The organism is Undibacterium sp. Ji49W (assembly GCF_049340205.1).
In the GTDB taxonomy this organism is placed as follows: Bacteria; Pseudomonadota; Gammaproteobacteria; order Burkholderiales; family Burkholderiaceae_D; genus Undibacterium.
In genome coordinates, this window is sequence record NZ_JBMPOW010000007.1 from 1 (window position 1) to 115,343 (window position 115,343).

The 115,343-nt window shown below is 52.1% G+C and carries 91 protein-coding genes (1 of these 91 running past the window's edge); 50 read left to right on the top strand and 41 right to left on the bottom strand.

From position 1 onward, the window contains the following. The 4 genes from ACO0LK_RS10005 to ACO0LK_RS10020 form a co-directional block, all read right to left on the bottom strand. On the bottom strand, positions 1-148 hold a 148-nt coding region (locus tag ACO0LK_RS10005; RefSeq protein ID WP_422974593.1), incomplete at its 3' end, for a transposase. A 40-nt stretch (positions 149-188) separates the two neighbouring features. After that, entirely contained in the window at positions 189-482 is a 294-nt protein-coding gene (locus ACO0LK_RS10010; RefSeq protein WP_422974596.1) for a hypothetical protein, read from the bottom strand. 38 nt (positions 483-520) lie between these two features. Beyond that, on the bottom strand, positions 521-1,054 hold the full coding sequence (locus ACO0LK_RS10015) for a chromate transporter (protein WP_422974598.1): 534 nt from the start codon (positions 1,052-1,054) through the stop codon (positions 521-523). Continuing rightward, a complete protein-coding gene (locus ACO0LK_RS10020; RefSeq protein WP_422974600.1) occupies positions 1,047-1,724 on the bottom strand; it encodes a chromate transporter in 678 nt (225 codons plus the stop codon). Before ACO0LK_RS10020 ends, ACO0LK_RS10015 begins: the two co-directional genes overlap by 8 nt. 105 nt (positions 1,725-1,829) lie before the next feature. Between ACO0LK_RS10020 and ACO0LK_RS10025 the strand changes: the two genes are divergently transcribed. Continuing rightward, complete coding sequence (locus tag ACO0LK_RS10025; RefSeq protein ID WP_422974602.1) at positions 1,830-2,753, top strand: LysR family transcriptional regulator; 924 nt, start codon at positions 1,830-1,832, stop codon at positions 2,751-2,753. A gap of 447 nt (positions 2,754-3,200) precedes the next feature. Next, positions 3,201-3,914, top strand: a complete 714-nt coding sequence (locus ACO0LK_RS10030) for a hypothetical protein (protein WP_422974604.1) — start codon at positions 3,201-3,203, stop codon at positions 3,912-3,914. Positions 3,915-4,555: 641 nt separating this feature from the next. Here ACO0LK_RS10030 and ACO0LK_RS10035 read toward each other — a convergent pair. From ACO0LK_RS10035 to ACO0LK_RS10055, 5 genes are all read right to left on the bottom strand, one after another. Next, positions 4,556-5,632, bottom strand: coding sequence for a serine hydrolase domain-containing protein (locus tag ACO0LK_RS10035; protein WP_422974606.1), 1,077 nt, complete (start codon positions 5,630-5,632; stop codon positions 4,556-4,558). Between the two features lie 226 nt (positions 5,633-5,858). Further along, complete coding sequence (locus ACO0LK_RS10040; protein ID WP_422974608.1) at positions 5,859-6,449, bottom strand: flavin reductase family protein; 591 nt, start codon at positions 6,447-6,449, stop codon at positions 5,859-5,861. Between the two features lie 221 nt (positions 6,450-6,670). Continuing rightward, positions 6,671-7,054: a nuclear transport factor 2 family protein gene (locus ACO0LK_RS10045; protein ID WP_422974610.1), complete on the bottom strand. Its 384-nt coding sequence runs from the start codon at positions 7,052-7,054 to the stop codon at positions 6,671-6,673. 54 nt (positions 7,055-7,108) lie between these two features. Further along, a complete protein-coding gene (locus tag ACO0LK_RS10050; RefSeq protein ID WP_422974612.1) occupies positions 7,109-8,371 on the bottom strand; it encodes a cation:dicarboxylate symporter family transporter in 1,263 nt (420 codons plus the stop codon). Positions 8,372-8,456: 85 nt separating this feature from the next. Continuing rightward, positions 8,457-8,882, bottom strand: coding sequence for a VOC family protein (locus ACO0LK_RS10055; protein ID WP_422974614.1), 426 nt, complete (start codon positions 8,880-8,882; stop codon positions 8,457-8,459). 140 nt (positions 8,883-9,022) lie between these two features. Here ACO0LK_RS10055 and ACO0LK_RS10060 point away from each other — a divergent pair, with 140 nt between their 5' ends. The 13 genes from ACO0LK_RS10060 to ACO0LK_RS10120 all read left to right on the top strand — a co-directional run bounded on the left by ACO0LK_RS10060 (position 9,023) and on the right by ACO0LK_RS10120 (position 25,903). Next, positions 9,023-9,907 (top strand): LysR family transcriptional regulator, encoded by an 885-nt coding sequence (locus ACO0LK_RS10060; protein ID WP_422974616.1) that lies wholly within the window; start codon positions 9,023-9,025, stop codon positions 9,905-9,907. Positions 9,908-9,988: 81 nt separating this feature from the next. After that, positions 9,989-11,461 (top strand): tetratricopeptide repeat protein, encoded by a 1,473-nt coding sequence (locus ACO0LK_RS10065; protein WP_422974618.1) that lies wholly within the window; start codon positions 9,989-9,991, stop codon positions 11,459-11,461. 92 nt (positions 11,462-11,553) lie between these two features. Then, a complete protein-coding gene (gene murJ / locus ACO0LK_RS10070) occupies positions 11,554-13,107 on the top strand; it encodes a murein biosynthesis integral membrane protein MurJ (protein ID WP_422974620.1) in 1,554 nt (517 codons plus the stop codon). A gap of 107 nt (positions 13,108-13,214) precedes the next feature. Beyond that, positions 13,215-14,900: a PQQ-binding-like beta-propeller repeat protein gene (locus ACO0LK_RS10075; protein ID WP_422974622.1), complete on the top strand. Its 1,686-nt coding sequence runs from the start codon at positions 13,215-13,217 to the stop codon at positions 14,898-14,900. Between the two features lie 111 nt (positions 14,901-15,011). Further along, positions 15,012-15,875: a signal peptidase I gene (lepB, locus tag ACO0LK_RS10080; RefSeq protein WP_422974623.1), complete on the top strand. Its 864-nt coding sequence runs from the start codon at positions 15,012-15,014 to the stop codon at positions 15,873-15,875. 244 nt (positions 15,876-16,119) lie between these two features. Next, entirely contained in the window at positions 16,120-16,449 is a 330-nt protein-coding gene (locus ACO0LK_RS10085) for a hypothetical protein (RefSeq protein ID WP_422974625.1), read from the top strand. A 242-nt stretch (positions 16,450-16,691) separates the two neighbouring features. Continuing rightward, positions 16,692-17,993 (top strand): right-handed parallel beta-helix repeat-containing protein, encoded by a 1,302-nt coding sequence (locus ACO0LK_RS10090; protein ID WP_422974627.1) that lies wholly within the window; start codon positions 16,692-16,694, stop codon positions 17,991-17,993. A gap of 253 nt (positions 17,994-18,246) precedes the next feature. Continuing rightward, positions 18,247-19,560, top strand: a complete 1,314-nt coding sequence (locus ACO0LK_RS10095) for a right-handed parallel beta-helix repeat-containing protein (protein ID WP_422974628.1) — start codon at positions 18,247-18,249, stop codon at positions 19,558-19,560. A 139-nt stretch (positions 19,561-19,699) separates the two neighbouring features. Further along, positions 19,700-22,069: a glycoside hydrolase family 31 protein gene (locus tag ACO0LK_RS10100; RefSeq protein WP_422974630.1), complete on the top strand. Its 2,370-nt coding sequence runs from the start codon at positions 19,700-19,702 to the stop codon at positions 22,067-22,069. Positions 22,070-22,627: 558 nt separating this feature from the next. Further along, positions 22,628-23,287, top strand: a complete 660-nt coding sequence (locus tag ACO0LK_RS10105; RefSeq protein WP_422974632.1) for a TetR family transcriptional regulator — start codon at positions 22,628-22,630, stop codon at positions 23,285-23,287. Positions 23,288-23,576: 289 nt separating this feature from the next. Continuing rightward, a complete protein-coding gene (locus ACO0LK_RS10110) occupies positions 23,577-24,962 on the top strand; it encodes an alpha/beta hydrolase family protein (protein ID WP_422974634.1) in 1,386 nt (461 codons plus the stop codon). Positions 24,963-25,374: 412 nt separating this feature from the next. Further along, positions 25,375-25,620, top strand: a complete 246-nt coding sequence (locus tag ACO0LK_RS10115) for a type II toxin-antitoxin system ParD family antitoxin (protein ID WP_422974636.1) — start codon at positions 25,375-25,377, stop codon at positions 25,618-25,620. Further along, a complete protein-coding gene (locus ACO0LK_RS10120) occupies positions 25,613-25,903 on the top strand; it encodes a type II toxin-antitoxin system RelE/ParE family toxin (protein ID WP_422974638.1) in 291 nt (96 codons plus the stop codon). The genes ACO0LK_RS10115 and ACO0LK_RS10120 overlap by 8 nt, the downstream gene beginning before the upstream one ends. Positions 25,904-26,091: 188 nt before the next feature. Here the strand turns inward: ACO0LK_RS10120 and ACO0LK_RS10125 are convergent, their stop codons facing one another. From ACO0LK_RS10125 to ACO0LK_RS10145, 5 genes are all read right to left on the bottom strand, one after another. After that, on the bottom strand, positions 26,092-26,250 hold the full coding sequence (locus ACO0LK_RS10125) for an SHOCT domain-containing protein (protein WP_422974640.1): 159 nt from the start codon (positions 26,248-26,250) through the stop codon (positions 26,092-26,094). 7 nt (positions 26,251-26,257) lie between these two features. Next, on the bottom strand, positions 26,258-28,210 hold the full coding sequence (locus ACO0LK_RS10130; RefSeq protein ID WP_422974642.1) for a MacB family efflux pump subunit: 1,953 nt from the start codon (positions 28,208-28,210) through the stop codon (positions 26,258-26,260). A 2-nt stretch (positions 28,211-28,212) separates the two neighbouring features. Further along, entirely contained in the window at positions 28,213-29,436 is a 1,224-nt protein-coding gene (locus ACO0LK_RS10135; protein ID WP_422974644.1) for an efflux RND transporter periplasmic adaptor subunit, read from the bottom strand. A 20-nt stretch (positions 29,437-29,456) separates the two neighbouring features. Next, positions 29,457-30,863, bottom strand: a complete 1,407-nt coding sequence (locus ACO0LK_RS10140) for an efflux transporter outer membrane subunit (RefSeq protein WP_422974646.1) — start codon at positions 30,861-30,863, stop codon at positions 29,457-29,459. A gap of 270 nt (positions 30,864-31,133) precedes the next feature. After that, positions 31,134-31,400, bottom strand: coding sequence for a hypothetical protein (locus ACO0LK_RS10145; RefSeq protein WP_422974648.1), 267 nt, complete (start codon positions 31,398-31,400; stop codon positions 31,134-31,136). Between the two features lie 478 nt (positions 31,401-31,878). Here ACO0LK_RS10145 and ACO0LK_RS10150 point away from each other — a divergent pair, with 478 nt between their 5' ends. After that, on the top strand, positions 31,879-32,388 hold the full coding sequence (locus ACO0LK_RS10150; RefSeq protein ID WP_422974650.1) for a hypothetical protein: 510 nt from the start codon (positions 31,879-31,881) through the stop codon (positions 32,386-32,388). Positions 32,389-32,516: 128 nt separating this feature from the next. Here the strand turns inward: ACO0LK_RS10150 and ACO0LK_RS10155 are convergent, their stop codons facing one another. The 10 genes from ACO0LK_RS10155 to ACO0LK_RS10200 all read right to left on the bottom strand — a co-directional run bounded on the left by ACO0LK_RS10155 (position 32,517) and on the right by ACO0LK_RS10200 (position 49,164). Continuing rightward, complete coding sequence (locus ACO0LK_RS10155) at positions 32,517-33,728, bottom strand: serine hydrolase domain-containing protein (protein WP_422974651.1); 1,212 nt, start codon at positions 33,726-33,728, stop codon at positions 32,517-32,519. A gap of 35 nt (positions 33,729-33,763) precedes the next feature. Continuing rightward, positions 33,764-35,032 carry a DUF6161 domain-containing protein gene (locus ACO0LK_RS10160; protein ID WP_422974653.1) on the bottom strand — a complete coding sequence of 423 codons (1,269 nt, stop codon included), beginning with the start codon at positions 35,030-35,032 and terminating at the stop codon, positions 33,764-33,766. 150 nt (positions 35,033-35,182) lie between these two features. Next, on the bottom strand, positions 35,183-36,016 hold the full coding sequence (locus ACO0LK_RS10165; protein WP_422974655.1) for a YfaP family protein: 834 nt from the start codon (positions 36,014-36,016) through the stop codon (positions 35,183-35,185). 10 nt (positions 36,017-36,026) lie between these two features. Next, entirely contained in the window at positions 36,027-36,812 is a 786-nt protein-coding gene (locus tag ACO0LK_RS10170) for a YfaP family protein (RefSeq protein ID WP_422974657.1), read from the bottom strand. Then, positions 36,809-38,605: a DUF2300 domain-containing protein gene (locus ACO0LK_RS10175; protein WP_422974659.1), complete on the bottom strand. Its 1,797-nt coding sequence runs from the start codon at positions 38,603-38,605 to the stop codon at positions 36,809-36,811. Before ACO0LK_RS10175 ends, ACO0LK_RS10170 begins: the two co-directional genes overlap by 4 nt. Then, entirely contained in the window at positions 38,583-43,259 is a 4,677-nt protein-coding gene (locus ACO0LK_RS10180; protein WP_422974661.1) for an alpha-2-macroglobulin family protein, read from the bottom strand. The genes ACO0LK_RS10175 and ACO0LK_RS10180 overlap by 23 nt, the downstream gene beginning before the upstream one ends. 9 nt (positions 43,260-43,268) lie before the next feature. Continuing rightward, positions 43,269-44,042, bottom strand: coding sequence for a DUF1175 family protein (locus tag ACO0LK_RS10185; protein ID WP_422974663.1), 774 nt, complete (start codon positions 44,040-44,042; stop codon positions 43,269-43,271). Beyond that, positions 44,039-45,643, bottom strand: coding sequence for a DUF2138 family protein (locus tag ACO0LK_RS10190; protein ID WP_422974665.1), 1,605 nt, complete (start codon positions 45,641-45,643; stop codon positions 44,039-44,041). The genes ACO0LK_RS10185 and ACO0LK_RS10190 overlap by 4 nt, the downstream gene beginning before the upstream one ends. A gap of 181 nt (positions 45,644-45,824) precedes the next feature. Next, positions 45,825-48,587, bottom strand: coding sequence for a DUF4157 domain-containing protein (locus tag ACO0LK_RS10195; RefSeq protein WP_422974667.1), 2,763 nt, complete (start codon positions 48,585-48,587; stop codon positions 45,825-45,827). Positions 48,588-48,774: 187 nt separating this feature from the next. After that, positions 48,775-49,164 carry a hypothetical protein gene (locus tag ACO0LK_RS10200; RefSeq protein ID WP_422974669.1) on the bottom strand — a complete coding sequence of 130 codons (390 nt, stop codon included), beginning with the start codon at positions 49,162-49,164 and terminating at the stop codon, positions 48,775-48,777. 344 nt (positions 49,165-49,508) lie between these two features. Here ACO0LK_RS10200 and ACO0LK_RS10205 point away from each other — a divergent pair, with 344 nt between their 5' ends. Together ACO0LK_RS10205 and ACO0LK_RS10210 are read left to right on the top strand one after the other, a co-directional pair. Beyond that, positions 49,509-51,161: a tetratricopeptide repeat protein gene (locus ACO0LK_RS10205; protein ID WP_422974671.1), complete on the top strand. Its 1,653-nt coding sequence runs from the start codon at positions 49,509-49,511 to the stop codon at positions 51,159-51,161. Positions 51,162-51,207: 46 nt separating this feature from the next. Then, the gene (locus ACO0LK_RS10210; RefSeq protein ID WP_422974673.1) at positions 51,208-52,683 is read left to right on the top strand and encodes a DUF4157 domain-containing protein; all 1,476 of its coding nucleotides are present in this window, start codon (positions 51,208-51,210) and stop codon (positions 52,681-52,683) included. Positions 52,684-52,776: 93 nt separating this feature from the next. Here ACO0LK_RS10210 and ACO0LK_RS10215 read toward each other — a convergent pair whose 3' ends face one another. Further along, on the bottom strand, positions 52,777-53,442 hold the full coding sequence (locus ACO0LK_RS10215) for a glutathione S-transferase family protein (protein ID WP_422974675.1): 666 nt from the start codon (positions 53,440-53,442) through the stop codon (positions 52,777-52,779). 150 nt (positions 53,443-53,592) lie between these two features. On the opposite strand from ACO0LK_RS10215, the gene ACO0LK_RS10220 reads away from it, so the two are divergent. The 3 genes from ACO0LK_RS10220 (at position 53,593) to ACO0LK_RS10230 (ending at position 55,696) form a co-directional block, all read left to right on the top strand. Then, positions 53,593-54,558 carry a helix-turn-helix transcriptional regulator gene (locus tag ACO0LK_RS10220; RefSeq protein ID WP_422974677.1) on the top strand — a complete coding sequence of 322 codons (966 nt, stop codon included), beginning with the start codon at positions 53,593-53,595 and terminating at the stop codon, positions 54,556-54,558. A 30-nt stretch (positions 54,559-54,588) separates the two neighbouring features. Continuing rightward, complete coding sequence (locus ACO0LK_RS10225; protein WP_422974679.1) at positions 54,589-54,768, top strand: hypothetical protein; 180 nt, start codon at positions 54,589-54,591, stop codon at positions 54,766-54,768. Between the two features lie 325 nt (positions 54,769-55,093). Continuing rightward, entirely contained in the window at positions 55,094-55,696 is a 603-nt protein-coding gene (locus ACO0LK_RS10230; protein ID WP_422974681.1) for a hypothetical protein, read from the top strand. Between the two features lie 56 nt (positions 55,697-55,752). On the opposite strand, the gene ACO0LK_RS10235 is transcribed toward ACO0LK_RS10230, so the two are convergent. Further along, positions 55,753-56,271 (bottom strand): contractile injection system tape measure protein, encoded by a 519-nt coding sequence (locus ACO0LK_RS10235; RefSeq protein WP_422974683.1) that lies wholly within the window; start codon positions 56,269-56,271, stop codon positions 55,753-55,755. Between the two features lie 275 nt (positions 56,272-56,546). Between ACO0LK_RS10235 and ACO0LK_RS10240 the strand changes: the two genes are divergently transcribed. Continuing rightward, entirely contained in the window at positions 56,547-57,827 is a 1,281-nt protein-coding gene (locus ACO0LK_RS10240) for a glycosyltransferase (protein ID WP_422974685.1), read from the top strand. Between the two features lie 457 nt (positions 57,828-58,284). On the opposite strand, the gene ACO0LK_RS10245 is transcribed toward ACO0LK_RS10240, so the two are convergent. Next, on the bottom strand, positions 58,285-58,833 hold the full coding sequence (locus ACO0LK_RS10245) for a hypothetical protein (protein ID WP_422974687.1): 549 nt from the start codon (positions 58,831-58,833) through the stop codon (positions 58,285-58,287). A gap of 349 nt (positions 58,834-59,182) precedes the next feature. Between ACO0LK_RS10245 and ACO0LK_RS10250 the strand changes: the two genes are divergently transcribed. After that, complete coding sequence (locus tag ACO0LK_RS10250) at positions 59,183-59,809, top strand: DUF2306 domain-containing protein (RefSeq protein WP_422974689.1); 627 nt, start codon at positions 59,183-59,185, stop codon at positions 59,807-59,809. Between the two features lie 344 nt (positions 59,810-60,153). Here the strand turns inward: ACO0LK_RS10250 and ACO0LK_RS10255 are convergent, their stop codons facing one another. Continuing rightward, on the bottom strand, positions 60,154-61,056 hold the full coding sequence (locus ACO0LK_RS10255; RefSeq protein ID WP_422974691.1) for a LysR family transcriptional regulator: 903 nt from the start codon (positions 61,054-61,056) through the stop codon (positions 60,154-60,156). A gap of 126 nt (positions 61,057-61,182) precedes the next feature. On the opposite strand from ACO0LK_RS10255, the gene ACO0LK_RS10260 reads away from it, so the two are divergent. Beyond that, on the top strand, positions 61,183-61,794 hold the full coding sequence (locus ACO0LK_RS10260) for an FMN-dependent NADH-azoreductase (RefSeq protein ID WP_422974693.1): 612 nt from the start codon (positions 61,183-61,185) through the stop codon (positions 61,792-61,794). Between the two features lie 42 nt (positions 61,795-61,836). Continuing rightward, a complete protein-coding gene (locus ACO0LK_RS10265; protein WP_422974695.1) occupies positions 61,837-62,424 on the top strand; it encodes an NADPH-dependent F420 reductase in 588 nt (195 codons plus the stop codon). A gap of 77 nt (positions 62,425-62,501) precedes the next feature. Here ACO0LK_RS10265 and ACO0LK_RS10270 read toward each other — a convergent pair whose 3' ends face one another. Next, positions 62,502-63,014, bottom strand: coding sequence for a c-type cytochrome (locus ACO0LK_RS10270; protein ID WP_422974697.1), 513 nt, complete (start codon positions 63,012-63,014; stop codon positions 62,502-62,504). A gap of 3 nt (positions 63,015-63,017) precedes the next feature. Beyond that, complete coding sequence (locus ACO0LK_RS10275) at positions 63,018-63,317, bottom strand: hypothetical protein (protein WP_422974699.1); 300 nt, start codon at positions 63,315-63,317, stop codon at positions 63,018-63,020. 651 nt (positions 63,318-63,968) lie between these two features. Between ACO0LK_RS10275 and ACO0LK_RS10280 the strand changes: the two genes are divergently transcribed. From ACO0LK_RS10280 to ACO0LK_RS10295, 4 genes are all read left to right on the top strand, one after another. Further along, positions 63,969-65,051, top strand: a complete 1,083-nt coding sequence (locus ACO0LK_RS10280; RefSeq protein ID WP_422974701.1) for a heme-binding protein — start codon at positions 63,969-63,971, stop codon at positions 65,049-65,051. A 1,269-nt stretch (positions 65,052-66,320) separates the two neighbouring features. Next, on the top strand, positions 66,321-68,780 hold the full coding sequence (locus ACO0LK_RS10285; protein ID WP_422974703.1) for a TOMM precursor leader peptide-binding protein: 2,460 nt from the start codon (positions 66,321-66,323) through the stop codon (positions 68,778-68,780). A gap of 38 nt (positions 68,781-68,818) precedes the next feature. Beyond that, a complete protein-coding gene (locus ACO0LK_RS10290) occupies positions 68,819-69,799 on the top strand; it encodes a Gfo/Idh/MocA family oxidoreductase (protein WP_422974705.1) in 981 nt (326 codons plus the stop codon). A gap of 149 nt (positions 69,800-69,948) precedes the next feature. Beyond that, positions 69,949-70,164: a VF530 family DNA-binding protein gene (locus tag ACO0LK_RS10295; RefSeq protein WP_422974707.1), complete on the top strand. Its 216-nt coding sequence runs from the start codon at positions 69,949-69,951 to the stop codon at positions 70,162-70,164. Between the two features lie 43 nt (positions 70,165-70,207). Here the strand turns inward: ACO0LK_RS10295 and ACO0LK_RS10300 are convergent, their stop codons facing one another. Then, positions 70,208-70,390 (bottom strand): hypothetical protein, encoded by a 183-nt coding sequence (locus ACO0LK_RS10300; protein WP_422974709.1) that lies wholly within the window; start codon positions 70,388-70,390, stop codon positions 70,208-70,210. Positions 70,391-70,770: 380 nt separating this feature from the next. Continuing rightward, complete coding sequence (locus ACO0LK_RS10305) at positions 70,771-71,046, bottom strand: hypothetical protein (protein ID WP_422974711.1); 276 nt, start codon at positions 71,044-71,046, stop codon at positions 70,771-70,773. Between the two features lie 16 nt (positions 71,047-71,062). Here ACO0LK_RS10305 and ACO0LK_RS10310 point away from each other — a divergent pair, with 16 nt between their 5' ends. Both ACO0LK_RS10310 and ACO0LK_RS10315 read left to right on the top strand, forming a co-directional pair. Then, entirely contained in the window at positions 71,063-72,571 is a 1,509-nt protein-coding gene (locus ACO0LK_RS10310) for a hypothetical protein (protein ID WP_422974713.1), read from the top strand. 33 nt (positions 72,572-72,604) lie between these two features. Then, on the top strand, positions 72,605-74,734 hold the full coding sequence (locus tag ACO0LK_RS10315; RefSeq protein ID WP_422974715.1) for a hypothetical protein: 2,130 nt from the start codon (positions 72,605-72,607) through the stop codon (positions 74,732-74,734). 293 nt (positions 74,735-75,027) lie between these two features. On the opposite strand, the gene ACO0LK_RS10320 is transcribed toward ACO0LK_RS10315, so the two are convergent. The 6 genes from ACO0LK_RS10320 to ACO0LK_RS10345 all read right to left on the bottom strand — a co-directional run bounded on the left by ACO0LK_RS10320 (position 75,028) and on the right by ACO0LK_RS10345 (position 85,565). After that, complete coding sequence (locus ACO0LK_RS10320) at positions 75,028-77,913, bottom strand: SNF2-related protein (protein WP_422974717.1); 2,886 nt, start codon at positions 77,911-77,913, stop codon at positions 75,028-75,030. Further along, a complete protein-coding gene (locus ACO0LK_RS10325; protein ID WP_422974719.1) occupies positions 77,913-79,874 on the bottom strand; it encodes a hypothetical protein in 1,962 nt (653 codons plus the stop codon). The genes ACO0LK_RS10320 and ACO0LK_RS10325 overlap by 1 nt, the downstream gene beginning before the upstream one ends. Next, on the bottom strand, positions 79,871-81,097 hold the full coding sequence (locus ACO0LK_RS10330; RefSeq protein WP_422974721.1) for a hypothetical protein: 1,227 nt from the start codon (positions 81,095-81,097) through the stop codon (positions 79,871-79,873). The genes ACO0LK_RS10325 and ACO0LK_RS10330 overlap by 4 nt, the downstream gene beginning before the upstream one ends. A gap of 213 nt (positions 81,098-81,310) precedes the next feature. After that, positions 81,311-82,216, bottom strand: coding sequence for a hypothetical protein (locus tag ACO0LK_RS10335; protein ID WP_422974723.1), 906 nt, complete (start codon positions 82,214-82,216; stop codon positions 81,311-81,313). Between the two features lie 226 nt (positions 82,217-82,442). Further along, a complete protein-coding gene (locus tag ACO0LK_RS10340; RefSeq protein WP_422974725.1) occupies positions 82,443-83,225 on the bottom strand; it encodes a substrate-binding periplasmic protein in 783 nt (260 codons plus the stop codon). Between the two features lie 273 nt (positions 83,226-83,498). Continuing rightward, complete coding sequence (locus ACO0LK_RS10345; protein WP_422974727.1) at positions 83,499-85,565, bottom strand: DUF4214 domain-containing protein; 2,067 nt, start codon at positions 85,563-85,565, stop codon at positions 83,499-83,501. Between the two features lie 257 nt (positions 85,566-85,822). Here ACO0LK_RS10345 and ACO0LK_RS10350 point away from each other — a divergent pair, with 257 nt between their 5' ends. Further along, positions 85,823-86,926, top strand: a complete 1,104-nt coding sequence (locus tag ACO0LK_RS10350) for an endo-1,4-beta-xylanase (protein ID WP_422974729.1) — start codon at positions 85,823-85,825, stop codon at positions 86,924-86,926. A gap of 15 nt (positions 86,927-86,941) precedes the next feature. On the opposite strand, the gene ACO0LK_RS10355 is transcribed toward ACO0LK_RS10350, so the two are convergent. Next, positions 86,942-88,129 (bottom strand): TCR/Tet family MFS transporter, encoded by a 1,188-nt coding sequence (locus ACO0LK_RS10355; RefSeq protein WP_422974731.1) that lies wholly within the window; start codon positions 88,127-88,129, stop codon positions 86,942-86,944. Between the two features lie 200 nt (positions 88,130-88,329). On the opposite strand from ACO0LK_RS10355, the gene ACO0LK_RS10360 reads away from it, so the two are divergent. From ACO0LK_RS10360 to ACO0LK_RS10410, 11 genes are all read left to right on the top strand, one after another. Continuing rightward, complete coding sequence (locus tag ACO0LK_RS10360; protein WP_422974733.1) at positions 88,330-88,992, top strand: TetR/AcrR family transcriptional regulator; 663 nt, start codon at positions 88,330-88,332, stop codon at positions 88,990-88,992. A 341-nt stretch (positions 88,993-89,333) separates the two neighbouring features. Beyond that, complete coding sequence (locus ACO0LK_RS10365; protein ID WP_422974735.1) at positions 89,334-90,548, top strand: fumarylacetoacetate hydrolase family protein; 1,215 nt, start codon at positions 89,334-89,336, stop codon at positions 90,546-90,548. 101 nt (positions 90,549-90,649) lie between these two features. Then, positions 90,650-91,417, top strand: coding sequence for an SDR family NAD(P)-dependent oxidoreductase (locus ACO0LK_RS10370; RefSeq protein WP_186948473.1), 768 nt, complete (start codon positions 90,650-90,652; stop codon positions 91,415-91,417). Beyond that, a complete protein-coding gene (locus tag ACO0LK_RS10375) occupies positions 91,414-92,301 on the top strand; it encodes an SMP-30/gluconolactonase/LRE family protein (RefSeq protein ID WP_422974737.1) in 888 nt (295 codons plus the stop codon). Before ACO0LK_RS10370 ends, ACO0LK_RS10375 begins: the two co-directional genes overlap by 4 nt. Further along, positions 92,298-94,082, top strand: a complete 1,785-nt coding sequence (locus ACO0LK_RS10380) for an IlvD/Edd family dehydratase (RefSeq protein ID WP_422974739.1) — start codon at positions 92,298-92,300, stop codon at positions 94,080-94,082. Before ACO0LK_RS10375 ends, ACO0LK_RS10380 begins: the two co-directional genes overlap by 4 nt. A 335-nt stretch (positions 94,083-94,417) precedes the next feature. Beyond that, complete coding sequence (xylF, locus tag ACO0LK_RS10385; protein ID WP_422974741.1) at positions 94,418-95,431, top strand: D-xylose ABC transporter substrate-binding protein; 1,014 nt, start codon at positions 94,418-94,420, stop codon at positions 95,429-95,431. Positions 95,432-95,557: 126 nt separating this feature from the next. Further along, positions 95,558-97,135, top strand: coding sequence for a D-xylose ABC transporter ATP-binding protein (xylG, locus tag ACO0LK_RS10390; RefSeq protein ID WP_422974743.1), 1,578 nt, complete (start codon positions 95,558-95,560; stop codon positions 97,133-97,135). 42 nt (positions 97,136-97,177) lie between these two features. After that, the gene (locus ACO0LK_RS10395; protein ID WP_186948309.1) at positions 97,178-98,320 is read left to right on the top strand and encodes a sugar ABC transporter permease; all 1,143 of its coding nucleotides are present in this window, start codon (positions 97,178-97,180) and stop codon (positions 98,318-98,320) included. A gap of 315 nt (positions 98,321-98,635) precedes the next feature. Next, on the top strand, positions 98,636-101,062 hold the full coding sequence (locus tag ACO0LK_RS10400; RefSeq protein ID WP_422974745.1) for a glycoside hydrolase family 3 N-terminal domain-containing protein: 2,427 nt from the start codon (positions 98,636-98,638) through the stop codon (positions 101,060-101,062). Positions 101,063-101,225: 163 nt separating this feature from the next. Then, a complete protein-coding gene (locus ACO0LK_RS10405) occupies positions 101,226-102,473 on the top strand; it encodes a XylR family transcriptional regulator (RefSeq protein WP_422974747.1) in 1,248 nt (415 codons plus the stop codon). Further along, a complete protein-coding gene (locus ACO0LK_RS10410; protein ID WP_422974749.1) occupies positions 102,463-103,512 on the top strand; it encodes an aldose epimerase family protein in 1,050 nt (349 codons plus the stop codon). The genes ACO0LK_RS10405 and ACO0LK_RS10410 overlap by 11 nt, the downstream gene beginning before the upstream one ends. A 100-nt stretch (positions 103,513-103,612) precedes the next feature. Here the strand turns inward: ACO0LK_RS10410 and ACO0LK_RS10415 are convergent, their stop codons facing one another. Beyond that, entirely contained in the window at positions 103,613-104,602 is a 990-nt protein-coding gene (locus ACO0LK_RS10415) for an alpha/beta fold hydrolase (RefSeq protein ID WP_422974751.1), read from the bottom strand. A 505-nt stretch (positions 104,603-105,107) separates the two neighbouring features. Between ACO0LK_RS10415 and ACO0LK_RS10420 the strand changes: the two genes are divergently transcribed. The 7 genes from ACO0LK_RS10420 (at position 105,108) to ACO0LK_RS10450 (ending at position 113,269) form a co-directional block, all read left to right on the top strand. Continuing rightward, positions 105,108-105,509, top strand: coding sequence for a hypothetical protein (locus ACO0LK_RS10420; RefSeq protein ID WP_422974753.1), 402 nt, complete (start codon positions 105,108-105,110; stop codon positions 105,507-105,509). A gap of 627 nt (positions 105,510-106,136) precedes the next feature. Beyond that, positions 106,137-109,025 carry a glycosyl hydrolase 115 family protein gene (locus tag ACO0LK_RS10425; protein ID WP_422974754.1) on the top strand — a complete coding sequence of 963 codons (2,889 nt, stop codon included), beginning with the start codon at positions 106,137-106,139 and terminating at the stop codon, positions 109,023-109,025. A gap of 43 nt (positions 109,026-109,068) precedes the next feature. Further along, on the top strand, positions 109,069-110,364 hold the full coding sequence (locus tag ACO0LK_RS10430; protein WP_422974756.1) for a glucarate dehydratase family protein: 1,296 nt from the start codon (positions 109,069-109,071) through the stop codon (positions 110,362-110,364). Positions 110,365-110,399: 35 nt separating this feature from the next. Next, positions 110,400-111,668, top strand: coding sequence for an SGNH/GDSL hydrolase family protein (locus ACO0LK_RS10435; RefSeq protein WP_422974758.1), 1,269 nt, complete (start codon positions 110,400-110,402; stop codon positions 111,666-111,668). A gap of 211 nt (positions 111,669-111,879) precedes the next feature. Beyond that, positions 111,880-112,398, top strand: a complete 519-nt coding sequence (locus ACO0LK_RS10440; protein WP_422974760.1) for a glutaredoxin family protein — start codon at positions 111,880-111,882, stop codon at positions 112,396-112,398. Between the two features lie 135 nt (positions 112,399-112,533). Beyond that, positions 112,534-112,689, top strand: a complete 156-nt coding sequence (locus ACO0LK_RS10445; RefSeq protein ID WP_186948296.1) for a DUF3096 domain-containing protein — start codon at positions 112,534-112,536, stop codon at positions 112,687-112,689. Positions 112,690-112,756: 67 nt separating this feature from the next. Continuing rightward, on the top strand, positions 112,757-113,269 hold the full coding sequence (locus ACO0LK_RS10450; protein ID WP_422974762.1) for a GFA family protein: 513 nt from the start codon (positions 112,757-112,759) through the stop codon (positions 113,267-113,269). Positions 113,270-113,359: 90 nt separating this feature from the next. Here ACO0LK_RS10450 and ACO0LK_RS10455 read toward each other — a convergent pair whose 3' ends face one another. Beyond that, positions 113,360-115,343 carry the 3' portion of a metallophosphoesterase gene (locus ACO0LK_RS10455; RefSeq protein WP_422974764.1) on the bottom strand. Its footprint extends 176 nt past the window's final position, so only the last 1,984 of its 2,160 coding nucleotides appear in the window; its start codon lies off the right edge, out of view; its stop codon occupies positions 113,360-113,362.

The window sequence follows — 115,343 nt, forward strand, 5'->3', positions numbered from 1 at the left end:
CATCCATACCGCCAAATTTGGACCTCCACTTATAGAATGTGGCTCCACTGATACCATGTTCACGGCATAGTTCCGGCACTGGTGAGCCTGCTTCTGCCTGTTTCAATATGGCGATAATCTGGCTATCGCTGAATCTCGATGTCTTCATGTAAAACTTCCTCAAAATCTCTATTAAGAAAATTCTACTTTTAAATGCGATTAATTTCTGGGAGGATTACCCCTTCACCCCTATGCGCCAAGCCCGGAAAAGACGCCGGTACTTTTATTGTGCGTGCCAGCATATCCCTACCTTTTTCCGTCACGGTCACCAGACCATCTCTACCACCATCACAACTGATCAAGCCGTCAGCACAGGCATCTTCCCAGATGCACAGGCGCGGGCAGGTGCTGTGCCAGGCATCTAAAACTTCTGGATAGCTGCGCGTTTGCTGCTGTATCCATTCCAGCATTTGCAGGGTCAGGCTGGTGTGGGTGTCGGGCATGATGTATTCCCCCTGAACTGAGTTGAGCCTGGATGCGCTTATAGAATGTGCAGCATCCCTGCGCCTGCGCCGGCGACAATCAGGATGACGGGGTTGAGCTTGCTGCGCAAGACAATGACAGCGGCCAGCAGCGTGATCACATCAGTGCGCCAACTGGCATTGTCGAGTTGGGTGAACAGGCAGGCTGTGGCCAGCAAGAAGCCGATGGAAATCGGCGCAAAGGTATCGCGCACCGCGCCTGTCAGGCGGGTGTTGAGGTTGGATGTCTTCAGGCTGATGACGGACAAGGTCAGCAGGGTAGACGGGATGATGACTGCCAGGGTCGTCACTATGGCACCGGTCCAGCCGGCAATCAGCCAGCCCACCAGGGATATGAACAATAAATTGGGGCCGGGTGCCGCCTGTGCGATGGCATAGGCAGAGGCGAACTGCGCGCTCGTCACCCAGTGTTTTTCAGTGACGACAAAATGGCTGATGTCAGGCGCCATCATCACCAGGCCACCGCCGACTGCCATCATCGACAGCAGGGATAAATGCAGGCACAGGTCCAGCATGGGGGATTGATCATCCATTTTTATCTTTCAGAAAATAAGCGACGATGCTGCCAGGCAGGGCCAGCAAGACAAATACGACAATCAGGCGCCATTTGAGCAATGCCAGACCCGCAAAAGCCAGTGCCATCAACACCGCCTGCAAAGTGGCCTGACGACTGGGCAATTTGCTTTTGTCTGGACTGCCAATTTCACTCGTATCGCCAGTTTTATCTGTCTTGGCCATCTTGTCCGTGTTATCCGCTTTACCAAACAGTAGCATCGCCATCTTGATGGCAGTTGCCAGTACCAGCCCCGCTGCAACCGCTGTCATGCCAGTCAGCGCATCCTGCACTATGGCCAGCGTGCCAAAACGCTGATAGGCGACGCCAAGCACTATCACCAGCAAAAAAGGTGCAATGATCAGGCCAGCCATGGCGGCCAGGGCACCTGCTATGCCAGCGTAACGCTTGCCTATCATCAATGCAATATTGCAGATCGTCGGGCCGGGCAAGACCTGGCTCAGGGCCAGATAGCGGGCGAATTCGTCTGCGCTTAGCCAGCGGTATTGCTCGACCAGGGCGCGGTAGGCAAAGGGCATGACCCCGCCAAAACCAGTCAGGGCAATTTTTGAAAAGGCAATAAACAGGCGCGTCGAAGACAAGCTGGCAGGGTGGCTAAGGGCAACTGCGGGCAAAGGGGGATTCAACATAAGACACTCTTGAAAGCCGGGAAATTTTTTTTCTATATGCCTATCTTCGTACCCGGCCAATTAAAAGTACAATGAATTTATTTAGACGATTGATTCATTTTTCTTATGAAAATCGATATCCTCGGTGTACAAGCCTTTGTTGCCATTGCAGACCATGGCAGTTTCAACAAGGCGGCTGATGTGCTGCATGTCACGCAAACGGCGGTGACGCAGCGGCTGCGAAATCTGGAAATTTTTCTGGGGGTGACGCTGCTGGAAAGAACCACGCGTTCCATCGCGCTGACCAGGACAGGGCAGGATTTTTTGCCGCAAGCCCGGCGCCTGCTGCAAGAACTATCAGCAGCATTGACCGAGATACGCGAAACCGGCAAAGCACAGCGCGGTGATGTGTCAATAGCCTGCATACCGACGGCGGGGGTACGTTACCTGCCGCAGGTCATCCGCGACTACTCGGCGTTATTCCCTGATAACCGTATCAAGATACTAGATCACGCATCGGTCGGTGTTGCCGAAGCTGTATTGCGGCGTGAAGCCGAGTTTGGCATCAACCTGGCTGGCCCCAATCATCCTGAACTGACCGCCACACCTTTGTTGCAAGACCAGTTTGTGCTGGTCTGCCGCGACGACCATGCGCTGGCCAGACGCAAGAGCGTCACCTGGGCACAGTTGCAGTCACACCCGCTGATCTTTGCCGGGCAGGCAAGCGGTAACCGTGCACTGCTTGATGGCTATCTGGGTAGCGAAAGCCTGCATGGTGGCCAGGGCGGGCAAGCTGGCCTGAGCCTGCAGATACATTACGAAGTGCAGCGCAACTCCACCGCCCTGGGTCTGGTGGAAGCCGGCATCGCCGCCGCCATCGTGCCCAATCTTGCCATGCAAAAAGGCACTTATCCGCGCCTGCGCGTGATCAAGTTGCAAGACCCGGTCATTTCCAGAACCCTGGTCCTGGTCGCCCGCAAAGCCGCCCGCCTGTCACCGGCGGCGCAGCTTTTGTATGACATGATTAAAAATAGTCGTGTAGTTAAATAGAGGAAGAGTAAACTTGACAGGGCTTATGCAAGAATAACTGGAATGCCGATGGCCATTTTTTTGAAGTCAGAAGTAATTGACGAACTAAGAAAACTCAGGGCATCAGAAAAACCCCTCTGAGATGCTTTGGTATATTAAAAGTCAATGCGAACACACGGATGCAGCCAGCGTAGGTGCGAATAGCTCTGCGTATTCGCACGCATGTGCTGTTCTCACAGCGTTACCAAACTTAAATAGCTGGAATGCTGAGGACCATTTTTTTCAGTCAGATGTGTTTACCCGCGAAACTGGGAATGTATGAATGCAGCTCGTCGGGCGATTCGCAACGCGTAACTTGTCCTGTAACATGCGTGCGAATACGCATGGCTATTCGCACCTACGCGGATTTAAACTTTATTTCGATCTCCAGCGTTATGGCAACACAGTCAAACCCATCAAGGAAGTAAATTGAAAATGAAACGACGAGATATTTGTCTTTATATTGGAACAGCGTTGACTGGCTCTTTGGGGGTGATGAAAAATTCAAATGCTGAGGCATGGGTGATGGATGACGGGGAATCAGAGATTACACCTATCTACACGATGACTCACACAGATGGTCGGGATTTTACCTTTGTCCGCGCAGCTTTTTGGTTTTGGGAGGCCAAGAAGTCCGTCAAATTATCATCGACCGGTTCAATCACTGTCAATGGCATTGAGTTGAAAGGTGAGGGAGATTCCAAGGGAACGTTTTCTTATGTTGGAAATATTCCTTTAACTGAAGGTGAATTGACGTTCAAGCTAGTTCGTAATCCAAGTCGAACAATGGCGCACAGTTTCGATTTACCAAAACTGGGTATTCTTGAATATCCAGCAAGTTATAGACCGCATGAGCCAATTAGAGTGCCAGTAAAATACGTTCCACCAGCGCTTGGAAAAACAACTTTTGATATGATAATACATACGCCACAGAGAGCTTTCGATCTTGTTAGTCGGATTCAAGGCGATTATCTTGAGTTTATGCCGATCATTAAACTACCATTGCCAGCGGGTACATTTGAAGCGACCATTTTTAAGCAGCATCGGACACCACTTAGAGATATCTCAGATGCAAGTAAAACTGGATGGGCAGTGGTATCAAATGGAAAAAAATTTAAGATCGAAATTTTGGATTCGAAGTAATTAAGTTTCCATTTTTTTTAACTTCAAAACGATATTCCTGCCACGGCGACCAGGTGGAAATGTCGTAATGTAAGACTTGACCCCGGCTTTTTTTTTAAGACTTGACCCCGGCTTTTGTTTAAGACGGGCGTGACTTAAGCGTACAGAGAATTGAGCTAAAATCAAGACTACTTAATTTTCTTGCGAAAAATGATAGTCAATATCCTTGCACTTTACCTATTAGCTCTAGCCGCAGGCCTCAGTTGGTGGACGATGTTTTCGTCAAATTGGATATGGTCTATTGCGGCCTTGGTCGGTTTTATCGCATCGATAGGTCTTTTCATGCGGAGACAATGGGGTCAGTATCTTTGGTATCTAATTTCGTGTTGCGCGACAATAGGTTGGGCAATTCCGACCGCCTATTTTCTATCGAACAGTCACGTGTTTGAAGATTTAAGTCAATTAACTATTGCTCTGACACCTGGCTTCGTTTGGCTCTTTACGTGGATTGGCGGTAGCTACGCCATAACGGTTCATTTTCGCAAGCTTCGATCTCGACAATAGCGCAAGGTGCACGCAACGCGTAAGCGCCCGCAAGGCCGGAAACGCATGAATGAAAAGACCTGAACCGCCCACTCTGTGGTGCTGATTCGCAATTCCCCCTACTTAGTCAAAATCAACGCCTTCAACACCTCCGCCGCAGGCCCCTGGTTCGCCCAGGTCTGGCTCAGGTCGAGGTCGCCGTTGGTGCTGACCAGGATGAGGATGTTTTGGGTTTGCAGATCGACCAGGTTGAGGATGCGCACGCCGGCTATCCAGCCCTGGCGTTCGACGATGATGGTGGGGTTGCGTTCGTCAGCGCCTTTGAAGGGGTAGGACCAGACGCCGATGGCGCCGCCGACGGCATTTGGTTTCACCATCACATCACGGCTATTTTGTGACAGCAGTTTGTTGTTGATGAAAGCCAGGTCAAAGGCGTGCAGGTCTTTCAGTGTGCCAAAGCTGGAACCGGCCGGGCCGTAGCTGGCGAAATTGACTTCGGGTTCCGGTTTGCCACCCAGGTTGCCGTGGATATGCTGTTTGGCGTCGGGCAGGGCGGCGGTGTAGTAGCTGGCGCTAGTCATGCCAGCGGGCGTGAAGATGCGCTGTTGCAGCAGCTTGATAAAGCTTTGCTGATTGATCTTTTCCAGCAGTGCACCCAACACGATGTAGTCGCAATTATTGTAATCAAACTTGGTACCGGGGGCGGCATTGCCGGGGGCGGCGCAAAGTTCGGTGGCAAATTTCTGGATGTCGTCGCCGCTGTTGGCGTTGAGCATGTGGAAAGCCGGGTTGGTCATGTCATTGTACAGGCCCGAATAATGGGTCAGCAGTTGCCGCAAGGTGGCGGCACGTGCCTGCGGGTTGGGGTAGTCGGGCCAGTAAGTACCCAGTGGCTGATCCAACTGCAGCTTGCCGGCTTCGACTTCCTGCATGACGAGTATGGCGGTCATCTGCTTGGTGATGGATGCAAAGCGGAAGGTCTGCTTGCTGTCCTTGACGGCACCCAGGCTTTTTTCCAGCAAAATTTTATCGCCGCGTGCAGCAAATACAATGCCCTGAAAGCCGCTGTTCTTGAGGTTTTTAACTGCCACTTCCAGGCTGGGGATGTTACCAGCGGGGGCGGCAATGCTGTGGGCGGTGGTGAATTGCGCAGCGAGCAGGGCGATGGTGACAAGTGTGGTACGAATGGCTGACATGAAATGCTCCGTGCAAGAAACAATATTTGGCAAGACCGCTATGGTTTTTATGCCTGTTCGCACAGTGTAACAAAAGCATGTGTTCAGTGGGATATGGGGGGATGCACTGTCTGACAAATATAAGTTAAATCATGGTTTTGTCATTGCTTGACAAAACCAGGGGGATTTTTGCAACAGTTATATCCTGATAGGGCTGTCGTATTTACCACTATGGTTGACCTGGGATTTACGACGATTTACTGCCTTCATCGACGGACAAGGCATCCCCTATTGCATAAAAATGTCCGCCTGCAATGTAGTGAAGGCTACGCCAGGCCGGGTCGGCTTCTTCGAAGTTCCAATGCCCGTTGTTGAAAGCGCGTGTATCTGCCCATGCACCCACGACTTCGCCAATAAAAAGGTCATATTTTTCTTGATTGCCTGGTTCTACAATCAAGCGGCAGGCAAGCCAGGCAGAACAGCCCGCGACGAAAGGCAGGTCATGGCCTTCGATATTGAACAGTTCCACACCTGCATTTGCCAATTTATCCGGCTCTGTCAACAGGCTACGGGTACCGACTTCATGGGTTATCTGCAATTGCGCTACTGTTGGCACCTGGATCACGAAAGAGCCGCTTTTTTCGACAAGCTCACGCGTCCTGGCCGTTTTATCGAGTACTACCGTCAGCTTTGGTGGCGCGAAGTCTAGTGCACAGCACCAGGCTGCGGCCATGACGTTATCTATGCCACCATGACGAGCCGACACCAGGACGGTTGGGCCGTGGTTAATCAATCGATAGGCTTTCTTCAGTTCGACGGGTTCAATGTGACTGTTCACTAGGTTTCCTTAAAAAATGCCGGTGCTTCCACGTGCAGTTTTATGTTGGACTGTGGCCGGGTGCCGGTTCAGTGTTGCAGTACAGGGGAAGGTTTGAGCCACAGTTTTCGACCTGATGATACAACATCAGGTCGATTTCTTCTCATGTGCAAATGGCATCCTGTTTTACCGTCCAGATATTACGGTATATGGATCGCATCGAAGCATTGTGCAGCAGCGATTCAGGCACTTGGGTGGGTATGATAGATCTTGCTGACCACCGTCCACTTGCCCTGTACCTTCAGCAAATTGAAAAAGTCGGTGAAATTGAAACCGGAGATATTGTCAGTATCAATGCGTGCGCTGGCGGCTGTACCCACAATGTCAATACGAACGATGGCCGCGCTGGATTCGGGTGATGGACGGAACACGCTATCTATCGTGTCGAACAGACCCTGAATGGGGCCACCGGTCAGCTTGTTGTCGGCATCAACACCGAAGATGGTAGCCTGTTCGTTGAAAGCTGGTTTCATGATGTTGCTGTCGGCTCTGGCCCCGCCTGCATTGTATTTGTTCAGTACTTCGACGATGGCATTGTATTCTTGCACGTAGGTGGTATTGCTCATTTGAGTGAACTCCATAAAATTAAAAAAAGTAATTCTCTTCGTGGTGGCTAGCCATCACTGCATTGTTTCGCTGCCGACGCGACTCAGGTCAGGCCGGCTTATCTCTTCCTTCTCCCACCAGGCAATCACCAGGGGTGCAATGGCATTTCCCAGAACATTGAGGGTCGTGGTTCCACTGTCAATGATCCTGAATATGCCGGCAATCAGTGCAACACCGTCTAATGGCAGGCCCGCAGAAGCCAACGTGGCGGAAAGTATGATGATGGCAAAACCGGGGACGCCTGCTGCTCCCTTGGATGTCAACACCATGGTGATCACCAGCAGTGCCTGTTGCGAGACGCTCAGGTCTATGCCATACAACTGGGCGATGAAGATGGTCGCCACGCCCAGGAAGATCGATGCACCATCCAGATTGAACGCGTAGCCGACGGGGACAACAAAGCTGACGATACGACGTGGAACGCCATACGCTTCCAGCTTGCCCATCAACTGTGGCATGACTGCGGCTGATGCGGCGCTTGAAAACGCGAGCAGTAGTTCATGCCGGAAATAACGGATCAGTCTGAACAGGTTTTCACCTATCAGATAACATATGCCGCCCAGAACAAGCACCGCAAAAATGATCAGTGCAAGGTAGACCACGCCGATCAGCTTCAACAGGGGCAGCAGCGAAGCAAAACCGAAGGTACATACAGTGGCGCCTATCATGCCAAAGACACCGATTGGTGCATACGCCATGACGATGCCCACGACCTTGAACATCGCGTCCAGCGCGCCTTGCAGCACAGCCACCACCGGGCTACTCTTTTCTTTGGGCAGGGAATTGAGGGACAAGCCGAACAGGACGGCGAAAAAGAGTACGGAAAGCAATTTCCCTTCTGACAGCGCCATAAAGATATTCTCTGGCACGATGTTTTGCAGAATAACCAGCGCGCCCTTGCTTGGTTCTATCTTCACGGCAGGCCCGCCGTGCACCATACCTGAAATGTCGGTCCCAACGCCGGGCTGAAGCAGGTTCGCCAGCAACAAGCCGATCACTATTGCCAGGCTGGTAATCGCGAAAAAATAGCCCAGCGATTTCGCTCCCATGCGGCCGAATGATTTGTTGTCACCACCTGCAATGCCCAGCACCATGCAGCAAAAGACGATGGGTACAACGATCATCTTCATCATCCTGATAAAGATGTCGCCTAATGGTTTCAATACTTCTGCTGTTACCCATGCCTGATGTAGCGGGTGGGTGTTGAAATACCATCCGACCAGGATGCCCAGCACCAGCCCCGTGAGAATTTGAACAACCAAAGAAATCCGTTTCATACTTGTCCCCGTATTTTTTTATAGTGAGAACGGCACGAGTGGATGTAGCCCACCAGTGCCATTCAAATTTCTCAGATCACTTTGCTTACTTCGCGAAAAGCTGGTCAATGTTCTGGAATGCCTTGAATTCAAGGGCGTTTCCGCAAGGGTCGAACAGGAACATGGTGGCTTGTTCGCCAACCTGGCCCTGGAAGCGGATGTAAGGTTCGATCACGAATTGGGTGCCGTATGACTTCAGGCGTTCGGCCAGGGCTTCCCATTGTTGCCAGCCCAGTACGACACCGAAATGCGGAACTGGCACGTCGTGGCCGTCAACGGGGTTGGAATGTACCTGCTCTTGCGACGCCGTTTTAGGGTGTTCATGTATGACCAACTGATGGCCGAAAAAATTGAAATCCACCCATTGTGTGCTGGACCGGCCTTCCTCCAGTCCGAAGACTTCGCCATAAAAACGGCGTGCTGCCGGCAGATCGTAGACGGGAATGGCCAGATGGAAAGGTGACAGGTTCATTGATGTTCTCCGGGTAGTGGTTTATTGGGTTGTGCAGTGACAACGGACAGATGTGCATGTCGCTGATTACTTATTGTAGAAGTCCGGATTAAGAAATAATATCAATATATATTTTTGAAATGCACAAAAAGGATTGATGAATGATGCGTGAACTGAAAACCCTGGTGGCCGTTGCGCGAGAGGGTACTTTTGCTGCTGCGGGCGACAAGATAGGCTTGACACAGGCAGCCGTGAGCGCACAGATGCAGCGCCTTCAGGACGAACTGGGCTTCCCTTTGTTTGACCGTGCAGGGCGCTCGGCCCGTCTCAACAAGATGGGGCACCAGATACTGGTGCAAGCGCAAGAATTGATACGCCTTTACGACAACCTGGGGTCTACCACGGCAGGTGGCCCGGCAACGGTGGTGAATATAGGTGCCATTGCTTCAGTACAGCGTTCTTTGCTGCCAGATGCGCTGGCGGCGCTGCATCGCCAATGCCCGGGCTGCCGCACCCGCGTGCTGCCAGGCTTGTCCATGGCCTTGCTCAACATGGTGGATGCGGGTGAAATCGACATGGCAGCCATCATCCGCCCGCCATTTGCGTTGCAGAGCGATTTGCGCTGGACCACGCTGGCGCGCGAGCCTTTCCGGCTCATTGTCCCGCGGGATACACCGGGGGATGACTGGATGGAATTGCTGTCGCAGCAACCCTTCGTTCGTTACGATCGTGTTTCATTCGGCGGTCGGCAGGTTGATCGTTTCTTGCGAAAACTGCATCTGCCGGTGCAAGAGGTCTGCGAGGTGGATGAGCTGGATGCCATCGTTAAACTGGTTGCCAACCGCGTTGGCGTGGCCCTGTTACCACAGACGGCAGCGCAAAAGCGCTGGCCAGCGGCGGTGCGGGCCATTGATCTTGGCGCACACACCTTTCATCGCGATATTGGGCTGGTACACAGAACGCAGGCTAACCTGAGTGCACCTGCCCGCACGCTGGTGCAACTGATCAGCGACCTGGCACCCGATTCCCCTGAACAGCGGTCGTAGCGATGACAAACCGGCAGGCTATAATGTCCGGCGACAAGGGAGGTTTTAAACTTGCCCACTTATTTTCTTGCTAGCTAATGCATGAATTCAGATACTGACACCCGTGCCGAAGCCCTGTTTTACCAGGCCAATGATCTGATGGCGCAAGGCCGGCTGGATGCTGCGGAAGGCGCTTTCCGGCAAGCGCTGCAACTGGAACCTGATCTGGCAGAGGTGCATGCGAATCTGGCCTGGTTGCTGGCACAGCAAGGGCGCTATGCAGAGGCAGAGGTGGCTTACCGGCAAGCCTTGCAACTGGCGCCTGATAATTTTCACATTGGTTTGAACTTTGCCGTCATGCTGGCCGAGCAAAAGCGTTTTGCCGAGGCCGAACGATGCTATCGGCAGATACTGGCGCAAGATGCTGACAATGTGCCCACCTTGTCCAACTTTGGTGTGTTGCTGGCTAGCCTGCGGCGTGACGACGAGGCGGAAGCCTGTTACCGGCAGGCGCTGGCACTGGCACCTGATTATCGCAAGGCAGCATACAACCTGGCGTATTTGTTGCTGCTGCATGGCCGCTATGAAGAAGGCTGGCGCATGCTGGAGGCGCGTGACGGTCTGCAAATGCTGCAAAACCTGCTGCACAACCATTTGCCTGACCCGCCATTTGTGCAGCGCTGGCAGGGGCAGGACCTGGTTGGCAAATCCATCCTCATCCTGTTTGAATCTGGCCATGGCGACATGATACAGTTTGCCCGCTATGCCAGCCTGTTAAAGCGGCGTGGCGCTGCGCGTGTGGCCTGCCTGTGCCATCCAGCTTTAAAACGCTTATTCAGCCTGCTGGATGGTCTGGATGGTCTGGATGGTCTCGATGGTCTCGGTGGTCTTGGTGGTGCGTGGGCCTTTGATGAAGACATTCGCATCAATGACTTTGATTATTGGGTGGCACCACTCAGTCTGCCGGGCCTGTTTGGCACGCGGGTTGATACCATACCTGCCGATTTGCCGTATCTGTACACGCCCGCGCAAGCCCGGCAAGGCTATGCCGACATCATCAACATGGCCGGGGGCGCTGTGCGTGTGGGGCTGGTGTGGCAGGGCAATGCACAATTTTATAATGATGCTGAACGTTCCATCCATGACTTGCAGGTCTTGCAGCCGCTGGCCACTATCCCCGGGGTGCACTTTTTTAGTCTGCAAAAGGGGCCGGGTGAGCTGCATGCGGGCGATGCCCCAAGCGCTGCCAGGGCCGCTATGCCTCTCACTGTAACTGACCTGGCACCACGCATCCATGATTTTGCGGATACCGCGGCCATCATCATGCAACTGGATCTGGTGTTGACGGTGGACACTGCCGTCGCCCACCTGGCAGGGGCATTGGGTAAGCCTTGCTGGGTCATGTTGCCGGCTTATCAGCCAGACTGGCGCTGGCTGACGCAGCGTGAGGACAGTCCCTGGTATCCGGGTGTGATGCGCCTGTTCAGGCAAAGTAATGCAGGGGACTGGGCCGGGGTGATACAGCAGGTCTGTGCGCAACTTGCTGTGCTGGTAGCAGGCTCAGGTAGGGCATAAATTGTTTGTTTTGCATTAAAAATGTCCTGATACGGGCACTATCCGGTGTCATTTCTCATCCCTGCCAGCATGACAAAGTATAATGCCGCACCATGAATTTATTACGAACCCTAGCCGCCATCAGTGGCATGACCATGCTGTCACGGCTCACCGGTCTGGTGCGCGACGTGCTGATTACCACCCGTTTTGGCGCCGATGCCTATACGGATGTCTTTAACATCGCCTTTCGCATTCCCAACCTGTTGCGGCGCATGTTTGCCGAAGGAGCGTTTTCGCAAGCCTTTGTGCCCATCCTGGCTGAATACAAGGACAAGCAGGGCGATGCCGCCACCAAGACCCTGGTAGACCATGTCGCCACCATCATGACCTGGACCCTGGTGCTGACCTGCATACTGGGCATAGCCGGTGCGCCCATACTGCTGTACTTCATGGCCAGGGGCAAAGCAGGCCAGCCGGATGTGTTTAATGCTGCCATCGTCATGACACGCATCATGTTCCCGTATATCGGTTTCATGTCCATGGTGGCACTGGCGGGTGGCATATTGAATACCTGGCGCGAATTCAAGGTGCCTGCCTTTACGCCGGTTTTATATAATCTGTCGTCGATTGCCGGTTCGCTGTTCCTGGCACCGTTTCTGGATCAACCGATTTATGCGCTGGCGATTGCCGTCTTTGTTGGCGGTGTGCTGCAACTGGTGGCCCAGGTGCCCGCGCTGATACGCGTTGGCATGTTGCCCAGCGTCAGCTGGCGCGTCGGCACTGCCTGGCAGGATGAAGGCGTGCGCCGTATTGTGCGCAATATGGTGCCCGCCATCCTGGCGGTATCCGCCACCCAGATCAGCATCGCCATCAATACCAGCATTGCATCTTCACTGCCTGATGGCAGCGTCACCTGGCTGGCCAATGCAGACAGGTTGATGGAATTCCCCACGGCCTTGCTGGGTGTGGCGCTGGGCACCATCCTGCTGCCTGGCCTGTCGAAAGCCAATACCGATGGTGATACGGCAGAATATTCATCGCTGCTGGACTGGGGCTTGCGCCTGACCTTCCTGCTGGCCATGCCCGCCGCCGTCGGCCTGGCTTCCATCCCCGAAGCATTGACGGCTACCCTGTACCACCATGACAAATACAATGCCCATGCGGTGCAGATGACATCCCATGCCCTGACTGCCTATGGCCTGGGTTTGCTGGGCCTGATCGTCGTCAAGATTCTGGCGCCCGGCTTTTATGCCAAGCAAAATATCCGCACTCCCGTCAAAATCGCTGTGGGTGTGATGATCGTCACGCAGTTACTGAACCTGGTGTTCGTGCCTTATTTTGCCCATGCTGGCCTGGCATTGTCTGTCGGCCTGGGTGCCTGCGTGAATGCCATCCTGCTCTACACAGGCTTGCGCAAGCGCGGCATTTATCAACCCCAAAAAGGCTGGCTGATATTCCTCGTCAAGTTGTGCGCCGCCCTGTTCCTGATGGCGGGCGTGGCCTTGTGGACGTCGCAGCAATTCCACTGGCTGGCCATGCGTGGCACGCCCATATTGCGCGCTGGGGCGCTGGCACTGGTGCTGGTGGCGGCTGCCGCCACGTATTTTGCGGCACTGGCAGCCATGGGTTTCCGGCCCAGGGATTTCAAGAAGGTGACCAGGGTGTGAAGTGGATTTGATTTGCGCTGTTGAGAGTCAAGTATCTGCACATCGTTGATGCTGCATGTAATGACCTTTTTTGCTTTTGATAATTAAAATATAGGATTGTCTTTCATATGATCAGATCGTTTTTGGTAGCAAGCGTTTCGGCATTGTTGATTGCTGGCTGTGGTGGCGGTGGTGGCGGAGGTGGCACCCAAAGTACCAGTGCAGGGTCCGGCGGCACCAGCACCGGTACTGGGAATACGGGAACTGGCGGAACCACAGCGGTTACCAATGACCCGGGTCTTACCTTGACACCTGCCAATTTGAATATCAACCTGATCCAGAGTGAAGTGCGTTCGGTCAGCGTCGATGTTCACGCAAATCGTGATTTTCCGGAGGTGGTCAATATCCTGATTGCTGATAATGGCGGTTTGCTCGTGAGTAAGGTTAACATCGAAAAGCAGGGAACATATAATTACCGAGCTACTTTTCAAGTTGGCGCGGGTGTTCCACCCGGTGTCTATACCGGTTTTCTTGAAATACGTCTTTGCAAAGACGCACCTACCGTCTGTAGCAGACCACATGATGGGTCTCCGTGGAAATTACCGTACCGTGTAGAGGTCAAAGCGACCAATCAGTCTGCCTTGAAAGCCATGCCGGGCGCTGTAGATTGGACTGTAAGCAGAGGCAATAGCGCACAAAATGCATACGTACCTGTAACGCTTGATGCCAGCAAGATCACACCACGTTTTGTGTATGTGATGAACAATTATCAACTTAATGTTGTCAGTGGCATTGCAACCCAAAATGGGAAGCTGTTTTTCACGATAGGAAATACCTTTTCGCCCGGTACAGGTCTTTATGCCGTGGATGAAAATAACGGCAACCTGAAATGGGTATATGGATTCACAGGCGATTACCTTGGCAATGTGTCTGTACCAGACTCACGTCGCCCCAGAAATCCGGGCCTTGGAAACGGCAAGGTGTATGTTGTCGGCACTATTCAATATGGCGATCTGGTGACCATGTATGCAATAGACCAAACATCTGGAAAGCTGAATGCGGTAACGCAAATTAATGAAAGCATGTATACGATAAATCATGCACCTGCGCCGGTAACGATGGATGATACCGGGCTTTACTTTCCTACCGTGGGCGGTATCAGTAAATTCGATAGTACTACCCTCGCCAAAAAATGGACCTATGAAGCAAAACCGCAATTAGGCCTTGAATATACCGTGCCACTGTTTGACCAGGCATCGCAGTATTTGTATACGAGTTCAATCACAGGCGGCAATAACCTCACATTGGATAAAATAGACAAATCATCAGGCACGATGGTCGCAAGTGTCTTTTTGCAGCCGTCGACGCGTGCCTTGTGCCCTGATGGCGGGTTGATGGTTGTGAAAAATGCTGGCGCATCTGGCAGTATGCTCAGGCTCGATGGGCAGACGATGAAAACTCTCTGGTCCATTGACGATCAATTTAATGCCCCTTTCGCCTGTAGTGATACAGCGATTGTGGCAGTCAATGGTAAAAATCTGGACGTGCGCAGCCTAAGTACCGGAAGCCTGCTCTGGTCGCTGCCAGTGCCAGAAATAGAGTCATTTGGTTTGTCTGGATTAATCCTGACACGCAATATGCTGATTTTTAGCACCAGCACATCGGTCGTCGCAGTGGATTTGAATAGCCACCAGCGTGTTTGGTCGTTCGAGCAGGGTGGTGCTCTTTCCTTGTCCAAAAACGGTATTTTGTACGTTTCTTCGACCACCTATCAAGGTTTGGATAACAAGATTTTTGCATTTAATTTACAGTAAGCTTTTGTATTTTCATCTGCGCTTTCGTGCTGGTGATCTGCGTTAAAAAATGACCAGGACGTGGCATGCACGTTTTGGTCAGTGAATTATCCATAATGGAAACAGCGTGCAATGAACACAGAATATAAACCTCGCCCTTGGCTGGCAGTCTTGCTGAATGTCTTTGTGCCCGGACTGGGTTTTGTATACCTGAACCGGCTGGCACTGGCGGCGGCCAATATTCTTTTCTTTCCGCTGCTGCTTTTGATTGCGGGGCGCGCTGGTCTGGTTTTTTCTGCCTGGGGTTTTTTGCTGGTAACCCTGGTATTGACCTGTTTCTGGCTGGCGTCGTTCAGTGTGGTGTTCCGGCTGGCGCGGCGTTATTCAATGGCAAGCCGCGGGTGGTCACAACGCTGGTATGTGCTGCTTGCTGTCGGCATAGTCGGTTACGCTGTGGTGCAGTATTGCATGTCTATCCGTGGCACTTTGTTTGGCTATGACATCTTCAATGTGCCAGGTGCATCGATGGAAACCACCTTGCTGGTGGGCGACAAGTTCATCGCCAATACTCTGGCCTATAGTGGATCAGGTGGATCAGGTGGATCAGGTTCATCAGGTGCACATAAGCCGCAACGCGGTGATGTGGTGGTAATGCAAAACCCGGCACAGACCGATGTCAAATACGTCAAACGCGTCATGGGTTTGCCGGGCGAGCAGGTATCCATGCGTGATGGCAATGTGCTGATCAATGGCAAGCCGATTGCGGATGAGCATGCCTTCCATGATCTTGCCAAGCCCGATCAGGCCATTAATCAAGCATTTACCGTACCGCCCGACAGTTATTTTGTATTGGGTGACAACCGTAACAATAGTCTTGATAGCCGCCATTTTGGACCGGTACCTGCCGAGAAAATCTATGCCCGTGTGGAGCTGGTCTGGTTTTCATATGGCGTAGCGTCTGTGCGCTGGGACCGGCTGGGTCTGGCGATTAAATAAAATATCGCAATAAAAGCTGCATTCAAATTCTGCATTCAGGCACTGCATCGCTGCCGATTTTTCCCGCCGCTTGACGCGGTGTCAACCGCCGTCGCCTGCACCTGACATAGTCATCATTGTTGCCCGGCACCGGGCTCATTAAAATGCGCCCATGCCTGCCAGGAAAGTGATCGTATTATTCGCAATTTTTATGATTTCTTTCCGCAGTATTCAATGAATCCACACACTGTGAAAGAGCGCCCCCATGTCCGACAAGCATGCAACGATCACCGACGCTGAAGCTATTCCAAAAAAATCCTGGCTGTTAAAAATCGCAGGCTGGATCGTATCGATCATTATTTTGATCGTTGTCGCGCAGTTTATTGCGGGCCTTAAAAGCGATCAAAAAGCCAAATTTGTTGCAGAATCACGCAGCCTGGCAGAGACCGCCTGCGCCGGTGATGCCGCCTGCCTGGCAGCAGTAAGCAATAGGCTGGATATCTGCCTGGAACTGCATTCAGAATCGCACAAGAGCGGCAAATTTAGTCGCAAATACACGCTGCACAAAGAGAGTTTTCTGGGCTGCATGAAGTAATGCGTGGTCCATCTGATGCGTGTAAAAAAACAGATTTTCGTCGGCCAAATCAACGATTTTTTGTGCAGCGCCATAAGATAAAAGAATCAGCAAGATGATCAGAGTTGCGGGTTAACTTCGTACAATTCCGGCGATATACGTTCGATAATGCGTTCAAGGATCAACAAGAATCCCTAACGCATTCACTGTCAGGTCCATCTGACGAATGCATATCAATGACGTACAAACAGGAGACACGCAAGATGAATAAAAAACTCATACTGGCAAGCCTGATGTTGGGCTTGTCTGCCGCAAGCAATGCAGCCACCTATTATGTCGCCCCCACCGGCAATGATGCTGCTGCCGGTACCAAGGCCGCCCCATGGAAATCCATCGCCCGTGCCCAGACCGCTGCTGCGGCTGGCGACACCGTTTATTTCAGAGGCGGCAACTATAACTACACGGCTGGTATCAACACCTGCGCCACCCGTACCGATATTGTCAACGCCATTACACTGGACAAAAGCGGTAGTTCTGGCAACCCGATTCGTTACTGGGCTTATCCGGGTGAAACGCCGGTATTCGATTTTTCGCAAATGAAGGACGATTGCCGCGTCAAGGCATTCAATGTGGTTGCCAACTGGGTGCATCTGAAAGGGCTGGAAGTCACAGGCGCGCCACAACAACCAGGCAACCGCCTTAACCATGAATCATGGGCAGTATGGATCAACGGCAGCAATAATACCTTTGAACAGTTGAATACCCACCACAACATGGGGCCGGGCATCTTCATTCAAAACGGTGGCAACAACCTTGTTCTCAATAGCGATTCTCACCACAATTACGACCCTTACACCTCAAACGGCGCAGGCCAAAGTGCTGACGGTTTTGGTGCCCACGTCAAGGCGGGCAACCCTGGCAATGTTTTCCGTGGCTGCCGCGCATGGGCCAATTCGGATGATGGCTTTGATCTCATCAATGCCTATTCACCGGTGCTGATAGAAAATTCCTGGACCTGGTCGCAAGGCTATCTGCCCGGCACTACCACACCCGTAACAGCAGGTAACGGCAATGGCTTCAAACTGGGCGGTTATGGTGGCGTGTATGTATCGAATGCTGCCAAGCACACTATCCGTTTCTCGGTCGCCTTTAATAACAAGGCGTCGGGTTTCTATGCCAATCATCACCCGATCGCGAACGACTTCTACAACAATACCAGCTACGGTAACAATACCGATTTCAACATGCTGGGTATTGATGCTAACGGCAATGCAGTGAACCTGGGCAACCTGCGCAACAACATCGCGTTTGGCGGTACACTGTTGTCGAATATGACAGGTGTAAACGATCAGTTCAATTCATGGAACCTGGCAGTCACGGTTTCATCTGCCGACTTCCAAAGCATATCCACCACTGGCTGGGATGCACCACGCCAGGCCGATGGCAGTTTGCCGGTGTTGAAACATTTCCGCCTCGCCACGGGCAGTGACCTGATCAACAAAGGCACCAATGTCGGCCTGCCGTTTAACGGTTCTGCACCAGACCTGGGGGCCTTTGAGAACTGATAGAACTGATAGTGCAAATTGTGCTAATTGTGTTTTAATTGATGTAAAAGGAATGAGCTACATGGGGTCTGTGTAGCTCATTCCTTCATTTTTTTGATAGGACTTACACAAAACCGCCCCAACTGCGTTGCAGCTCCTAACCGTACTATTCGTACTGTCTTCGTCGCTACGCCTTGCTGGGACAATTTTGAGTAAGCCCTAGTTGACTCACTTATTGACTCACTTATTGACTCACCACGAGATAAATCGCAAGATGAACAAGAAATTCATGCTTACCAGCCTGGTGTTAAGTTTGATGTCAGGCATATCGGCCGCCAGCAATGCCGCCACTTATTACGTAGCGCCCACCGGTGACGATGCCGCAAGCGGCAGCAAAGACGCACCATGGAAATCCTTCGCCCGCGCCCAGGCAGGCGCAGCCGCTGGCGACACTATCTACTTCAGGGGCGGCAACTATATTTACACGGCAGGCGTGAATACCTGCGCCACCCGCACCGATACCGTCAATGCCATCACGCTGGACAAGAGCGGCAGCGCCGGCAAGCTGATTCAGTACTGGGCTTATCCGGGTGAAACACCGGTCTTTGATTTTTCGCAAATGAAAGATGATTGCCGCGTCAAAGGCTTGAATGTCGTAGCCAACTGGGTGCATTTAAAAGGGCTGGAAATTACCGGCGTACCACAGCAGCCAGAAAATCACCTCAACCATGAATCATGGGGCGTGTGGATCAACGGCAGCCATAATATTTTTGAACAGCTCAACACCCATCACAATATGGGGCCGGGCGTGTTCATCAAAAACGGTGCTTATAACCTGGTCCTTAATAGCGATTCCCACCACAATTACGACCCTTACACCTCAAATGGGGCAGGGCAGAGTGCAGATGGTTTTGGTGCCCACATCAAGGCCGATAACCCTGGCAATGTCTTCCGTGGTTGCCGCGCATGGGCCAATACCGACGACGGGTTTGATTTGATCAATGCCTTTTCACCCGTGCTGATAGAAAATTCCTGGACCTGGTCACAAGGCTATCTGCCCGGCACCACCATATCGCTGCCAGCCGGTAACGGCAATGGCTTCAAGCTGGGTGGCTATGGCGGCAAATATGTGCCAAACGGTGTCAAGCATACCATCCGGTATTCAGTGGCATTCAACAATAAAGTGTCGGGCTTTTACGCCAACCACCATACCGTCGCGAACGATTTCTTCAACAACACCAGCTTTGATAACGGCATTGATTTCAATATGCTGGGCATAGATGAAAACGGCAAGCCCGTCAATCTGGGTAGCTTGCGCAATAACATCGCATTCGGTGGCACCCTGATATCGAATATGGATGGCACAGACAACCAGTTCAATTCCTGGAACCTGCCGCTCAAGCTCACCGCTGCCGACTTCCAGAATATCTCAAACGCTGGCTGGGATGCACCCAGGCAGCCTGACGGCAGCCTGCCCGTGTTGAAGAACTTTCACCTGGCACCTGGCAGCGCGCTGAAAAATAAGGGCGTTAGCGTGAGCCTGCCTTTCAAGGGCGCAGCACCTGATCTGGGGGCGTTTGATGACTGATGGGACATCGTAAGCTGTGTTGTTGATATTCGAATCGGTATCGACAACAAGTAAAATGTGATTGGATTTCATCCGGACATGTGGTTAGCCTTTATTTTCTATGGGTACGAGCGCCCAATAAAATAATAATGGAGAAAAAATGTCCCCCTGTGTCCGGCCCCTGTGCATTTCAATTTTTGCGTTAGCCGCATATAGCAACCCTTGCATTGCCACCGCAGCCGAGCCGACGGTCATCACTAGCCAGGCGACGTCATCAGTCACCGTGATCAGGACAGAAACGGGTATCGTCGTGCAGACGGCGCAAGGCACGTTGACACTGGAACCCTGGTCGGCACGGGACATCCGCGTCAGGTTCCATAAAGATGCCACCTGGCCTGGTACCTACAACCCTGTGGTTATTGCTAATACCCCGCAGCCAAAATTAGTCAAATGGAGCATCAGCGAAACACCCGCAGCCTATCAACTCGCCACTGATTTTCTTCAGGTGCGTATTGACCGCAACAAGGGTACGCTGTCTTTCCACGATCAGTCCGGCAACGAGCTATTGAATGAACCTGGCAATGCGCGTGTGCTGGCAGACAAACCGGCAGCCACATCCGCAGTCAGCCAACAATTTACTATTCGTGATGGCAGTGCAATATATGGACTGGGCCAGCATCAGAATGGCTTGATGGACTATACGGGCAATTCGGTGCGCTTACAGCAGGTGAATACCGATGTAGGCGTACCCATGCTGCTGGCATCAAAGGGCTTTGGCATCCTGTGGAACAATGCGTCGGTCACCAATGTGGATGTGCGCCTGCCACAGAACCACGGCATGCTGGGCATTCGTTCAGAAGCAGGTGGCGGCATTGATTATCACTTTATTTATGGCCCCGACGCGGACCAGATCATTGCCGAATATCGCAGTCTGACGGGCGATGCACCGATGATGGCGCGCTGGACCTGGGGCCTGTGGCAATCCAAAGAGCGCTACAGCAGCCAGGCTGAAATACTGGGCATTGCCGCCAAATACCGCGAGTTGAAAATCCCTTTCGATGCCGTGGTTCAGGATTGGCAATACTGGGCCCCAGGTGATTGGGGCAGCCACGTCATGGAGGCCAGGCGCTACCCGGATCCCAAGGCCATGCTGGCTACACTGCATGCACAGAATGTCCATGCCATTGTTTCCGTCTGGCCGCGTTTTGATATAGGCACGACCAATCTGGCTGAACTGGACAAGGCAAGCGCCATATTCCCACCTGTCTACCCTAATGTGTATCCGGCAGGTAAGGGGAAATGGTATGACCCGTATGGCCCCAAGGGCAGAGAAATGTATTGGTCGCAGATCATGAAGAGCCTGGGGGCCGTCGGTTTTGATGGCTGGTGGCTTGATGCCAGTGAGGGCGAACTGGGTGGCAACTGGGGTGAACTGCGTAACATACAGACAGCGGCAGGCCCAGGGGCTGAAGTGTATAACGCCTATCCATTGATGCACACCACCGCCGTGTTTGAAGGCATGCGAAAAGACATCCCTGACAAGCGTCCGATTATCCTGACCCGGTCTGCCTATCTGGGACAACAACGCAATGCAGCCATCACCTGGTCAGGTGATGTCGCTGGCACCTGGGATGTATTGCGCCGCCAGATACCGGCTGCATTAAACTTTTCCATCACCGGCATACCCTACTGGTCAGCGGATATTGGTGGTTTTTTTGGCGCGGGGAAGCTTGATGCTGCCTATGCAGAATTATTCACCCGCTGGTATCAATTTGCGGCATTTAATCCCATGTTCCGTATCCACGGCACGTCGGCTGGTAAAGAGATCTGGAAATTTGATCCTGCGACACAAAAAATATTGATCGACTACGACAGGCTGCGCTATCGCCTCATCCCCTACATTTATTCAACATCGTGGGACGTGACCCACAACAAAAGCACCATGATGCGGCCACTGGTGATGGATTTTCGCACCGATGTGCAGGCACTCAACATCCCCGATCAATATATGTTTGGCAAAACGCTGATGGTGGCCCCCGTGACCACACCTAAAACCAAAGCCAGAAACGTCTACTTGCCAGGCACCGATCCCTGGTACGATTTCAAAACCGGCCAGCGTCATGAGGCCGGCCAGACCATCACCGTGGCTGCCGGCATAGACACCATTCCGCTACTGGTACGCGCAGGCAGTATCCTGCCGCTGGGGCCGGTGATCCAATACGCCGACCAGCAAAGCGAAGAATCCACAGAAATCCGCGTCTATGCCGGCAAGAACGGCCAGTTTGAACTGTATGACGATTCAGGAGATGGCTATGGCTACCAGGCAGGCCAGTTTTCGCTGATCAAATTCGTGTGGAACGACGCAAGCCACAGCCTGAGCATTTCACCGCGCGAAGGTCAGTTTCCCGGTATGAGTAAAAACCGCATGTTCAAAATCAGTTGCGCCGGTTCCAGCACAAGGCCAAAGCCAGGGCAGGACATCAAATATACAGGGCAGGGAGTGACACTGGCTTTACCCGGGTGCAGATGATTTTTCAGCATATTCCCCAATTAGTTGCACCTATTCTGCTGTCGGGACATGATGCGCTGGTATGTACACAAAGAATGCTGGCGCGAGCGTGGTCATTTGCCTGAATCGCTTCCATTGCTTGTTCTGCTTCCCCACGGGTAGGTATTCCCGCTACCTACGCTGCCTCTATTTTTCTTTTACCAGTGTTTCACTCACTTCAAACAGACCAAACAGACCAAACAGACGTTTGGCGATGCTGTCGTCATGCGCCACCGGGTTAGCGAGCTTAATGGCCAGCCGTCCTGGTGCGCCTTACACCCATGACGACGGTGGCACCGTGTCTGGCGAGTGGCTGCGTGGTGAACAGGCCTATGCCCGATTTGGCGCTGGTGACAACGTAAGTCATGCCGCTTAAATCCCTGGCGAGCAGTTCAGGCCGGACCATCAGTGGGGTGAGCGTAGCGTGTTCCGGTTAAAGTGCCTTAGTTAAACAAGCAATGATAAGACAGCCGGTCTCTTGTAAAGCACGGTGGTAATCGATACAGTGGCGGGTCGTTTGCTTATTTTTGCTTATTTTTTATGACAACATCAGAAACATTCCAGCGCGCGCGCAAGCCAGAACAAAAAGAAGAGCGCCGCATGCATTTGCTGGCGACGGCCAAGGCGGCCCTGCATGGCGGCATGGAGGTAAGCGATCTGGGCCTGAACGAACTGGCACGCAAGGCGCAGATGACCAAGTCTAACGTCTACCGCTACTTTGAAAATCGCGAGGCGCTGCTACTGGCCTTGCTGGAGGAAGAATCGGTGCTGTGGCGCGGTGAACTGGTCGAGCGCCTGGCCATTACCCAGCAGGCCACGGCAGAACAGATCGCCCAGGCTTTCGCCGGTGCCAGCGTCGCTTATCCGCTGATGTGTCGCCTGTTCAGCGCGTTGCCGTCCATCATAGAACACAACGTATCACGCGAACGCCTGACCGAATTCAAACTGAACTCATTGGCCTTGATGGTGGGCCTGGCAGAACAATTGCACCTCAGCGCACCAACGCTGCCATTTGAATCATATGTCAGGTTTGTACGCCTGGCGATGGCCATGCTGATCGGCCTATGGCCACTCAGCCGCCCGGCCTCTGCACTTGCCGGCGTGCTCTCGCTGCCAGAGCTGCAAGCCCTGCGGTATGACTTTGAAACCGATTTTACGTCCGGACTGCTGTTACTGCTGCGTGGGCTTGAGCCGGCGTGATTGAACTTATGTAAAGGTATGCGCAATTCAAAAGCAGGGGCAGTTTTAACATTCATACATGCCGAACCTTGCGGGTGATTACGCTTCGCTAGTCACCCCTACGCGGGCTAATCACTACGCAGGCTAACATCTTCAAGAATTTTCTGATAGCCGATATTAAAATTCGCTTTCCAATATAAAATGATGGCAAAATAACACATTGTAATCTGACGTGAGATCCTCAATCGATGCCGCCGGCACCGCGCAAGTAAGCGAAATAAACACTACGACTATGTAGAAAGAATACCAAATGAAAAAGTTTCTTGTCACTTGTAGCACGCTGCTCGCCATGTCAGCCAGTCTGCCTGCTTTCGCGGAAGACCCGGCCGGGGATTGGACAGGTTTAATAGAGGGTGCGATTCGTCTGAATATATACGTCACTAAAACACAAAGTGGGCAACACGAAGTCACGGTCATCAGCCCTGATCAGGGCAACTTCACCATCAAAGCAGACAAAGTAGAAGCCGGTGAAAATTTCATGCGTTTTAGCATTGCGAAACTCAATTGCAATTACGAAGCAAAATGGGACGAGACACAGAAAGCATGGCTCGGTACCTGGACACAGGGACAGCAAGCCAAACTTAAGCTTACGCGTTTAGACGCCAAAGCCTTGGCGGCGCAAGTGAAAAAGCGCCCACAGGAAGAAGCAATAGCAAAAAGCCCGCACAACTACTCAAGTACAGATGTAAGTTTTCAAAATGCAAAAGCCAACATAAGTTTGGCTGGCACACTGATGCTACCGCAAGGCAAAGGCCCATTTCCCGCAGTCGTTTTGGTGCATGGATCAGGTCCCAATGATAGAGATGAAACCATTTTCGACCACAAAATTTTTCTGGTGTTGGCAGATCATTTAAGCAAACAAGGGATAGCGGTGCTGCGCTACGATAAACGCGGCATCGCAGCATCGAAAGGCGATTACAAGAGTGCTACCACCTTTGACTTTGCCGACGATGCGCAAGCAGCGGTGGACTATCTGCGCACCCGCTCTGAAATCAACCAGGACAAATTGGGAATGATAGGCCATTCCGAGGGAGGTCTGATCGCGCCCATGGTGGCAGCAAATGATCCCAAACTGAAATTTATCGTGTTGATGGCAGGTCCTGGCGTACGCATCGATGCTTTAATGCTGGAACAGGGGCGACTACTTGGACTTGCCAATGGTGAGAGCCAAACCGAAGTCGAGAAAGCGCAGAAAGTAAGTCGTGAAGCCTACGCCATTATGAATTCGGGCGCAGACGACAAAACGATCAGCGAGAGACTGAAAGCACATCTCGACCAAGCGGAAAAAAACGGTGATCTGGTCAAGGGGGCCGGCGCAGGACAATTAAGCACCTTGGCAAGACCCTGGTTCAGAGCATTTATCAAATACGACCCTGCACCGACCCTGGCGAAAGTTACGCAAGCAACACTGGTTTTGAATGGCGAACTGGATCTGCAAGTTCCCGCTAAAATGAATCTCGATGGGATACGGGCGAGTATGAAAGCGAACAAAAACGTCGTCATCAAAGAACTGCCTAAACTCAATCATCTGTTCCAAACCGCGACCACCGGTTCACCGGCTGAATACGGAAAAATCGAGGAAACTTTGTCGCCTGTAGCCTTAGACGCTATGTCTGGTTGGATCTTACAACAATAAATTCAGTGCACTTGCCAAATACCTTCGTTAAGAACGGGTGCGGAGTCAGCAAAAACAGGGGCTGACATTCACGAGACGGGGCGACGGCGACACGTCTTATATTCACGCATTTCTTGTTGCAGAATCGTTGTAATGTAAGACTTGTCCCTTTTTTTTGCGCGCCGCATCCACCTTCACGGTCAGACGTTTTGACTGGTCATCACGCTCGATGATGATATGGTGTCACGTAGCGAAGCTGACAATATTTTTCACCGGCTGAACGGCAAAGAAAATCTTTTCACGCCGGTATGCTTCCCAGCGGTGGTATCCCAGGACGGTATTTTGTGCTGCTGGCACATTGAGGCAATATGCACGATAATGCACCAATAGTATGATATTTAATGTTGTAAAGTTTGAATCTGGAGTTATTATCATGGCAACTGTGCGCAAGACCATTACCTTGACTGACCAGCAGGACGACTGGATAAAAGCGCAGATCGTTGCGGGGCATTACACCAACGACAGCGAATACATCCGCGACCTGATCCGGCGTGAACAGGACCGTAATACCGAAATAGAAGCTATTCGCGCGGCGCTGATAGAAGGCGAGGCCAGTGGTGAAGCGCGCCCTTTTAATGCACTGGCTTTCAAACAAAAAATGTTGGCAAAGCGTGGCTGAGTTTCGCCTTACCCCCGCTGCTGAGAGTGATCTTGAGGCAATTTGGGATCACACATCGCAGCAATGGGGCATTGATCAGGCGGTTCGTTATATCGATATCATGACTGCCGCCTTTGGTGAACTGGCTCAATCACCCAAGGCAGCACCGGCATGTGACGACATCCGGCCAGGTTATCGTCGCCGTAGTGTTGAACGGCACATGATTTACTTCCGCATCACGACATATGGAATTGTTATTGTCCGTATCCTGCACGACCGCATGGATGTGCATCGACATTTGTGATGTGACTCTTTAAGAAAATGTTAATGCACTTTCTGCAGTGTTACTCATACAGGCGGACATCAAATATCGCGTCAATGATCTTTATAGCCAGGCAGACATGTTAGCCCGTGTAGGGGCGATTCGCAGCCCGTAATCGCCCACTGTGCACAGCAATGCCTTTCTTGGGTACATCCCGAAGCAGCCACCTTTTATTTCAACAGATCCGCCTTTTTCTTCTCAAATTCTTCCTGTGTGATAATTTTATCGTCGAGCAGGCCTTTCAGTTTGCGAATCTGATCAAGTGGGTCAGGGGCAAGTGTCGCGTGATGCAAACCCGGATACCAGCGGCATCCGGGCTTGCACTTCACTTAGCATTCAAGCCCTGGCCAGTGCTTCTACCGGGTCCAGCCTGGCGGCGCTGCGGGCGGGCAAAAAGCCGAAGCTCATGCCTATCAGTGTTGATACGCCAAACGCGCCGACGATGGCGGTGCTGGAAAACACCATCTTGAAATCGCCAGAGAACTGGGCGAACAGTGCACCCAGGCCCAATGCCAGGCTAACGCCGATGGCACCGCCCAGCACGCAGACCAGCACTGCCTCAATCAAAAACTGGCGCAGGATATCGCCCTGACGCGCGCCCACGGCCATGCGCACGCCGATTTCCTGCGTGCGTTCGGTGACGGATACCAGCATGATGTTCATCACACCGATACCACCCACCAGCAGCGAAATCAGGGCGATGGAGGAGATCAGCAGGGTGATGGTGCGGGTGGTTTGTTCTATGGTCTGGCGTATGCTGTCGGTGTTTTGGGTAAAGAAATCAGTCTTGCCGTGACGCTGGGTCAGCAACTGTATGATGCCCTGTTCGGCCACTGTGCTGGGTACGGCATCGGTGACGCGCACGGTCAGGCTGCGCAGATAATCCTGCCCGGTCAGGCGTGACATCGCAGTGGTATAGGGCAGCCAGATATTCACGCTGTCGTCATTGCCAAAGCTGCTGCTTTTCTTGGCGGTGACACCGATGATGCGGGCCGGTACATTGCCCAGCAAGATCACTTCCCCCAATGCATTTTCCCCATTCGGGAACAAGGTCTTGCGGGCATTGTCATCAATCACGGCAACCTGTGATTGCTGTTTTTCTGCCTCTTCATTAAAGCTCTGTCCGGCAGCAAAGGTATAGCCGCGCACGCGAAAGAATTGTTCGCCGACGCCAGTCACATTGGCGCTGCTGGCTTCAATATTGCGGTAACGCAGGGTTACGCTGGTACTGACGGTGGGGGTCACGCTGTCTACATAATCAAGCTGCGCCAGTGCCTTGGCATCGCCCACACGCAGTGTGCGGATGGCGTTGGCGCGGCGGTCACCAAAGCCTGTGCCGGGTGAAATATTGATGGTATTGGTACCCATGGCACTGATATTGGCCAGAATACTCTGGCTTGAACCTTCACCCAGCGCCACGACAGACACCACGGATGCAATGCCGATGATAATGCCCAGCATGGTCAACAGCGTGCGCAAGCGGTGGCCTGCCATGGCCCGCAATGCCATCTGTGCTGCTTCGCCAAGACGGCCAAGCAAGTCACGCAGCGGTGTACTTGCGCGTGCTGGCGCACTGGCCGCTTTGGTGATCAGTGCCGGGGCATCAGGCTGACGCCGGTCTGCGACGATACAGCCATCGCTGATTTCGATCACACGCTGGGCATGGGCCGCCACTTGCGCATCATGCGTCACCAGGATGATGGTATGTCCATCGGCATGCAATTCATTGAGGATCTTCATCACTTCCAGGCCGCTGGCACGGTCCAGCGCGCCGGTGGGTTCGTCGGCCAGTATCACGTCGCCGCCATTCATCAGCGCCCGTGCGATAGACACACGCTGTTGCTGGCCGCCGGACAACTGGCCGGGCCGGTGCCACAGTCTTTCACCCAGGCCCAGCCGTTTCAGCAACAGCGTGGCGCGTTCACGGCGTTGCACGGTCGGCATACCAGCATAGATGGCCGGTATCTCAACGTTGCCCAGCGCACTGAGATCACCCATCAACTGATATTTCTGGAAGATAAAACCAAAATGCTCGCGCCGCAGCCGTGCCAGTTCATCCGGTAGCATGGCGCCAGTTTCCTGGCCTGCCACCTGGTAGCTGCCGCGAGTGGGGCGATCAAGACAACCCAGAATATTCATCAGCGTTGATTTGCCAGAGCCCGATGGCCCCATGATGGCCACCATCTCGCCAGCTTCAATGACCAGATCCACATCACGCAACACCGCCACAGTGCCTTCACCGGCAGGAAACTCGCGGGTCAGGCCGCGTACCTCAAGCAAGGCTGCCATGATCAGAACATAGGTGGCGGGCCGCCACGTTGGTTGTTAGCCGATACTGCGCCGACCTTGGCTTCGGTGGTGACAACCTGCTCACCCTGCGCCAATCCTTCCAGCACTTCAGCCCGCACACGGTTGTTCAGCCCTATGCGCACGCTTTTTTCCGTGATGTTGCCGGCGGCCATGACCCGTACCTTATAACGTCCCTCGCCAGCACGGGTATCGCGGGCACCCAGCGCACCGCTGGGTATCGTCAGCGCATCCTTCACCTGTGCCAGCACGATGCTGGTCTGCGCCGTCATGTTGATGCGCAGCTTGCCATCAGGGTTTGCTACATCGAAAATACCGTTGTAATAAATGGCAGTGGCGGCGGTACTGGTCGTGGTAGTGCTGGTATCGGTAGCCAGTGTGGTGGGGCCAGGTTCAACGGCACGCAGTTTGGTTTCATAGCGTTTGTCCGGGTCACCCAGCAGGCTGAAATACACCGGCATGCCAGGTTTTACACGCGGCACATCTGCTTCTGATATCTGCGCCTTGATGGTCATGGTATCGAGCCTGGCCAGCTTGATCAGCGTCGGTGCCGACTGATTGGCATTCACCGTCTGACCCTGCTCGGTAACGATGGCTACAACCACACCATCCATCGGCGCGGTAACGCGGGTGTAACCCAGGTTGACCTTGCTGGTGTCTTCTGCCACCTTGGCCTGGGCAATCTGCGCTTCTTGCACGGCGACATCAGCGCGGCTGGTGCTGAGTGTGGCTTCGGCTGCTTCCAGATCAGAACGCGAGCCAGCATCAATCGCCACCAACTGGCGTAACCGGGCGGCGGTCAGTTCGGCCTGTTTCAGTGCTGCCTGGCGCGAACGCAACTGCGCTTCGGCACTCTTCAATGCCGCCTGGGCATTGCGCAAATTGTTTTGCTGCGTCAGTGCGTCGATTTCAGCAATCAATTGCCCCTGTTTGACGGTATCGCCCAATGCCACGTGCAGGCGTTCTACCTTACCTGTCACCTGTGCACCAACGCTGACCAGCTTGGCTGCGCCAATAGTGCCGGTGGCCAGTACCGTATCTTCCACATCACCTTTGGTGACGGGGGCTGTTGCCACCTGCGGTGGTGGCGGCGGTGTGAACCATATGCGTTTGGCCAGCAAGGCAAGCGCAATGACGATGATGGCAATCAAAAGCAAGCGCCACGGAGAAAACCAGGAGCGAATACCGGAAGTAGGGAGTGTTTTCATTTTATTCAATTCGTTTCAGGTCAAGTACCGCCCAGCACCTTGTACAGCGTGATGCGGTTGCTTTGTTCTGCCAGCCGCATGCTGATCAGGGATTGTTGTGCCGCATAAAAGCTGCGCTGCGCATCCAGCAGATCCAACTGGCTGCTGCTGCCAGCGCGCCAGTTTTGTTCGGCCAGGCGCAATTGCAAGGCAGACGATTCGGTCAGCGCCAGTTGCATGGCCAGCCGGTCAGCCAGCGAGCTACGCACGCTCAATGCATCGGCCACCTCGCGAAAGGCGGTCTGCACCGTCTTGTCATATTGCGCCAGGGCGATATCGCGGCTTAGCTCCGCCGACTGCACCTTGGCACGCCCGGCACCGCCATCAAAGACGGGCAGGCTGACCGATGGCCCAAAGCTCCAGCTACCCGACTTGAACAGGTCTGCCAGATCACGGCTGCTGCTGCCAGCCGAGCCAGTCAGCGTGATACGCGGAAAGCGCTCTGCGCGCGCCGCGCCTATATCGGCATGGCTACCTTGCAATTGATGTTCTGCCGCGCGCACATCAGGCCGGTCTTGCAATATCTGCGATGGCAGGTTGGCAGGCAAGCTCAGCACAATGCTGGCCTCGGCCTGCTGGGGTTGTTGGGTTGGTGGTTCCAGCTCAGGCGGTGTGGCTGCACCCACCAGCAAATCCAGTGCATGGCGGTCTTGCGTCACTTGCAGTGCTGCATTCGCCGCATCCAGCCGCGCCTGGTCCTGTGCACTCAGCGACTGCGCCAGTGCCAGACCGTTGATGGCACCCAGTTGATGTCGCTGCACATTCAACTGATGGCTGCGCTGGCGACTGCTCAAGGTCTGTTCTGCCAGTTGCTGGCGTTGCAGGTCTGCGGCCAGTGTCAGCCAGGCACTGGCTACCTCTGCCATCAGGCTTAATTGCACACTGCGATGCGATTCGGCAGAAGACAGGGCGCTTTGCAAGGCCGATTCACTTGCATTACGCAGGCGACCAAACAAATCCAGCTCAAACGCCGTCAGCCCTATCTGCGCTGAAACGCTGCGCCCGCCATGGTCCGAACGGCTGGCATTGGCACTGGCATTCAACGCTGGCAACTGCGCCGCATCCTGAATACTGAGCTGGGTACGTGCCTGTTCCACCTTCAACGCAGCCACACGCACATCACGGTTATTCACTAACGCCAGTACGATCAATCGCTTCAAACGCGCATCAGTAAAGAATTGCTGCCAGTCTGGCAGCGCCGCCATATCCTGGCTGGTAGCGTCAGCTTTTTGGATGCCATCATGTATCGCAGCGGCTAGCGAAATAGTAGCGAGTGGAGTGGCAGCAGGCGGCCGCTGGTATTCAGGTGCCAGATTGGCACAAGCAGCCAGCGACAGCACTGCGGTGGCCAGCAACAAACGCCGGCCAGGGGAGTTTTGACAAATCATGCGCAAAGTCTACGATCCTGTATGGCGGCATGGTATCCACCTTAAATGTGCAATCAACCCGGGCAAAGAGCATGTCAGGCCAGACGGAATTGGCCTTCATACCAGGGTTTGCTAATAGGAAATTATAAGGGCGCAGGCAGATAACTGGGTGTAATTTACACCTGTTAAGGAATGCTGCGACTTGTAAAGATTGGAGGGGGATTTGTAAAGATTTTTTGGGAATTGGAGGCTATGAAATACTGTCACGGGCTAGTCTGGCCGATCGATCTGTTAAGTTTCAATTGCGACCGCCAATGCATTGGCAAGTTCTTCATCATACAATTCTGTGCCGTCAGTAAATCCTGCAGCAAGGCGCCGTTTCGCCTCTGGGATAACCAGCGAAAGTGCGATACTTTGGCGAATAAAAGTGGAAAGGGCATAGTTAGAAATTTCACTAACCGGCGCCGCCCAGTTTTTTCTACATCGTTGTATCTGGCTCGAGTTAAATTCCGGATCAACCCAGGGGCCTGCAACGTCTGCGACACTTCTTGTTTCCATAAGCGGGTTTTTGAAATCAAATTTAATGGAAGAATTCGGTCTGACCTGGCTTTCTGTCCGAACAGCGTCTCAAAAATACTGGCCAGGTGTATCCGGCTCACCGCCAAAGCCAACAACAACTTTATGTGCGATGCCTAACTGTAGAATCTGCTCGCTGGCTACTGGTTTCTATTTTTTCTACGATACAGACACCAGCAAATCACTCAGATGCTGGTTTGCATTTAACAGGTCAGCAAAAAACATGCCCTGTACCTGGTCAATTGACCAAGTGAGATATTCACAGTTCCCGCACTTTGCAATCAAGCACACCTGTGACTTATTTGGTGTGACAGACCTGGGTTAAGTGATCGTCGGTTTGTCTCAGATTCATTTTCCGATATTCCAAGCTATAGTATGATTTGTCTGTATGTGTTAATTTACTAACTATGGCTAGAGCGCAAAGTCAAGCGTCTCGGCAAACTAATAGGATTATTCCGTTATGATGAGTCTTACGAGTGAACACTATCAAAGCATAGGGGAAATCGTTGTGGTCTGGGCTAAGCTGGAAATTCACATTGTCAAAGTACTCCGTACGCTTTCTCGAATGACGTTTAAGGAGGCTTTGGTCGTCTATCTGCAAATGGGATTTCGCGAAAAATTAACGGTTCTCCGCGGACTATTGATCGCCAAGGAGCCAAACAAAGAAGCAAAGGTACGCAAAGAATTTGAGGCATTGGCAAAGCGCTTGGAATCAGCATATAGCAATAGAAATTTGGTCGCGCACAGTATTTGGTTTCCAGGCGCAAAGGACGGAGAGATTTCTGCATTCGGGTTTGATACAAAAATTCAGAAGATTGAAGGACGGGACGAAAAGCGGAACAGTTTCAATGCAGCAGCGTTTCACAAGCAGGCGATGGCTATTGATCGCTTGGCGGAGGACTTTAAAGCTTTTTTCGAAGAGAATTTTAAGGTTAGCTTCATTCACAAAAAGCAAGGCGGTCTCGATTGATTATCAACCATTCGCTATTCGGGTACGGTTTTATACAGAGTTCGCGAAGCAACAAGTAATTTATATCTTGATGTTTTCGAAAGTTAAAATAGCTACATAATTTTTCTGAATTACCGGATATTTTCGTTTCACCGCTCCAACACCGAACCCACCATCCCATTACCACACTCCAAAGGCACATACCCCTCCCACTTCCACGGCGTATACACATCCTGTATCAGCAATTCCAGCAAGTCTTTGAAGATGTGGTCGCCGTTGGCGCTGTTGCTCATGATGACGACGGCGGTTTTTTGTTTGTCGAACACTACCGAATGGTTTTCCCAGCCGTCGTCGTGGCCTTCTTTGAAGTAGGCTTTGCCGTGGGGTGTCTGGAAGATGCCCCAGCCCAGGCCGTAGGATAGTTGTATGTGCTTGTTGTCGTCGCTTGATGCGGTGGACAGGGTGGGGAACTGGGTGGGGGTAGTGATGGCAATCTGGGGTGCCAGCATGATGGCTTTGGCTTCTTTGCTGATGATACTGCCTTGCATCACGCCTTGTATGAAATGGGCGTAGTCGTTGAGGGTGGTGTCCATGGAGCCGGCGGCGTTGACTTTTTTTCTTTTCACATGACCCAATGATTTTTCATCTTTGTCGTGGCCGACGGCCAGGTTGTCGTTGAAGCGGTCTTGCCATTGCATGCTGGTGTTGTGCATGCCCGTCGGGTTGAAAATGCGTTCCTGTATCAGAACATCTGCTGTTTTGCCGGTGACGGTTTCTACTATCATTTGGGCCAAATAAATACCCTCGCCTGAATAGGCGTATCTGCTGCCGGGGGTAAATTTGATTTCCAGTTTTTTGCTAAGGTTCAGCCAGCGAAAGTTGGCGAAGCCGGCAGTATGGTTCAACAGCATGCGCAGGGTGATTGTCAGGTAGCGCGGGTCATCGGCCAGGTCGCGGTAGTTGTCGTAGTCTGGCAGTGGCTTGGGTAGGTATTTCTGTATCGGCATGTCCAGATCAAGCACGCCTTCAACCACCAGTTGCGCCACCAGGGTGGCAAATACAGCCTTGGTGAAAGATGCGCCGTACATGATGCTGTCTTCGGTCAGCGGCAGTTGCCTGTCTTTGTCGCGTAAGCCAAAGCTTTTGGTGTAGATAATTTTATTGTCATTGAGGATGGCAATGCCAAGGCCGGTGACGCAGGACGATGCCATCAGGTGTGTGACTTTGCTCTCTATCTCGGTTGACGTAATGCTGGATCCATCGAGTCGCTTGATCGTGATGGGTTCTGCCAGCGAGGGCATACTTGCGATTGCCAGCAGGGGGAGGACCACAAAAGTGGCAATGGTTTTAGTCCACTTCATGCGGTTCTCCTGACAGGGCTAAGATATTAATCGACTTATTTTCCAGATTTGGTCAAAAATTCCAAAATTGTTGGCGGAATCCCTTCGTCTTTTACGATCCCGTCGCCTGATGGTCTGAATAGAGCGGCTAGTACCGTATTGATACTTTCGTCTTTAGGAAGGTTGCCGTCTCGAATTAAAGACAAATAAGTTTTTGCCATTACTACTCGCTCTGCAGCATCATTTTCTAGGTGGATGTTGCTCAAAAAAATCCTTACAATTAAACGTAACATCCAGAAACATAGGGTAGCAAATAATATAAATGTCCCAAGTTTAAAGGTAGCCGCTGTTTGGACAATCGAGGCGATAGAAGATGGATCAGATTTTACAGGAAGTGATGCAGTACTAATTCCTTTGCTACTTTGTGCTTGTTCAAATGCTTTGCCGATGGACTGTAGTTCATTATGCATTAGCCATCCAGACATAAAAATCGAAATCACCAGTAGAATAAATATGCCTATAACCCAATTCCGGTGTTTTTTTCTTTTTAATTCCCAATATTCAACTGGGGCGGCCAAAGCCATGTGCTTGTCATATGTGTTTTGAAGATTTTGAAGACTAGTGTTTGCTATTTCTAATTGTTGTTTCCAATCGGACTCTCTTCCGCCTTGATCCTCGTTAAATTTATTTTGCTGATCTGCGCTTTGTTCACTAAGTGATAAGCTGAGAGTGTCGAATTGGCTCGTTTGTTTAATAGCTGCATCATTTATTGCAGTCAATGCGGACTGCATATCACCAGCTAGCTTTTTTAGAAGCGTGTTTTCAGGCTCGAATCTATCTTTTACGCCTAGTTCGTGCAACTGCCATTTTGAAATGGCTTGTATGACGAACTCAATAGGAGTAGATGACAAATTTAATTTAAGCCAGAATGTAACTGTTGCTGCTGCAATTTCCGGTTTCCCGGATTTACATAAATCATTAATGTAGTTACGTTGTGCTGAGTCGACTAGCCAAGGGAATTGCTTTATGCTCGACTCTAGGTAATCTTTTGCGCTAGATAAATAGTTTCTTGATTCAACTTCGTTATTTCGGAGGTGATAATCTTTTGCAGTATTTAGCCCGCTAATTGCGTTGGTAAACAGCTCTTTAATTTTGTCACTGGTTCCTTGAAAATTATATTGACCGTTCAGGCTAACCCAATCCCATTCGCTTTGCTGCCCAGAAAGCCATGCAAGAGCACTTTCGTAGTCGGTCCATTGCATTGATCCGATTTGTTCGCCAAGATTCACCGAAAGTAAGGGTTGAGGTAATTCAGTTGCGCTCATTTAATTGCTCCTGATAGTGTGGCTCTAAAAACTACCGACTAGAGATGCTTGCGATGAAATTAAGATAACACAATCATATCAATGCAAAAAATTAATTTTTGGATTGGTTCAGTGGAGTCAATTGCTAAAATTTTCTAATTGAGTTTCCCCTCAAAACATAAACGACTTCACCAGATTCAAATCCCCGATCTTGCGTAGTGGTATGACGAAGCTTTCACGTTTTTCTCTGGCGGTGTTTTCATAAAACACCAGGGTCACGCGGGCAGTGATGATGGGTTGTTTGCGTTGGCCTTCATCGAAGTTGTAACCGCCAGGGCCATAGTTGCCCCAATAGTTGACGAACACATGGTAAGCGCCGTGCAGGGGGGCGATGGTGGTGAACATTTCGGGGCCGGGGCCGTCAACGCTATCTACATCAAGGCCACCACCGCCGTTCAAGGTGGGCACGCCGAAAAAGGCATGCTGGCCGTCGGGGGTGATGATGTGCAGGTCTACTTCGGCTTCGGGCGCATCCCATGAACAGATAATGCGTAGCTGTGGCGACAGTTGCTGGGTATTGGCTTCGTAATACTGTACGCGTTGCAGGCTCTTGCCGTCTGGTCCCTGGATTTCTATATTGTTGGAACCGCTGCCAAAGGCATAGTGGCGTTCATAGCGGCCATCGGTGCCATAGTTGAGTACCATGGGGTTGCCGTTGACGATGAGGGTGTGCTTTCTTTGCTTGCCTGCGTCACGGATGTGGCCTTCGATCAGGGTGCGGTTTTTTTGTGTGCCACGGTCTATCGGTGGCAGCGGGTAAGAGGCACGCCCTTCGCGGGATTTGTCGGTCAGGCCGCCATAGTTCCAGCCGCCACGCGGGCTGTTGATGGTGGGTTGTTCACTGGTGACGGGCTTTTCATCGGCGAAGGCCATGCTGGTGATGCAGAGGCCGGCAATCGTGCCTGCTACTGCGGTACAGCCCAGCAAAAAATGTGTGATCTTCATGACGTGGGTCTCAAGGATAGGTGAAGGATTTGATCAGGGTCAGCTCACCGGGTTTGCGCATGGGTACCTGAAAGCTTTGCTGTTTTTCTGAGAGCGTGCCTTCCTGGCTGATGATGGCAACCTTGGCGATGGTCAGGTCCTTGTCATTACCGCCGCTGCCATAATAGTTGACGTATACATGGTAGGTGCCTTTGATGGGGGCAGTGTTGGCATAGATTTCTGGCCCGTAGCCGGTGGTGACGTCGACATCCAGCGCGCCGCCATTGGGCACCACGCGGTTGCCGTAAAACACGTGCTGGCCATCGGGTGAAATAACGTGCAGATCAAGATCGGTGCCATCGCTGTCCCACGACAAAACCACGCGCAGGCGGGTCAGCGGGCGGCTGGTGTTGGTGTCAAAAAACTGCACACGCTTGACATCGCTGCCGTCAGGGCTGCGCACCTCGACATTGTTGGAACCTGAACTGAAAGAGTAAGGGCGGGCAAATTCACCACCAGCGCCCACAGACAGCGGCATGCCGACACCATTGACGATCAGTTTGCCCGGACCTTTTTTGATGTTGCCGTTGATGCGGCCCTTGATCAGGGCCATTTCATTCTGGCCTTCGGTATTGACAGACGATGCCGGGTAATGCACGGGCTGGGTAAATTGTGATGCTTCAGCGCCGCTATGCCGCCAGCCACCACGCGGGGCGTCGACATTGACATCGGCTGCGAAGGCGCTGGTTGCCGCTAGCAGGCCAATGGCGGCACCAGCGGCGGCGAAGGCCAGGCGTGTGAATTTAAGCTTGATCATGTACTTCCTTCTATGAGGCGGCGTGCCAGTTTTTCTACATAGTCTTCGTTGGCGCCGTTCGGATGAAATCGTAAAGCCAGGTGCAGGTATTCATGGGCGAGGGTGATGCGCTCGTCCAGGCTGCGCCAGCCGCGTGCATAAATACGCATGCGTTTCTGGTCTGAATACGGGTTGCCGGTGGCCAGGGCGCACACGGCGGGCGGCGTGTCAGGGTTTTCAAAACCGGGCTCGCGGCGCAGTATGGCTTGCCATTTGCTGCTGTTATTGATCAGCCAGGTTTGTGCAGCGGCCAGTGGCTGGCAATCTGATTTGCCGTTAAAGCTGGCGATGCTGGCTTGTGGATAACTGGCAGCCAGGATGCGTTCAAAATTCCAGCCCTGGCTAGCCTGCTTTGCAGCATCCTTCAGGGACATGCGGTTGGTGCCGGCGCTGTCATTGTGGTAGCGCACGTTGGCCCCTTGCAGTATCAGGTCATCGGTGAACCAGGCGGCATCCATAGCGGCTTCGGTCGGCGGGTTGGCACTGACGCGCTGGCGGCTGGTGGCGTCGGCAATGCGCCAGCAGCCATGGTCAAGGGCGGCATTCTGTACCAGGTAAGTACGGGCGGCAATTGCCAGGCTGCGGGCAGCCTGTACATTGGCGGCGTCGCCTTCACGGTCTACCACGCGGGCAACATAGTCATTGACGCTGAAACGCCCGGTGATTTGCGGAGCCATACCGGGCAAGCGTTGCAGGTTCAGGCTGCCATTGCTGTTGATGTCCAGCGTATTGCCATTGGCAAATTGCAGACGGAATTTACCGGTCATGGCGCCGGCGCGGGCGGTGCTTGCTGTCGGGTTGACAGACACTGGCAGGGGAAGAACTTCCCGCAAAGGGTAACGCGCAAAAAAATCGACATCGACGCAATGCGCTTCGTCACCGACATTGTCCATGCTATTGATGCCTGCCCAGCGCGGTGCTGGCAGGGTGGTGGCCAGTGCGCTGGCCCAGGTGCCGAGGGTAGACCTGCTGGACCCACGCGCACCAAACCAGAATGGCGTGCCATCGGCCAGCCAGCCAGCGGCACCACCAAAGGCAGACTGGTCAGGCAAATGCCAGGAATAGGTTTTGTAGCGTATGCCGGTACCCAGTTGCGCCCAGGCTTCGCGGCCATAGCCTTGCACGGCGGTTTCCAGCAGGGCAGTGCGGGCAGCGGCCCGTGCCTGTGGTGAAAATTTGTTCAAGGTCTCCAGCAAATCCCTGACGCTGATCTGGGTGTCTGGCTGCAATTGTGCCGTGCGCTGTAACCAGGTGGCGTCACTGCGGGTTTGCCAGTAGCTTTTCCAGTCCTTGTCGTTCAGGCCAAGTCTTGTTGGTGAAAAGTAGGGTGCGCATGACCTTGCCAGGGCGCTGTCACGCTGCACCTGATCGCCGGGTTCACAGCAATAGCGTTCTTCATCTTTCTCCAGCTTGCTGCGCTGTTCTTTTTTTGCGTTGCAGGTATAGGCGCTTTCCTGCACGCGATTGTCTTGCAGATAGGCGTAGACAAACAACTTCCACAGGCTGCCCAGGGGAATCTTTTGCTCTGTCTTGCCATCCTGATTGGATGATGTGCTGGATGGGGTGTTGGATTGGGCACCAGACAGCCCACGTACTTCCACCTTGCCATCGCGCAGCCAGGCCACCGTGGCGGTGCCGCTTTCATCTGCATGTGCAGACAAAGGCAGCATCGCCATGGTTCCTATGGTTGTGCTGGCAAGCATGGTGATGCGGACTAGCTTGCGCGCAGGATCAGCGAATTTCCATAATCGCACGTGGCTTGTCCTCAAAGGCTTTCTGGTCTGGCTGATACATGCGGTAGTAACGGGCAGGCGGCAGGGCAAACTTGCCGGTCTGCGCAGCCCTGACCAGGTGGCGCACCACGACTTCATTCGCCAGTGCATCTACCGGCACGGCATAGCCGCGTGGTGTCTGCTCATAACGTGCACGTTCCATCGCTTCCATATCTTTACCGCCCGGGAAACGAACGCTGATGCCCCAGGTAGAGCGGTCCGCCGTTGTGCCCGGTGGCAGCGGTACTTCAACGATGCCAAAGTTCAGCGTCGGGCCGGATGTGCGGGTCAGCACGACTTCATCCAGATACACTTCATCGGTCTTCAGTGCGGCACCATCGCCCAATAATTCGAGCTTGAAGCCAGCTTTGCCAGGCACGGGCTGCGCTACAGCACCGGCGGAGTTGGCTGCAGGCTTGCTGGCAGCGCTTGGTGCGGGAAGGGCTTCTGGCACCAGGCGGTACAGGCGGCGTTCCAGTTTCACCGGCAGGCTGGATTTTTCTGGCTCGCGGCTGTCAAACTGGGCGATTGCTATCATGCCGGCACTTGGGGTTGATGTCATTTTGATGACGCCTGGTGCCGGTGTGGCGGCAGTGACATTCCAGCGGAATACATTCTGGCCGGTGATAGTTTCCCTTGCCTGCCAGCCTGCTTCCAGTTCCACCTTGGCCATGTTGTTACGCAGCAGTGGGTCATTGGCACCAGATTTTCCGGCAGTACCGCCACCCATGGCGCGGTAAGTCCACAGCAGGGCCAATGCACGGTCTATGGTTGGGTATTCAGCCCGTACACGTTCAAGTACTGCTGCGCTTTCATTGGCCGGGCGTTTGCCGGTCAAAATCAGCAGGGCTTCACCCAGAGGCAGGTCGGCTTGATGCACGCGGACAGCAGCATCTGGCAGGGCCGCGCTGGTGGCGGCTGTCAGCGTGCCTTTGCTTTGCTGTACCACATAGGCGGCCAGCAGGGTGCTCATGGCGTTTTGCACGTCATCATCCCTATTGGCAAAGATCATGCTGCTCATGCCTGAGCGTGGGGTCACAGCAGCCGGTTTGGCTGATGCTGCCTTGTTGCCCAGTTCTTCACTCAATGCTTCGGCCAGTGAACGTACCGGCAAGCCCATGTCCTGCATCCAGTACAGCATCAGGGCGCGTTGCCATGCTGGCTGATTGACACCGTCCTTGCGATAGACTTCGGTCAGGCGGTCAAAATGGCCATCTGGCAGCGCCAGTTTCAGTGCGCGGCTGGCATGCCAGTCAGCATAGTAGGCATAGGTGGTCAGCAGGGCATCACCATCTTTTTCTGGCACGCTCCACCAGCCAAAGGTGGCGTTGGGGCCAGCCATTTGCGCCAGGCGGAAGCGGTAGCTGTACAGGCGTTGCGTCAGTTGTGCCGTCAGTTTTTCTTCGCTGGGCAGCGTGGCCTGCAAGGCCAGGCTGTACGGGATCAGGCGGCTGGATGTTTGCTCGACACAGCCAAATGGGTAGTCGATCAGGTCATCCATCAAACGACGGAACTGGGCATTGGCGCTGTCTGCAAATTGCAATTGCAGGTTGCTGGCATCCGCTGGCAGTTTCAGTATGGTTTCCTTGCCGGTGACCGGCACGCTGACTGAACGCTGGCTGAGCCAGTGCACAGGGATAATCTTCAGCGGTACATTCAGTGCATCGACCGTCTTGCCGCCGACCGCCAGCGATAGGTCTATCTTGTTGTCAAGGCCATTGGCTTTCAGCGGCAGCGACACAAAATTGGCGCCCGGTTTCAACTTCAGGTTTTCTTGTTTGTTGACGCCAGAACCTGTAACGCTAAGGCTGGCGCTGGCATCCTGGTTACCCTGATTGAAGATGGCAACGCTGGCGTTAGGTGCATCCTGCACGCGCATCCAGCTCGGGCTGGTCCATTTCACATAAAAGTCTTTGTCGGACCGCACATAGGCAATGTTTTGCCCCACGTTACCGCTGGCTGCCGTGGCCCGCACGGTAATGCGCCAGCGTGTCAGCGAATCCGGCATGGTGAAGCTCAGACGGGCGCGGCCAGTGGCGTCGGTGGTGACGTTTGGCTGCCACAGGGCGGTGTCCTTGTCTTCACGACGCGGTCTTTCCAAAACCTTGATGGCACGGTCATGGGTTTGCCCGTTTGCCGGCAACGCCAGTTTGGATGGTGGCACCGCCAGGTCATAGGCGATAAAGCTCAGGCTGGCAGATGTACGTACATTGTTACGACGCGGGTGATAGAAAAAGTCAGAAATGTCCGGTGCAATTTCAGGCTGCAGCACGTAGATCATTTCATCCACCACACCCACGGTCAACTGGCTGCCACCTGCTGGCTGGCCAGCGACCATGGCAGTCAGGTCCAGCGTGACTTTGTCACCTGGCGCATACACGGCCTTGTCGGCCTTGACGGCGACATTGATGCGTGGCTGTTCCACTTTCAAGCCCAGGTTCTGAAATACATAATCGGCACCCTTCACATACACCACAGACAGGGTGATGTTGGGGCCATAGGTATCCTGCACCGGTATTTCTACCTTCCACTGCATCGGTGACAAACGCTTGGCAGTGAGCCAGCCACTTGCATTGCTCATAAGGGCAGTTTTTTCTACCTTGTCACGTTCCAGCGTGAACAGGGCCTGGTCAATCTGCTGCGGGAAGGTGATCAGGGCACTGGCCGTTTCACCTGGTTTGTAGCTGGTTTTGTCAAACACCATTTCTATCGAACCCTGTGGCGCAGCGACGCCGGCACCGCTGACATAATGGGATGTCGCACCAAGGATATTGCCGGCAGCGTCACGCACAGACAGGGTATAGGTACCAGGTTCAGGAAAGGCCAGGCTCAGTTTGTTGCCGCTGGCAAGCTTGCCGCTGGATTTTTTCTGGTTTTCCAGGCGCACCCAGTCCCATGTTGCCGGGGCGCTTAGGGTGCTGACCACATTGCCGGGTACTGGCAGGGCAGTCATGGCAAAGTTCATGTTTTCACCAACGGCAGAGAAGGCGCGTTCGGCCTTCAGGCTATAGGTACCGGCACCACGTTCGACCAAAATTTCTTTGGTGGCGCGCACGCGGTAGGCAGCACCGTCGGTTGCCAGTACTGATAAGACATAGCGGCTGGGTTCAGTCGCTGCCGGCAGTTTAAAGTCGACAAAGCCGTTGCTGTCGGTGGTCAGTACGGTGTTGCTCAACTGAACCGGGAACTGGCCTGCATAACCCAAATCACCTTCAACAATGGTCAGGCGCTGGGCGCGTACAGTCAGGTCAGCCTTGGCATTGACCACGGGTTTGCCGTCGGGGTAGACCAGTTGCAGCTTGCCGCTGATGGCTTCATTGGTTTTGTAGTCTTTTTTACCGGGCAAGACATTGATTTCAAAATGCGGCTTCTGGTATTCAGCCACGCGGAAGGCTGCACCGTAGTTATTGCCCTTGTAGCTGAAGCGCAATTCATAACCGCCAGCCACAGCATTGTCTGGCAACTGGAATACGGTATCCCCACCCGATTGCGGTGTCATTTGCAGGGTTTGGGCAGCGACCGGGAAGCCATTTGCATCAAATACCTGCAACTTCAATTCACCTGCGGTGATGGGGGTGGATTCACGGGCTGATACAAAGGTACGGCCCAAAAACTTCACATACACGGTTTCGCCGGGGCGATACAGGGGGCGGTCAGTGACGGCATACAGCTTGGTGTTATAGATTTCGCTGTCGTAGTAATAGTTTTCTGCAACAAAGACGCCGCCTTTGCTGTCTTCACCATAGACATAGGTTTTTTCTGGCGCATCGCGCTCAAAATTGGCGATACCGCTGGCGTCAGTGTTACCTGTGCTTAAGATACCGGCGCCGTCAGTCCATACGGTTTTGGCATCTGCCACCGGCTGGCTGCTGCGGCGGTCTGCCACCCAGACCAGCATCTGTTTGCTGGATACTTTGGTGACAGCGATGGAATCAGACACAAACACCAGCGTTACAGCACGATAGCTGCCGACCATGGCTTCCACCAGGTACAGGCCAGGTTCTTTTTTACCCAGCGGTATCAGGACATTGCCTTTGGGCGAAGCGATGAATTCACTGCTGCTGCCATCGAGCTTGACGCCTTTGGGTGGCTGTATGGGCTGGGCCACGTGCACAGGGTAACGGAAGCTGTCGACCAGGGTATGTGCCTTTAGCGGCTGGTACAGCGGGTTCAGTTGCTGCGGTGTCGGCGCTTTTACCAGCGGGTGCAGGCGCACTTCTGGCACTTGCGTGGTCACGGCTTTTCTGGCGTCGGCAGAAAACAGGCTGCGCCACATGCGGCGCGATGCCATCCACCAGCTGTCCCAGGTACGTGCCAGCGCATCAGCGATGCCCTTGCCTTTGTAATTGCCCTGGCTGTCAATGCGGTGCAGGTTTTTTTGTGCCTTCAAAAAGTCCAGCGGGTCTTTGACCTTATAGACATAGACATCCACACCACCATATTCGCCGATCTGGCTCATGTCCTGGGCTTCCAGTCGCACGGTGGCATTGTCGGCAGAACCGTAGGCGGCATCACTGAGCAAAAAGAATGATGAACCACTGCCGCCATCCTGCGCTATCGCAGGCATGAAGAGCAACAGGGCGCACAGCGCTGTCAGGAAGGTGAAATAGCGTGATTGATTGAGTTTGGCTTTCATTGGGCGCTTTCAGGCGGACAAGAAATTGAGGCGATACACGCCAGCAAAATTGGGATTATCTTGGGTAGGGTGCCAGCGCGTATCGCGCCAGGCTTGCAAGTCGCGCAGCTTGACGGCGCGCAAGCCATTGTCGGTGGGCGTGACGGTGCCGGTGTGGTATGCAATGTAAGAATTCATCCACACCATCAGATGCTGGGCATCGCCCTGATCGTAAAACAGCAGGTCACCGGGGGTGGCCAGGTTACAGTCCTTGCCACGAAAGCGGGCGTTCTCCTGCACCATTTCTATTGCGCTGACATAGGCCGATACCGAACCATCTGCCAGCCGCCACTGATGGCGTACCGACTGGGTACCTTTGTCGAGTTCGATTTCTGGCGGTACAGCCGTGCCCAGCATGCCGTTGGCACGCTTCCATTTTTCATCATGCTCGCGCAGCGATTCGGCCACGGCAAAGCGCACCAGGCCCACACAGTCACGCTGTTGCCAGCGCGGGGTGGGGCCTGCCGTTAACTGGGCGGCGATGATGCGTGTCATCCAGGCCCTGAAACTGCGCGATTGCGCCGGTGTCAGTGCCATCGGCGTGCCGTTCACTGATGGCGAAGCCGGGCTGGCCGCTTTGCTGTTACCGGCTGTCGGCAATGTTGCAGGCAGCGGTAAAGGTGCAGCGGGTGCCGTCACCTTTTGCGCCAGCGCCAGCCGTTGCCAGCCCAGTGCGCCTAATGCGGCGCTGCTGGCCAGCATGCCCTTCAGGGCCAGGGTGTGCAAGACTTGTCGGCGGTTCAATTGGCTTTCTCCTTGCTGATCCAATCGACTTTATGCCAGGCTTTGCCGCTGGTCTGGGTTTTGCTCAGTTCCAGGCGGATAGGCGGGTAGCTGGCCAGGGCCTTCATGCGTGCTGGCAAATGGGTCTTGGCCGCATCGAGGAAATTCGCGTCATCCGGACCGCTGAGTGCTGCATACACTTCACGCTGCGCCATTTCAGACAAGGGGCGCGGGGTAATCATGCCCAGCGTGCTTTGTGTACCAGGGTTTTGATCAGCTGCGCTGGGGTTGCTGCGGGCGATGGTATCGATCACTTTTTCAACCAGGCCACCATCCGGCGAAAACACCACAAAATCGGCACTGGCCGCCAGCGTTGCCTTGCTGTTGGCATTGCGCCAGAATTTTTGATCTGGTTTGGCCTTGGTTTTGCCTTTGCCGGGCGCGGCCTGTTCACCGGTTGCGATGGCCCAGGTGGCCATGGCTTGCAAGGTGGTATCGCGGTTGGCCGTATTGGCGGGCAGCTTGGCAATAAACACCGGCGAATACAGATTCGATTCACGGTACCAGCAGGCCAGGCCGGGGCCAGACAGGCTGGCCAGTGCCTGTTCAGGCAGGTTTGGCTTGGCTGATGCTTCTTTCAATACTTTGTTCACCATCGCCCAGTCAACCGGCATCACCACGCAGGCGCTGGGGTTGGCCGGGGCCGCTGTCCACAGGGCAGGGTCCAGCAATTGGGCTGATGTCAGCTTATTAGAATCCAGCCACACCGAGGTGGACCAGTCACCACCAAAATCGAAACGCATACCCTTGAAGCCCGACACAAAAGCGCCATACCCCAGCGCCATGGTGGGGGCACCGATGGCCAGCGTGTGTCTGGCGGTGTCGGCAGGTTGGCCAGCAGCAGGGGCCGCTACTGGCGCAATACTGTCCAGGTCAAACTGCTTGGCCAGGGCACCGTCGTGTTCCAGCCAAGTGGTGACGGCGGCACGGGCTTCTTTCACTATACTGTTGCTGTCATCAAACAGCAGGCCAGGGTCAGACAAGACCACCATGCGATCACCCTGGCTGATCAGCAGCAGGGTACGGCGCGGGTTAACTTCCAGCGCCAATACCAGCGCATTACCATTGCTGGTGCTGATGTCACCGGCTTTTTTCAACTGACCATCTTTCAAGGCGACCTTGGCAGCTTCTTCCAGCGCCTTGGTGAACACGCCGCGCCGCATGACGACGGCATAATGACGCAGCGCCCCTTTGCCGTCGCGCCAGAAGGCGACTTCTGCCGGTTCATTAAAAATGCTGGCATACAGCTTGTCTTGCCAGTCAAGATCATGCTCATAGGCAATGCGCTTGATGGCACCGTTGAGGCCCATGCGGTCTTCGTTCTGTTCGTAGTAAAAGGCCAGGTCTTCAGTCAGCACATCCTTGGCGATGGGCACCCGCAGCAAATCACGCGGCAGTTTAGACAGGCTGGTGGTGCGGATGAGCGCATCAGGGCGTGACATATCCACCTTCAGGCGGCCACCCACGTAGTTATAGTCTTTCCAGTGCTTACCCAACTGGTAGGCAACGGCCGCGGCGGCAACTGTAACAACAGTACCGGTGACGATCCAAATACGACGCATGAATTCTCCCTTTTGCGCAGAGGTCTTTAGTTGCACGAATACTATCGAAGGCAGACGGGGCTGACAATCGAATTTCTCTATATTGCGTCAATTTTTGGTAAGCATCTGTAAATATGCACATGTCTGGCAACAAGCTTGCCAAATAAGGTCGCCAAATGCCTACATCGCCTATAAGCTGGGGTTATGGGAGGGCGGTCCAGTCTGCTTTTGCTGCGTTGATTTCGGACAGTGTGTCGGCCTGTTCCTTTGTAATAAGGGTACCGCTGCGAGGATATAGTTGGTCGAATTTGTTGCGGTTGCCCCGGATGTTGTTTTTGTTAGCAACAATCAGATTGTTTGGTGCTACCGTTGGTGTATAGGTAAAGCCCTCCCTTGCGTTAAGTATGGTCGTATTATTCTGGTCAAAATTCAAACACACCCCACGTATCTCCGCCAGCGTGGTTGCAGCAGGCCATAATGTTTTTGTTGGGGTATCCAGGGCAGGCTCTGCCAGCATGCCGCGCAGCGTATGGCCCATAGCAAAATGGCCGATGCGGTATCCATTGCTTTGTGTACCAATTGCTTCATAGTCGTTATCGCCAGGTGCTGCTTCTTTTGCAAAGTTAACCATCATGCCCAGCAAAGTGTCATCTGGTTTTTTATCAGCCAACACCTCTAAAACAGCGAAATTCGGGTTATTGGTATGCAGCCAGGTCAGGACAGGGTCTTTACGTGAGCCAAGGTGGGTAATGACTGTTTGCAACAAGACAGGTGCTGCCACGATCTCGGCCACTGCAATAGGCTTGAAATTGGCATACTTCGTCAAAATGTTAGGAAGTGAAGTCAGATTGGTAAGCGCTGGCACCATGGCCTGCAGGGCCACAAAGCTGGGGTTGGCAGTTTCCAATACACCGAGGACCGCAGCATCTTTTCCTGTCAACCATGTGATTACTTTTTGTAGCAACGCCGGTGCGCCTATCAATTGCGCTAATGCAATGGCACGGAAGTTAGGGTAGCTTTTAAGAATGGCGGGTAAACCTGACGTTTTCGTCATCGTCGGCATCAAGCCCTGTAGATCGGCAAAACTGGGGTCTGCCGTTTCCAGAATACCAAGCAGGCCTTTGTTGTCTGTCAACCAGGTAATTACGGTTTGCAACTGAGCCGATGCGCCTGCCAGTTGAGCTAGCGCAATGGCACGGAATTTAGGGTAAGTTGCAAGTATGTCTGTCAATCCTGAAGTTTTGGTGAGTGCTGCCATGAACCCCTGCAGAGCTACAAAATCAGGATTGGCGGTTTCCAGTATGCCAAGCAGGCCAGGATTGCTGGTTAACCAGGTAATTACGTTTTGTAGTACCGCTGGTGCGACGGTGAGTTGAGCTAGCGCAATGGCACGGAAGTTCGGGTAAGTTGCCAGAATGACTGGCACGCCTGTGGTCTTGGTGAGCGCTGGCATCAAAGCTTGGAAAGCCCCAAAATTGGGATTGGCGGTTTCCAGTATGCCAAACAGGCCAGGATTATCGGATAACCAGGTAATGACTTTTTGTAGCTTGACCGTCTCGTCAATTACCTGGGCTACTGCAATCGCGCGGAAGTTGGGGTAAGTGGCCAGTATGACTGCCATCCCGGACGTTTTGGTGAGTTTTGGAACCATCGTTTTCAACTGATCAAACGTCGGTGCAGCAGTTTCCAATATAGCCAGCATGGCCGCAGATATCGTGCCCAGACCGGTAATTACAACTTGCAATTGTGGTGCTGCCCGGGTCTTTTCTGCATCGGTAATAGCGAGGAATTTCGGATAGTGTTCACAGATATAGCCAAGCTTTCCTATATCTTTTAAACCCGCATTGTCAGACATGCCCAAGACCATCGTTCGCAAGGGCAGCGCCTGTTCGCCTACCATGCGCCTGACTAGGCTGGTTCCCGCCTCCTTTTTTACCAACTTGCCTAATTTCGCTGCATCGTTTCCAACAAAGTCCAGTAAATGGTCGTAATTTGCCTCATCCAGTTGCTGCAAAATCTGCATTTTTATCAGCCGATCATAATGCGTCGCATTTATTTTCCTGAAAAAAGCGATCTCCATCTTTTCCGCCATGGGGAATGCAGTCGACCAACTACCTGCAATGGTTTTCAAATTCTCAGCTTCTGGGCCGCTATAACCTTTGCCAAGTGCAAGAATATTGTCTTTGATAGTGAGCTGCGCCACCGCCACCAACTGCGCTACGCCCTGTCTTTGTACCGGTGAATAAACACCCCGTGTTTCCTGGCTTTGCCGCTGTGCTGTAACACTTGCCGCAGCTACCGACATGGCTCTGGCCCCCATCACATCCGCTTCTTGTTCCAGCCCGACATCGTCATTGACTGGTACCCCCTGCTTCATTTGCAGGGTGGGGCGCACGCGGCCCTGTGCTTGCTGGACCACATGCCAGGCTTCATGCGGCAAGTGTTGTTCCTGGCCCGGTGCCAGATGGATATCGCTGCCCTGGGCATAAGCATGGGCTTGCAACTGGGCGGGTTTGCTGGAGTTGTAATGTACCTGGACATGGTCCAGACTCATGCCGGACAGGCTTTCCACACCTGCTTGCAGTTGTGCTGGCAAGCCATTGTTCTTTGTTGGGCGGACGCTGCTTGCAATAGGGGAATTGTCTGCTGCCGCTGCGGTCTGGCGTTGCAGGGCAGGGGGCTGGTGTTGCATGCGTTGTGCTGCACGTCCATCAGCCATCACCTGCAAGCTGTTGAGCCGGCTTGCCTGCGGGCTTTGCCCCGCCATTTTTTGCAGGCTTTGTAATTGCAATGCCCTTGGGCTGCGGTTTGCCTGGCCTTGCAATTGCCGCATGGCACCTGCTTCAGGGCGTTGATCGGTAGTCTGGCTTGCGTTTTCATTCGATGTCAGGCCCTGCGTTTTGCCCCCTGTCGTTTTCGCTGAAAGAGTTTTGCTGGCAGCATCCTGGCTGGTGTGTGTCTGCATGGAGATTGACTGTATTCGATAAAAATGGAGTGACGCTAAATCTCAATACAGACTGGGGGGAATGCATTTTTGTCGTAGCACCACCATGGCGCAGCAAGCTACCGCCTTGCTGGCCTGGTGATGTGTTACGAATTAGCCTATGTGTGCTTGTGTGTACCAGGTGTACGGATGTGTACGTACAGATACCTTATGCCGGCTCTTCGTCTTCCACCCGTTGTACAGGCTCAAACTTGCCTTGCGTCAGTTCATCTTCCTTCGCCAGTTGGGCTGTCTCAAACTTGCCCTGCGTAAGTTCGTCTTCCTTGGCCAGTTGCGCTGTCTGAAACTTGCCTTGCATGAGGTCGTCTTCTTTTGCCCGTTGTACCGGCAAGTTGTGCTGGCCCGATACGTCCATTCTTGCCTTGAGCTGCATGGCCTGTGGACTGTTGCTTGCCATGGCCTGCAGTTTCATTTGCGCGATGGCAGCTGGCCTTTGATCCGTAAAGCCTGGCGGATTTTTCTTTTTTTGCAGCGGCGTGTTTTGCCACGAAGGACTTTGTCTTGCTGCTTCTACCGGTGCTGAGAGACGCGATTTCATAAATCACCCTGGCATGTATGGAATGGATAGGCTGGCATTTGGCTCTTCTCGTGATGAAGAAGGGCCAAAGCACCAGTCTACAACACGAAAAAACGAAACAAGTGATAAATTACACCAAAATTATTATAATAACAATGTAAATTCTTTGTGCTTGTCACCAAAGTGATCAGTAAATTGATCAGCAAGTTCGTCAGGAAACCGGAATGAAATCACACCATGAGTGAAACGGCTGAGCGCGTCAGCAAAGACCAGACCAATTGATCAATTGACCCAATGGCCGTTTCATCAAGGCAGATTCTTTTTTTCTTACTCGTTAAGCCTTACCTTACCCGGCACCTCATCGCATGGAAATCACAGAGCAAGAACCTACCATACAGGCAACCCCGGCATCTGGCTTTGTGGTGGAACGAAACCAGCGCCTGTCTGCATCTTTGCTGTGGGGTTTGCAGCGCCGCTTTTTTAGCGAGCAAAGCATCGATGCCTGGCGCAACAGCATCGTGCCGCATTACATTACCAGCAATACCTTTATTGCCAGGGCGTATGCCAGGCTGGTGTTTGCGTATTTGCGTGACTTATTGCGTGATCAGCAGCGACCACTGGATTTGACCCAGCCTTTGTATGTGCTGGAACTGGGGGCTGGTTCCGGGCGGTTTTCTTACCATTTCATCAAAAAGTTTTTTACGGTCTGGCAGCAGTCGGCCCTCAGCCATATCCCTGTGTGCTATGTGATGAGCGATTTTTGTGAAAAAAATCTCGCATTCTGGCGGCAGCATCCGTTTTTACAAAGTTATATACAGCAGGGCTGGCTTGATTTTGCGCTGGTTGATATGAGCAAGACCGAAGACATCGTCTTGCAACATTCTGGCGTGACGCTATCGCAGGCACAGCTCAACAACCCGCTGGTGGTGATTGCCAATTACGTGTTTGACAGCATTGAACAGGATGCGTTTTACGTCAGCAACGGCACCTTGCATGAAAGCCTGGTGTCACTGCACAGCCAGCAACCAGAACCCGATATCAACGATGTCACCCTGTTGCAACGCGTGCAGGCACGGTGGCACGATGTGCCGGTGGCTGGTGATTATTATCCCGAGCCAGAATTGAATCTGATACTGGCCCATTACCGGCAACACCTGGCAGACAGCCATGTGCTCTTGCCAGTGCAATCGCTGCGTTATCTCACGCATTTACGTCATATAAGCAACAAGCGTTTGCTGCTGATTTCTGCTGACAAAGGTTATGGCCGTGAAGATGATCTGCGTTTCCGTGGCACACCTGGCCTGGTCAGCCACGGCAGTATTTCACTATCGGTCAACTATCACGCCATTGCGCAGTATGTTGACCAGCAGGGCGGCTTGTGGATGTCCACGCCGCAGCGCCATCAAGATCTGTATATCTGTGCTGCCGTGTTTGCTGGTGCGCCATTGCATGCAGCCGGACAAAACCCTGCGCAGTTTGTAGAAACACAGCAGGCATTTGCTGAACATATCAGCGACATCGGCCCTGATGATTTCTTCAGTTTTAAACGCCTTATCCAGGCCCATGCCGACAGCCTGGAACTGGAACAAATACTGGCTTATTTGCGCATGAGCGGCTGGGATGCCACCAACTTTTGGGGATGTTATATCGCCCTGATGCAACATGCGACAACGCTGGAAGGCCCGCTCAAGCGGGAAGTCGCCAACATGGCCGCGCAGGTGTGGCACAACTATTACCCGCTGGGCGAGGTGCGCGACCTCGCCTTTGCGCTGGGTAGCCTGCTATATGAAATTGAATATTATCCAGAGGCTATTACGTACCTGGAGCAGTCACTCAGCCTGTATGGCAAGGCCAGCCCCACGCTGTACAACCTGGGCATGTGCCACTACAACCTGGGCCAGTTGTCGCAGGCATTGCAGTATGTTATCGACGCCCTGCAACTTGATCCAGACTACGAACCGGCGCGTGTCATGCTGACTGCGATAGAAAATGAAATGCAAAAAAATACAGCGAAATAAAGCAAAATCTGCTGGACGACACTAACCCATACAGATGTTAAGGCCTATGAAGACCCAACAAGCAGCGCCTGCTGAAGCACAAACAGCACAGCAAGCAATCAGAGTTGAATCGCAATCGGCGCAACTCAGTACGGAGCCACAGGCGGCATTTACAGACAATCGCCCGGCAGCAGTCGCGCAGCGGCAATTGCAGACCCTGGTGAACAACAGCCCGCAGACAATGCAAGCCAGCACGCTGCAAGCCATGATGAACAATAGTCCCCAGGCACAACACATGCGGGCGATACAGCGCATGGCAGATCAAAGCGCACAAGGCCATCGCCTGGCGACTGCTACGGACAATGCGCCATTGCAACGCATGGCAGAGGCTGCACCTGTGCAGCGCGAGGTGCAAGCCGCTGCACCCAAGCCGAACGATACCGGCTTGCCGGACAATCTTAAGTCAGGCATCGAAGGCTTGTCTGGTCATTCGCTCGACGATGTGAAAGTGCATTACAACTCTCCACAACCAGCACAATTGCAGGCGCACGCCTACGCCCAGGGCACCGATATCCACCTGGCACCCGGGCAAGAACAACACCTGCCGCACGAAGCCTGGCACGTGGTGCAACAGAAACAGGGCCGCGTCCGGCCAACTTTCCAGATGAAGGCCGGAGTGCAGGTGAATGATGACGTCGGCCTTGAGAGTGAAGCAGATATGATGGGCAGCAAAGCCCTTAGCCTGGGTACAGCACAGTTGGCGCGGGACAGCCAGACGACGCATGGACGCGAAAGGGGAGGGAGCCGTGATCCCGTACAGAGGAAACTGATGCCGCATGTTGGGGGGAGTGGGGTTGTGCAGGCTGTGACGGATGGTAAGACAGTTAGCTTGCCCTTGCTGGGCGTGCTTGCAGAGGATGAGACGGGTTTAAAACAGTGGGCAAAGGGAAATTTTTACGCATGGGATTTGAGTTTGCAATCGAAAGATGAGCGTCATGCACATGCTTTTAATTTTGAAAAAAAGGACAGTGAGGTGAGCTTTGATGGCCATGTAGTCACTGCCAAGGGGCCTAAAGCCGATGCTATGGCCGATGCTAAGGCCGACGCTAAAGAGAAGTCAAAAATCGACAAAGCTAATGAAGCTAAGCGAAACCAGACAAGTCACAGATTTGAAGGAGTGAAAGGTGCAGGGGATATCTGGCAAGCGCAAGCGCACGTCCGTGAGCGACGCCTTGACTTGCCACATGGAAGGAACAACGATGGTGGAGTCATAAGACAAGACGGGCACGATGCATATGCAACGTCAATAAGAGATAACTTGCTTGTTGCCTTCACGGAAATGTTGAATTTGCCAGACGCTTTACTTAAAAAAGGTAATGACGTCGCGGATGAATTGCAAAAGGGCTTTAAAGACGAGAAAGACGCGAAAGAAACAGCAAAGGAGAAAGACGTAGCAGCGGCTACAGAACAAGATTCAGATGAAGTGTTTGGATTGGGCGGACTGTCCGACATGCAGGATAGCGTAATAAGCGACTTGCCTTGACAGTTTTTGTAAGGGCAAGTCTTAGCTTGTGCTATTTGTTTGGCAGAATGCATGGATGTAAACTTTACCATCCATGCGCATAGCCATCTCCCCTTACGCCGCCTTACTCTCTTTTCCCTCATTTACAATACGCTCATGCTCAGCAGCCCAGGCGGCATCCATCGCACCGACTTTGACGAACGAAGGACGGCTGGTGATACGCTGTACATACTCCATGATGACCGGGGTTTCAGGCACCAGCTTGAACATGGTGCCCCAGTTCAAGGCATTGCCCCACAGGATATCTGCTGCCGACAGTTGCTCACCCAGCAGGTAAGGTCCTTTTGCCAGTTGGGCGGTGACGGTATTGAGCATCGTATCAAAATCGCCGTAAGGGCACATCGATGGGGCTGTTGGCGGATTCTGTTGCGACTTGTCCACCAGGGCCGGTTCAAAACAGGAAGCATAAAATGCCATCCAGCGCAGATAAGTACCGCGCAGGCGGCTGCCTGGGGCAGGGCTCAGGCCAGTTTCCGGAAACAGCTCTGCCAGGTACATAAAGACAGCAATCTGTTCCGTGATCAGCTCGCCATGATGCAGCAGGGCCGGTACCTTGCCCATGGGGTTAATGGCCAGATACGGAGCTTGCCTTTGCTCACCAGCCTTCATGTTCAAGACATGCAATTGATAAGGCGCACCCATTTCCTCCAGTAAGGTCAGCGTGCCGGTAGCGCGGGTTTGGGGGGAATAGAACAGGGTGATGTTGTCATTGTTACTCATGATCTTGCCTTTCTGTGTCAGGGTTGGCGGCTGTAAAGCGTCATTGCTTGGCCGATGTGAGCAGAATACGGCTTGATACCTGTCATCTTTTGTCAGGATTGGTTATTATTGAAAAATTATTTAATCTCAACCATTCCGCACCATCCTGACATGCGCGCCAGCCGACTGATCTCCATCCTCACCATCCTGCAAGCGCGGGGTTTTGCCACTGCGCCTGAACTGGCGGACGAGTGCGGTGTCACCTTGCGCACCATTTATCGTGACATCGATTCCATGAGCGAGGCAGGCATCCCCGTCTATAGCGAACGCGGTTCGGCAGGCGGTTACCGGCTGCTGGACGGTTATCGCACGCAATTGAATGGCTTGTCCGCCAAAGAAGCCGAAGCCCTGTTCATGAGTGGCCTGGCCGGTGCCGCCACCGACATGGGCCTGGGGTCTGTCATGGTGGCGGCGCAAAACAAGCTGCTGTCTGCCATGCCGGCGGCCTTGCGTGACGGTGCCATGCAAATGCGTTCCCGCTTTCACCTGGATGCACCCGCCTGGTTTTCGCTGACAGATCAGCCGCATTACTTGCCGCAAGTGGCCGATGCCGTTTGGACGCAACGCCTGATCCATATCCGTTATGAAAGCTGGAAAGGCATCAAGGAAAGAACCGTTCAGCCCCTTGGCATGGTCATGAAAGGTGGTGCCTGGTATCTGGTAGGGCAGGTGGACGACAAACCCCGCACCTATCGCATCTCACGCATACTCGATTTCAATCTGCTGGAACAACATTTCGAACGCCCCGCCAGCTTCGACCTCACCCACTACTGGCGCGCCTCCACCCGCAGGGTAGAACAGGACATGTACAACAGCCAGGCCACCATCCGCCTGTCACCCCTGGGCGTCAAAATGTGCGAACACTTTTTGCCGCCCTATGTCTACGCCGAAATGCACCTGTCCAAAGACGTGGACGAACAAGGCTGGACCACCGCCACCATCCCGGTAGGATCACTGTGGCAAGCCAGCGCAGAAATACTGCGCTTTGGCAAAGACGCCGAAGTGCTGGAACCACCGGAATTGCGTAGCAGGATGAGGGATGTGGTGGGGGAGATGGGGGCGTTGTATGGGGTGTGAATTTTTTACTCAAATTTAAATCAAGGCATCATGAAATATTTCCTCGCTCTTTTATTCGCTTTGAATGTGATGTCTGCTTTTGCAGACACGCCACTGCAACCACTGACGGTACTTAGAGGTGTGAGTGATGATCGTGAATTGAGAGTGCGTCGGGCTGATGATGTTATGTTTTTCTATGACATCAGGACTGCGCGTGAAATTAAAAAATGATCTTCGGTTCTGAATACAAGGACCACTACCGTAACTAAGATTACCCCGATTAGTGGTGGTCATCCGTATCCCAGTTTGAAACTATCGATTGGGGATGTGGGCTGGATAACTATTTAAACCATGCCCAACTTACAGTCTTTGAGGCTGCGACGTAATTGGGTGCGAAGAATAGAAAAAAATAATGGGCTCCTCCCCAGAAAAATTTGATTGTAGATGATAATATTGCAATGTTTCGCAGGGCACGCGTATTTCTAAATCTCAGAATACGTCGCTCAAAATTTGAGACTCAATATTTTCAAACGATCAAATAATTTAATTGGCATATATGAGCACATTTTTCATCACCTTTTTTCTACTCGGCGCTGGAATTCCAATACTTGCGGTCTCACTTATTTACAATTCGGCGAGTTGGAAATGGAAGATTAAGCCATTGAAACCAATGATGATTGGTCTGCTACTGATGTCCGTTGCATTTGCAGCCCATATGTATTTATCCTACCTATCCACTGAGATAAAAAAATCTCTGACACAACACCCCGACGCTTTCAAGCCAGCAGCCGCGCAAATGTTAACTGACTCAAGCAACGCGCACGAGAGTCTGGCAAAATTGATTGAACTTGTCACAATTCCGTTAGCAGTTTCTTTGATTGCAGCGGCCTTGATAATAAAAGCCGATGTGGAATTCACACGCGAGATTCGCAACTATGCAAAAGCAAAAAATAAAATCTTGGTATTAGAAGATGAGTTGTCCGTACGCGAGGAAAATTTTGAAGAACGCGTAAAAAATGGGGAACGCGGTATAGATTTTTTGAAAGAGTGGGATGAAATAAAAAGATTGAGACACCATATTCGATTTGAATATAAATATCTCTATGAAGACCACGGCGAACTTCTGGAAGCAAACGCAGTTGATGAGCCTAAAAAATAGACCTGAATCGCGATTGGCAGATAGAGCTTTAGTCAGTTGTACTTGTAAACGCACCCCTAAGTCGGCCAAGTCACCCGCAACACCTTATTCATCCACGGAAATTTGATGATGGAAAAACTAAACGGGCATTGGTTGATCAGTACATCGTAAGCGCGTTTTTCTACTTTCAGGTGCCAGTCTGCACCTTCGCCTGACGAGCTATCTAACGCGCCATCCCTGACCAGCCAGTTACCACGCATGCCTTCTACCGAGCTGGCACCGATTGCGGACCAGTGGCTCATGAAGGCGTGCAGCATGCCCTCGCACAATTGTGCCTCTTCTTCTGTCAATGTGATGCCGGTGCCCACGGTGTCTTGTGGTTTGAAGCCGCACAGGATTTTATTCAGCGTCAGATACTGGTCGGCGGTCTGGCTATGCCCGGTTACTAAAAACTGCAGGTAGTGGACAGCGCGCTGTTGTGCTTCGGCAGAGATGAAGCGATTGTCTTCGGTCAGATGCAGATGCGAGAAAAACGTGGGGACGTAGCTTTGCAAGAGTACCAGTCCTGCATTATTTACTTTGATAGATGTGTTCATTTTTTTCCTGTTGTCCCTGCCGTCAGATGGTGGTGTTGGGCGTCAATGTTGTTGCAAGCCGTGCAATCCTGCTAATTTACCATTTGCTGGCAGATCGGCATAGGTGGACATGGATTGACATAGGTGGTCCTGTATATAGATCTTGACCATACCTGTCTGCACGGGTTTATGTTTGGTCGGGTATTTTCAGCATCTCTTCCATACAAAGCTGCCGCCACCCGCTACAATTCTGTTTGCCCGATTTGATTGAAGCGCCTGAGCAAGCAAAACAGAATATGAAAATAGGAATACAAACCTGGGGTAGCCATGGTGATGTGCGGCCATTTCTGGCGCTGGCGGAAGGCTTGCAGGCAGCGGGGCATGAAGTCAGCCTGGTCATCACCTGCTTCGATGGTGCTTTGTATGCCGGTTTCAAATCGGCGCGTGGTGTAAAGATAAGGGTACTTGCTTCGCCGGTGGTCAGCCCGGAAGAGGCTGAGAAGATTGGCCGTCTGGTGTACAACACCCGCAATCCCATGACGCAAATGGCGACCATCTTGCGGCTGTGCTATGACCCTGTTGAAGATGCCATGTTTGACGCCGCCCAAAGCCTGTGCACTGATGCCGATGTATTGATCGGGCATTATTTCATGCATCCGCTACAGATCGCGGCAGAAAAAGCGGGCAAGCCTTATGTCAGCGTCTTGCTGTCACATGCTGCCATACCCAGCGCTTTTAATCACCCCTTGAGCGTGGCTGTATTTGGGCAAACCGGCAATCGTGTGCTGTGGTGGCTGACGCAATTTGCGCTGAACCGGACGTTGAAGCATTATCCCAACCGCTTGCGGCAGCAGCTCGGCATGCCACTGACGCAAGATATTGTCACGCAAGTATGGATCTCGCCGCAGCTTGCCTTGGTGGCAGTCAGTCCGCAGATATGTCAGGCGCAGGCGGATTGGCCTGCATCTGCGCATGTCTGCGGTTTTCTGGATATGCCGAATTCTGAAGTGGAAGGTGTTGTGCCTTCTGCGCTGGCCAGCTTTCTGGCGGCGGGGGATGCTCCTGTTTATATGACCTTTGGCAGCTGGATGCCCCCGGATGTCACCGACCAGACCGCTACGCTGGGCATGTTCACACAGGCGGCCACGCTTGCGGGGTGTCGGGCGATTATCCAAAGCCCGGGCTGGCAGGAATGCGGTTTAGAATCTGGTGATCAGGTTTTGTATGTATCGGCGGCACCGCATCACGCCATCTTCCCGTTGTGCAAGGCTATCGTGCATCACGGCGGGGCAGGGACGACGCAATCGGCAACACTGGCGGGCAAGCCATCGGTAGTCGTTGCCCACATCAGCGAGCAAGAACACTGGGGCAATGAGTTACGCCGCCTGGGTATCGTCGGCAAGTTATTGAAACGACGCAAGCTGACGGCGCGGGCCCTGGCGACAAAGATCAAGGCCGTATTGAATGCGCCACAGATGACAGTCAAGGCACAATCAGTCGCCGAGGCGATGAAGCAAGAGAACGGGGTAGCAGAGGCGGTTAGGTTGATTAACGCGACTTTTGCAAAACTGTACTAGCCGCGTGGCACATATGAGTATATGCAGGTGAGATTTGCGGAGCGCAATTTGTAGCACTCGCACGCATGTTGTGGCTGGCAATGGCAATAGCGCTTCAAATTGCCATGTCTTTTATCTTACCGGAAGTACTTCACTGCTTTGAATTTACTCCGGTAAATTGGCTGTTGACGATAGAAAGTCGTTAAATACATACGTACGATTACGTTGCACTAATCGTACCTACGCGGGTTATGAGAACTTGTAGGTGAGATTAGCGGAGCGCAATTTGTAGCACTCGCACGCATGTTGCGCCTGGCAATGGCAACGACGCTTCAAATTGCCATGTCTTTTATCTTACCGGAAGTACCTCACTGCTTTGAATTTACTTCGGTAAATTGGCTGTTGACGCAAGCAAGCCGTTAAAGACGTGTGTACGATCATGCTGCGCTTGTATCTATGTGGGCTAATTCAGAGTAGCTCACCCATTTATTGTAACAATACGTGATTTACATCCCGCATCGAAATTACTCAGTTCATACCCCCCATATTCAAGTGACTTCTTGGATTTTTCAAACACACCGATAACGAACGGGAATGATGTAGAGAATTTCGCACAGTCATTGCTGACGACGCCCACCTTAACGCTAACATCTACGATTAAATTTTCTTGTACCGGGATTAGCCTGACAGTCGAAATCTGGATATCCTTGCTTGCATTTTCTAATTCACCCACTGAAACAGCGATTAAAATTTGCTGATCAAAATTAACTTTGGATAAAAATTTCTCGTAGTCGGACGGACTCAAGGCTGATTTTATCCATGATTTCTCAAGTTCATCCTTACTTTCAAAGTGATGAAGCCCCGGTACTTTAGGCCCGTTGAATCCGGTAAAAATTTGTTCAAATTCGACTACATGTGAACAACCGGAAAGAGAAAACGACGCCAACATAAAAAACATTGTGCGCACACAAAGATTGAACCAGCGATACACAAATAAAAAAAAGTTTCGGGTGCTTGTGGAGTCCAATGATTATTTCCTTCCTTTTGGGGGAGTAAGTGGATAGCCTGCGTGCGATTAGTGTAACGTAGTCACACACATGTCGGGACTGAAAAATATCAATAGCTACCTTAAAGCCTGCGTGCGAATACGCTGGGCTATTCGCAACTACGTTCTGACACACGTACGATTACGTTGCACTAATCGTATCTACGACCTATCTTGGTTCGCATCTACATTTTGATACTTACTTTTGCTCACAGACTTTACAGCTTTGGTGTCAGTCAAAACCCCGGCAATGACGTTGAATACCCTTTAAGTCGCTCTTTAAGCACCTCTGGCACACAGCCATTGCGCTTGCATCTTTTGGGAGAAAATCATGGCACACCGTGAGGTATTTGCTCGTTCCCGGCTGGTTTTTTTCCTCATTGCGGGTTTGCTGTTCATGCTGGTGATGTGCAAGGTAGAGCTGCCTTTGCTGCTGGGCATGAATCCGCATTGGGAACAAAAAATAAATGCCTATCGCTGGTGTCTGCATGTGCACGCACTGGCGGCAACGGTGGCGCTGCTGGTTGCACCGGTACAGTTTTTTCCCGAAATTCGACGCAGGCATTTGCAGATGCACCGGCTACTGGGGCGCTTGTATGCAGTCGCTGTCGGCATTGCAGCACCGCTTGCGATATACATTGCGTTGATGCATCTGGCCCCGGCTGAAAAATGGCCGGCAGTTGCGCAAGGCTGTTTGTGGCTGGGGACGACCGTTGCTGCTGTGGTCACGGCCTGTAACCGGCAACTGATCATGCACCAGATCTGGATCACCCGCAGTTATGCACTGACGTTGACTTTTATCGTCACGCGTATGCTGGTCGACGTATTGAAAATGGATATCAACGCCAGCTTCGGCGGGGCCGCCAACCTGATCTGGGTCAGTAGTTTGATGGCCCTGGTGATGGCGGATTTGTTGTGCCTGTCTCTGCCTCGCGCCAGTCAGTTGGAAATTGCCTGAGCCCAGTCAGAACCTGTTCCAAAAAAAGCCCACAACCGTTGCCAGTTGTGGGCGAACACCTTTGGAGAGGAATATCTTGCACCTTGCACAGCAGACCTGATTTGGCTTCTGCGTTACTCCAGCAAGCAGAATAAGATAATCAGATCAATAAATTAATTATATACATTTTATCGATAAATTGTATTTAATTTGTGTTTAATTTGTTGGTGACGTGATTTTGTTGTGGCTTTTACGGGACTTTCTGCATGATCTTGCCTGGTGCTAGTGCCGTTCGGCAAGGCTGTCGTGAGAGATGCTTGCTCGATGCGGATAATCAGGCTGGTGTTTGTATAGGGAGTCTGATTTTATGCAGGACCAAGGTAACGCTGTATCTGTTCAATAAACCAGCGCCCTGCCGGGCCGGGTGGGGCGGCGCTGGGGTGGACTGCCAGCATGGGAAGTTTTTTGCCACCCTTGGGGAAGTCTTCGATATCGAGAATCTTCAGCGTGCCGGCGACCAGGTCGCGTTCTATCATCGGCAGAGGCATGCCGCCCCAGCCTACACCATTGAGCAGGAACGCATGTTTGGCTGACAGGTCGGCCAGGCGCCAGGTGTGGGGTGACATGACGCCCAGTTCCTGGCCTGCCATTAACTCTGAACGGTCGGTGATGACTAACTGTGTATGCCTGGCCAGTTCGGATTTGGGGATGGTGCCTTGGATAGCTGCCAGCGGATGGCTGTGCAAGGCCACCATCAGCAGCGGTACTTCACCCACGGCCTTGCTGCTGAGCGTTGGAAAATGCAGTGGCAGTGATGCCAATATGCCCAGGCTGCAACGTTCATCCAGCACTGGCTGATACGCAGCGCCCAGGCCTTCTACATACAGTCGCAAGGGCGTATGTGGGAACTGTCTGGCGAAATCTTTGGCGACGGCGGCAATCACGGCGGTGGGAAAGAATACGTCCACCACCACCGACAGTTCCGGTTCCAGCCCGGATGCCATTAATTTGGCACGCGCCTTTAGCGTATCAACACCGGCCACGATATTGCGGGCATCGGCCAGCAACAATACGCCTTCAGGTGTGAGCCTGGGGTAGCGGCCAGAGCGATCAAACAGCACCACGCCTATCTGTTCTTCCAGGCTGCTGACCCAGCCGCTGACGGCAGACTGCACGCGGTTCAGCTTTCTGGCGGCGGCAGAAAAACTGCCTTCATCTACGGCCGCGATGAAGGTTCTGAGTTGATCCAGCGATACGCCGTCCAGCATGGTTGATCCTAGCTTGATACCTATCCATCTCAAATGAAGATGGTATATATCTCAATATATCATCTTTTCAGATTCAAATATTGGCAGCATCATTCAGTTCACTTCTTCTTCCTTAAAGGTTCTGTTATGAAACTCCTGCATCTTGATTCCAGCATTCTTGGCGCTTATTCAGTCAGTCGTCAGTTGTCTTCGGACATCGTGGCACGTGAAGTGGCCCTGCATCCGGGTATTGAAATTATCTATCGTGATCTGGCTGCGGATGCGGCCCTGCATTTGTCCGGCGCGCACATGGCAGTGCGCCAGGGCGCAGCGCTGGAAGACGCTGCTCTGGGTAGCGACATCGCCAAGGGCGACGCCTATGTGGAAGAACTGATTGCCGCCGACATCGTGGTCATTGGTGCGCCCATGTATAACTTTTCTATCCCTACCCAGCTCAAGGCATGGATAGACAGGGTTGCAGTTGCCGGCAAGACGTTTCGCTATGGTGCCAATGGCCCCGAAGGTTTGTTATCCAAAAACAAAAAGGTGGTGATAGCCGCCGCCCGTGGCAGCGTGTATTCGGCGGGCAGCCCAGCCGCCGTGTACGAACATCACGACAGTTATTTGTCTGGCCTGCTGTCCTTTTTGGGTATCACTGACATCACCATCATTCGCGCCGAAGGCCTGGCTTTCAGCCTGGAAGCCAAGGAAGCTGCCATTCACCAGGCACGTCAGGAAATCGCGGCCATTGCTGCCTGATGCCATCTTAAATTCCCTCTTAAATAGATCAAGGAAATGAACATGACTTACTCCATCATCGGTGCCGGCAAGGTCGGCACTGCACTGGTCCGCCATTTTGCCCACGCTGGTATCCAGGTATCGATTGCCAATACCCGTGGCTCTGCCAGTCTGACTGCGCTGGCAAAAGAACTGGGGCCGACAGTGACGCCAGCAAACTTGCAGGATGCACTTGCTGCCGACACGGTCATTTTTGCCATACCGTTTCGCGCCCATGCGGATGTAGCCGCTGCGCTGCGTGACTGGAAAGGCAAAATCGTCATCGACGCCATGAATGCCTATGGCATTGCGCCAGAAGAATTACGTGGCATGGCGTCGACAGAAGTGTTGGCAGCAGCATTGCCCGGTGCCCGCGTGGTCAAGGCATTTAACCAGTTGCCAGCAGCTTTGCTGGCCAGCACGCCTGCACAAAATGAAGGCCGCCGTGTGGTGTTTTTGGCAGCCGATGATGCTGAAGCCAGTGCCAGCGTTGCCCATCTCGCCACCCAGTTTGGCTTTGCGCCGATACAGCTGGGCAAGATAGCTGAAGGTGGCCGTTTGCTTGCGCTGAACGGGCCACTCTTGCTACAGAATCTTATCAAGCTGGTTTAGGCAGTGGATGACGGCGTGGGCATGAGCATGAGCATGAGCATGAGCATGAGCATGAAGATGAGGGCGCTGCTGGCGACTTACTTTTTTGCCGTCTTCATGCTAAGGGTTTTCAGGTAGGCGATCAGGTTTTTCCTGTCTTCGGCCTTGCTGACGCTGACATCCATCTGTTGGCCGGGGACATAGGATTCAGGGTCTTGCAGCCAACGGTCCAGGGTTTTTTCGTTCCAGACTATTTTGGCGCCACGCAAGGCCGGTGAATATTCAAAATCCGAAATACTGCCTGCCTTGCGGCCTATCAGATTGGCATGCTTTGGGCCAATGCGATTGGCATCCATCGAATGGCAGCCAAAACATCGCGCTTCATACAAGGCCCGGCCTTGCTGGATATCACCAGTAGTACCAGCATTAGCACCAGCAGCACCAGCAAGGGCATCCGCACCCATAACCAGCATGCTGATCGGTAACAAGCAGACGGCCAGGCTTCTCAGCCAGCCTGTCAGGCCCCGTGTTGCTCTTTGTGTTTGTGACGGTACTGGCAAAGTGCTTGCTGGTGCTGTGGCTGATGTTGTGAGAGTGAAAAAAGCAGCCATCGTTTATGCACCTGCAATTACAGATTGTTCAGGCATAGCCATGCCTGGAACGGTCCACAAAATAGTCCAGTGCTGGGTGTCACCTGTAACCAGTTGACCGGCGATTTTGACCAGTTCATCCTCCTTGATGGCAGGTTTGGTCGCCAGGTAAGCATTCAGCACCGCATTGGCACCGATATTCGTCGCCAGTACCTCATTGCCCGCCAGCAGCGCAATACCCGACGCCGACAACGCCATGCTCGACACGGTGCGGGAAAACCGCCGGCGATTGCCAGCGGCTATGGAAATGTTCAAATTTGTCATGAAATCCTCTTCGTTTTAACCAGGGCTGTGTTGGCCACTCTAGATATACGGCAACAATTCCAAATTAGATTCACATTTTTTTGCATTCCGCTATGTGCAGGGCTTTACATCCTTTTTCCCCTTAAATAGTGCGCCAGGGCATTACGGTAAGCAGTGCGTATTTTTAACTATTAAATAACATTGCATTATTATCTTTTGGATAATATTATTATCAAATAAGAATATGAAAAATTCAACTATAAGAATTTAAGGCGAAATGCGAATTTGTTTGTCGCTTTGTTGAATCACAGCAATCCGCATGATCGGTCAGGCAAGTATTGAAAGCAATTCACTTGTCGAAGAAAGCTTGTACCACGTCCTGATTCTGCTGAAGGTTGACCAAAGGCATTGGGGCCGACTAGTCAACTGTCAACTGTCAATTGCAGGCAGAACAGGGCTTGTCTTTTGACTGTATTGAGAAATAGTTGCATCGAGAAATAATTGCATCGAGAAATAGTTGTTTTTGCAATGCAATTTTTAAGCATTGCTACTGCTGCTTTTTATTGGGTGAGTTGCGAAAGCAATGAGATCCATTTTCAAAAAAACGTAATAGAGGCATTCCCCCCGCTGTATTTCATCGTGTATTCCACACCCAGAAGGAGTCAGAACGACATGAAATCTGAAAATGAAACAGAGCAACTGCGCGTCGATATAGAACAATTAAGTTCTGCCATCGATCGCTTACAAGCTTCAAGCAGTCCGACCGGTCAAGCTGTTCAGCAATGTCATTGCCCGGTGAGTAAATGCAGTACCTGCTGCCCGGTCTCACCGTTTGTTCCCGATTACAACATTCCTTTGCTGGCCCCTGGCGGCGGCGATCATAACCCAACGATGCTGAAGAATCTTGGACCCCTGGCCGGGCTGATTGGTACCTGGGTCAGTCCCAAAACCAATGGCTTCAACGTCATGCCCTTGCCGCAGGCGACAGCGCCGAATGGTTTTATCCTGAAGAATGTTTTTTATTATGAAGTGATGACCTTCAGCGCATTGCAAGGGAAAGTCGCCAATCGTGGTGGCGTGGATGAACAGGACAGCTATACCTTATTTTACGAGCAACGGGTGTTTTTCTCTGACGGGGTTCAGGCGAATACCCTGGTACATGCAGAAAACGGTGCCTGGCTTAATCTGATCACCGGTCCGCAGGGGCAAGGGCCGCTCGATACTCAACCGTATATCCCCAGCCCACCTGCACCTGACCCCATTCCACCACAAAACCCGGCACGACAAATCATCAAACAGGTTTCTGTGCCGCACGGGAATTCCATCCTGGCGATGGGCGATGTCACAGTCATTCATGGCGCACCGGATATTCCCAATGTCAGTACTTTGCCGATTGATGCACCGGCTGCTTTCAATGTGCCTTATGGCACGGATATTCCAAGCAACCCGAACATCAATCCCAATATCGTTTTGCAGGATGCGCTGGCAGTGTTGCCCCAGCAGGGCATCAGGGTATTGCGCACCCACAAGCTCAATGTTGATACCGCTAATAACGGTGGCATTACCAATAACCCCTTCATCGCAGAGCATAACAACGTGACGCAGTTCACGCATACCGTCTGGCTGGAAGAATTATCCAACGGGCAGTTGATGTTGCAGTATTCGCAGAACATCAGTCTGCGGCTGCATCTGGTGGATGGTCAGTCTTATGTGTTCCCGCATATCACTGCCAACACCCTGAGCAAAATCCAATAGTTGATTTTGTTGTAGTAGCAACAGCGTCCATGGAGCGAAATTATGCTGCTAAAGACAATGTTTCAGGCGCTGATCAGTATCTCCCGCCATTTATGGCACAGGCTGTTTTATCAACATCTATTGGCTCCGGCCAATATTTCAGGAAGAGAAATCATGAGCGATAACATCCAAGAGCTTCAATTGCAACTCACCGAATTGACTTCAAAAGTCAAGGCGCTGGAAGAAACCCTTAGCAGCAGCGCCCCGGTATTCAAATGCGATACCTGCCTGCAATGCACCCCCTGCGTTTTGCATTGTGTACCATGCATCACCCTCTGCGCCCATTGCCTGCATTGCTATTATTGTGTACCGTGCATAGTCAATTTTTGTGCACTGTGCCAACCTGCACCACAGGCACAGACTGCCAACGTCGTTTGCGCCGTCTGTCAGCCGGTGGCATTCTGCGCCCAGTGTGTGCACTGTACCCCTTGTACTTTGTGTGTGCAGTGTAGCCATTGCGTACAATGCTACCAATGCACAGCATGTCAGCCAGCGGCGCAATATCAAACTTCGAATGTAGTGTGCGCGGTGTGTCATCCTACCCAGCAATGCTTCTGCTGCCAGCCAACCACGCAATGCCAGACCGCCAATGTAGTCTGCGCAGTTTGTCAGCCGGTTTCCTTATGTACGCCTTGTACCCCATGTACCCCTTGCACGCCATGTGCCACGGGTTATCCAACAGCACAATGCTTCTGCTGCCAGCCATCCAATGCATTATGTTCAGTCAGTCAGCCAGTTGCATTGTGTACCCCATGCACCCCTTGCACACCATGTTCCACGGGCTATCCAACGGCGCAATGCTTCTGCTGTCAGCCAACCGCACAGTGCCAGACCGCTAATGTAGTATGCGCGGTATGCCAGCCAAGTCCACAGTGCTATTGCTGCCAACCTGGTGGCCCGGTCACTTTTTGTGTACTGAGCGCAACCAGCAGCAGCTAGTTGTGAAGGGTGAAATGGGCAAGCTAGTGGACTGTAACAGTTGAAACAGAAGTGAAAGACGCTTGCCCGGCGATCAGGGCAAGACGCAAAGCAGAGCGATAGTGAACTATCGCGAGCATTTGCAACGCAGCCATGGTCGTCGCGCAAGCGGAAGGCACTCTGTTTTCAGCTGTGACAGTTCACTAGTATAGGCTTGCCTTGAGTTAGTAGACGGTGCGGATAGTGGCAGACGTACGCCACTATCTGTTCTTGGTTTTCAGCATAACCGTATAGATTACAGAGCGACTTGCCATGATGAAGAAACTTCAATTATCTCCTGCTGCCACGATCACGCCCAATGCACAAGGTGTGCTATTGCAATCCGATCTGGGCGATTTTCAATTGCATGGTAAAGACGTACGCGATTTTGTGAACAATATCTGCCCCTTATTGCAGGGACAGTATAGTCAGACTGAACTGTGCGCCCAGCTTCCTGGCTATGCCGATGCCAGCATTATTGCCGTCGTCGATTTGCTCAAGAAGCATGGCCTGCTGGAAGAAATTGACGAGAGCAATCAATTTTCGCCGCCATGGTCGCCGCATGAACGTTTTCTTAAAGCCTGGCAGCATCCAGATAAAAGAACGACAGATGATCTCAGCCAGGTAAGGCTGCTGGTAATTGGTCTTGAACCCTGGTCAGTCAAAATGATCGATGAACTGGCCAACGCAGGCATTGGCCATTTACATCTGTTGGATAACGAAGCCCTGACCAAAGACGATGTACTTTGCCATCGGCCATTTGGGCAAGACAATATCGGGCAGCCACGGGCCGGGGTATTGCAGGCCGTACTGGCGCAGCAAGCGCCGTGGTGTCAGGTCACTACAGGTCGCCTGGCCCTGGATGAACAAAAACAGTTGACGGTGACAGGTGAGAGCGAATGGGATCTGGTGATCGTCAGCCTGAGCAAAGAGGCACAATTCTGGCTGCACAAAGCATCAGAATATATCGATGCCGGTGGCTACCAGGCCTTGTTTGGTTGCCTTGATGGACTTGAATCCTGGATAGGCCCTTGGGTAATCCCCAGCCAGACCAGTTGCTGGAACTGCCTGCGCTTACGCCGGCTGGGTACGGCGCACCAACCCTCGATGGCCCACGAACTGGACAAAGTGGCGACCGATAGCCAGCAAACCAGCCGCGCCCGCACATTGCTAAGCCCGATGGCGGTGATGGTTGGGCAGCAAATGTCGATGGAAGTACTTAAATTATTATTGCGCTATACACCCTCTACACTGGATGGTCAGGTAAGGGTACAAAACCTGGTCACAGGTGAAAGTGAACAACACAAAATTATTCCCATGCCGTGGTGTGAAATCTGCGGACATCAGCATCAAGATCAACCACGTATCCCTGCAATAAGCGCCGGCCAACTGCCGCAATTCGGCGCCATGAGTGCGGTGGCGTCGTATGAACAGCCGGGCAGCAATCCGCTGAATCATGTCACTACCGTTGAACAGTTAAAAAAATTACTGGCAGGCTGGGTCGATCCTGTGACCGGGATTATCCGTCAATTGAGTGGTCATGCACTGCATCTGCCTGATTTTCCGGTGACTGCATCGGCAGGCATGTCAACTTTCTCTGCCGGCAAATTTGATCCGCGCAGTATGGGGCAGATAGGTTCAGGCAAGGGCCTGGATGAAATTTCTGCACACATCAGCGCCATAGGTGAGGCGATAGAACGCTATTCCGCCGCGCGTTACAACATGCGCGATTTTAAATACGCCAATGTTATTGAATTAAAAGGCGATTATGTCGATCCGGAAAAACTGGTCCTGTATTCGAAACGCCAATACAGCACACCCAATTTCCCTTTTTCACCGTGGCGTGCCAAGCAAAAAATTCACTGGGCGAAAGGGCATTGGCTGGGTTTGCAAAAGCCGGTGTGGGTACCCGCACTGGTCAGTTATTTCAACTTTGCTTCTGCGTATGAAGAACAGTTCAGCCAGGTATCATCCAATGGCCTGGCTGCGGGACAAAACAATGACGATGCCGCCATCCGCGCCACCTACGAATTGATAGAACGTGACGCAATGATGCTGACCTGGTATGCCCAATTACCTTGCCAGCGTTTGAGTCTCGACAGCCAGTACCATGGAAAAATGCGTCTGATGATTGACAATCTTACCGGGAGCGGCATGCAGCTGGAATTGTATCTGCTCGATGTCGGCATACACGTACCCACCGTGGTTTGCCTGGGTCTGGGTGATGGCATCAGTACGCCCGCAGTATCCGTCGCACTGGCTACCCACGGCGACATCCAGGTGGCCATGCGCAAAGCCTTGCTGGAACAAGGCCATGTGATGCCTTACCTGTGCCACTTGATGCGAAGCGGGCACAAAATTCCACAGCAAGTACACGAAGTACAAACATTGGAAGACCATGCCGCTTACTACTTTTCCAGTAACAAGCTGGGGGCGTTCGACTTCATGCGCCAGCCAGCCAGCATGGCAATGGATGCCAGTCGTTGGCCGTATCCCGATGTCCAGAATGCAGAAGACCTGCGTCAGCGTCTGTTAGCCGCGAATGTGGATGTGGCGATCGTTGATGTCACCGCGCCAGACGTCGCCCTGAGCCCGTTCCGGGTAGCACGTGCGGTGGGCATACATATGCAGCCCATCCACTTTGGCGAACAGTTCAAACGCATCGACAATCCCAGATTACGCAAATTACTCAAAGGCCGTATCGTCAACAACAATCCACATCCAATTGCCTGAAGAGACAGAGCCCAAGAAGAATTTAAAGGAGAATTTGCATGAGAGTATTGGTATGTGGCAGCAACTACGGCGCGACCTATATCCGCGCCCTTGCAGCAAGTCAGGACAGTGTCCGGCTGGCAGGCATACTATCGACTGGCAGCGCAAGGTCACTTGCTTACGCCCGACAGACGCAAGTCCCGCACTATACGGACATGGCCAGCATCCCGGATGGCAGTATCGACATGGCCTGCGTTGCCGTACCTGGCGAAACCGGCAACCAGTTAAGCCTGGCGCTGCTGGCCAAAGGCATACACGTCATTTGTGAGCATCCCATCGGCCCAGAGCAAATGCGCAAAGCGCTTGCCGTGGCGCAAGAACATGGTCGCCTGTTCCAGGTCAATGCCCATTTCGCTGACCTGCTGGCACCTCAGGCTTTTTATCAGGGGCTGGCTGTTGCACAGCACATGGGGCCGCCTCTGCATTTTGATCTGGCAGCCAACCTCAGAACCTTGTATTCCGGTCTCGATCTGGTGGGCCGTGCGCTTGGCTCACTGGCAGACATACAAGTCATACCACCACCTGCAACGGGCGACAGTCCCCCCATGTTTGCCAGCCTGCTGCTGGTCAGCCCTACATTACATATTTCTTTGCTGTGCCAAAACTTCGCCTCCGCCGCCGATGATGGCACTGCCACCTTGCTAAATCACCGCTGTAGCGCCACCTTTGCCCATGGCAACCTGCTACTGGCAGAAAGTAACGGCCCAGTATTGTGGTTCCCGTCCCCTGTATCCATGCCCATACCGCAATGGCGCAATTACCTGCCCGTCGATATGAACCAGATCGATGCCAATGCGCTGCAACAACAACGCGACCAGGCCAATCGCGCAGTGATTAATCAAATGGTGGCGACTATCAACGGGCAAGCGCAAGCAGCACATCAACCGCCTGCACATCAACAGCCGGAATACCTTCTGGCGCTGGCTAGTGTGTGGGAACAGGTCCTGTATGCGCTACAACCGGCGATAGGGAAGGTGTAAGCTTTAGCAGGCACAGGTGACAGACATGTCCAGGTACGGTGATGTCGGCACGGCATGAAAGCGGGTCATGGTAGTGTAGGGGGCTGTGGTACGTATGTACGAATCAGGCCCCGGCCTGCTATCATCCGGCATCACCAAGGAATATAGCAATGAACGAACAACACCCACCCCGCACCCTGAATGGCATCACCCTGGAAAAAATCCTGGAACAACTCGTCGCCCATTATGGCTGGGACAAAATGGGCCAGCTCATAGACATCAACTGCTTCACCAGCGACCCCAGCATCAAATCCAGCCTGAAGTTTTTACGCAAAACTCCATGGGCACGGGCGAGGGTGGAGGAGTTGTTTTTGAATATGCAGTGAGAGAAAAACGCCTGAATCCCGGCAGGCTTGAAGTCTTGCCCGGTCAGCCGCTTTTCTGAAGGTGATGCATGTTCTGTAAGTACCTCGTATAACAGCGCAATTCTTGAATCTCTACTTTGGGATTGGCCATCTTCAATGACTTGATTGCAGCGGCAGTTTTACCTTGCGCGATGAGGTCATTAACATCTTCTGGCACGGTACCAGAAAAATCCGGGTTACCGGACATGCGGCGGATATATGCTTCCTTCTCAATTTCCGTGAGCGGCAACCCAAAATCTACATCATTCTTTTCGCACCATAGTCGATGTTGTGTGCGGCATGTCTCGCAATACGTCGTCTCTGTCGAGTAGACCTCACCGCGCCTACATCCACCTAGCATGTAAAACCTTGAGTTGGGAAATAGCGTTCTATGGGCGTCGTGATATTCCGACGAATACCGAAACAGTCCATACAAGATCAAGACAATATCCTGCTTCAGCGGTTCGTGATGAACTGAACAAGATTTTTCAAATTTTATTCTCGGCATTATTAAGCAGTTTATATGTTCAATATGTTCATTGTCCCGTCCACGCAAGAATACATGCAAATCGTGGCAAAAAATTGTTTTTAAAAAATCAATTGAATAAATATAAATAGTGGTATATTTGCATAATAAATTGTTAATCTCCGGGCTTTCTCGTTGAGTCCAATCAGATGCCGTATTGCCGGGATTCGCGTCTCAGCATTAACTTGCGAAGTCATGTCCAGCGCTTGGTCGTTTTGCTTATGTTGTTCACTTTGCTTACTTTGCTCACTTTGCTCAAATATCTCTGTTGATGAAATAAGTTTCAGTTTTACACACGGTCGTTCTGCGTCAGAAGTGCCAAGAAGCTTCTTGATCATAAAGAAAGGAATGTTTATGAAAAAAATCATCCCGCAGCGCCGTTTCTCGATTAGCGCGGCTGCTGCCATTGCAATTGCTGTCATGGGTATTATTACGGCACTTCCCTCAAATGCGCAGGCACAACAGAACCCGTTACCCAGTCCCGTAGTCTGCAACGCCAGTTCCACATGGGTCAGCAACCCGTCTTTGCCGGGCGATGTGCAAAATACCGATAACTGCAGTTTTCAGCAGTATATGTGGCAGACCCTGCTGTATCTGGTGCAACCGGTAGCGGCGGGCAGCAAGGTCCGGCAATTTGAAACCTTTATGCCTAGCTATGGCATTTTTGTTGATCCGGGCAAGACCCCAACCCCATGGGGAAAGACACCCAAACCGACGTATTGCAAAGGCCCATCCACCATAAAACAGAGCTATGTGTTTTCCAATCTGACCTTGCAGGCTGGAGTCGGGCAGGCATTAATCGACAAATCGCTGAACCGGGTATTTTATGGCGTATCGGTCAATAAACCAGCGTATGACTTTATCACCGGTTGCGGCTTGCAAGAGGCGCAGTGTAGTTTAAGCCTGGCGCCCGATCTGGTTGATCCGGTTGGTTACAAGGTGGTGGATATTCCAAACCTGTACCCGAATCTGGCGTTTCCTACCGGCGCGATGGAATTGAAAACCTCATGGAAGATTTTGACGCCCGACGAAGTGGCAGGCAACACCTTCTTTACCACGAAAGGCTCGGTTCAGGCACCCGGTAAAACCTGTATGGAGAATGTGAGTCTGGGGCTGGTAGGCATGCACATTGTGAGCAAGACGCCGTCCCACCCAGAGTTTATCTGGGGGACCTTTGAACATCGCAATAACGCGCCATATTGTTCCAATACCTCGGCCCCACCTCCACTGGGCGGAAACTGGACTTTTTATAATCCCAACTGCACCGGCAGCAGTTGCACCACCAATCATTATGCCGAAGGCAAAGCCACTCAGGTGTGCACCATGCACCCCTGGGGTGACCCGACGCTAGGTACCATGCCCAATAATCTGACTTGTGGCTCCACCCCGCCGCCTGGCTATATTTGTGACCCGGATACCCAAAAGTTTGTCATACAACCCACCACCGCCAATTTGCAGGCCTTGGATGTATCTGTGAAAGCCATGCTGACCGCACTGCCTGCGGGCGACGCAAATAAACTGTGGGCCAATTATTCACTGGTCGGCAATGTATGGACAGCCAAGGGTACCTTGCCGCCTTCGGTGCAGGTGCAGGTCGGGTCTTTATCGGGTGCTAACAACAGCATGGAAACCTATGTGCAAAATGGCGTCTCGAATATTCAAAATCCCTACAACTGCTTTAGTTGCCACAATCTGGATGGCAAGAACAAAGGCCAGGCACTGGCTGACGCAGTAAAAGTTCAGTTACCGCCAGCGGGGCTTTCCCATATTTTCAATTTACTGAATCTGAAAACCAAAGGTTGCAGCACCGGCGTGCTACCTAGCACCCCTATGTGCGCCGCCAACGGTGGCCCTACAAAATAAAAACCGCGTTCAACGATATTGAGAGGAATTGGCATGAGCTATTTGACCTATCCAAGATTGCACTTTAGCGGTGGCTTTTTGGCTGATCCAAGCACGGTGAACAATACACCGGACAACTATACCGATGCGAATAATGAAGTAGCAAAGTTGCAGCTTTACTGGAACCCAAACGGCACCGGTATTTTTGATTTTCAAAGCTGCCTTGTCACCAAGGTAGTCTATGGCCCCGGCGACGAAACCACAGACCCTGCTGTTGATCCGGTGATAGGGCAACCAGTCAATGCCGTGTATACGATGGCAGCACCGAAACTGGTTGATCTCGACCCGGATCAGCAAAATACCAGCGAAATATGGGGGTTGAGTCTGCAAGTAGCGGGCACTACTGCCAACCCGGCATCGATCAGTGATTTTGTCCGTGGTGATTATGTCGCTGGTTCATATAACGCAGTGTGGGCCCAGGCAATCAACGGCCCTCGAAGCTCGGGCAGTGGTTGCGGGGTATATCAATCAAGTCTGACCAACTTGAGCTGGACGACGACAGCGAAACCGCAGTCTAAATTTCTCAGTCTGCTCCAGCAACAATCGCCGCAACAATTGAGCGTCAATTTTGTGGTGAACGCGCATAATAACGCGCCAGTGATTTATCTGTTCAATGCAAATACCCTGCTGGCATTGGTAGAAAAAGGCGTACCCGCCAGTATCACTGCCAAATTACTGCCCATGACCAAATACTACATGAACCTCGATAGTAAGGGCGTGCCGGCTAACCTGGGTTCGGTGCCGACTGAATCGTATGTGAATAATCGGCTCACTATTTTGCTGGGGCAGGCCGATGCAGATACTTATCGCGCCACTATTCTGGCAACTACACTGGCACCGCCACCGTCGCCAGTGCCGCCGCCTAACATCAACACTCTGTTTCCAACCGGCTTGTTAACGGGCACGATAGGGCCGCTGCCTACGGCGACCCCGGTGTTTTACACGCCATCACGCATGATGGCACCGCTTACGGTGCCGAATAGCAATGTCCAATGCAATTTTGCCCCGTTCTGCACGCAGAAGATCAACAAAAGCGATGGCAGCAACGAAGTATTGATCACCGTTAATCTGGGCAATTCGCTCGTCACCGACAAGCCCGGTTATAACGATCCAGCACAGGGTTTTGGGGTTGCTTTGTATGCCTTAGGCGAACTGTTTTTGGTCTATTTTGATCAACGCCAAGGGGCAGGCATTAGCTTGAGCAACGCAGTTCCCATCGCTGCTTTACCTAACGACCCGGCCCAGATGGCAGAACTGATGACAGTCAGCGGTGGCATACTGACGGTGAATGTCGATCCAGCCTTGTTGCCACCTGGCCTGACTGTGCAACAGGCGGAACAGAAAGTGCTGACTATGCCTCTGGGGCTGATTGGCAAAAAATCCTTAGGGCCAAGTATCTGGCTGGCAGAAAATATCAATGGCTATAATTTGCGTGCCGATCAGTTTGTTTTCAGGATGAACCCCGGCATTCCCACAAGTCCAGACCAGCCCAACGGCGAAACCGCGCTGGTTCGCTTATATGCCACCCGGTTTGGTCAACCTGCGGCCAATGTCAGTCTCCAGGCAAGCCTGATGTCGCCAGAGGATTCGGTGGCCTACACCAGCAACACCATGGGCACTGGCGGTACCTCTGGATTGAAAAACATCGCGATACCGCAAAATGCCTTGTCCTTCAACACTGCACCTGTACTGACCAATGAGCAAGGCATGGTCGAATTGAAAATCGTCGGCACTGATCCTGGTTTTCCGCGCGCCAGTCAAAATGTCGATGGGCAAATTTACTTTGTGCGCTACAACTTTGCCGATCCAACGATCGCAAAAAGCTATACCCAGCACCAGGACGATTTGATCAGTATCCTGCTGTTTAGCCAGCAGACCTTCCCAGAAAATCCGACCTGGGATAATTGCATCCAAAGCATTTTGCCGCAGTATGCCAAGCTGTATCCCATCATGGGCCGTTTTAAGCTGGATGACTATGCGACCGTGGTTCAATACGCCGAACCCATCAGCGTGGTGCTTGCAAAACCGATGGACGACGCCTTGCATATGCCGGTAATCCGGGATTTGTCGATACAGCGCACGCAGGTTGTCCTGAAGTGGTTTGCCAACAAGACGCCGAAGTAAGGCAGGGTTTGTTATCTCCAGGCGAAAAAACAAAAAATACGCCACGGTATAAGCGTAAATACAGCCTGTAAATTTCGGATGGCCTTCATAAAATGGCCATCCGAAGAGCTTTTTCATGGAATTAATTTCTTGTCACATCAATATGGATTTTTATTTGACCGTATACCTGGATGTAATTTTTGAAAAATCAAGCTACCAAGTGTGCGGCGCATGTCAGCCAACTCGATTGCGATGCACGCGAGCTCAAACGATGAAAAGACATATCTTTTCGTTGTGGTGTCAGCAGAAAAAATTCACCTGATGACATGTAAATGTTTAGCCACTGAAAACCAGTCTGTATTTGCGGACATGGATTCATTCGTATTTTGTGGCATATATTCATCGATTGAAATCTGTTGATCTTCCTTGTTCATTCCTGCCAAGGGAGAATCCATCAGTTTCTCGTTGGCCGCCTTCCTGGCCATGACGACATCAATTTGGCGTTTTTCCAGCGTCTCGATAAGGTAAGGGTAAAGAATGGATAGTTCAATTTTCTTTCCCTCAGGATGGGCAGGCTTCTTTTTCAGTCGTCTTTCGATGAAGCTAAAGTAACGATCAACTCTGCCAACTCTTTGCTCAAGATCGCCCGAGGTCCAGGCAACACCAAAATGCATGACACGATCACAGAACAAATGTAAATTGACGCCTTCACGCAACGTGTCGGTGCCAACCACTACGTATGGCAAGCCAGGCATATTAAATTGCCGAACCAGCCGTCTACGATCTCCGCCACCTCCTGTAATTGCCATCACCGGCTCCATCGCATACAGATATTCAAAACTTTCTTTGCCAGCCAATACATTCAGTTCCGCATGTTCAGCAAATGCGCTACGGAATATAAGGGCACGGTTTTCTATCCATTCCGTAAAAATTTCTCTTAATCTGATGGCATCTATGTCGTCACTCTTGAACCAGTTGACAAACTTTTCATCCATCAGACGTGAATTACCTGTTTTATCTGCAAAATACAAATCAATCACTGCATCAGATAACAGCAGATAGCGATACAGAACTGTTTTTAAGACTTGTCTTTCATAAATTAAATTTTCATCTCTGACACCAATACTGCCCGGCAGCGCGATGCCAAAACGCTCAGCGAAATTGTCTATGGAAGACCAGAATGAACTGAAATCGAGAATTGATTTGTCAGAAAAGCCCTTTTCCAAATGCGGGCTTTGATTATTAAGAGAGCTGGTAATTTCTTCCGAAAATATATTTGATAAGACCTTCTTCCAAAATGACGCGGTGTCTGTATCCAACCCAAATACTTCATTCGCAGATTGATTCAGGCAATGCCAAACGATGTACCTGTGCATCCTGCGCTTATAGCGCTTCTGGTTTTTGGTAGCAAAAACAAGCGCATCCTGCCATATCTCCGGGGGGATTTTTGCATATGCCTGCTCAAAAGTGACATTTCCTTCGAGGCATAATCGCAAGAACCAGTTTTCTTCAAAGAACATGGCATGTTTACCACCATCTTCGAAGGTGGACCTGAATCGGTGCAGCCAACCCTTTACCTGGCCGGCAAGGCGGAACTTGTTTTTAACTTTTTCATTTTTGATTTCTTCAATAATGCCGTTGCCCAGGTCGTGATCGTCTCCTGTCCCCATGTCGGTGTCATCGTCGCCAGCATTAAATGGGCCGTCGAATCCTATGTCCCAGTTAAGTTCCACACTCCATACGCGCTTGCAGCGTTGTTCAATCCCGGAGAGATAACTGGACATGATTCTGTCGCGAAGAGAATATACCGAACTAACCCTTCGGCAAAAAACCAGTGTTTTTTTGCCACCATGATTCTTGGTTTTTTCGGAGCCAAAAGCATTAACAGATATTTCCTCTGCCACCTTATCAATTTTGGGATGTGGCAGATGCCTGTTTCCAAAATACTTCTTGAAATCCGCAGAAAGTTTAGCAATAAAGCCTGTATCCGGCGCATCATCGGCTTGGTTGCGATGGTCTTTTTCAGAATAAAAATCAGCGACAGATGCATCGCCATCAGTTGTTCTGTCTCTGGATTTTTCAACTTTTCCTTGTGGAACAGAATCATCCAATGATTCAAATGAGGCCATGTAGCCAGCTTTGAAACGCCCGCCCTGGTTACTGTTTTCAACACTTGAGAGCACTTCAACCAGCTTCTTTTGAACCAAAGCAATTGTCAGGGTCGACAAGGCAGTATCGCAGGTAATAGCAAGTGATTTTTTATCGTCCTGACGATAATCGGATTTATGATAAATTTTTTCATCGACATGATATGTTCTGGGGCGCCGGATCATATATTCCGACAATTTTTTCAACAACTTTGAATAATTGTCGCTGGCTTCAAAAAGTCCGTCAGGAAGTATTTCACGAGACGTGTAGTGATTCAATACTGTTTTCAGGTTATCGATTCCTGAATGGGCGGGTGTTGCGCTCAGGAATAGCCAATTTTTTACTCTGTCTTTCAATAAAGTATGAAATATTTTGTTTGTTTGATTATCAGGATTTCTCAAGCACTGGGCTTCGTCAACAACGACCAGATCAAAAACAATTTGATCCTTGCTTAACTTTTCGTCGATCGCTTTGGCGACAGCCATATTCAAGTAATGGCTGTAATCATCGTTAATGACCGTAGGTACCTTGCCAGGTAAATGCATGCCTGGAATTTCATGCCAGTGTGTACGAAGTTGGTGCCACGCTTCCTGCAAATGGTCACCGGTGAAAAAAGCAGGGCGAGTAAAGCTGGTATGGCGCAACAAGGGAATGCTATTTTCAGATAAGTCGCTTTGCAGCCATTCGTAAAGATTGTCTTTTCTATCGAAAGAATCCGGAAGATAATCTGGATTTCCCTGGTAGATATTTTTTTTGAAATTCAAAAACTCGTTTGCCCATCCCTGCTGCACAATCTCTCTTGGGCTAATAACCAGAATTTTTGCCTTTGGGTTATTTTTTTTGAATAGGGCGATAACGCCAAGAGCCTGCATTGTTTTACCCAGACCAACCTCGTCTGCCAGATAGGCTACTTTTTTCTTCTTCAAGATATTACAAAGTGCTGCAACTCCTTCTGTTTGTAGAATAACCATCGCCTCACTGGGCTGAAAGTCGCTCTTCCCTGAGAAATCAAGCAGTGTTTTAACATCGTCGACGGTGACCAGTGTAACCATTATGCAGCGCTCCTGAACTGTTTTTCATACCAGCTCAAAAGTTCTGAAACGTCAATGGGTGTACCCTTGCTTAATTCATTTTCCATGTCATGCATTACCATCAATCGATATTCATCAATATTTTTCTGAAATTTTTTAATAAAGGAATGCAGTTTTTTTTCCTTGGAATTTTTCATCAAACGAATGCATTCGTTCAATACCAGATATTTTACTGATGTGCTATGAGCAGATTTGGTCATGGCAGAGCCAAGCGCTTTAACACTATCTGAACGCGACAGCAATAATTCAAGAATTTCTCCATCGCCAGAACTGGTAGCGAGTTTCTTTTCAATACCGGCAATCGCCCGGTAGAAATCATAAAAATCAAAAAATAGTGATTGCTCTTTATCGTCCTTCAAAACTAAATTTTCGTCTAAGGGATCATTGTCGCTCTCGCCATCACCGTCGGCATCACCTTTTTCTCCAGGCATAGGCTCATTGACTGTCCCCTGCAACCAGGATTGCAAAATCAGGTCTGTGGCCAGTGGTGTTATATATTCCCTCGTTGAATCTTCAAGGTTCAATTCAATAACAAAGCCACTCATTTCATCGCCGTCACCTGAAGAAAATGTATATTGCGATTTATCTAGTTTTCCGGATTTTTTGCCTTCTCTATGGGCTTCATCAATCATGATGTCGAAATCTGATAATTTTAATCTGATACTTTGCGCACCAGGATTCCCGGTTAATGACCAGCTATACTCGCCGGATTTCCAGTCATAAAAGACGACAACATAGTAAGGCAAAGGCTTGGGCGCATCGTCCGATGTGTTCTCTTCGGAAAAATCAATGTCGCTAGCTGGTCGGGTCGGCCAGTCAATTCCTTCATGCATGTCAAGCATCATGGACTCAACATTTCCAGAAATTTTCTTACCATCCTTTTTCCCCAGATTCCAAAAAAGACCAGGCCGGGAAAAGTTGCACGAACCGACTGCGCTGATGACACCTTTATCTGTGCCAAAACGGTAAAGTTTCAGGTGATGAAACCTTCCGGTTTCATGCTTCCAAAGTTCAAACGCAACATTGCCAGACCACGTTTTTGCTAACGCATCTTTGTCGCCTATTCCCAATCCAGTTTTCTTGGGGGAACTTAGTGGCAGGTAATCCATCACCAGGGAAATTTTTACATCGTCTGAAAAACTGGCTTTTTGCTCCAATAAATTGACGCATTCATTGACGCTGCCCCAATAAGGAGAGGCAACTTCAATCGTGTTAATTTCCTTCACGTCATCAAAGGCAAAATCCCAAAACGAGTCATGTAAGGGAGAGAAATAAAGCCGGAGATGATTCTTATCTTTCCAGGACGTGCCTTCGGGATCGACTAATGATCTTCTTTCTCTTATAGTTTCATTCATTAGCCTGATGGCCGCTGCCAAAGGATTATGAGCGCTTTTCTTGATAGAAAACTGTTGATTCAGCCAGCCTAAATACTGATCCATTGCAGACCAGGGCTGTTCATTTTTTGAATGAATCCAGGTGTCCGCCATGACCTCGCAGTTTTCGCCCCAACCAGACAGGCTTAGGTTTCCAGACAAGGTTGCGACGTAGATCCAGCTTTCTTCACTGGAATTAGTATCGGTTTTTTTTCTTTTACCTATGATGAATATATTTTTCGCATGAAACAAGCTACCGGGAATAAACACCGGATAGTGGGTGTAGCGATATGCCTTGCCACTGTGTTTAGCCACGGAAGGGTCATAAATCACACCGACAGAAGTTTTGGTCAGGGCTTTGTGCACTTCGCGCGATCGGACCGGTCTGCTATCGTCGTTATCCATACCAAATAACGCGGGCAGTACATTTTCTTCAAAAAAATCGCCATTAAAATTAAACGTGCTAAATAGTGCCACATCAATTGAATCAAAAAGCGCGCATACCTCAAGCAGACGGCTTCTTATGGTGTATTTTGAACCCGGCTTCATTTCTTTACTCCTGCGCCAGCAAACTGGCCCACTAGATTAAAAAGTGAATCCAGATAATAATAATTTCGCCATGCAGTCATTGGGTGCAATTGATTTTCTGTTGGTTGATACCGTGGCACTATGATGTCGAATTTCCCGTTTTCTTTAATCGATATCCACGGTTTGGTATTACGTAATTTACATACATTTTCATGCATGTTGATGACGCTCTCTATCAATGTCCGCTTGCTTGAAAAATTCAACTCATCAAGCAGTATTTTTCGTTTGTATGCAAGGCTGGTTGGCGGAAAAGTTCCTGAATCATCGAATTTTTTACGGGCCAGATGCAAGGCCTCCAAATTAACTGGCAGCTTGTTTCCTGCGTCTTCAGGACTTGTTGACTCCATACTGCACAACCAGTCAAATATAGATTCAATCGCTGCAATAAAGCGCTCGCAATCAATGATGCCTTGACAGACCTTGGTCAGTTCAGGAACAGAGTCTTTTGCTTGTTCAAGAAATGACTCAGGCAAGAATGGGGCGGATGCGTGTTGCCGCATCAGCGTCACAATGGCAGATGTAGCGGCAGGGTCTTTTGGTGCCAGAAAGGGTTGATGGATTAATTTCGCGAACGGATTATGTTTAATAATTTCAGACAATCCATAAACTACTTGGTGGCTAGATCGCTCGGCAATCTGTACTCCTTCGGTGGACTGGTGTTTGATTTCCCTGATGAGGTAATCAAATAGTCGTTTGATCACCTTCGATTGATCTTTGATACCTTCAATAATATGAGAATCCACAGCACTATTTTTATTAATAAGGCCGGCACTCTCCGCTGCGTTGCGGTAAATTCCCCATACACCGTTTTGCAGTTGCCCGCCTAAAAGATGATGTTCAGGTTTTAACCCGATGATAAGGGCGCTGCTTCGTGCTAACCGCCGACTGCCAGGCAGATGCCAAGGTGTCGCATTCAACGTGCAAGCCCTGGCAAATGCCTGTTCTACCAAAATAAAATATGTCGTCAAATTTTTGACGGGCTGATTGTAAGTTTTGGCAAAGTCAGGCCACCATGCAAGTGCTGCAAGCAATATATGAAACCCATTCAGATGCCTGCTGGCGCCCGTTAAGTGCGGCACCAGGTCTCTTGCGCGATACTGCCATATAGGAAGAATGCCAAGCGGATCCCGGCCACTGACAGGACGCAGCAAATCTTTGTCTGACTCAGTTATTACATAGAACATTGGTACATCTCTTTAAAATGTAAAACTCCACCAATCGATGTCGCGAGGTGCTGGAGTTTTGAGGTTGATGAAATAACTGATAACTCAACCGGTGTGATGCGGTTGTGTGAGTCATACCGATATGACTTTATGCCCTGACATGAATTAGACAACAGTCATGTTCTTATAGGTTGTTTTTAATCAGTTTTTATCAGATTTTCGTAAGCAGTCAGTTCAAGAAAAACTCAAAGGCACACATTCTTCCACCAGCGTAGCGTCGACGATGCCGGTGCTGAGCAGGTTGCAGTAGGCGCAGGCGACGGGGATGTCGCTGCCGCCAGGGGGGCTGGTGTCGTTGCTGGGTGGGGCGAGATTGGCGGCGGTTTGTGCCTGTGCCACGGTATAGGGGGCGGCAGGTGCGCTGGGCAGGGACAGGGTGCTGACCTGGCTGCCATAGCTCATCAGGTAACCGACGGCAGCGGCGCCGGTGCGGTTGACGCCGGAATCGCAATGGATGTAGATGATGGCGTTGCTGATGCTGGTCAGGCTGGCTGGGGCATTGGGCAGCGCTGCCACATTGCTGGTCAGGGCGTGGTGGATGGCGCAGATCAGGCCGGTGAAATTAAAGTCGGTCTGGTCGGCACCGATGGAGCTGGCAGGTGATACTGGCCAGGCTTCACCGGCCTGGGTGGGCGCTATGCCGCCTATTGCCAGGATGGGCCAGTACACCATCATGCCCGGGTTGGCTGTATTGCTTGATGGGATGTAGACAGGGTAGGGGCCGGATTCGCCATTCAAGGTTGGCGGGGTATTGGTGAACCAGGTCATTTCGGTATCGACGATGCCTTGATCTTTTGTGTCTGACGCAAAGCCGATCAGACAAAAATCGATGACCACAGGGTTGCTGGAGAGGCTGATGCCGGCGGCCTTTGCCGCCGCAAAATTAGCGTCTTGTGCGATAGCCTGAGTTAACTCTGCGATGCCAAAGCCTGGTGTGCCGAAGCATGCGCTGCCGCGTATCAATACATTGTTGTTGGTGGTGTCGTAGTCCAGCAGGCGTACTGAACCTGCGATGAAGCTGCCGTTGCCATGCATGCTTTGCACGGTGCTTTCCAGTTCTCTTTCCATTAGGCTGTCCATTCTTATCCTCGCTATGTGATGGTTGAAGAAGTCTTTGCGCCTGGCCGTCCTGTGCATGGGCACGGGCAAAATACGGCTGTTGTCTTCTTGGTATATCAAATTGCGTGCCAGATATTTTTCCGGGGAAATTGGCTTTTTTCGCTGTTGTCAGCGTGAAATAAACTACTTTTTACATGCGGGGTCATGTGTTGACATGTCAATGGAAGCTCTTTACACAAGGGGAGAGCTAATCCAGATATTTCTCGAACAGTTTCGCCAGCACGCCCTGGTTGTCCAACTGGACGATGGCGGCGCGCAGTTTTTTTGCATCGTCGGCAGCCACGGTTTTGGATACCAGCATGTAGAACTGTTCTTTGAGCATGACCTTGGGCAGCAGCTTGACCTTGCCTTCCAGGCCAGCCTTGCGGATTTCGGTGACGATGCCGGGTGAGCGATGGCAATAAAAACGGCCACGGTTGGCCAGCAGTTTATTCAGATTCGATTTGGATGAGACTGCGGTTGAATCGACCTGTAGGCCACCCATGCCGCGCAGGATATCGCTGATGGCAAAATTGTGCATGGACAGAATGATGCCGTCATTGCCCAGCTTGCGGATGTCGTCCCAGTCATTGACTTTGACGTCATCATCGGCCCGCACGACCAGCAGGTAATTGACGGAGAATAAGGCGGGACTGATATAGTCGTATTTGAGGGCGCGTTCTTTGGTGTACAGCAAACCGCAGACGACATCGTCTGGTCCGCCATAGACGCGGGCCAGCGGCAGCCAGTTTTGGTCGCCCACGAATTTAAGTCCAGGCTCTATCGCTTCGATGGCGCGAAATACGTCTACGCAAAAACCTCCTACGCTGGTTTTGCCGCCGTCTTGTTTGGCGATGAATTTGGGTTCGGATGCTTCTTGTGCTGCGGTGCGCAAGATGCTTTGTGCGCTGGCCGGGGAAGGGGTACACAGGATGAGGGCTGCCAGCAGCAGAAGTAATCCTTCCCGGGCGAAATCGGCTAGGCGATGCACGTGGTCTCCCCAGTTTGTCCTGACGCTGGATGGCGCAGTGCAAAAACGGCTTGCCTGCGGCAGTCTTTTTTGCATTGTACTACCGGGATGGAGATACGTCGCGGATCAAGTGCTTATCTTGCAATGTGTTGCAAAAGCGTACAAAAGTGTAAGGAGCCGTGTAGTGGTTGTAATGGGAACGGAGAGCGGGGGAGGAAATAGGCAGAAATGAGGTAGAGTCCCAGCACCGGGATCACTGCTGCAATCCCGGTGCTGGCACTATGCAATGCAGGGTCAGGCTGTCCAGCCTATGTATTCAATACCGTTTTGTATCGCTGCGATGACCAGTGCCTGGTTTTCAGCGCTTTCACAAAAGCTGGCCAGTGCGCCGGCAGCGCTGATTTTGCCCGTATCGAGGGAATTAAGCCAATAATCAAAACCAGCTTTGTCAGGTGCGCGGTGCAGCACATTCTGGTAAAAATTGGTGATCAGGGTGGTGTTGCTGGGGTTTTTGCCATACAGTTTTTGAAATTCTGGCGATGAAAAGAAGCCAGATGCCACCGTGGTCAGGCTGGAGCCATTCGACATATCATTGATCCAGTAACCCAGGCCAGCCAGATCGGGTTTGCGATCAAAGGCTGCCTGGTACAGGCGGTAAGCCTGGCCCGCAATGCCTGCTGTTTCAAACGACAGGAAGTGGTCGTCAAACTTGATCAGTTCAATGTTTTTGAGAAGATCGGTACCTTCTGCACCGGTCTTGTCCCTGACGATGTAGTCATTGCCGGATTTGGTCACGGTGTAATTGCTGATATTACCGGCACACTGCACCAGGTCTCTACCATCGGCACCATCTATCGTGTCATTGCCGTAACCACCTGACATCCAGTTGGCGTAAGAGCTACCGGTGATGTAGGTGCCAGTGCTGCCATAGATGCGGATGTTTTCCACAAAGCTGTAGTTGGCTAGCGAAGTATTGAAATTCACCCAGACGGTGTCTACGCCTTCGGCACTGTTTTCATACACCTTGTCTGCAATGGTATCAAGGACGTAGACATCATCGCCGGTGCCACCGACAAAGATATCGTTGCCACTGCGGGTACCTTCATCCCAGTCGAAAAGGTCATTGCCGGCGCCGCCTATCAGTGTGTCATTGCCATCACCGCCATTCATGCTGTCGTTGCCGTCGCCGCCATTGATGCTGTCATTGCCACCCATGCCATCTATTCCGTCATTGCCGGCCCCGCCATAAATGACATTCGCCAGATCATTGCCAAAGATGACGTCGGCCTTGGCCGAGCCGATGGCGTTTTCGTATTCGCCATAAAACCAGCGCAGACTGACGGGGCTACCGCCATAGACGATGGTGTTGGCACCGTCGTACAGGCTCATCGCTACCCCCACCAGATGGCTGGCACCTGTGATGGTAGTACCCATATTGAAGTAAGCACCATTGCTGTACAGCGACAGGTCTACTGTATCAATGCCGCCCTTGTCAAAATAGGTGCGATAGCCGTCTGTGCCTACTTGCAGAGTGTCATCGCTGACACCGCTGGTACCACGGCCTTCGCCATAGGCCTGTTGCAGGGCAATGACATCGAGGATCATTGGTGTGTAGGCATGCAGGGTCGCAGAATAATTCTGGTCATCATACGACATGATGGAGAAGTATTCCTTGTACATGTCCGCCGCACTATTGATCTTGAAGCCCAGTTTGTCGAACCCCAGATACTGTGTCGCCGCATAATCGGCACTGATGACTGGTGTTCCATTTGCATAGCTGATGTGCGGGTGTGACAAGCCCAATGAATGTCCCAGTTCATGCATCAGGGTCTGGGTGGCACGGCTGTAGGGGCTCAGGGAATAATCGCCCTGAAATTCTTCCGCAGCTTCGTTGAGGAAGATGTCGCCGGCAGAACCGGTATACCCCAGAATTTTGTCGGTGCTGCCACCGGACTTGCCGGCAAAGCTGACATCTGTGCGATAAATCCAGTTGATATTGATGTCGGTGACGTTGGAGCGGCCTACGTCTTCCGGGTTGGCAATGGTGCTGGTACTGGTGTACTCATAGTTGACAGCCTTGGTGAAGGACAGGTTGACGAACTGTGCATACACATCCGTTGCCAGGTCTATGTTGTTGAGCTGTGTCGTGGTCCATACGTATTCGTTCGGACCATTGGTATAGATACCGCTGTTGAACCGTGAATAGTCTTTGTCCGAATAGTAATTGGCATAGCTGAAATCGTCCGACACGCTGATGCGTATCGTGCCAGCCAGGATGTAATTGGTAATGCCAAACGCATCAAAATTGAACATCGCCTTGGTGATGGTCGTGCTTGGATAATAGGGTATGTATGAGGCCATGACGGATGTCTGATTATTGTTAATGGTGATGTGTTTGCCAGCTATTCTGAAAACGGCAATGGAGGTGTTTTGGTTGACAAGGAAATATCCCTGTCGTTTTTTATTCTCGCCACATTTCCACCATGATAAGCAATAAACACCAATCGTAGTTATGATTTTTAGGGATGCCCTGTGTTTATCCCGCCAGCCATGCTTAAATCGCGGCAAGGATAAATTGCTTTTATGATGTTTGACGCTTTTTTATGACTCAGGACTTTATGCATAAATTGATAGGGCACGCTTTATTGAGCTTGAGCCTGGCGGGCATGGGCAATGCAGTGTTTGCTGCGGAGCAGGGCAGTGATGCCCCGAGTGCTTTAGTGAACACGCAACCTGCGCCGGTATTAAAAAACCTGGCGGCTTTTCCGATTGGTGTTGCGGTCAGTGCCGGGGATGAAAGGCGTAGCCTGTTCAGGAAGACCGATCAACAGGCGCTGATCAATCAGCAGTTCAACAGCCTGGTGGCGGGCAATATCATGAAGATGCGCTACCTGCATCCGGCGGAAGACCTGTTTACTTTTGATGATGCTGATGCACTCGCCAATTATGCCAAAGAGCACGGCATGATCCTGCACGGCCATGCGCTGGTATGGCACCCGGATTATCAGGTGCCGGCCTGGATGAAAAACTACCATGGCGACTGGGATGCCATGCTCAAGAACCATGTCGGACAGATCGCCAGGCATTTTGCCGGACGGGTCGCCAGCTGGGATGTCGCCAATGAAGTGATAGACGAAAACGTCCCGGCAGCTTACCGGCCATCGCTGTTTTATCAGAAAATGGGCAAGTCTTACATAGAAAAAGCTTTTATTGCTGCACATGCCGCAGACCCGGCTGCTGATTTGTATTACAACGATTTCAATACCGAATCCGTGCAATCCAAGCTTGATTTCATGCTGGGCATGATTGATGACTTCAAGGCGCGGCAGATTCCTATTCATGGCATCGGTTTCCAGATGCATGTCGATGTTGATTACCCCAGTATTGCGCAGATACGCAAATCCTTCAGGGCGGTGGCTGACCGTGGCCTGAAGGTGAGGATTTCTGAACTGGATGTCGCAGTCAACAAACACAAAAATCTCAAGTCCCTGACGCCTGCCGTGGCCATGGCACAAAAAGCCCGCTACAAGGAAATTGTCACGGCGTATCTGGAGGAGGTGCCGGCAGCGCAGCGCGGCGGCATTACCGTCTGGGGTTTGGTTGATGGTGAAAGCTGGCTCAGCGGTTTCCACAAACGGGCAGAATGGCCTTTGTTGTTCAAGGATGATTACACCACCAAGCCAGCTTTTGATGGTGTGGTCGAAGCCCTTACGGGCCAATAGAAACCATCAAGGTATTCAGTCTGCTTTGCGAAACTGCAAGCTCAGTACTAGCGGCACGGCGATCGCATAGACTGCTACCACAGATAACCAGATTGCCCCTGGCCATTGTTCCCGGACGACGAAGTAAAAGCTCGAGAATGCCAGCGGGGCGATGATGGATGCCAGGCTGACGACCGACGCCAGCACACCCTGAAACCGGCCCTGCTGGTTTTCATCGACAAGACGGGTGGCAAGGGACTGCAATGCTGGGACGCCGATACCGCCAAGTACAAACACCGGCATGACCGCAAATACCATCCAGCCTTGTCTGGCAAACGCCATCACGACCAGGGCGATGCATGTGCCTGCGATGCCGGTCAGGATAGTGCCGCGTTCTCCCAGCAGTTTTACCGCGGGGCCAGGCAGGAAAGCCTGCGCCAGTGACTGGCACACACCATAGGTGCCCAGCGACAGACCTATCCACAGGCCGTTCCAGCCAAATACATCATTGCCCCAAAGTGCCCAGCAGGTGCCATACACTTCACCCGTGGCACTCAAGAGGAAAAAGATGATGATCACGGGCGCCAGGTTTTTCATGGCAAATACCGAGCGTAATGGCCGTAGCGGATTCAGCACTGCCAAATCCAGCTTTTCATGATCTTCACGATCTGGCGCGCGTGACTCTGGCAATACAAACAATGCCAGCAGCAGATTACCCGCATTGAGCAGCGCCGCAGCGATGAAGGGCAGTCGCAGCCAGTAATCGCCCAATACACCACCCAATACTGGGCCGATGATAAAGCCGGCGCCAAACACTGCATTGAACAGGCCAAAGCGCCTGGCCCGCTGGTCTTCTGGCGAAATGTCGGTGATATACGCCATGGCAACCGACATGTTGGCGCTGGTCAGCCCGGCAATGGCGCGGCCCAGCAGCAGCATCCAGAGTTGCGGTGCGAAGGCCATCACCACGTAGTTGATGGTCGCCCCGGCGAGCGAGATCAGCAGTACAGGCCGGCGGCCAAGACGATCACTCAATGCGCCAAGGACAGGTGCGAAAATGAACTGCATCACCGCATACAGCGCAGTCATGATGCCGATATAGGATGCGACATTGTCGCCATGCGTGACCTCTGCCAGCAGTCGCGGCAGGATGGGAAAGATCAACCCTATACCGACTGCATCAAGACCAATGGCAGCGAAGATGACGGTCAGTGCCTTGTTCATGGTTGACCTCCCGGATGGCGTGATCTGGGCGATGGTCTTGGGTGATCTGGCAGAGGCGAGCTTGCGCCTTCATTGATCAACGCAGTGGTGAACGGCAATCCAGATAGTATGGCTATTTTGATAATAATATCAGTTTGATTTAACATGTACTTAATCCATAAATATACTCAGTACATATAAGATATGCTATCATTCGCTGCATGTCAAATCCAACCGATCTTCGATCCCGCAAGCGTCTGGCCATGCGTCAGGGCATCTCCAATGCCGCTACCCAGCTCTTTCAGGAGCGGGGCTTTGATCATGTGACCGTGGATGACATAGCAGCAGCAGCCGACGTGGGACGGATGACGGTGTTCAATCACTTTCCGCGTAAAGAAGACATGTTCTTTGATCGCGATGAGGAGGGGCGCGAAGTGCTGCGCGAAGCCTTGCGCCAGCGTGATCCCCACATTTCGCCGCTTGAGACCTTGCGCCTGCTGGCGCACAAGCTGGTTGCGGAAGAGAGTCCTTATGTGCGGTTTGCTGCCGGAGCGCCCGGTTTTATCTCTGCCGCTAGCCAGGGTTTTATAGAGACGATAGAAGGCAGTGAAACCCTCAAGGCACGCGCCAGGGCAATCCGTGACGAGATCGCCCGTGTCGTTGCGGTGGCTCTGGCCGAATCCGTCAAGCGGGAACCCGGTGACCCGGACGCTGAACTGGCAGCCGGTCTGCTGTTGGCAACCTGGACCGTGGCCCTGATCCAGGCGCACCTGTGCTTCCGTCAAAAGCAGGACGCAGACGAAGCGAAAGCCATCTTTCTGGCGCTGGTAGACAAGGGCAGCGCAGGCATACAGGCTGCACTTGCAGGTACGCCTTACGTCTGATCAGGCGCCGGTGGCAAAACTGCGTTTTCCGTAAAACGGTGAAGCCGCAGAATTCAGCGCGCGTGTTTCCTCGCATCCCCAACATAAGCTATGTGACTTCTCCTGGCCTGCGTAGGGGCTTTCTTGCACGTAATCATGATTCACATTGGTGAGTTTCATAATTGTGAATGATCCCGATACCAGCGAGTATACGTACCAGCCTATCAATAAATATCGAGGACACCGGCTGACTGCTTCATACCGATAGACAAGCAGTCGACCTTCCTGCCAGCAGCAATCCGCAGGAAACTCTAAAGCGAAGAGCAAGGTGATCCAAAAAAATCGCTATACGGGAGACTATGATGAACAACACGTCCGGCATATCCTATTTGCCGCATGATTATAAAGAAGCTGTGCTGCTGGGTCGCGTATGGCGTGCCGGCAAGATCAATGGGCCTTGCGTGGTCGTCGTGCGCCAGGGCGAAGTAGTCGATATTACCACCCAGGTACAGACCGTTGCCGATCTGCTGGAAAAAGATCAGTTGCTGGACTTTGTCCTGTCCGCCAAAGGCGAATCGCTGGGCGACGTGCAGACCCTGATTGGTCAATCCCTGCACCGTCAGGCAGATTCCGCCCCCCCCTGTTTGCTGGCCCCCTGTGACCTGCAAGCCATCAAGGCCTGTGGCGTGACCTTTGCTGTCAGTCTTCTGGAAAGAGTCATCGAAGAACAGGCCGCTGGCGATGCGGCAGCAGCAGATAGCTTGCGTGCAGCCATGCAGGCCAGTATAGGCACCGATCTGTCGCGTATACGGCCTGGTTCTGACGTGGCAGAAAAACTCAAGCAGGATCTGATCAGCCGTGGTGCCTGGTCGCAATACATGGAAGTTGGCATTGGCCCCGACGCCGAAGTATTTTCCAAATCGCAGCCCATGTCCGCTGTCGGTTTTGGTGCCGATGTTGGCATCCACCCCGACTCCAAATGGAATAACCCTGAGCCAGAAATCGTCCTGGCCGTCAACAGCCGTGCACAAGTCCTTGGTGCGACGCTAGGTAATGATGTCAACCTGCGTGATATCGAAGGACGCAGCGCCTTGTTGCTGGGCAAGGCCAAGGACAATAACGGCTCTTGCGCGATAGGCCCGTTTATCCGCCTGTTTGACAGCCACTTCACGATCGATACCATACGCCAGGCCGAAGTGCGCTTGCTGATAGAAGGGCAAGATGATGATTTCAGGCTGGACGGCATCAGCATGATGCGCGAAATCAGCCGCGATCCGCTGGATCTGGTCAGCCAGGTCTGTGGCAGCACCCATCAGTATCCGGACGGTTTCATGCTATTTCTGGGCACCATGTTTTCGCCCATCAAGGACAGGGACGCCGCCGGCAGCGGATTTACCCACCATACCGGCGACAGGGTCAGCATTGCCAGCCCGTCTTTAGGTGCTTTGGTGAACCATGTACAGTATAGTGATGTGATTGCGCCCTGGATCTTTGGAGTACGCGCCCTGTATCGCAACCTGGCCGTGCGCGGAATTGCCCATGGCCTGACGCAGGGTGACACTTCAGGTGCGCTATGAGTGATAGCAATAGTATGAGCAATAGTGTGAGCAATAGCGCAGACAGACAACAGATTCCGGTGGTCAGCCACCATCCCAAATCGCACAATGAAAGAACAGCGATGATTTATGCAAGTTACCCGAATTTAGCCGGGAAAAGAGTAGTCGTGACAGGTGGCGGTACCGGCATTGGTGCTGCCATCGTGGATGCTTTTTGTAAGCAGGGTGCCCAGGTGTTTTTTCTGGATATCGCCGACGAAGCGTCACAGGCACTGGAAAAAAGCCTGGTGCAGTCAGCCAAACCACCCAGATTCATGCATTGCGACCTGACAGACCTGGATGCCGTAGCGAAGGTGTTTGCTGACATAGAGCGCGAATATGGTGCCGTCGAGATTTTGATCAACAATGCTGCCAATGATGACCGTCATCAGGTGCAGAATGTGACGCCGGCCTATTGGGACGACAGCTTTGCCGTGAACTTGCGTCACCAGTTTTTTTGTGCCCAGGCCGTGGCCCCGGGTATGAAAGCCCTGGGTGGAGGTGTTATCCTTAACTTTGGCTCCATCTCCTGGCATCTTGCCCTTGGCAATCTCAGCCTGTATATGACAGCCAAGGCAGCGATAGAAGGCCTGACCCGTGGTCTGGCGCGTGATTTGGGGCCAGATGGCATACGTGTCAACTGCATCATCCCCGGTTCTGTACGTACCCCGCGCCAGATGGCGCTGTGGCACACGCCGGAAGAAGAAGCGCAGATACTGGCCGCCCAGTGCCTGCACGAAAGGGTGGAAACTGAAGATGTCGCCGCCCTGACTTTGTTTTTGGCCTCTGACAACGCTGCGCGTTGTTCAGGACGTGATTATTTTGTGGACGCAGGATGGTACGGCGCATGATATTGGATCAGTCTCACTGCATTTGGGAAGTGGCTACGCACCTGGGTGAAGGCCCGGTGTGGCACGCGGGCGAAAAAGCACTCTATTTTGTGGATATCAAAAGCCGTAAAATCCATCGCTGTGCAGAGGATGGTTCGGCCCGCCAGAGCTGGGATGCGCCCGACCAGATTGGCTTTATCCTGCCCATTCAGAACGAGTATGGTAATTTCATATGCGGCTTGCCGGGCAAGCTGGTGCGCTTTTCCAGCAGCACCGGCAGTTTCACAACCATGCTGGAAGTGGAAACCGCTCAACCTGGCAACCGCCTTAATGACGGCTATATCGATAGCCAGGGTTGCCTGTGGTTTGGTTCCATGGACGATGGCGAAAAAGCGCCCAGCGGTTCCTTGTATAGACTGAACACACTCGCTGATTTGCAGGCGAAGGACCATGATTACATCATCACCAATGGCCCCTGCATGAGCCCGGACGGCAAGCTGTTTTACCACACCGACACCTTGCGCAAGAAGATTTATGCCTTTGATGTAACACCTGATGGCAATCTGTCCGGCAAGCGTGTGTTTGCCGACATTACCAATGGTGGCCACCCGGATGGCACCGTGGTCGATGCAGAAGGCTGCCTGTGGGTAGCAATTTTTGCCGGTAACCGGGTGGAACGTTATTCCCCCACAGGTGAGATCGTCCAGGTCATCAGCTTCCCGTGTTCAAACATCACCAAGGTCTGCTTTGGCGGCGATGATTTGCGTACCGTCTTTGTAACTACCGCCTGGAAAGGCATGTCGGCAGAAAGACGTGAACAGCAGCCACTGGCTGGCGGCCTGTTTTCTTTCCGTGTGGACGTGCCCGGTCTGCCACAATATCAGTTCAGTGAGCATGCATCATGATGTTTGAAAACAGCAAGGCACGTCGTTTTCGCTCGCAAGACTGGTTTGATAATCCCGATCATATCGACATGACGGCGCTGTATCTGGAGCGCTTCATGAACTATGGCATCACCCCTGACGAATTGCGTTCTGGCCGCCCCATCATCGGCATAGCCCAGAGCGGCAGCGACATCAGCCCCTGCAACCGCATTCATCTGGAACTGGCGAAGCGGGTGCGCGATGGCATCCGGGATGCCGGTGGTATTGCGATGGAATTTCCGCTGCATCCGATTTTTGAAAACTGCCGCCGGCCAACCGCAGCGATAGACCGTAACCTGGCGTATATGGGGCTGGTTGAAATCCTGCATGCCTATCCTATCGACGCCGTGGTGCTGACCACAGGTTGCGACAAGACCACGCCAGCCCAGATCATGGCGGCATCGACGGTGGATATCCCAGCCATTGTCCTGTCTGGTGGCCCCATGCTGGATGGCTGGATGGATGGTGAACTGGTCGGTTCCGGTGCTGCCATCTGGAAAGGTCGCCGACAACTGGCCGCAGGCGATATCGACGAAGAAAAATTCTTGCAGATAGCGGCGGCATCCGCGCCATCGGCAGGTCATTGCAATACCATGGGTACCGCATCCACCATGAACGCCCTGGCCGAAGCCCTGGGCATGTCATTGACCGGTTGTTCAGCCATCCCCGCACCTTACCGCGAGCGTGGACAGATTGCGTATGAAACAGGCCGTCGTATTGTTGAAATGGCGTATCAGGACATTCGTCCATCCAGTATTCTGACGCGTGATGCCTTCCTGGACGCCATCGTGGTCAATGCCGCGATAGGTGGTTCCACCAATGCACAGCCACATATCATGGCCATGGCCAGGCACGCCCATGTAGAGCTGCATTCAGATGACTGGATGGCGCATGGTCATGACATCCCGCTGATATTGAACATGCAGCCAGCCGGCAAGTTTCTGGGCGAGCGTTTCCACCGTGCCGGTGGCGTGCCCGCCATCATGTGGGAACTGCTGCAAGCCGGCAAACTGCGTGCCGACCGTCTCACCGTTACCGGCAAGACCATGCAAGCGAATCTGGATGGCCGGCAAACGAATGACCGTGAAGTCATCTACCCGTATGCGGCACCGCTGAAACAGCAGGCTGGTTTCATGGTGCTGAAGGGTAATCTGTTTGACTTCGCCATCATGAAAACCAGCGTGATCTCACCCGCATTTCGCGAACGTTATCTGAGCAAGGCCGGGCAGGAAAACATCTTTGAATGCAGGGCCGTGGTCTTTGATGGTTCTGGCGATTACCATGCCCGCATCAATGACCCGTCGCTGAATATTGATGAAGACAGCATCCTGGTGATACGTGGTGCCGGCCCTGTGGGCTGGCCCGGTTCGGCTGAAGTCGTGAACATGCAACCGCCGGATGCGCTGTTGAAGCGCGGCATACTGAACCTGCCTACACTGGGCGATGGCCGGCAATCCGGCACGTCGGATAGCCCATCCATCCTGAACGCCTCGCCTGAAAGCGCGGTTGGTGGTGGCCTGGCCTATATCCGCACCGGTGACACCATACGCATCAACCTGAATACGGGGCGTTGCGACATGCTGATCACGCCGGAAACACTGGAAAGCCGCAAGGCCGAAGGCATACCGGCCTATCCGGCCAGTCAGACGCCTTGGCAAGAGATTTATCGTTCTACCGTAGGGCAGCTGGAAACCGGTGCCTGTATGGAACTGGCTGTGCCTTACATCGGTATAGGCAATACTTTGCCACGCCATAACCACTAGGTTAGGACTTATGCAAAATTGTTCCAGCAAGGCTATCGCTTTAGGAAACCTCCCTTGCAAGGGAGGTTCGTTGGGTCGGCAGACAATATATTGTCTGAAACCCCGACTTCACCGCGGCGACGAAGACAGTACTTTAGTACGCGGCTCCTAGGAGAGGAGCCGCAACGCAGTTGGGGCAGTTTTGCATAAGTCCTATAAGTTTTACAAGTAGATTTATAAAAATAGCAGTCAACAACCGGAAGCAACAATACTGAATATACATAAAAACTTAAAGCAATAATAAATGGGATGAGCAATGCGAATACCCATGCTTTAATCCAACAGGAGACAAAACAATGAATACAAAAGTAAAAGCCGCTATCCTCAGCGTGATGCTGGCCCTGGGCAGCAGCATGGCTGGCAGTGCTTATGCCGATGCAAAGAATCCGAAAATCGGCTTTTCCATCGATGATCTGCGGGTAGAGCGCTGGGTCAGGGACAGGGATTTCTTTAGCGCAGAAGCAGAAAAGCTCGGTGCAAAGGTGTTTGTGCAATCTGCAGATGCCAGCGAGCAGCGCCAGATTTCCCAGATAGAAAACCTGATCTCGCGTGGAGTCGATGTATTGGTCATCGTACCTTACAACGCCACGGTATTGAATAATGCCATCCGCGAAGCCAAAAAAGCCAATATCAAGGTCGTATCCTATGACCGCCTGATCCTCAATGCTGATATCGATGCCTATATCTCTTTCGACAATGCCAAAGTCGGTGAAATGCAGGCCGAAGGCCTGGTGCAACTGAAACCGAAAGGCAATTACTATTTACTGGGTGGCGCACCGACCGACAATAACGCCAAGATCTTGCGTGAAGGCCAGATGAAAATCTTGCAGCCGCTGATCGACAAAGGCGATATCAAAGTGGTCGGCAAACAGTGGGTGAAAGACTGGAGCGCTTCTGAAGCCATGTCCATCGTCGAAAATGCCCTGACTGCGAATAACAACAAGATTGATGCCATCGTTGCTTCCAACGACGGTACTGCCGGTGGTGCCATACAGGCCCTGGCCTCACAAAAACTCAGTGGCAAAGTGCCAGTGTCCGGGCAAGATGCTGACCTGGCAGCCGTCAAACGTGTGATGGCCGGTACCCAGGCCATGACCGTGTATAAGCCATTGAAGCTGATTGCCTCAGAAGCGGCCAAGCTGGCCGTGCAACTGGTACGCAATGAAAAGCCTGCCTACAATTCCCAGTACGATAACGGCCTCAAAAAAGTCAATACGCTGCTGTTGAAACCTGTCCCGCTGACCAAGGCAAATGTGAACCTGCTGGTGGAAGAGGGTTTCTATACCAAGGCGCAACTGTCCGCTAACTGAAATTGATTTTAGTCGTCATGGTAGTGGTAGCCAGCAATTGCTGGTTGCCAGTACCAGCTTCGCCTGCCTTGCTCGTGTGCAGGGCTGATTTATAGTTTGCTCCAGGATGCCCCCGGGAAAATTAGCATGTCTGAATATTTGCTCGAAATGAAAGGCATCGTCAAAGAATTTGGCGGTGTGCGTGCTTTAAACGGTATTGACATCAAGGTCAGGGCTGGTGAATGCATAGGCCTGTGCGGTGAAAACGGGGCTGGCAAATCCACCCTGATGAAGGTCTTGTCCGGCGTCTACCCGCATGGTACCTGGGATGGTGAAATTCTGTGGGAAGGTCAGCCGCTGAAGGCGCAGTCCATTCGTGATACCGAATCGGCAGGCATCATCATCATCCATCAGGAACTGATGCTGGTCCCCGAATTGTCTGTTGCTGAAAACATGTTCCTGGGGAATGAAATCACCTTGCCAGGTGGCCGCATGGATTATGCTGCCATGAACAAGCGCGCCGAAGAATTGCTGCGTGAACTGAATATACCCGAAGTCAATGTGGTACTGCCGGTCAAGAATTATGGTGGCGGCCACCAGCAATTGATAGAAATTGCCAAGGCGCTCAACAAGCAAGCGAAGCTGCTGATACTGGATGAACCTTCATCGTCGCTGACTGCATCAGAAATCACGGTCTTGCTCGATATTATCCGCGCCTTGAAGGCCAAGGGCGTGACCTGTATTTATATCTCACACAAGCTCGATGAAGTCGAAGCCATCTGCGACACCATTGTCGTCATACGTGATGGCCAGCATATTGCTACAACACCGATGGTCGCTATGAGCGCAGAACGCATCATCGCCCAGATGGTGGGGCGTGAAATGAACCAGCTCTATCCCAAGCAAGAACATGCCATAGGCGAAGTGGTGTTTGAAGCACGCAATGTCACCTGTTATGACACCGAAAACCCGCAACGCAAGCGTGTCGATAACATTTCATTCACCTTGCGCCAGGGTGAAATTCTGGGTATCGCTGGTCTGGTCGGCGCTGGCCGTACTGAACTGGTGTCGGCACTGTTTGGTGCTTACCCTGGTGAATATGAAGCCGAAGTCTGGCTCAATGGCAGCAAGCTCGATAGCAGTAGTCCGCTGAAGTCCATACGCGCTGGCCTGGCCATGGTGCCGGAAGACCGCAAGCAGCATGGCATCGTACCGGATCTGGATGTGGGGCAGAACATGAGCCTGAGCGTCTTGCATGAATTTGCCCGTATGAGCCGCATCGACAAGGAAGCGGAACTGAAGACCATACGCACAGAAATCGCCAGCATGACCCTGAAAACCGCCAGCCCGTTTTTGCCGATTACCAGCCTGTCTGGTGGTAACCAGCAAAAAGCGGTGCTGTCGAAGATGCTGCTGACCAAACCGAAGATTTTGATACTCGATGAGCCGACGCGCGGTGTCGATGTCGGTGCCAAGTATGAAATCTACAAACTGATGTTTGAACTGGTGAAGCAGGGCATGTCCATCATCATGGTGTCATCTGAACTGGCGGAAGTGCTGGGTATTTCTGACCGTGTATTGGTGATAGGCGAAGGCAAACTGCGCGGCAATTTCATCAACAAGGATTTGACGCAGGAAACCCTGCTGGCGGCGGCACTGGATCAAGGTCATGCGCTGGCGTCCAACCAAACAAGCCAGGCACATCAATTAAGCCCTGTGCTATGACCACCCATCTGATGCCATTCATCGCTATCGGTAAAAATTAATATGAAAAACCTGAATATCAAACAGCTGTTCACCCAATACAAAATGCTGGCCCTGCTGATCGCCATCGTGCTGATCTGGGCTTTTTTCAGCTGGAAAACTGAAGGCGGTTTTATTACCCCGCGCAATCTGTCCAATCTGATGCGGCAAATGTCGATTACCGGCATCGTTGCCTGTGGCATGGCGCTGGTGATTATCGCTGGCGAAATTGATCTGTCTGTTGGTTCACTGCTGGGTTTGCTGGGCGGTGTGGCAGCGGTGCTGGATGTAACCCATCATTTGCCGTTGCCAGTCAACCTGATGCTGGTGCTGGCCCTGGGTTTGCTGATAGGCCTGTTCAATGGCTACCTGACTGCCTACATGAAGATACCGTCTTTCATTGTCGGTCTGGGTGGCATGCTGGCATATCGCGGTATCGTGCTGGGTGTGACTGGCGGCACCACGGTAGCGCCAGTGTCCGCTGACATGGTGTATCTGGGCCAGGGTTATCTGTCGGCGACGACCGGTGTCTTGCTGGGCATAGCCCTGTTTGCACTGGCAGTCTTTTTGACCTGGCAGCAACGCAACAAGCGCGCACAGCATGGGCTGGATGTCGCCCCTCTGTGGCGTGACGGCATCAAAATCGCTGCGATTGCGGCAGTGCTGCTGGCCTTTGTGATGACCTTCAACAGCTACGAAGGCATCCCCTTGCCGGTGCTGTTACTGCTGGTGTTGCTGGGCATCTTCAGCTACATGACCACGCAAACCGTATTTGGCCGCAGGATTTATGCCGTGGGCAGCAACATGGAAGCCACCCGCCTGTCGGGCATCAATGTGAATGCCATCAAGCTGTGGATATTCGGCATCATGGGTTTGATGTGCGCGCTGGCTGGCCTCATCAATACAGCCCGTCTGGCGGCTGGTTCGCCTTCTGCCGGTACCTCGGGCGAGCTGGATGCGATTGCTGCCTGCTTTATCGGCGGTACCTCCATGCGCGGCGGTTCTGGCACGGTGTATGGTGCCCTGATTGGTGCGCTGGTCATGGCCAGCCTGGATAACGGCATGTCCATGCTGGACGTGGATACCTACTGGCAAATGATCGTCAAAGGCTGCATTTTGACGCTGGCTGTATGGGTGGATGTGAGTACCCGTTCGGCCAGACGATAGTTTTTCAAGTTCCCTTCCGGGTCCGGCAAGGTTCGCCTTGCCTTGCAAGGCGGTTTCTATGAAGCCGCCTTTTTTTATTGCTGAAGCAAAGCTGGCCATAGTTAACATAAGTAACGTCGGCAACATCGGTAACATTGGCAACATCGGTAACATTGGCAACATCGGTAATCATGATGATGATTGGTGAGTTTCATAATTGTGCCGCTATTCTTTTACATGCAAGATAGTACAGTCGGCACGGCAAGGTAAAAGCCTTGGGCTGTGACCCGCTATTTCAAAAATAAATGCTAAAAATAGCATATGGAGACCACATCAATGAGCAATCAACGCAGGCAATTTTTGTCTTCCGCATCCGGTCTGGCTGGCTGGGCGGTGCTGTCACCTTCTTTGCTTTCACCTTCCCTTGCCTGGGCTGCTGCTGCAAAAGCCGGTGGCAAACCTGTGTATAAAGATGCCGCCGCACCGCTGGCAGCGCGTGTGGATGATCTGCTGGGCCGCATGACCCTGGATGAAAAAATCATGCAGATGCAATGCGTGTGGCAAGACAAAAAACTGATACAGGAAGCCAATGGCGATTTTTCCGTCGCCAAGGCAGGCAAAGTCTATCCCCATGGCCTGGGTATGATGGCACGCCCATCCGACCATCAGGGCATTGCCAAGGCTACTGGTGCGGGTGATGATGGCTCGGTGCCAAACCGCAATGCCTTGCAAACAGCCACCTATGTCAATGCCGTGCAAAAATGGGCTGTCGAACAGACCCGTCTGGGCATTCCATTGCTGATGCATGAAGAAGCCCTGCATGGCTATGTGGCGCGTGATGCCACCTGTTTCCCACAGGCGATAGGGCTGGCATCGTCGTTTGATCCGGACATGGCGACCAGAATATTTAGCGTGGCTGCGCGTGAAATGCGTTCACGCGGCGCCAATTTTGCGCTGGCACCAGTGGTCGATGTGGCGCGTGAACCGCGCTGGGGCCGCATAGAAGAAACCTATGGCGAAGACCCGCACTTGTGCGGCGAAATGGGCAAGGCTGCGGTGATCGGCTTCATGGGTCCCATGAGCAAGGACAAAAAACTGGCGAAGGACAAGGTGTTTGCCACGCTCAAGCACATGACAGGCCACGGCCAGCCAGAAAACGGCACCAACATCGGCCCGGCAGAAGTCAGTGAACGCACCTTGCGCGAAGAATTTTTCCCGCCCTTTGAAAAACTGGTGCGTGAAACCAATATCAGCGCCGTCATGCCATCCTATAACGAAATCGGTGGTGTTCCCTCACATGCGAATCGCTGGCTGCTGACCAAGGTCTTGCGTGAAGAATGGGGCTTTAAAGGCGCGCTGGTATCTGACTATTTCGGTATTAATGAACTGGTGACCAGGCATAAACTGGTACCCAATCCCAAAGAAGCAGCGCTGCGCGCCATCAAGGCTGGTGTCGATATCGAAACGCCAGATGGCCTGGGCTATCGTACCCTGGCAGAACTGGTGAAGGAAAAACGTGTTTCTGAAGAAGAAATCAATCGCTGCGTGCGGCGTGTACTGGAACTCAAGTTCCTGGCCGGTTTGTTTGAAAACCCGTATGTCGATGCCAGCATTGCCGACCAGCTGACTGCCACGCAAGATGCCGTGGCACTGGCGCGTGAAGCAGCCACCCGTTCTGTCGTCCTGCTGAAAAATGACAAGGGCCTGCTGCCGCTGAATGGCAAGAAGGTTGGCAAAGTCTTGTTGCTGGGTACCCATGCAAAGGATTGTCCTATCGGCGGGTATTCTGACATCCCGCGTCATGTGGTATCCATCTACGAAGGCTTGCAGGCTGAAAGCCGGGCCCAGGGCTTTGAACTGAGCTACTCAGAAGGGGTACGCATTACTGAAGGCGGCCATGTCTGGGGACATGACGAAGTCAAGTTCACGCCACCAGCAGTGAATGCCAAACTGATTGCCGAAGCGGTAGAAGCGGCCAAATCAGCCGATACCATCATCATGGTATTGGGTGACAATGAACAAACCAGCCGTGAAGCCTGGGCCGACAACCATCTGGGCGACCGTGCCAGCCTGGATTTGATGGGTCAGCAAAATGACCTTGCCAAGGCGATTTTTGATCTGGGCAAACCGACCGTCGTGTTCTTGCTGAATGGTCGCCCGCTGTCCGTCAACCTGCTGGCAGAACGCGCAGACGCGCTGGTAGAAGGCTGGTACATGGGACAGGAAACCGGCTTTGCAGCAGCAGACATTTTATTTGGTCGCGTCAACCCAGGCGGCAAATTGCCGGTGTCGATTGCCCGTAATGTCGGCCAGTTGCCGATTTACTACAACTACAAACCGTCTGCCCGTCGTGGCTATCTGGATGCATCGACCAAACCCTTGTACCCGTTCGGCTTTGGCCTTAGCTATACCTCGTTCAGCATTTCGGAACCACGCCTGACCAAGGCAACAATGGGCGTTGGCGACAGCACCAAAGTTGAAGTCGATGTCACCAACACCGGTGCCGTCAAGGGGGATGAAGTCGTGCAAATCTATGTGCGCGATGATTTCAGCTCGGTCACCAGACCGGTGCTGGAACTGAAAGCCTTCAAGCGGGTGACCCTGAACCCGGGCGAAAAACGTACTTTGTCTTTTGATATCAAACCATCAGATCTGTGGTTCTATAACATGGACATGAAACGCGTGGTGGAACCGGGCAGCTTCGCCATTCATGCCGGTTCCAGCAGCGCTGATCTGAAATCCGTCAAGCTTACCGTGGTCTGACGCATAGCAAACTGGATGGAAGATTAATGTCGAATGGGGGAAGGTACTGTCTTTGCCACTATGGCGTTCCTTTGGATTTCCTGAAATTGAAAGTTGGAAAAGGGAAGGCAGTACAATATAAAAAGTATGGTGACCAAGCCATCCCCCACGGAGCCGACCGAATATGAAGATGCCTAACTCGCATAGAATTGCTTTATTGTTCAATGCAAACAAGATTTATGACAGGGAAATCATCGCTGGCGTTGCCTCTTATCTCAGCTCGACCCGGGTATCCTGGGATCTGTTTCTGGAAGAAGATTTTCGCGCCCGCCTGCAGGGTATAGAAAGCTGGCAGGGCGACGGCATCATCGCTGATTTTGATGATCCTGTGGTCTGCGAGGCACTGTCGCATAGCCGCGTGCCGGTAGTGGCCGTGGGTGGATCGTACGAGAACGAAGCGCATTATCCCAAAGCTGTGCCGTATGTGGCGACCGACAATTTCAAGCTCATCAAACTGGCGTATGACCATTTGATTGAAGCTGGTCTGCCACGCTTTGCCTTTTTCAGCCTGCCGGAAGCACCAGAAAACCGCTGGGCGCAAGAACGCGAAAACGCCTTCCTCCAGTTGATGAAGCGCGACCGCCTGACGGCAGAAATTTATCGCGGCCAGATCACCAGCGCACCATCCTGGGATGAAGCAGTACAACAATTGATTAAATGGCTGGAAGGCTTGCCCAAGCCGGTTGGCATCATTGCCGTGACCGATGCCCGCGCCCGCCAGTTATTACAGGCTTGCCTGATTGCAGGCATCGCCGTGCCAGAGCAGGTCGCCCTGATAGGCATAGATAATGACCCGCTGGCCCGCATGTTGACGCGGATACCGCTCAGTTCGGTCATGCAGGGGACGGAAGAAATGGGGCGTACTGCAGCCCACTTGCTGCACCAGATGCTAAACGGGGCACGGCTGTCCACCACCAGAATCCTGGTACCGCCGGTCGGCATCAATGTGCTGACATCATCGCGTTACGAGACCCCCAAGCACCCGCACGTCATGCAGGCACGCCATTTCATCCGCCAGTATGCATGTCAGGGCATCAAGACTGAACAGGTGGCTGATTATGTCGGTATTTCCCGCTCATCGCTGGAGTCTTATTTCAGGCAGGAGCTGGGGCGCAGCGTGCATGATGAAATCCTGCATTTCAAGCTGGAGGCAGCCAAGGCCATGCTGACACTGGGCCAGAGCAGTATTGCCGATGTCGCCGTCAGTTGCGGCTTTACCACCATACAGTACATGCATGCCGTGTTCAAACGGGAACTGGGCTGCACCCCGCGCAAATATCAGGAAAGCGTATTACAGACGGATGGCAATGCCATAGGCTTGCCGCCGTCACATCCCCACACTCAACTTGCCGAGCAAAGTGATGACGAATAAAAAAACAGTATCCTGCACGGCCACAACGGCAGACGAAAACATCTACACCCTGCGCAATGCACAGGATATGCAACTGACCATCAGCGATCGCGGTGCATCACTGGTATCCTGGTTGGCACCCGACCGTTACGGGCGCGTAGGTGATGTCTTGCTGGCCTATGCTGAAGCCGGCAGCTATGTGCAAAATCCATTTTATTTTGGTGCCATCGTCGGGCGCTGGGCCAACCGCATTGCCGCCGGACAGTTTGAGCTGGATGGCCGCAGCTATACCGTGGAATGCAATGACGGCGACAATCACCTGCACGGTGGCAGCAGCGGTTTTCACACGGCACGCTGGCTGGCAACAGAAGAAGACGGCAGCCTGCGCATGTCTTTGACTTCACCGGACGGTGAAGGTGGTTTTCCCGGCAACCTCAAGGTGCAGGTGACATATCGCCTCGATGACGAAGGGCGCCTGACGATAGACTATGAAGCGCAATCCGATGCACCAACACCAATCAATCTGACATCGCACCCTTACTTCAATTTGAACGCTGGCACCTCAGACATCAAAGACCATTTGTTGTGCATCGACGCATCGCATTATCTGAAAATCGATGCAGGGTGCATTCCTACAGAACTGGCGTCGGTAGCAGGCAGTGCCTTTGATTTTCGTCAACCGGCACCCATAGGCCCCAGACTGGACTGGCCCGATCAACAGGTCTTGATCGCTGGCGGTTTTAATCATTGCTATTGCGTGCAAGCCGGGTTGAATGGCCAGCCAGGCCCATTGCGCGAAGTCGCCAGTGTGTACGACCCAGGCTCAGGCCGCAAGTTGTCCGTCGCCACCGACCAGGCAGGCCTACAGTTCTATAGCGGTAATTTCCTGAACGGCGTCGCCGGCCGCGATGCACATGATTACGCCAGACACGATGGCTTTTGCCTGGAAGCACAAGCCTACCCCAACCAGATCAACGGCCCGCATGCCGAAGCCGTCATCCTGCGGCCTGGGCAGGTGTACCGTCAGACGACGGTGTATAGGGTTTCTTTGCAGAGTTGATGGACCGTGGCAATCAGTATTTTGCACGACTGTGCAGGCCACATGCGATAAAGTATCTCTTTGTCGGAGCAAGTGGGCAGCTCCGACAAAGAAGCAGTTCTTACTTGCCAGATGCCATCGCTGGCAATGTGCCGATGATTGTATTTTGAAATTTTTCTGGTTCGTCCTTATGGATTTGATGCCCAGAATTTTCAAACAAAAACAAATTTTTCTTTGGCGCTTTCAATTGTTCATAATATTTTTCCGTAATGCTGGTCAATGTTTGAATATCGTTCTTGCCAACCAAAAAATACACTGGACAGTCAACTTCTTTCAAGGTCTTTGGTAAATCGACGCTTATTACCGCGTTCCATACAGGTGACCAGGATTTTGACCATTTAAGAAAGCCGCTTTTAAATTCAGCGCTTGTTACATTCTCTTTCCCCTCTTTGTATGCGAGCCACTTTCTTAAATAAAACAGGTCTTCGTCATTTTTTAAAGGGATATTCACGCTAGCCAATTCAGTACTGGCGATAACATTATCTTTGAAATGATCTTTCAAAATACCAAGTAATTCTTTTTCGCTCGCCAACTGACTAATGACTGGATTTGCCGCAAAATATGCATGCAGTAATTCTGGATGATTTTTAACGATATAGAAGCCTAAAACATTGCCCCAGGAACTACCCAGTAAATATATTTTTTCCTGGTGTAACTCTTTTCTTATAAATTCTATGACTTGATATGTGTCCTGCTCCATTAGCTCTACTGAGGGCTGGATGGGCGAAGGATTTAATTTTAATGTCTTCCCGGCATCCCTCTGATCCCATTGAACAATCGTAAATCTATTTTTTAAAATTGTTGTAAACGAAGCGGCATTGTTCATCATGGAACTTCCAGGTCCTCCAGACAGAAATAACAGGACTGGCTTATTTACATCATCCGTTTTAATTTCCACAAACTGTTTTATGCCACCAATTTCTGGAGTCAGAAGTTTGTCGATTTGTATTGGCGTGTTTTTAGATTTAATTTCGCTTACATCCTGGGCTAAGCATTCAGAAAATGGAATCAAGGCAATAAACAGAACTGCTAATATATTTTTATTTATCATGGATTGATCGTCTGGTTAATTGATTGCGTGGTTATTTCTATCCTGAAAGCGCATTCTATCGACTAAAGGCGATGTGAGGCCTTCACTTTGGCTCTCAGTCAGGAAAATTTTCGATATGTGTTTCGCCGTTACGGCCAAAATAGGAAACATGACGGCCTTTTATCCATACAAAATAGCCAATACACCCCGCTTGCTGTGATAATTTTTTAAACTCGGGATACATGACTTCACCCCTTTGAGCGCCCAGGATGGCTGATTTGACGTCTACAGCGGAAAATGACTCGCCAATCTCGTCCTTGTTCGACTCGTACACTTGGCCGCCACACTAAGCGAGAGAGCGCTAAACAAATATCTGAGTCTTACGCAGAAAAAGCCACACCATAAAGTATGGAAATAACCCACACCAGGAGCAGGGTTGATTTGATGACAAGTGGCAGCATATTCTTAACAAGCTTATGATGACTGCTTGACAGCCCATGGCTTCCTACATGAAAGGGTATCCACAATGAATTCGGAACTGTCTCTACGCACACAATTGACCAGCCTGGGCCGGGTGCTGCGTGATTTGCATAAACGCTTGATAGAAGTGGAAACGCAATATTTTGGTGCGGTGGGTAGCCCGCTGGAACATCTGCATCTGGTGGTGAATCACCCACATTTTGCCTGGATACAGAAATTATCCAGCCTGATGACAGAGATGGACGAACGTCTGGACGATGAAAAAGACATCAGCGCGGCCGAAGCCTTTGCGTTTCGTACTGCCATCGAAGAGCTGATAGGCCCGAATGAAAAAGGCGATATGGTATTTCGTGCCAGATACAATGTGCTGCTGCATGATTCGCCTGACGTGGTGATGGCCCATGGTGCGGTGCGTCAGATACTGGTCGGTATTCTTCCGGCAAAGTAGCCAGGTCTCTGCGCTGCTTCTCCGTCATGCGGAATAATGTGTCTGACGCAAAATGACTGGTGCGTTCCCTCCCTTTCAAGGGGAGGGTTAGGGTAGGGATGGGTTTCGGCCAATTGACGGCAATGAATGCGTGACAGAAACCTATCCCAGGTTGCCCACTGCGCAGCTTGCTGCATCACCCTCTTGAATGGGCGTTTGAAACGGCTTTTCTCAAACATGTCACCCATCTCTCCACCATACTTTAGCTGAACTGCCACCGCCCCCATCAACCTGATGGCATCGGCAGTTGCTGCGCTTAATCATGCCCATGATTGGTGAGTTTCATAATTGCCTAACAGCGCGACTGCGGGCATTCTTTATCCTGCACAAATTCATGGCCTTCGTTTGCAGGCAGACTTGCCGTATAGTCTGTTCCCACCGATAGCCGCTGTGGTTTGTAGCGAAAAATTAAAATAAAATTGAGACAAAAATGCCCAAAATGAACGGCAAGGCACTCTGCTATATGCTCAGGTTGCCGTTTGTGTTCATTTCATCTGCTTTCAAAACTCAATTTACATAGCCAGGTACCAGCGATGTGGTGCCTTGGCGAGCCGATTTTCATGCAGATGAATAGGGACTGAAACCGATATGAACAGAAAAATTTCAAGGCTGGTGTTCGCTGTTGCCGGTTTCCTTATGCTGGCGAGCAATAGCTGTTTTGCCCTTGGTGAAAAAAGCTATATCAACCAAACACCACAGGCGGGTGATGTGGTGCTGATTGGCGCCAGCAGTACGGCCAGCCTGTATGTGGATACGGGTGATTATGCAAGCGTTCAGCGTGCGGTCAGTAACCTGCAAAAAGATATAGAAAGCATCGGCGGAAAAAAGCTGGCCATCACCAATGATGCATTGGCCTTGAAGGGCCAGGCTGTCATCGTTGGCACCATAGGTAAAAGCAAGCTGATTGATCAACTGATTGCGGCGCATAAGATTGATGTCAGCGGTATTGCGAACCAGTGGGATGCCTATCAACTGGTGACGGTACAAAACCCCTTGCCGGATGTGGCGCAGGCGCTGGTGATTATCGGTGCCAATAAACGCGGTGGTGTGTATGGTGTGTATGATCTGTCTGAACAGATCGGTGTGTCGCCCTGGTACTGGTGGGCTGATGTGCCTTTGAAAAAGAAGAGCAGTATCGCTATCCAGAAAAATACCCTGGTGCAGGAAATTCCCAAAATCAAATATCGTGGCATCTTTTTGAATGATGAAGCACCGGCACTGACCAACTGGGTCGCCAAAAATTACGGCAATTACAATCAGCAGTTTTATGGCAAGGTGTTTGAATTGCTGCTGCGCCTGAAGGCCAATTATCTGTGGCCAGCCATGTGGAACAATGCCTTTAATGTCGATGATGAACAGAACCGCTTTCTGGCGGATGAAGTCGGCATCATCATGGGCACATCACACCACGAACCGATGATGCGCGCCCACAAGGAATGGACAGCAGAAAATGGCAAATGGGATTACCAGAGCAATAAGGCCAAACTCTATCCCTTCTGGGAAGGCGGCGTCGCCCGTAACAAGAACCAGGAAAGTCTGATCACTATAGGCATGCGCGGTGATGGTGATGAACCGATGTCGGAAAGCGAAAACATCTCGCTGCTGGAAAACATCGTCAAAGACCAGCGCCAGATCATCAGCAAGGTGCACGCCAAACCAGCCACGGAAGTACCGCAGGTCTGGGCCTTGTATAAAGAGGTGCAGGCTTACTATGAAAAAGGTATGCGTGTGCCAGATGACGTGACCTTGCTGTGGTGCGATGATAACTGGGGCAATATCCGCCGTCTGCCCAAGCCGGAAGAACGCAAGCGCGCCGGTGGTGCCGGTGTCTACTATCACTTTGATTATGTCGGTGGACCACGTTCTTACCGCTGGATCAATACCAATTCCATCGCCAAGGTATGGGAGCAGATGGATCTGGCTTATCAGTTTGATGCCAGACAGATCTGGATCGTCAATGTCGGCGATTTAAAACCTATGGAATATCCCATAGAGTTTTTCTTGCGCATGGCCTGGAATCCGGAAAAATGGCCGAAAGAACGCCTGCCAGAATTTGGCAAGCTATGGGCAGAGCGTGAATTTGGCGCAGAGCATGCCGAAGAAATTGCTGCCTTGATGACAGGCTATTCGCGCCATAATTACCGCCGCAAGCCAGAGCTGCAAGACGCTACTACCTACAGCCAGTTGCATTACGATGAAGCTGATCGCGTCACGGCAGAGATCAAGGATTTGCGCAGCCGGGCAGAAGCCTTGTACGCAAAAATGCCGGCAGAATACAAGGATGCGTTTTTTCAGCTTGTGCTGCACCCGGTCAAAGCCAGTGCCATCGTCACCGAGATGTACAACATGGTGGGCAAGAACCGTTTGTATGCCAGACAGGGGCGGTCCAATGCAAATGATTATGCCGTGCAGGCCCGTGCGCTGTTCAAGGCGGACGCTGATTTGCAGCGTCAGTATGATACCGAGCTGAGCGGGGGCAAGTGGCAGCATTTCATGGACCAGACCCATATCGGCTACATTCACTGGGACCAGCCCGCCGCCAATACCATGCCTTTGCTGTATGACTTGCAGCCACACAATGGTGCGGACATGGGCGTGGCGGTGGAAGACATCGAACCTGCCTGGCCACAGAATGCCGCATCTGTCTGGCCGCACCAGGGCAATTATCAACTGGCGCGTTTTGACCCTTTTGGAAAACAGCAGCGCACTATCACGGTGTTTAACAAGGGAACCAAGGCATTCAAGTACATCGCCAGGGCCAGTGCACCCTGGATTATCCTCAGTGACACCAGCGGTCAGGTGGTCGGCAACCAGAATATCAAGGTGTCGATTGACTGGAGCAAGCTGCCCACGGGCAAGGCTGAAGGTGTGATCGACATCAAAGGCACGGGCTGGGGTGGTGCCAGCATTAAGGTGTCAGCCCTGAATGTTGCACCGCTGCCGGATGGCTTCAAAGGCTTTGTCGAGTCAGATGGCAATGTGACGATAGAGGCAGAACACTATAGCAATAGCAGAAACGCGGGCCAGTTTTCCTGGCAAAAAATCCCGGAACATGGGCGGCATTTGTCGTCGATGGCGGTGTTCCCCCGCAGCGACAGGCATTTTACTGACCTGAGCCAGGCTCCTTATCTGGAATACACGGCTTACCTGTATTCGACCGGTGATGTCAGCATAGACTCAATTTTTGTACCCAGCCTGCCTTTTGCCGAAGGGCCAGGTCTGCGTTTTGCGATTGCCGTTGATGATGAAAAACCACAGGTATTCAATATAGTCAAAGACATGAGTTTAAAGGCCTGGGAAGAGTCGGTGAAGGACGAGATGCGTAAAATTACCAGCCGACACCACATCGCCAAAGCGGGCCTGCATCGCATACGCATGTACAGCATGGACGCAGGCCTTACGCTGGAGCGCATAGTCATGAATACGGGCGGCTTGTTTCCAAGCTATCTTGGACCCAAAGAAAGTGCCAGGCGTTAAGCGCTACATCATTTGAAAATCATTTTTATGCACGGGTAATAACATGAATCAGACCATTCGCAATGCCACTATGTTGATACGCCAGGTGCGTGTGACGCCGATCGCGTTTCGTGACCCACCTTTGCTCAATGCCAGCGGCATTCATGAACCATGGGCACTGCGCAGCATCATAGAAATCGAAATTGGCGATGGTCGCGTCGGTATTGCCGAAACCTATGGCGACCAGCCCATGCTAAAGGTGCTGGAACAAGCCAAAACTTTGCTGGCAGACCTGACACCGTTTGACCTGAACGCCATGGAAGTACGTGTACGCAAAAACATCATATCTACCGGTGGCGGGGCAGGGGTGCAGATAGAACTGGCACCTGGCTCGCATACCAATAAAAATGCAGACAAGGTCATCAGCGCGCTGGAAGTGGCCATGCTGGATTTACAGGGCCAGATACTGGGTTTGCCTGTTTGTGACCTGTTGGGCGGTACCGTCCGCGACGCGGTACCGTATAGCGCCTATCTGTTTTACAAATACGCCAAACACGTAGACAACCCGTATCCGGCCGATGCCTGGGGCGAAGCGCTGACACCAGACCAGATCGTCAGACAGGCGCAGACCATGATTGCCCAATACGGTTTTAAAAGCATCAAGCTAAAAGGTGGCGTGATGGAACCGGCGCAGGAAATTGCCGCCATCAAGGCATTGCGTGCGGCTTTCCCGACCTTGCCATTGCGGCTGGACCCGAACGCCAACTGGTCGCTGGAAACCAGTATCGCTGCGGCGAAAGAGCTGGATGATCTGCTTGAATATTATGAAGACCCGACACCGGGTCAGATAGGTATGGCCGAACTGGCAAGGCATTGCGACGCGCCGCTGGCCACCAATATGGTGGTCACGACGATGGAAGAATTCAAGCGCAATGCGTCAACCCATGCGGTCGAAATTCTGCTGTCTGACCACCATTACTGGGGCGGCCTGCGTGCCACGGTGTCGCTGGCGCGCATGTGCGAGGTATTTGGCATGGGCATGTCCATGCATTCGAATTCTCACCTTGGTATCAGCCTGATGGCCATGACTCATGTGGCTGCTGTCATTCCTGGGCTGACCTATGCATGCGATACCCATTACCCCTGGCAGGAAGAAGATGTCATCAAGGGTGGGCGGGTGCGCTTTGTCGATGGTTCCGTGCCGGTGCCCACTACTCCTGGTCTCGGTGTGGAAATTGACCAGGTCAAACTGGCGGTCTTGCATCAGCAATATCTGGAATGCGGCATACGCAACCGTGACGACCTGGGGCAGATGCGCAAATATGATCCTGATTTCAAAGGCGTCAGCCCACGGTTTTGATGCAACACTGTTAGTACCAAAAAAAGAGAAAATACATGAGACAAGCAAAAAAAATATGGTCCGCCACGCTGCTGGCAATCGCCTTGCCCCTCGCCGTCACTTCTGCTGTTGCCAGCGCTGCGGCGGCAGATGTGCACTGGGTGGCATCCTGGGGTACGGCCCAGCAAGTGCCGGAGCCGGACAATATGTTGCCCGCAGAGCGCTGGCGCGAATCCAGTCTGCGCCAGATTGTGCGCGTCACGCTGGGTGGTAGCCGTGTGCGCGTGCGCTTCAGTAATGTGTATGGCACGACGCCGCTGTTTATCGAAGCTGCGAGTCTGGCGCGCGCGGTTGCAGCAGGCAAGACCGATGTGGAGGCATCCAGTCTGCAACAATTGAAGTTTGCCGGTCGCAACAATGTCATGATACCGGCAGGTGCCGAATACTATAGCGACCCGGTGAACTTGCCGCATGCCGCTGCATCGGACCTGGCCATTTCCATGTATTTCAAGGGCGAACCGGTACGCCAGACCAGCCACCCGGGTTCACGCGCCAACAGCTTTTATATCAAGGGCAACCGCATTCTGGAATCTGCCTGGGCTGATGCCGGCAAGGTCACGCACTGGTACCAGATTGCCGATGTCGAAGTGCTGGCACCGCGCAGTGTCGGTGCCGTGGTGGCGATAGGCGATTCGATTACCGATGGCGCTGGTTCCACTACCGATGGCAATGATCGCTGGCCAGACCAGTTGTCCGCCCGTTTGATCAGGGAAGGCGCGCCAGCCATGGGTGTGATCAATGCCGGCATAGGCGGTGGACGCATGCTGCGCGACGGTACCGGCCCTAACCTGGCATCCCGTTTTGAACGCGATGTGATTGCCCGCAGCGGCGTCACGCATGCCATCGTCATGATAGGCGTCAATGATCTGGGTGGGCAGCACCGCAATGGCGACGATGTGCCGGAAGCGCGCAAAAAGATCATCGAAGACTTGCTGACTGCCCATATTCAACTGGTGGAACGGGCTCATGCACACGGCATCTGCGTCATTGGCGCGACCATCACCCCATATATGGGCAGTGACTATTATCGTCCGAATGCATCCAATGAAGAAGACCGCCAGGCTATCAATAGCTGGATACGCACATCTGGCGTGTTTGATGCCGTGGCTGATTTCGATGCCGCCATTCGTGATCCGGCACAGGTGGAACGTATGCGCAAGGAATATGACACGGGCGATTTCCTGCATCCGTCAACAGCAGGTCTTCGCGCCATGGCCCATGCAGTGCCCTTGCCAGCACTGCAAAAGTGTGTGATTCGCCAGTAAGGTTTTTCAGCTTCTCTCTTCCCGCTTTCTGCTTCCTGCTTTCTGTTTCATTCAAGCCGTCGCTATACTATTGAAAGGATTTTCGGTAGTGCGGCGGCTTGCCGCCAATATGCATTTGTAAGACCTTTGCAAATGTGTCATGATCATGCTGCTGTCTTACCCGCAAGACAGGCAGATCAAATCAATCTGCATCCGCCCCTGTGCAAGATGAATGCGCAGCTTGTTACCTGATGGAGAGCCTGGCTTGCACCCATTGAAACGACTATTTCTGCTTGCTTTGGTTTCTGGCCTGACCTCTGTCGCACTGGCTGGCACCGTGTATAAATCCGTGTCGCCAGATGGGCGCGTCGTGTTCAGCGACCAGCCACCCAAAGAAGGCCGGCTGGAAAAAGTCATGCAGTTCAAAGACCAGCCCAGTAGCGAAATCCCTGCATCCAGCCTGTCTTATATTGAACGCCTGAAAAAAGCACGTTCTGCTCCCAGCCCAGCTGCCGGGAAAGAGCCTGTGCTGTATTCCGCCAGTTGGTGTGGTTACTGCAAGCAGGCCAAATCCTATCTGTCGGGCAAAGGCATCTCATATCGTGAAGTGGATATTGACACCAGTTACGGCAAGACAGCGTTTGCCGAAGCCGGTGGTGGTGGCGGCATACCGCTGATGTTGGCTGGTAACAAGCGCATACAGGGTTTCACTGCGCAAGCCTATGACGAATTCTTTGCCAGCAAGGATTGATGGGGCTCTGACGCCGCATGCTATACATGCCACAGCAAGTTTTTAAGCAAAAATAATCCAGCCGCGTTAACATGGGTGCCTGGCTTTACAGGCCATGTAGTTCAATATTTCTTTTTATTTTCTGACTGATTATTCATGAATATCCATCTTTCCCTCATGCCTGTTCTGGCTCTGGTAGCCGGTCTTTGTATCCTGGTTAAACCCAAGCTGGTGAGTTTTATTGTAGCTTTGTATCTCATCGTTGTGGGCCTGGTGGGCATACTGGGTTTGGGGCGCTTTAATATTTTTTGATGAACATGCAGGTGGAATAGTCCACTAACACTGTTTCATCTGCCATTTTCTGAACAAGGCAGGCATCATGACAACATCGGTATTTCCTCTGGACGGTGGCTGCGATTGCGGGCATATACGCTACCGCATGCTGATGGCGCCACTGGTTGTGCATTGCTGCCATTGCCGCTGGTGTCAACGTGAAAGCGGGGCAGCATTCGCCCTCAATGCCATGATAGAAGCTGAACAGGTGCTCAACCTGGGCGGCGAACCAGACGTGGTCGATACCCCGTCAAACAGCGGTGCCGGGCAACAAATTGCCCGTTGCCCGCAATGTAGAATTGCCGTCTGGAGCAACTATGCAGGCGCTGGCCCGTTGATGAAGTTTGTGCGCGTCGGCACACTGGATCAGCCCGATCATTTACCACCAGATATGCATATCTTTACCGAATCCAAACAGCCCTGGGTCAACCTGGCCGGGGACATACCCGTATTTGCCGAATACTATGACCGCACACAATACTGGTCAGCCAGCAGCCTGGCAAGGCGGGTAGCATTGCTGCCGCAGATAGAAGCGTATCAGGCAGCGCGCAAGAAATAGTATCCAGGCGCACTCGATGCAGTAAAGAAAATTGCTGAAAAAATATCCCCGTTAGCGCAAAAGGCTAACGGGGATATTTTAACTACGTTCTTAGTTAAAACTGGCCGAGCTGGTATTGGTATTCGTCAACGTTTGTGTCTTGAAGTTGACGGTGAAACGATCGCTAGGCTTGCCTGATCCCAGTCCTTTCAGGATACTGAACACCTGCTTGAACTGGTTCTGGAAAACCACATTGACCGGATTCTGATCTGACGGTTTGCCATCCAGCACACTGATGGCAGCAGGGCTGGCAGGGAAGGCATTCATCAGCACCTTGTACTGCTTGACCCTGTCTGTACCCATATCACGCAAGGCCAGTTCACCCGCATACACGGTACGGTGGAAGTCACCATAAAACTCATAGGCCGTTATTTTGGCAAAGTCGTCCAGTTTGTAACCGGCGGCGGTGGCCAGTTGTGTTGCCTTGGCCGTTGCCACAGTCCAGTCAGCCGTCAACTGGCTGGCAGATACCGGTGTGCCGCTGACGCTGCCTTTAGACATACAGGTGGCCGTCAAAGGTAAGACGCCGGGGATGTCTTTCAATTGCGCGAAAGTGACCTGGGTTTGCAATTGCGACAGGATCAGCATCTGTTTTGCATCGAGCGTTGTAGCAGCTTCTTTCATTTCGCAAGGCCAGTATTCATCCATGAAGCGCAGGCGCGACAGTTCACCAAAATAGAAACGGGTAAATTCGCCATAGGATTTGGTGGCAAGAATATCCTTGCTCCAGCGCTTGCTGATATCGGCAGCCAGGCTGCTGTTTTGCAGGTAATCGTACTCGGTCTGGTAATACTTGAAGAGTTCGTTGTAACGTGCCACATTGTTCAGCGACACGGTTTCGATATCGACAGTATCCTGGTCTTTGTATTTGACGATCTTGTAGGCGGCGCCAAATACGGCCAGTGACGGCGACTGCACATTGACGAAATAATTGCCGGACGCATCCTTGTAGTCATTGGTGCCATTGAAATGCATGTGGCCACCCATATGCAACTGCATGCCAGTTGCTGCCAGTGCCGTGGTCGTGGCCGGGTCGGGTACGCGGCTTACCTGAAAGGCGCCAGATTTGAAGACAGCTTTCATGGCATCGGTCTGATTCGCATAAAAATCCATGGTCGGATAATGCGAGAACGCAATCAGGCGCTTGCCCTGCGACTTTGCGCGTGCGGTAACGGTCTTGATCCACGCCAGCAAGTGTTTTTTATGCGTCAGCACCTTGTTCCAGCCAGCGTTGCCTGCACCGTCAAAACCCTTGAATGCCTTGGCATTGACAGGGTCAAATGCGCTGTTGGGGATGTGGACATTGGCATCAATTGACAATAACCATACACCCTTGACTGGCTCCACCAGATAGCTGGAATCGATAATGCTGGTGCATTTGGTAAAGGATTTGCCCAGGGTTTTTTCACCGTCAGCTCTGTAACTGCCACCTTCACCTTCGGCGCAAATTTCAAACTGGCGATTTTTCACATCGGCGCTGGTGACAGCCGCATCATAACTATATGCAGTGCTGCCATAGTTGGAAAACGGGGTTTCCCAATACACGTCAGCCTTGTTGGGCATGTAGCCAAACTCACCCAGTTGGGCGATGAGCTTTTCATAGCCCAGCTCCATCAACTGGTTGGTACAGGCCACCGTTGGGTCCAGCGATTTACAGCCAGAATAATTGACCGCAAAGACTTTTTGCTCCTTGCCTTCTGCTGTCAGAAAGTCGCTTTTGCCAGCTTCGTCATCATCATACGGTTCATTTGGATCATGATTGCCGGGGGCGATAAAGAAACGCATGCCTTTGGCCTGGTATTCCTTCAGGATCGCCGCTATGCCATCAATATTCACGGGCTGCGCATCATCCGAATAATCGCCCGACAAAGCAACCAGCCGTATGCCACGCGCATACGCATCATCCAGCGCACCACGGAAAGCAAAATAGTTTTCGTTAAACAGGCGGGTAGAGGTCAATTGCGCATACATGGTACGGATAGTCGCAAATTTGCCGTCGCCGGTCGGGATGCCAGAAAACTTGGCATTTTTAAGA

Coding starts and splice junctions, on each gene's coding strand:
- ACO0LK_RS10410 (WP_422974749.1), top strand. CDS start 102,463: ATGACGAATAAAAAAACAGTATCCTGCACGGCCACAACGGCAGACGAA.
- ACO0LK_RS10045 (WP_422974610.1), bottom strand. CDS start 7,054: ATGAGCAATACCACCTACGTGCAAGAATACAATGCCATCGTCGAAGTA.
- ACO0LK_RS10400 (WP_422974745.1), top strand. CDS start 98,636: ATGAGCAATCAACGCAGGCAATTTTTGTCTTCCGCATCCGGTCTGGCT.
- ACO0LK_RS10010 (WP_422974596.1), bottom strand. CDS start 482: ATGCCCGACACCCACACCAGCCTGACCCTGCAAATGCTGGAATGGATA.
- ACO0LK_RS10270 (WP_422974697.1), bottom strand. CDS start 63,014: ATGGCTGCTTTTTTCACTCTCACAACATCAGCCACAGCACCAGCAAGC.
- ACO0LK_RS10060 (WP_422974616.1), top strand. CDS start 9,023: ATGATGCGTGAACTGAAAACCCTGGTGGCCGTTGCGCGAGAGGGTACT.
- ACO0LK_RS10360 (WP_422974733.1), top strand. CDS start 88,330: ATGTCAAATCCAACCGATCTTCGATCCCGCAAGCGTCTGGCCATGCGT.
- ACO0LK_RS10275 (WP_422974699.1), bottom strand. CDS start 63,317: ATGACAAATTTGAACATTTCCATAGCCGCTGGCAATCGCCGGCGGTTT.
- ACO0LK_RS10285 (WP_422974703.1), top strand. CDS start 66,321: ATGATGAAGAAACTTCAATTATCTCCTGCTGCCACGATCACGCCCAAT.
- ACO0LK_RS10335 (WP_422974723.1), bottom strand. CDS start 82,216: ATGGACAGCCTAATGGAAAGAGAACTGGAAAGCACCGTGCAAAGCATG.
- ACO0LK_RS10095 (WP_422974628.1), top strand. CDS start 18,247: ATGAACAAGAAATTCATGCTTACCAGCCTGGTGTTAAGTTTGATGTCA.
- ACO0LK_RS10230 (WP_422974681.1), top strand. CDS start 55,094: ATGAGCACATTTTTCATCACCTTTTTTCTACTCGGCGCTGGAATTCCA.
- ACO0LK_RS10425 (WP_422974754.1), top strand. CDS start 106,137: ATGAACAGAAAAATTTCAAGGCTGGTGTTCGCTGTTGCCGGTTTCCTT.
- ACO0LK_RS10405 (WP_422974747.1), top strand. CDS start 101,226: ATGAAGATGCCTAACTCGCATAGAATTGCTTTATTGTTCAATGCAAAC.
- ACO0LK_RS10260 (WP_422974693.1), top strand. CDS start 61,183: ATGAAACTCCTGCATCTTGATTCCAGCATTCTTGGCGCTTATTCAGTC.
- ACO0LK_RS10025 (WP_422974602.1), top strand. CDS start 1,830: ATGAAAATCGATATCCTCGGTGTACAAGCCTTTGTTGCCATTGCAGAC.
- ACO0LK_RS10265 (WP_422974695.1), top strand. CDS start 61,837: ATGACTTACTCCATCATCGGTGCCGGCAAGGTCGGCACTGCACTGGTC.
- ACO0LK_RS10330 (WP_422974721.1), bottom strand. CDS start 81,097: ATGTTCTATGTAATAACTGAGTCAGACAAAGATTTGCTGCGTCCTGTC.
- ACO0LK_RS10255 (WP_422974691.1), bottom strand. CDS start 61,056: ATGCTGGACGGCGTATCGCTGGATCAACTCAGAACCTTCATCGCGGCC.
- ACO0LK_RS10195 (WP_422974667.1), bottom strand. CDS start 48,587: ATGCAGACACACACCAGCCAGGATGCTGCCAGCAAAACTCTTTCAGCG.
- ACO0LK_RS10310 (WP_422974713.1), top strand. CDS start 71,063: ATGAAAAAAATCATCCCGCAGCGCCGTTTCTCGATTAGCGCGGCTGCT.
- ACO0LK_RS10165 (WP_422974655.1), bottom strand. CDS start 36,016: ATGAAGATCACACATTTTTTGCTGGGCTGTACCGCAGTAGCAGGCACG.
- ACO0LK_RS10220 (WP_422974677.1), top strand. CDS start 53,593: ATGCGCGCCAGCCGACTGATCTCCATCCTCACCATCCTGCAAGCGCGG.
- ACO0LK_RS10250 (WP_422974689.1), top strand. CDS start 59,183: ATGGCACACCGTGAGGTATTTGCTCGTTCCCGGCTGGTTTTTTTCCTC.
- ACO0LK_RS10035 (WP_422974606.1), bottom strand. CDS start 5,632: ATGTCAGCCATTCGTACCACACTTGTCACCATCGCCCTGCTCGCTGCG.
- murJ (WP_422974620.1), top strand. CDS start 11,554: ATGAATTTATTACGAACCCTAGCCGCCATCAGTGGCATGACCATGCTG.
- ACO0LK_RS10345 (WP_422974727.1), bottom strand. CDS start 85,565: ATGGCCTCATACATACCCTATTATCCAAGCACGACCATCACCAAGGCG.
- ACO0LK_RS10375 (WP_422974737.1), top strand. CDS start 91,414: ATGATATTGGATCAGTCTCACTGCATTTGGGAAGTGGCTACGCACCTG.
- ACO0LK_RS10365 (WP_422974735.1), top strand. CDS start 89,334: ATGAACAACACGTCCGGCATATCCTATTTGCCGCATGATTATAAAGAA.
- ACO0LK_RS10210 (WP_422974673.1), top strand. CDS start 51,208: ATGAAGACCCAACAAGCAGCGCCTGCTGAAGCACAAACAGCACAGCAA.
- ACO0LK_RS10105 (WP_422974632.1), top strand. CDS start 22,628: ATGACAACATCAGAAACATTCCAGCGCGCGCGCAAGCCAGAACAAAAA.
- xylG (WP_422974743.1), top strand. CDS start 95,558: ATGTCTGAATATTTGCTCGAAATGAAAGGCATCGTCAAAGAATTTGGC.
- ACO0LK_RS10430 (WP_422974756.1), top strand. CDS start 109,069: ATGAATCAGACCATTCGCAATGCCACTATGTTGATACGCCAGGTGCGT.
- ACO0LK_RS10215 (WP_422974675.1), bottom strand. CDS start 53,442: ATGAGTAACAATGACAACATCACCCTGTTCTATTCCCCCCAAACCCGC.
- ACO0LK_RS10065 (WP_422974618.1), top strand. CDS start 9,989: ATGAATTCAGATACTGACACCCGTGCCGAAGCCCTGTTTTACCAGGCC.
- ACO0LK_RS10160 (WP_422974653.1), bottom strand. CDS start 35,032: ATGAGCGCAACTGAATTACCTCAACCCTTACTTTCGGTGAATCTTGGC.
- lepB (WP_422974623.1), top strand. CDS start 15,012: ATGAACACAGAATATAAACCTCGCCCTTGGCTGGCAGTCTTGCTGAAT.
- xylF (WP_422974741.1), top strand. CDS start 94,418: ATGAATACAAAAGTAAAAGCCGCTATCCTCAGCGTGATGCTGGCCCTG.
- ACO0LK_RS10145 (WP_422974648.1), bottom strand. CDS start 31,400: ATGGAAACAAGAAGTGTCGCAGACGTTGCAGGCCCCTGGGTTGATCCG.
- ACO0LK_RS10450 (WP_422974762.1), top strand. CDS start 112,757: ATGACAACATCGGTATTTCCTCTGGACGGTGGCTGCGATTGCGGGCAT.
- ACO0LK_RS10445 (WP_186948296.1), top strand. CDS start 112,534: ATGAATATCCATCTTTCCCTCATGCCTGTTCTGGCTCTGGTAGCCGGT.
- ACO0LK_RS10200 (WP_422974669.1), bottom strand. CDS start 49,164: ATGAAATCGCGTCTCTCAGCACCGGTAGAAGCAGCAAGACAAAGTCCT.
- ACO0LK_RS10140 (WP_422974646.1), bottom strand. CDS start 30,863: ATGATTTGTCAAAACTCCCCTGGCCGGCGTTTGTTGCTGGCCACCGCA.
- ACO0LK_RS10180 (WP_422974661.1), bottom strand. CDS start 43,259: ATGAAAGCCAAACTCAATCAATCACGCTATTTCACCTTCCTGACAGCG.
- ACO0LK_RS10020 (WP_422974600.1), bottom strand. CDS start 1,724: ATGTTGAATCCCCCTTTGCCCGCAGTTGCCCTTAGCCACCCTGCCAGC.
- ACO0LK_RS10115 (WP_422974636.1), top strand. CDS start 25,375: ATGGCAACTGTGCGCAAGACCATTACCTTGACTGACCAGCAGGACGAC.
- ACO0LK_RS10295 (WP_422974707.1), top strand. CDS start 69,949: ATGAACGAACAACACCCACCCCGCACCCTGAATGGCATCACCCTGGAA.
- ACO0LK_RS10290 (WP_422974705.1), top strand. CDS start 68,819: ATGAGAGTATTGGTATGTGGCAGCAACTACGGCGCGACCTATATCCGC.
- ACO0LK_RS10370 (WP_186948473.1), top strand. CDS start 90,650: ATGATTTATGCAAGTTACCCGAATTTAGCCGGGAAAAGAGTAGTCGTG.
- ACO0LK_RS10440 (WP_422974760.1), top strand. CDS start 111,880: ATGCGCAGCTTGTTACCTGATGGAGAGCCTGGCTTGCACCCATTGAAA.
- ACO0LK_RS10150 (WP_422974650.1), top strand. CDS start 31,879: ATGATGAGTCTTACGAGTGAACACTATCAAAGCATAGGGGAAATCGTT.
- ACO0LK_RS10075 (WP_422974622.1), top strand. CDS start 13,215: ATGATCAGATCGTTTTTGGTAGCAAGCGTTTCGGCATTGTTGATTGCT.
- ACO0LK_RS10305 (WP_422974711.1), bottom strand. CDS start 71,046: ATGATCAAGAAGCTTCTTGGCACTTCTGACGCAGAACGACCGTGTGTA.
- ACO0LK_RS10100 (WP_422974630.1), top strand. CDS start 19,700: ATGTCCCCCTGTGTCCGGCCCCTGTGCATTTCAATTTTTGCGTTAGCC.
- ACO0LK_RS10325 (WP_422974719.1), bottom strand. CDS start 79,874: ATGAAGCCGGGTTCAAAATACACCATAAGAAGCCGTCTGCTTGAGGTA.
- ACO0LK_RS10135 (WP_422974644.1), bottom strand. CDS start 29,436: ATGAAAACACTCCCTACTTCCGGTATTCGCTCCTGGTTTTCTCCGTGG.
- ACO0LK_RS10110 (WP_422974634.1), top strand. CDS start 23,577: ATGAAAAAGTTTCTTGTCACTTGTAGCACGCTGCTCGCCATGTCAGCC.
- ACO0LK_RS10280 (WP_422974701.1), top strand. CDS start 63,969: ATGAAATCTGAAAATGAAACAGAGCAACTGCGCGTCGATATAGAACAA.
- ACO0LK_RS10350 (WP_422974729.1), top strand. CDS start 85,823: ATGCATAAATTGATAGGGCACGCTTTATTGAGCTTGAGCCTGGCGGGC.
- ACO0LK_RS10085 (WP_422974625.1), top strand. CDS start 16,120: ATGTCCGACAAGCATGCAACGATCACCGACGCTGAAGCTATTCCAAAA.
- ACO0LK_RS10320 (WP_422974717.1), bottom strand. CDS start 77,913: ATGGTTACACTGGTCACCGTCGACGATGTTAAAACACTGCTTGATTTC.
- ACO0LK_RS10130 (WP_422974642.1), bottom strand. CDS start 28,210: ATGGCAGCCTTGCTTGAGGTACGCGGCCTGACCCGCGAGTTTCCTGCC.
- ACO0LK_RS10170 (WP_422974657.1), bottom strand. CDS start 36,812: ATGATCAAGCTTAAATTCACACGCCTGGCCTTCGCCGCCGCTGGTGCC.
- ACO0LK_RS10395 (WP_186948309.1), top strand. CDS start 97,178: ATGAAAAACCTGAATATCAAACAGCTGTTCACCCAATACAAAATGCTG.
- ACO0LK_RS10190 (WP_422974665.1), bottom strand. CDS start 45,643: ATGCGTCGTATTTGGATCGTCACCGGTACTGTTGTTACAGTTGCCGCC.
- ACO0LK_RS10240 (WP_422974685.1), top strand. CDS start 56,547: ATGAAAATAGGAATACAAACCTGGGGTAGCCATGGTGATGTGCGGCCA.
- ACO0LK_RS10235 (WP_422974683.1), bottom strand. CDS start 56,271: ATGAACACATCTATCAAAGTAAATAATGCAGGACTGGTACTCTTGCAA.
- ACO0LK_RS10155 (WP_422974651.1), bottom strand. CDS start 33,728: ATGAAGTGGACTAAAACCATTGCCACTTTTGTGGTCCTCCCCCTGCTG.
- ACO0LK_RS10205 (WP_422974671.1), top strand. CDS start 49,509: ATGGAAATCACAGAGCAAGAACCTACCATACAGGCAACCCCGGCATCT.
- ACO0LK_RS10300 (WP_422974709.1), bottom strand. CDS start 70,390: ATGTCCGGTAACCCGGATTTTTCTGGTACCGTGCCAGAAGATGTTAAT.
- ACO0LK_RS10050 (WP_422974612.1), bottom strand. CDS start 8,371: ATGAAACGGATTTCTTTGGTTGTTCAAATTCTCACGGGGCTGGTGCTG.
- ACO0LK_RS10435 (WP_422974758.1), top strand. CDS start 110,400: ATGAGACAAGCAAAAAAAATATGGTCCGCCACGCTGCTGGCAATCGCC.
- ACO0LK_RS10015 (WP_422974598.1), bottom strand. CDS start 1,054: ATGGATGATCAATCCCCCATGCTGGACCTGTGCCTGCATTTATCCCTG.
- ACO0LK_RS10055 (WP_422974614.1), bottom strand. CDS start 8,882: ATGAACCTGTCACCTTTCCATCTGGCCATTCCCGTCTACGATCTGCCG.
- ACO0LK_RS10355 (WP_422974731.1), bottom strand. CDS start 88,129: ATGAACAAGGCACTGACCGTCATCTTCGCTGCCATTGGTCTTGATGCA.
- ACO0LK_RS10315 (WP_422974715.1), top strand. CDS start 72,605: ATGAGCTATTTGACCTATCCAAGATTGCACTTTAGCGGTGGCTTTTTG.
- ACO0LK_RS10380 (WP_422974739.1), top strand. CDS start 92,298: ATGATGTTTGAAAACAGCAAGGCACGTCGTTTTCGCTCGCAAGACTGG.
- ACO0LK_RS10415 (WP_422974751.1), bottom strand. CDS start 104,602: ATGATAAATAAAAATATATTAGCAGTTCTGTTTATTGCCTTGATTCCA.
- ACO0LK_RS10420 (WP_422974753.1), top strand. CDS start 105,108: ATGAATTCGGAACTGTCTCTACGCACACAATTGACCAGCCTGGGCCGG.
- ACO0LK_RS10090 (WP_422974627.1), top strand. CDS start 16,692: ATGAATAAAAAACTCATACTGGCAAGCCTGATGTTGGGCTTGTCTGCC.
- ACO0LK_RS10225 (WP_422974679.1), top strand. CDS start 54,589: ATGAAATATTTCCTCGCTCTTTTATTCGCTTTGAATGTGATGTCTGCT.